Source organism: Sorangium sp. So ce185, from assembly GCF_051526825.1.
GTDB classification, from domain to species: domain Bacteria; phylum Myxococcota_A; class Polyangia; order Polyangiales; family Polyangiaceae; genus Sorangium; species Sorangium cellulosum_D.
Genome location: NZ_CP150316.1, coordinates 9706919 through 9822261, shown reverse-complemented (window position 1 = coordinate 9822261; position 115343 = coordinate 9706919). Strand labels below are relative to the sequence as shown.

The window sequence follows — 115343 nt, the reverse complement described above, 5'->3', positions numbered from 1 at the left end:
CCAACGGCGGCATCGGCTTCACCGCGGACGACCTGAAGGAGGAGGAGACGCCGCTCGAGGCGCTCGGCTACGTGAAGATCAACCCGAGCGAGGAGTGGGAGATCGTCGCGGGCCCGGGCATCGGCGCGCTGGCCGGCTACGGCGTGCCGCTCTTCCGCGTGTTCGCGGGCGTGAAGTACACGCCGACCTCGCACGACCGCGACCACGACGGGGTCGACGACGAGCGCGACCAGTGCCCCGACGTGGCTGAGGATCGCGACGGCGACTACGACAGCGACGGCTGCCCCGAGGAGGACGCCGACGACGATCAGGACGGCGTGCCGAACGCGGACGACGAGTGCCCGGACGAGAAGGAGACGATCAACGGCGTCGAGGACGACGACGGCTGCCCGGACAAGGGCGATCCGCGGGTCACGTACGAGCAGGGTGAGTTCGTGATGCGGGATACCATCCGTTTCCGGACGGGTTCGGCCGAGCTCGAGCCGGAGTCGTACAGGACCCTCGACCAGGTGGCGCTCGTCCTGAAGGCGAACCCCGAGATCGAGCACGTGCGGGTCGAGGGGCACACCGACGAGACCGGCACGCGCGAGCTGAACCAGGAGCTGAGCCAGCAGCGCGCCGACACGGTCCGGAAGTACCTGATCCAGAAGGGCGTCAGCCCGGGCCGGCTCACGGCCGAGGGTTACGGGTCGGACAGGCCGGTGGCCGAGGGCGACGACCCGGCGAGCCTGGCGAAGAACCGCCGCGTGGAGTTCGTGATCGAGGAGTGATCGACCAGCGAGGCGCGCTCCTCCTCCGGAGCGCGCCTCGCCCACCGCGGCGCGGCAGGCCGCGCCTCGCGCGGGCGGCTGCCGCGCGCCGGAGGCCGCCGCCGACGCTCGTCAGAACCGGCCGTGGATCCCGAGCCCGCCGCCGTTCGCCCCGACGGCGGGCGTGACCACGATCCGCGCGGCCGCGGGCTGCGCGTCGCCGAGCGACGTCACGAACAGCGCGACGCCGGCCGCGAGCCCGAGCCCCCCGACCACGAAGCCGACGTTGGACAGCGTCGCCGCGCTCTTGGCGTCGTCGACCAGCGAAACGCCCTGATCGTCGCAGAGCGTCTCGGTCCGGCAGTGCTCGTCCTGGGCCCGGTTCCACCGCGCGCCGGCGATGAGCCCGAAGATCGAGCCGGTCACGACGCCCGCGACGCCGACGCCGCCGGCCACGAAGGCGAGGGTGCGGCGGGTGCTCGCGCCGCCGTCGTCGCCGCCCGCGGCCGGCCGGAGCGGCGCGGCCGGCGCCGACGCGGGCGGCCCGCCCGGCTGCGGCGGCGCCGCCGCGGACGCCCCGGCCGCCGCGTCGTCCTCGAGCGGCGGGATCGCCACGGTGACGACCTTGCCGGGGCCGGCGGTCTGCGCCTCCACCGAGAACGGCTTCTTGCCGGGCGCGGTCGCCTCGATGCGGTGCTTGCCCGGGTCGACCGGCAGCGGCGCGCCCCACGCGCCGGCGTCGAGGACCGCGCCGTTGCGCCGCACGACGAGCCCGTCGGCCGGCGCGCTCACCGCGACGGCGAGCCGCTCCAGCCGCTTCTCCAGATCGGCCGCGCGGCGCGTCGCCTTCGCCTCGCGGTCGGCCTGGCCGGCCCGGCTCGCCATGTCCGCGGCCTCGCGGAACGCCGCCCAGGCGCTCGCGGTCCGGCCGAGCCGCTCGAGGCAGTCCGCCAGGTTCCACTGGGTGCCGTAGCCCGGATCGAGCCGCTGGCTCGCCGCGAACTTGGGGCACGCCTCGGCGAGCTTGCCCTGCGCGACGAGCTCGCGCCCCTCGCGGAAGAGCGCCTCGGCCGCGGCGGCTTGATCCGCCGACGGCTCCGCGCGGGCCAGGCCCGCGGAGAGCGACAGGAGCGCGGCGACGCACCACGCGGCGCGTCTATTTCCTCGATGTCTCGTCATCGTCGTTCCTCGGGGGCCTGGGGGGCGGCGGCGGCCTCACGGCGGACGGCCTCGGCGCGGGCGGGCGCGCGGCGGCGCCGGCGCTCGCCGACGCGGCGGCGCGCGCCGTCGCCGTCGGCGGGGGCGGCGCCGCGGCCGTCGAGGAGGCCGCGGCCGGCGCCTCCCCGGGGGCCGGCGCGCCGGTGCCCGGCGGCTCGGCCTCGGCGCGCGGCGCCGGCTGGGCCTCGGCGCCCGCGGACGGCGGCGGCGGCTCGGCCTCGGCGCGCGGGGGCTCCGGGTCGGCCGACGGCGCGGCCGGGGGCGACCCCGTGCCGCGCACCGCGAGGTAGACGCCGGCCCCGCCCGCGATCGCGGCGGCCAGCACGCCGCCGGCGAGCAGCGCCACGGGCGCGCGCGACGCCGGGCGGTCGCTGCGGTTCGACAGCCCCACGCTCGTGGCGGGCGCCGTGCCCGAAAGCGCGTGCGGCCCGGCCGGCGCGCCCGACGGCCGCGGCTGGCCCGGCGCGGCGTCGAACGGCGCGCCCGACAGCCGTGGCGGGGTCGACGCGGCGTCGAACGGCGCGCCCGACAGCCGGGGCGGGGTCGACGCGGCGTCGAACGGCGCGCTCGGCATGCGCGGCGGGCCCGAGGCGGCGCCGAACGGCGCGGCGGCCCCGAACGGCGCGCTCGGCGCGGTGGCCCTGAACGGCGCGCTCGGCGCCCGCGACGCGCGCGTGGCGGCGTCGAGCGGCGCGAGCATCGCCTCGACGATCGCCTCGCCGTGCGGCAGGAACGCGCGCAGCGCCGCCGCCAGCTCGCCGGCGCTCGCGGTGCGGCCGGCCGGATCGATGACCAGCGTCCGGTGCACCACGTGGGCGACCTCCGGCGGAACCCACGGCGCGACCTCCTGGATCCAGCGCACGGGGGTCGTGCAGATGGCCAGGACGAGCTCGCCGAGGCCGGTCAGGTGCTCGTTGGGGCGGTGCCCGGACAGGGCGTGGTACAGGCTGATCCCGAGCGACCAGAGGTCCGAGCGCGCGTCGATCGCGCCGCTGCCGCGCGCCTGCTCGGGCGACATGTAGAGGGGCGAGCCGAGGAGCGCGCCGCTCTTCGTCATGGCGCCGTTGCCGAGGCTCTGATCGGTCACCTTGGCGACGCCGAAGTCGAGCAGCTTGACGACGCGCTGGCCGCCCGGCTTGCGCGCGAGGAACAGGTTCGCCGGCTTGATGTCGCGGTGGACGATGCCGGCCTCGTGCGCGCGCTCGAGCCCGAGGCAGGCCTGAAGGGCGACGCGGAGCGCGAGATCGACCGGCAGCGGGCCGAGCCGCTCGATGAGGGCCTGCACGTCCTCGCCGTCGAGGAACTCCATCGCGATGTACGGCGAGCCGGTCTCGCGGTCGCGCCCGGTGTCGAACACCTGCGCGATGTGCTCCGACTCGACCGCGCCGACCGCGCGCGCCTCGCGCTGGAAGCGGCGGAGGAGCTCGTCGTCGGCGGCCTGGCCGAGGATGACCTTCACCGCGACGCGGCGGCCGGTGCCGGTGTGCCGCGCCTCGTAGACGGCGCCCATGCCGCCCTGGCCGAGCAGCCGGACGATCGCGTAGCGCTCGTCGAGGACGCGACCGATCATGACGGGAGGCCCGGAGCGGCGGCTTGGGGGCGAGCCGACTTCACGGACGCAGGCTAGAGCACCTCCGCCCCCGCGTCACGCCTCGCCGCAGCTCCTGCACCACGGCAGCCTCACGAGCGTGCGGTGCGATGTCTCGAAGGTCGAGAGGTCCTGGATCAGGAGCCGGCCCCCGAGCCTCGACGGCGTGTACCCCGAGAGCACCTTCAGCGCCTCCAGGGCGACGAGCTGGCCGAGCAGCTGCGCCATCGCGCCGGCCTGGAGCGCGGGCTCGCCCCGGGGGCCCGCGGCGGGCGGGGGGTTCAGCGCCTCGGCCATCGCGCAGACCCGGCACGCCGTCGCGCCCGGGAACACGAGGGGGCCGAGGACGGCCGTCGCCCCCGCGAGCTCCGAGAAGAGGGAGACGATCCGCGCGCGGTGGCCGAACCGCGCGACGCGCTCCAGGAGCTCCGCGTCGTCGCCGCGCACGGCCGCGACGAGGAGGTGGGGGCGGTCGTCCGGGGCGAGGAGGTCGTCCGAGCGCAGCGCGGCGGCGGGGCGCTCGTCCACCCGGCAGCGAGGCGCGCGCTCGCGGATCAGCGCCGCCAGGGCGCCGCGCCGCGACGCGCCGAGCGCCGCCTGGCCGCGCGCGCGGACCACCGCGGCGTCGCGCGGGCCGACCGGGACGTCGCCGTCGTCGATCAGGCGGAGCGCGGAGATGCCGGCCGCCGCGAGCGCGAGGGCGGCGGCGGCGCCCCACGGCTCGAGGCCCACGACGAGCACGCGCGCGGCCGCAATCCGCTGCGCCGCCTGCTCCGGGGCCGAGGACCACCTGCGGAGGAACTCGAGCTGCCCGCGGAGGCGCTCGCGATCCGGGGGCTCCGCCGCGTCGGGCGCAGGCTCGATCAGCCCGCGCGCCGCGAGCAGATCGAGGAGCGCGAGCACGCTGTGGCCCGAGTAGTCGGCGAGCGCCTCGACGATCGCTTCTTGGTCGCGCGACCCGTCGAGCAGCGGCGCCACCCGCTCGAGGAACGCGCTCACGTCCGCGCCGGTGAGCTGGAAGGTGCCGAGATCGGATCGGAGGATGACCCCCGCGTCCGTGGGCGTGATGCTGGCCGAGCGGCTGAGTCGAATTCTGGGCATGGTGCTCTCCGACGCTCCCTGTTCAGCCGCGCTGGGCCCCTTTCGGCCCCTCGGCTGGCCCGGGCTGACCGACGCAGACGATGTACATGGCGTCCTCCTCGGCCGGGAGCGCGAGGAAGGCCTTGAGCTCGTCGTCGTAGAAGCCGCCGATCGCCACCGGGCCGAGGCCCATGGCCGTCGCGACGAGGTAGAGGTTCTGGCCGAGGTGCCCCGCGTCGAGCCACAGGAAGCGATAGCCGCGCTGGCCGTACTTCCACATGGTGCGGAACGGGACCGCCGTGATGATGACCACGACGTTGGTGCTCCGGACCATGTCCTGATCCAGCGTCAGATCCGTGAGCGCGGCGTGCGCGAGGCCTTCCCGGCGGAGCTCGAGCTCGTGCGCGCGAGCGTCGTAGTGATAAAGGCCGTCCGGGAGGTCCTCCACGGCCTGCGTCGCCACGTAGATCTCGAGCGGATACCGCCCTCCGGCCGACGGCGTCGGCCGATCGCTGCACCAGTCGCCGTCGATCGTTCGCAGCCCGCGGACGCCGTAGCTCGCGTGGAGGAGCCGCCCGAGCGCCGAGAGGGGCATCGGCCGGAGGGCGAAGTCGCGGACCGACCGCCGCCGCTCCAGCACCGCGCCGAGCGGGGCGTCGATCGCGAAATCGCGCCCCGGCAGCGGCGTGCGCGTCGAGCCGGCGTAGGTGCGGAAGCGGAGCGGCTGGAGATCTCCGTGGAAGGGCGGCTCGACCGGCCGCGCCCTCACGTGGGAGGACTGGAGGTGATAGAGCCGCGCGACGTCCGCCTCTTTGCTCCTTGCCATGGTGTCCTCGCTCAGGCCATCGGGTGAGGGTCCGGGTTGATCCCGTGGGGGGCCATCGAACGGAGGCGCGGATTGCCGAGCCGCGCGAGCTCGTGGCCGAAATGGATCTGCTGGAAACCGGGCCCGAGGGCCCGGGCGACGCGGAAGGGGGTCGCCGCGAGATCGGGCGAGGTCACGTCCACGATCGCGATCCGCAGGCCCGCGGCCTGGACGCGTCGGGCGAGCTCGGAGAGGGTGACATTCTCGGGCTCCTCGAGCGCGGCGGCGGTCACCGTGCGTCCCTGGCGGAGGAAGGAGAAGGCCGCGGCGCGGCTCGGGGGGACGTAATAGATCGCGTGATCCTCGAGCGTGCGCACGTCCTCCGGCCGCTCGGGGATGGCGAGCTCCTCGCCGGCCATCAGGCGGAAGACGTAACCGACGATTTGACCCTGCTCGAGGACGGCTTTCCTGATCGCGGTGAGGGGGCTCAGGTGGGCTCCGAGCGAGACCGTCGCGCCGGGCCAGCGCTTCCCATCGCCGTATCCCACGCACATGACCACGGGGACCGCGATGCCCGCGTCGAGGAGATACAGCTCGATCCGGGCGCCGCGCTCCCCGAGCTGTCGGGCGATCTCGTGCACCTCGGGGTCGACCGAGTCGTCGGGCAGGATGCGCCGCCCTGGCCTGCGGGCGAGCCACGAGATCATGAAGGCGTCGCGCTCGATGAGCTCGAGCGCGGCCCCCATCGACGCCGCCTCGAGCGTCGGGCCGGCGGCGAGCCCGTTCGACGTCACCTGGCAGAAGTAGGCGTCGGGCCCTGCGCAATCGCCGTAATAGGTCGGGAGCGCTGGCACGTGGACGGGCGCGCGGGTGTCCAGCCAATGCCCGAGGACCCATTCGATCGGCGTGGTCGGGTCGAGCCGCGCGTAGGGGAACCCGGGCCTCGCGTACTGCTCCTCGCCGTAGAGACAGAGCTGCTCCGGAGCGACGAAATCGCCCTGCATCTCGGCGACCGGGGCGCGGAGCAGCCCCTGCTCGTCGAAGAGCCTCGCGGAGTAGCGCTCGACCGCCTCGCCGGTCGCCCTGATCAGGGCCTCGACGGCCGTGGTGCCCTTTCCGGTGCCGACCTCCGGCTCGTCGCAGCAGCGCGCGTGCGCCGCGCCGTCGGTGTAATTGCTGAGGACCGCGCTGGCGATGATCGGCGCCTCGGGGGCGAGCGCCGGGTGCATGGCGCCCAGCGCGAGCCGCTGGACGATGCCCGTCCGTGGATCGACGACGCCGGCGAGCATCCGCCGGAGCTCCGCCGGATCGCGCGCGTCGCGCAGGCGCGCGCGCGAGCCCCTGCGCGCGCTCCCCGCGCCCAGGGCGCCGGCGGCGCCGCCGCAGATCGGGCACCAGGGCATCTGCAGGACGGCGTGGAACGACGCCTCCAGGTCGATCAGGCTCTGGATCACGAGGTGCCCGGCGAGCCGCGACGCGGCGCGGTTCACGAGCAGATCGACGGCCGCGATCGCGACGGCGTGGCCAAGGAGCGCCGGCGTGGGCGCGAGGTACGTGCGCGCGCGGCGCCCGGTGCGCCCGGCGAGGAGCGTCGCCTGGAGCGCCTGATCCGCCTCGGGCTGATCGCTTGTAGCGAGCCTCCGGAGACGGCAGCAGTTCCAGCACGCCGTCTCGCCTGGAAAGACGGCGGGGCCGATCACCGCCTCGAGCCCCTCGAGGTGCGCGCTGAGCGAGGGGGTCGACGTCGCGTGGGCGAAGCGGGCGACGCCCTGAAGAACGAGGAGATCGTCGCCGGAGACGCACGTGAGGATCAGGTCCCAGCCGGCGTCCTCGAGGACGAGCGGGCGATCCGCGGCCGCGATCAGCGCCCCGGGCGTGACCGCGCAGCCTGGCGCGATCCGCGAGAGCGCGAGGGCGAGCGAGCGCGCGCGATCTCTCCCGAGATCCGCCTCGGCAAACGGGCCGAGATCGTCCGCGGCGACCTCGCTGTCGTCGAGGACGTGGAGCGCGCCGACGCCCGCGGACGCGAGCTCGGCGGCCGCGACGGCGCCCCAAGGCTCGAGCCCGACCACGAGGACGCGCGATCGCGCGAGCTTCCCGCGCGCCTCCTCCGGCGCGGGCGGGGCGCTCCCCGCGAGCGTCGGCGCGGCGGTCGATGGGCTGGGCAGTTGAATGGCCACGCGAGATCTCCAGGTAAGGGCAGCGCCGCCGCGCCGCGCCTTCGGTAAAGAGGTTCAGTTCTGGCGCTCAACGAGCGATGTTCCGACAAGCCAAGGAGAGACGAGCCTCGCGTGCGGCCGGCGCGCCAGCGCGCCCGAACGTGGTGAGCCCAGCAAGACGGGAAGATGTCGTTCTCGATTCCTCACGATCCTCGTCTTCCTCCGGAGAGCCGTCGATCGGCCCCGCCGGCCCTCTGGGCTAGCTACAGCGGCCGCCGCACCTGCCGCCACACCGACCGCCGCACCTGCCGCCGCACCTGCCGCCGCACCGACCGCCGCACCTGCCGCCGCAGTAGCCGCCGCAATAGCCGCCGCAGCTGTGGCCGCAGTAGCCGCCGCAGAAGCCGCCGCAGTTGTAGCTGGCCGGATTCGCCAACTCCATTGCTTCCAGCTTGCTCGACAGATCGTCGATGGCGTTGCGGAGCTCCTTTATCGATACATCCAGATCCTTCGGCGCACCATTACCGTTGTTCGAGTCACTCATCGCAGAGCCTCCCACGAGTACGTGAGACAGGCAAAGGCTCTTCGTCAATCCGATGGTTCGTTGTATGGCGACGGATGTCGCCCTGGCAGGGGCCCGTTTGCCAAGGTCGCTCGTGACCTCCAGAGCGCCGGTCGCGCTGAGCTCCCGCGAAAATCGACGCATGGGAAGAGGAACGCGAGGACGCAAGGGACGCAAGGGGGAGAGGAGAATATAATCCATCTCTGTCTCCTTGCGCCTCTTGCGCCCTCGCGGTCCCTCCTCTCGCTGCACGCCGTGCTCTTCCAGCTCGCTCCTCGGCAGATCCGGCGGGCGCCGTGACGTGTTGAACCTGGCTGACTTTCAGCCTGTCCGGTGCTCTGGCGCCCCTCCGCTCGGGCCGGAGAGCCGCCGGGGACGTCGGGGATGAACCGCCTCCGTCGCGTCGCTCCGCGCCCGCCGAAGAACCCTGGATAACGCGGCGCCCTGCGCGCGCGCATCCATCGCGCCATGAGCGCTGTCTCATTAATTGCCTTCCTCCCCCCTGTCCGGTACCGGGCCCGCCTCCTCCCGGGCGCTCGGCGCTCGTCCGCAAAGGGGTGTCATGCATCGTACTTCGCTCGGACTTGCGATAGGTGGTCTATCTCTCTGGTTCCTCGCCGCGGCGACGTGGCTCTCAGGCTGCGGCGCCGCGGAGCGCTCCTCCCCGCAGGGCCTGGCCGAGGCGGGGTGCGCGGGCTGCACCGTGCTGAAGGGAGGCACGGTGTTCGACGGCGCGCGCGCGGCCAGGGCAACGGTGGTGATCGAGGGCGACAGGGTGAAGCAGGTCGTCCTCGACGAGCGCGACGCCGAGATCGTCGGCGGCGAGATCGTCGACGTCGCCGGAAAGACGGTGCTCCCCGGGCTGATCGACCTCCACGTGCACTCGCTCAGCGCCGCCGGGCCCTACGCGTACCACGACGGCGACCTCCACCTCGAGGATCACACGAAGGCGATGCTCCGGTCGGGCGTCACCTCGTACCTCGACCTCGGCTCGCTCCAGCACGTCATCTTCGAGCAGCGCGCGCGCGCCCGCGCCGGCGAGGTCCTCGCGCCGCAGCTCTTCGCCGCCGGACCGCTGCTCACGGCGACCGGCGGGCACCCCTGCGTTCACGGCAGCCCGCCCGGCGACTTCTGCCTCTTCATCGACGCTCCCGCCGACGTCGCCGGGGCCTTCGAGGCGCTGCTCCCGGCCGCCCCCGACGTCATCAAGATCGTCCTCGAGTCCGGGGGAGCGCGGCCGCTCCCGCGCCTCTCGCCCGACTCCGTCGCGGCGATCGCGCAGGCCGCCGGGGCCGCGGGCGTCCGGGTCATCGCGCACGCGACCTCGGCCGACGACGTCGAGGTCGCGCTCGACGCCGGCGTGACGCGCTTCGCGCACGTCCCGGACCAGGACCGGATCTCGCCCGAGCTCGCGCGCCGGATGGCCGCCGCGGGGGCCGTCGTGATCCCGACGCTCGCGTTGACCGACGGGCTCTACCGCGCGGCCCACGGGGCGCTCGCCGAGCTCGACGACCCCGCCCTCGGCGACGACGTGCCGGCCGACGTGATCGCCGCCCTGCGCGATCCGTCGCTGATCGCGGAGCTCAGGACAGCTCGTTACAAGGAGCTCGTGGCGGCGTGGCGCGCGCGCGGGGTCGAGAACCTCATGACCTGCTACCGCGCCGGGGTCACCATCGCCGCCGGCTCCGACGCCGGCAACCCGGCGGTCTTCCACGGGCTCGCCCTGCGCCGCGAGGTCGCGCTCCTCGTCGAGGCGGGGATGCCGCCGATCGACGCGCTCGCCGCCGCGACGCGCGCGGCCGCGGACGTGCTCGGGCGGCCCGACCTCGGGCGCATCGAGGAGGGGGCGCTCGCGGACGTGCTCGTGGTCGACGGCGATCCGCTCGCCGACGCCCGCGCGCTCGAGCGGGTCTCGCGCGTCTACAAATCGGGCGTCCTCCTCGATCGCGACGCGCTCGCGCTGCCCCGCGGGACGAGCCTCTCGAGGCAGCCGCGGACCGGCGCCGGCCGCGGCGACACGTGCCTCGGCGCGCCGGAGTGCGGCGACGCGCTGTCGTGCAGCGCGGATCAGCGCTGCGCCGCGATCTGCGATCGCCCCTCGGCCTGCGCGCCGGGGAGCGCGTGCGTCTTCGACGGCGGCTCGCCCACGGGCGGCTCGTGCGTGGACGGCGACGGCTGCGACCTCTTCGCGCAGGACTGCGAGAACGGCGCCGCGTGCGTGTTCCTGGGCAACGGCGCGACCTCGTGCTGGTACGCGGGCGCGGGCTCGGGCGGGCAGCGGTGCGACGCCCTCTTCGCGTGCGCGCCCGGCAGCCAGTGCGACGAGGCGTCGAGCACGTGCAAGGACCTCTGCGACCCGCGCGGAGCGCGCGCCCGGGCGTGCCCGGGCGGCAAGAAGTGCGTCGACCGCTCGGCGATCGCGGGGCTCCCCGTGGGCGTCTGCGACTAGGCCGCTCCGGGCGCGGCGCGCGGCGTCCCTCGCCGCGCCGCGCTCACCGCGACGCGAGCATCCAGGCGATCACGGTCCCCAGCGCGAAGAACAGGAGCCCCGCGCCGGCGAGCACGGCGCGCGAGGTCCGCCGCTCGATGAAGCTCGCCGCGGCCCGGAGGCTGGTCGGGGCGCCGATGGCGAGGCTCGTGTCCGGCGCGCTCATCCTCTGGATGGCGGCGTCGAGCGCCACGAGCACCGCGCGCGCGTGGGGGAAGCGGTGGTCCGGATCCTTGGCGAGCAGGCGCATCACGACCGCCTCGAGCGCGGGCGGGACGACGATGCCGGGGGTGCGCTCGGCGATCGGCGGCGGCAGCGTCGACCGGTGCTGGGCGAACAGCGCCGAGGGCTCCACCGCCGTGAAGGGGTGCTTGCCCGCGAGCATCTCATACAGGATGACGCCGAGCGCGTAGAGATCGGCCCGCCGGTCGACCGAGCGCATGCCGAGCGCCGCCTCGGGCGCCATGTACGCCACCGTGCCGAGCAGCACCCCGGCGTTCGTGAGCGAGCGGCGCGAGCCGTCGTCCGTCGTGAACGAGAACTGCTCGATCGGGACCTTCGCGAGGCCGAAATCGATGAGCTGGACGCGCTCCTCCGGCCCGTCGAGGACCATGATGTTGAGCGGCTTCACGTCCCTGTGCACGATCCCGAAATCGTGCGCGGCGTTCAGGGCGGTCGCGATCTGGCGCGCGATGTTCACCGCGCGCGGCGGGGAGATGGGGCCCTGATCGATGAGCTTGCGCAGCGTGACGCCGCGGATGAACTCCATCACCATGAACCACGCGCCGTCGTCGAGCTGGTTGATCTCGTAGACCGCCGCGACGTTAGGGTGAAAGATGTGGCGCCCGGCGATCGCCTCGCGCTCGAAGCGTTCGATGAGCTCCGGCAGCTCCTCCGCGTCCGGGTGGAGCACCTTGACGGCCACGTGCTCGCCGGTCGCGAGCTTCGTGGCCCTGAAGACGGCGGCGATGCCGCCCATCGCGACGAGCTCCTCGATGCGGTAGCGGTGGAGGAGCGTGCGCCCGATGAGCGTCATCGCCCGCTCGCGTGCCGCCGAGCTCGCCTGACCGCCCGCGAGGTACACCGAGTCGCTCATGCGGCGGCGCCTCCCGGCCAAGCCCTCAGCGCGCCGGCAGCGCCGCGGCGCAGGGCGCGCGCAGCCGCCCCGCGCCCGCAAGGCGCCTGGCGGCGGAACAGCGGTTCCACCCTGGCTGACATCATACGCGCTCGCACCGGGCGTCCCGAGGGTAGCGCCCCTCCGGGCGCGGCGCCATCGTCACGGTTCGGCCTGGCGGCGGAACGCGCGCTCGCGCGGGCTCATGCGGCGCGGAGGCTGGAGCTCGCGGAACGCGGGTGAGCCGCGCCGCGCGAGGGGCGCTCAGCGCGCTCGGCGCGGGGCCGCCCGTCAATCTCCGTCAATCTCCGTCGATCTCCGTCGATCTCCGCGCCCTCGCGGCCGTTCGCCCGGGATTCGACCGCTCCTCCGTGATGCCGAGTCGCCCGCTGCGCCGTCTCCTGCGCTCCTGGCGCGGGCTCATCGCGCTTTCGGCCGGACAGCGCCGGACAGCGCCGGACAGCGCGCGAGGAGCCCTCATGGCCTGTGGACCGCGGCGGCGCGCGCGAGGAGAGACGCTGGTCGCGAGATGCGGAGTCGCGCCCGCGCCCCGCCGACGCGAGATTCCCGCTCCGCTCCGCGCGGGGCGGCGGCCGCCCGTCGCCGGCGGAGCGCGACCACCTCTCGGCAGATCCCGCGACTCCGCCGGGCTCCGTTCCGCGCGTCCCGCGTGCGGGCAGGATGAAGAGGAGGAGAGCGCGAGGGCAGGGCCACGGCCGAGCCGGCTCTGGCGCGCGAGCTCGACCACGGCGGTCGCGCCACGAGCAGCCCACATCGGCGCCCGTCGTGCGTGGACGAACGCGGTGTGATCAACACGCCAAGTTCGCAGATGCGTTTTTTCGATGGGCTCGTGTAGCCTCTATTCGTGGAGGTTTCCATGCACAGCACCATGCGTCGCACCGTTCTCCCCGCGCTCTTCTCCGGACTTGCCGTGGCAGCTTGCTCCGCTCCCGAAGCGTCGAGCCTCTTCGCTACCGGCGGCTCCGGGCCGGGGGGCGTGACCTCCGCAGGCGGAGGCGATGGCGGCGCGCCGGGCGACGGGGGCGCCGGCGGCGAGGGCGGCGAGGGAGGCCGTGGCGAGGCGGGCGCGGGCGGAGGCACGGGGGGCACGGGCGCGGGGCCCGTCATCGTCGACGAGCCGCCGGAGTGCGGCGACGTCTACGTCGACTGCGATGGGGACGAGCAGAACAGCTGTGAAATCAACGTGACGAACGACGCGCTCCACTGCGGTACATGCCCCGTCAGGTGCGACGGCATCTGCCGGGACAGCGCCTGCGGCCGGCCGACCCGCCACGTCTCCGGCCAGCAGGATCCGCTCTACATCGCGGTCTCCCGCCGCACCATGTTCTGGACCAACGGCGAGCAGGGCGTCGTCAGGCAGTATGTGATCGGCGACGAAGTCGCGAAGAACCTCGCCACCAACCAGATCCAGCCGGCGGACATCAAGGCCGACGACACCCACGTCTTCTGGGCCAACCAGGGCAATAGCGGCGAGGAGGACGGCCAGGTGATGCGGACGCGCATCGGCGGCGAGGAGGAGCCGGTCGCCATCGCCGCAGGGCAGGCCGCGCCCTTCGGCGTGGCGATCGACGACGAGTTCGTCTACTGGACGAACCGCGAGCGCGGCGGCTCCGTGGTCCGCGCGCGGAAGGACTCGAACGGCAATGGGCCCTTCGTCGTCATCTCGGAGGGCGAGGGGACGACCCACGCGCTCGCGGTCGACGCGACCCACGTCTACTGGACGATCCGCGACGACAGCGGCCGCGTGCTGTCCGCGCCCAAGGACGCCACGAGCAACACCCCGCCCAAGGAGCTGGCGGCCGATCAGGGCGAGGTGCGCGAGATCGCGGTCGACGCGACGCACGTGTACTGGACGACCAGCAGGACCGGCACGGTCATGCGCGTGGCCAAGACCGGAGGGCGGCCCACGGCGATCGCCACCGGGCTGATGAACCCGAGGGGCATCGCCGCCGACGCGACAGGCGTCTACTGGACCGACCCGACGTCGCCGAACATCATGAGGATGCTGCCGAACGGCATCATCGGCGCCTTCGTCGCCGGGGAGCCTTCGCCCTACGGCATCGCCCTCGACGCCGAGCGCGTCTACTGGACCAACGGGCTCGGCACGGGCGGCACCCTGATGAGCGCTCCGAAATAGCGACCTCAGGCGGCGCGGGGTGTCCGCGCCCGCGCCGGCTCGCGCCCGAGGCGCCCCGCGGCCCACCGGGCGTCGACGCGCCGCCGCCCCGGCCTCCGTCGCGCGTGGAGGCGGGGGCGCGGCGTGCTACAAGCTCGCCCCGTGCTGCTCGAGACGTTTGCCGTCGGCCCGCTGGGGTGCAACTGCTCGATCGTCGTCGACCCGGCCAGCAAGGCCGCGGTGGTCATCGACCCGGGGGGCGATTTCGACAAGATCCGCGCGCGCCTCGAGCAGGCCGGGGCGACGGTCGCGGCCATCGTGCACACGCACACCCATATCGATCACGTCGGCGCCACCGCGCCGCTCCAGCGCTGGTCGGGCGCCGCGGCGCGCATCCACGAGGCCGACCGCTTCCTCTACGACATGCTCCCGGTGCAGGCGGCGTTCCTCGGCATCGCGGCGCCGGAGCGCTGCGAGCTCGACGGCGACCTCGACGACGGCGCGCTCGTGAAGGCGGGCGGGCTCGATCTGCACGTGCTCCACACGCCGGGGCACACGCCGGGCAGCGTGTCGTTCCTGGCCCTCTCCGCGACGGGCGCGGTGGCGTTCACGGGGGACACCCTGTTCCGGCGCGGCATCGGCAGGACCGACCTGTGGGGCGGCGACTCGGAGGCGATCTTCCGATCCATCCGGGGCAAGCTGCTCACGCTCGATCCGTCGACCCGCGTGGTGACCGGACACGGCCCCTCGACGACCATCGGTGAGGAACGCGACAGAAACCCTTATCTGCGCGCGTGATCCGCCGTGGGTCGGTCGCGACGTCGCGGCGCCGCGGCGCCGCGCGATCGCGGGGGCGCGAAGGCGGAAAACGGGGAGAAAATTCCTGCCGTTCTCTCCGCCTTCCCGCCTCGAACGCCCCGCGCGCCGGCGCCGCTTTCCGGCGAGAAAGTGCTTGCATCCCGCCAGGATTCTTCTGAAAAATGCCGCACGACGACAGCGCGCGCCGCGCCCGCTGGAGCGGGGTCGACCGCCGTCCGTCGCGGAAGTCGAGCACGATGAGCACCGATAGCGCGCCCGCCACGAAGGTCGATCTCGAGATTCTCCCCACGCAGCACCCTCTCGGCGACGCGGATCGCGCGCAGCGCATGCAGAACCCCGGCTTCGGGCGCGTGTTCACGGAGCACATGGTCGTGATCCCGTACGCGGCGGACAGGGGCGGCTGGCTGCGGGGGCAGCTCAAGCCGTACGCGCCGATCACGCTGGATCCCGCGGCGATGGTGCTGCACTACGGTCAGGCGATCTTCGAGGGGTTCAAGGCGTACCGCCAGCCGGACGGGCGCATCAAGACGTTCCGGCCGGAGGCGAACGCGCAGCGCTTCAACAGCTCTGCCCGGCGGCTGGCGATGCCGGAGATGCCGGTCGAGCTGTTCGTGGGCTCCGTCGACGCCCTGATCCGCCAGGATCGCGCGTGGGTGCCCGCCGCGGTGGGCGAGAGCCTGTATCTCCGACCGTTGATGTTCGCGACCGAGGCGGCGCTCGGGGTGAGGTCGTCACGCGAGTACGATTTCCTGGTGATCGCGTCCCCCGCGGGCGCGTATTTCCCCCAGGGCGTGAAGCCGGTGACGGTCTGGATCTCGGAGGATTTCGTCAGGGCGGCGCCGGGCGGCACGGGCGCGGCCAAGTTCGCCGGCAACTACGCCGCGAGCCTGCTCGCGCAGATGAACGCGGCGGCGGAGGGCTGCGCGCAGGTGGTCTGGCTCGATGCGGTCCACCGCCGGTATGTCGAGGAGATGGGGGGAATGAACATCTTCTTCGTCTACCAGGAGGGCGGCCGCACCGTGCTCGTGACGCCCGAGCTGACAGGCACGCTCCTCCCGGGCATCACCCGCGACAGCATCATGCAGCTCGCCCGCGATTTCGGCTATGGCGCGGAGGAGCGCAAGGTCACCTTCGACGAGTGGCGCGCGGCGGTGCGCGAGGGCCGCATGACCGAGGCGTTCGCGTGCGGCACGGCGGCGGTCATCACGCCCATCGGCGCGGTGAAATCCCGCGAGGGGACCTTCGCCATCCACAACAACGAGACGGGGCCGGTGGCGGCGCGCTTCCGCGAGGCGCTGCTCAACATCCAGCACGGCCTCGCCCCCGACCGGTACGGCTGGATGCACGACGTGGTCTGACGAGGAGGCCGCGCGCCGCGCGCGGTCCTCGCTCGGCGCCCCGCGCGCGCGGTCCTCGTTCGGCGCCCCGCGCGCGCGGTCCTCGCTCGGCGCCCCGCGCGCGCGGTCCTCGATCGGCCGCCGCGCGCCCCGTGAGCCGCGCGGCGCGCGCGCCTACTCCGCAGCCTGCGATTTCTTCGCTTTCGCCGTCATGCCGTATTCGTGCAGGCGGTACTGGATGGTGCGAATGCTGATGTCGAGGAGCTCGGCCGCGCGCGTCGTCGAGCCGTTCGTCGCCTCGAGCGTCGATAGGATGGCATAGCGCTCGATCTCCGCCATGGTGGCGCCCGGGATGCGCAGCGCGCCCTTGGCGACCGGCGCCGCGTCGATGGGGAGGTGCTCCGCGTCGATGCGCGTCTCGTCGCACAGCACGACGGCCCGCTCGATCGCGTTCTCGAGCTCGCGCACGTTCCCCGGCCACCGGTGCGCGACGAGCTTCGCCCGCGCCGCGTCGGTGAACCCCTCGATCTTGCGGTGGTTCTCCGCCGCGAACCGGCGGAGAAAGTGGTTCGCGAGGAGCAGCACGTCGGTGTCGCGGACGCGCAGCGGGGGCATGTCGATGTGGACGACGTTGAGCCGGTAGTAGAGGTCCTCCCGGAAGCGGCCCTCCTGCACGGCCGCCGCGAGGTCGCGGTTCGTCGCCGCGATGAGGCGCACGTCGACCGACACGGTGTCGTTGCCGCCGACGCGCTCGAACATCCTCTCCTGGAGCACCCGGAGCAGCTTCACCTGCGTCGAGGGCGCGATCTCGCCGACCTCGTCGAGGAAGAGCGTCCCGCCGTGCGCCTGCTCGAACCGCCCGATGCGCCGCTTGTCGGCGCCGGTGAAGGCGCCCCGCTCGTGGCCGAACAGCTCGCTCTCGAGCAGCGACTCCGCGAGCGCCGCGCAATGCAGCGTCACGAAGGGCGCCCTGGCGCGCGGGCCCTTCGCGTGAATGGCGCGCGCGAGCTCCCCCTTGCCGGTGCCGCTCTCGCCGGTGATGAGCACCGTCGCCCGCGCGCCCGCCACCTGCCGGGCCATCCGGTAGACCTTCTGCATCGCCGGGCTCGCCCCGATGAGCCCCTCGACGCCCTCGCCCTCGCGCTCGCGCAGCTGCCGGCGCAGGTTCTCCGCCTCGGCCCGGAGCGCGCTCCGCTCGAGGGCGCGCTCGAGGGAGACGAGGAGCGCGTCGAAGTCGACCGGCTTCGTCAGGTAATCCTCGGCCCCGGCCCGCATCGCCTGCACCGCGGAGCTCACGTCGCCGAACGCGGTGACGACGATCACCGGCAGCGCCGGATCCTGCTCGCGGAGCTTCCCGAGCAGCGTCACCCCGTCCATCCTGGGCATCTTCAGATCGGTGACCACGACGTCCGGCGGCCGCTCCGCCGCGACCTCGAGCGCCGCGGCGCCGTCGGCCGCCGCGTCCACGGCATAGCCCTCCTGTCGCAGGAGCTTCTCCAGCCCCGAGCGCGCGCTCGCCTCGTCGTCCACGACGAGCACCCTCGCGCCCTGTCTCTTCTCAGCGTTCATGTCGTCCCTTCCGAAGGCCGCCAGAGGATACCGCGCCTCTCGGGCGTCGCGATCCTCCTTCTGCCGCGGCGCGCCTCCGCCGGCGACGGCGCGCCGGCGAGCGCCGGCGAGCGCCGGCGAGCGCCGGCGAGCGCCGGCGAGCGCCGGCTGGAGGCCCGGCGCGAGGGCCGCGCCGTCGCGGTCGCCGAGGGAGGCGCGCCGCGCGGCCTCGCGGAAGCGACGAGGCGCCGTCAGCGGCTCTCGGTCGCGTCGACGTTGTCGCGGATGCCCGCGCCGAGGTCGGAGAGCTCCGCGGCGAGCATCACGGTGAGATCGTCGGCCGTGACGATGCCGGTCACCTTGCCGTCGTGGCGGACGATCGGCAGCCGCCGGACGCCGCGCTCGCGCATCAGGCGGAGCGCCGTCTCGATGCTGTCGGACTGCTGGAGCGTCGTGGGGTCGTACGTGACGATCTCGGACACCAGCGTCTTCTCGGGCTCGCGCGCGTCGGCCATCACCCGCATCACGAGATCGCGATCGGTGAGGATGCCAATGGCGCGCGCGCCCTGCGTGACGACGACGCAGCCCACGCGGAAGTCGCGCATCCGGCGCGCGACGTCGAGTGCGGTCTCGGTGAGATCGGCGCTCACGGCGCCATGCTCGAAGCGGCTGAGGCACATGCCCGGATCCGTTGCACGACGCGCGCCACGGCGGCCGAGCCCGGCGCTCCGCGCCCGGCGTCCCGCGCCCTGGCCCGCGGGCGCGCTTCCCGCCTTCCCGCCTTCATGTTCGATTTTGAGCACTGCCCGTGGCGGGGGGACCGGCCGCAGCGGTTGCACGGGGGCGCAAGTCGTTCGCCGGGCCGGGCGCCCGCCGGCGAGGCCGGGGCTCAGGCCGGGGTGGGGGAGGGGCGCGGCGCAGGGGCGCTCGACGGCGCGCCGGCGGCGCGAGAGGACACCGCTTCCACGCTGGAGCGGAGCTCGGCGCTCAGGGCGGCGTAGTCCAGCGGCTTCGTGTGCACCACCGCCTCGGGCTCGAGCCCTCGCCCGAGCCGCGCCACGAGCTCGGGGTAGCCGGTGAGCACGAAGAGCGGGAGATCGGGCCGGAGCGACCGCGCGAAGCGCGCGACCGCGAGGCCGTCGGCGTGGGGCATGCGGAAGTCGGTCACCAGGACGTCCGGGGCCGGCGTCCGGGCGAGCCGCGCGAGCGCGAGGGCGCCGTCGGTGGCCAGCTCCACCCGGAAACCGTCGTCTTCGAGCAGGCGCGCGAGCAGGCGCGCGGTGCGGACGTCGTCGTCCACGAGGAGGATCAGCGGCTGTTCGAGGCTGCGTGGTTCCACGCCGGGCGATCTACCAACTTGCGTGCCAGCGCCGGGGGGGCCGCCCGCGCGCGCCGCCGCGGCGGGGAGCTCAGCCGGACAGGCGGATCGGCAGCGTGACGCGGAACAGCGTCTTCCCCGGGCGGCTCTGGAACTCGATGGCCCCCTCGTGATCGGTGATGATGCGGTGGGCGATGGCCAGGCCGAGCCCGGTGCCGTTCGGCTTCGTCGAGTAGAACGGGTCGAAGATCGGCGCGTCCGGGGTCGCGATCCCGGGGCCGTCGTCCTCCACCTCGACGACGGCGTGGCGCGGCTGCCGGCGCGCGCGGAGGGTGACGGCGCCGCCGCCGGCCGCGCCCACCGCCTCGAGCGCGTTGCGGAGGAGGTTCAGGAGGACCTGCTCGATCTTCGCGGGATCGAGGTCGAGCACGACGTCGGTCGAGGGCAGATCGACCGTCACCTCGGCGCGCGCGCCGCCGCCGTCCGAAGACGGAGCGACGCGCGCCGCCCGCTCGCAGAGCGCGACGAGGGACGTCGGCTTCACGACCAGCGGCTTCGGCCGGGCGAAGTCGAGGAACTCGCTCACCAGCTCCGACAGGCGGCGGATCTCGTCGCGGACGACCTGGATCGCCTCCAGGGTGTCCGGATCCCCCATGCCGGCGCGCGCGAGCCCGCGCTCGAGGAAGGTCACGTGCAGCTGCGCGCCGTTGAGCGGGTTCCTGATCTCGTGCGCGAGGCCAGCCGCGAGCGTCCCGACCGCGGCGAGCTTCTCGCTCTGGCGCACGCGCGCGGCGAGCGCCTTCTCGTCGGTCGTGTCCTGCCCGATGGCGAACAGCACCACCTCGTCGTCCGCGGAGGAGGGGGCGTACGCGAGCTGCCATCGCACGTCGCGGATCTTGCCGGAGCGCGCGCGGAGGCTGCTCTCCAGCAGATCCGCGCCGGGGCGGCGGCCTGCGGCGACGTCCTTCACGAGCGCGCCGTGATCGGCGCGGAGCTCCTCGGGGAGGAGCGCCTCGACGAACGGCATGCCGAGGATGTCCTCGCGCGCGAACCCGGTGATCCGCTCGGCCTCGCGGTTGAAGAGCCGCACGACCGCCTGCGCGTCGAGGCCGACGACGAGGACGCGGGCGAGCTCGACGGCGCTCTTGTACCGGTGCTCGGTGCGCGCGAGCGTGCGGCCGACCTGCTCGCGGTCGAGGCGCTCGGCGCGCTGCGCGCGCGCGAGGAAGTCGTCCCGGTACGTCTCCAGCATGATGGCGAGCTCGAGATCGAGCACCTTGCTCACCGCGGATCGGACCGCGATCGCCTGCGCGAAGGGCGCGCCCTCGGCGATCTCGTCGAACGCGAGCCGGATGAGCGTCATCGCCGTGAACATGTACCGCTGCGGCAGCCCGACCCGGACGTGGATCCGCCCGATCTTCGCGGCCTCGTCGAAGTACGCCGCGTCGTAGGGCCCGGTGCAGATCCGCGTCATCCAGCGGACGAGCGATCGCTTGAGCCGCTCCACCTGATCTTCGCCGGTGAAGACGTCGTGCGCGCCCTCGTGCTCGCGGATGCGGTCGTAGAACTCGCCCGCGATGCGGGGGAAGTGCGGCGCCGCGTGCGCGTGAAACGCGGCCAGCCGGGCAGCGTCCTCCTCGTCGAAGCGAACGTATCGCTTGATCTCGTCGAAGAGCGTCTCGCGCGCGGGCACGGCGCCAGAGCCTACCATGAGCACACGTTCGCGGCGGCGGACCACGATCTCGCGCGCTCCAGGATCGCCTCGAGCGCCGCCGCGTCCTCGCCGCCGCGCGCGACGATCTCCGGCGAGGGCGGCGCCTCGTACGCGGAGCCCGCGCCGGGGAGCGCGCCGATCTCGCCGGCGCCGGCCGCCCGGTAGAGCCCCTTCGGATCGCGCTCGCGGCAGACCTCGGGAGAGACATCCATGTAGACCTCGACGAGCCGCGGCGCGAGCGCGCGGGCGCGGTCGCGGTAGGCGCGGCGGTGCGCGGTCGCGGCCACGACCGCGATCGGCCCCTGCCGCGCGATCAGCGCCGCGAGCCGCGCGAGCGTCTCGTAGAAGGCGTCGCGCTCCCGCGGCGTGTAGCCGGGCCGCGGGACGAGCGCGTCGCGCACGTCGTCGCCGTCGAGCAGGCAGCTCGCCCGGCCCTCGCCGAGCAGCGCGCGGTGCACCCGCGCGGCCAGGGTGGACTTGCCCGAGGCGGGGAGCCCCGTGATCCACACGACCCCGCCGCTCACGCGAACAGCCCCTCGGCGTCGGCCGGATCGAAGCGCGGGGCGTCGAGGGCGCGCTCCGCGAGGGTGAGCAGCGCGTCCCTCGCGCGCGGCGTGACCGCGGGGTACCAGCCGGGGTTGGCCAGCACGAGCGCGCGCCACGCGAGGAACGGCGCCGCCGCGTCGAGCACGCCCGCGGCGCCGCTCCAGCCGAGGTAGACGTCCCAGAACCGCCGCCACAGCGCGCCGAGGCCGCCCTGCCATGCGCCGGGCGCGTCCAGCGCGAAGAACACGTAGTTGATGGCGAGGCAGGTGACGTCATCCGCGGGATCGCCCTGCGAGCCGCGGCTCGTGTCGAGGAGCGTGAGCCGCGACGCGCCGTCGAACACGATGTTGAAGGGGTGGAAATCGCCGTGCGTGCGCGCGAGCCGGTGGTCCTCTCCGCGGAGCTTCCACCGCCACTCGACGCAGCGCCGCTCGATGGCCTGGAGGCGCGCGGGCGGCGCGCCCGGCGCGTCGTCCGGATAGCCGTCGATGATGCCGAAGACGCCCTCGCCGTGGCCGACGAGATCGCGCACCGCGCGGCGGTAGCTGCCCGGCTGCGCGCCCTGCTCGCCGTGGAGCGCGATGAGGTAGCTGGCGAGCGCCTCGCAGCGCGCGAGATCCTCCGGGCGCGCGCGGCGCTCCCGCGCGATCCGCCGCAGATCCGCGGCGTAGACGTCGCCCTCGGCGTAGGTGGTCAGGAGGTAGAACTCGCCCGCGTCGCGCAGGGACAGGGAGCGCCCGTCGCGGGTCAGCGAGCCGACGTCGACGACCTCGACGTGCGCCGGGATCGACCCGAAGGTGTCGAAGGCGAGCAGCATCTCCGCCGCGCGATCCGCCCGCCGGTCGTGCCCGAACGCGTTCGCGGTCGACGTGTGCAGCACCAGCCGCTGCCTCGAGCCATCGCGCCTCACCACGGTGATCCGGCGAGGGACGCCGTAGCCGGCGGCCTTCTCGGTCAGGTCGTGACCGGGGCCGCCGTCCGGTCCCAGGGTGGTGATCTCCTCGACCCGCGCGTCCGGCAAGGCCGCCTCGACGATCTCGCGGAGCTGGCGTGAGGGATCGGGCTCGGCAGGCAATACCGTCTTGGCGCTCATGGTGTGTCCTCGGGCGCGTGGGCGTGGTGACGTGCTGACGTGGCCATCGAGGACCACCGAACGAGCAAAAAGCAGGCCGCGTGCCGGATGAGCCTGGTCGCGCTGTCGGGCGGGTCGTTGCGAGATGCCGACCTCGATCCGGGCGGGGCGGCGCGCGTGGCGGCAGGCCGGGGGGGGCGGCCGCGCTCGCAGGACGTGCGCCCGCGCGCGAGGCGTGCGCGGCGTCGTGGGAGGTGCGGATCAGTGGTCCGGGCGGCCGAAATGCGGGAGGTCGAGCGGGATCGGCCCGACGTGGTAGGACCGCATCATCTCGTTGTCCTCGTGCTCGAGGATGTGGCAATGCCATATGAACGCGCCCTCGTGGCGGAACTTCATCTTGATGCGCGTGATCGCGTTCTCCGTCGCGTTCACCGTGTCCTTGAAGCCCGTCTCCCAGGGCTCCGGCGGGCTAATTGCGCCGGTGTCCTTGTCCTCCCGATTGAGGACCTGGAACTCCACGTTGTGGACATGGATCGGGTGCGGCATGTAGGTGTCATTGTGGAGCTCCCAGATCTCCGTGTCCCCGGGGTCCGGGTCCTCCGTGATGCGGTCGTGGAATTTGAGGCCCAGCCGCTGCCCGGTCTGAAGATCGATGATCCCTTGCAAGAGCAGGAGCGAGCGATCGTGCGCGGTCGTCTTCTCCGTCAGGAGCAGGGGACGTGTCAGGCGCTCCGGTCCGTGCGGGGTGAAGCAGGGCAGCGTGAGTTGGTCCGGCGGCGTGCTCGTGTCCACGCTCGTCGCCGGCACCACCCGGAACAGCATCACCTCGGTCGTGTAGTCCCGTTGCTCTTCTGCCACGAGCGCTGCCATGTGGGCCAGGTGAGCCTGCGTGGGCCCGCTCTCGGAGACGTTGAGGAGGAGGATCTCCGCGCCGACAGGGATGTTCGTGAAATCGACGATGAGGTCCGCGCGCTCGGACGGACCGAGCGTGAGCGTGTCGACCTCGACCGGAGCGGGGAGAAAGCCTCCCGCGTCCGTGCCTATCACCCAGAACCTGTGGACCTTGGCCCCGTCGCTCAGCCGCAGGCCCACGTACCGCGTGTTGCAGGCGTTCAGGACGCGGAAGCGGTAACGACGCTGCTCGACCTCCAGGTACGGCCACGTCCGGCCGTTGACGACCATGGCGTTGCCCACGAAGGCTGGCACCCAGATCGGCGGCGGCTCGTCGTGCGCGGGGGACGTCCCGAAGGCCGGGGCGTCGTGCCCGTTGCTCTCCGGGTAGTAGAGCGAGCCGTCGTCCTTGAATGTGCGATCCTGGATAACGAGCGGGATCTCGTACACCCTTGTGCCTGGCGAGTCGCCCAGCCTCGGCGGGGGGCCTGGCAGCACGCCCGGCGGCAGGTCGTCGGGGCCGCCGCGGATCAGGTAGAAGCCGGCCGGGCCCGCGTACACGTTGACGCGGGTGATGCCGAGCGTGTGGTCGTGATACCAGAGCGTCGCCGCCCGCTGATCGTTCGGGTACTCGTACAGGGCAGCCCCCGGCTCCCACAGGCTCGCGAGCGACTGGGGATTCTTCTTGAAATAATCGAAGTAGGTGCCGGTCCTCGCGTATTCCGGGGGAATATCGGACGCCGCGGGGAGATACCAGGCCTCCGGGTGGCCGTCGAACTCCTGGGCCACCGGGGCGATCCCGTGCAGGTGGGTCACGATCGGCACCGGACCCCGGTAAGGCCCCTCGGGGCAGTGGCGCGTGTGCTTGCAGGACGCGTCGCGGTCCTTCAGCCCGCCGGGCGGGTTCGCCCAGTGGAGGGTCGGGTCGACGGGGAGCAGGTGCGGGAGGAAGCGGCCGGTCAGGGGATCTTTGAGATCGTTGATCCACTTCACGCGCACCGGCCTCCGCCACTCGGCCTCGATGGTGAACGCGGGATACGAGAACGTCTCCGGGTGATGGATGGACCCGTAGCCCCACACCGTCGTGGGCGGCAAGCCGAGCTCCGGCGGCAAGATGTGCCGCTGGAACTGCCGGACCGCGATCTCGTAATAGTCGACCAACGCGCCAGGGCCGAAGTGCTTGCCCGACCGCGGCATGACCTGCGGGATCGCGAGCGGCTGCGTGAATCTGGGGATGTCCCCGGCGTGGAGCGTCGGCGCGTGGCGAGGGACAGCGCGCGCGAGCCCATGGCGCCGGAGCACCACGAGACCGCCGGCCGCGGATAAGCCGTACTTCAAGAGCAATCGTCGCTTCAACGAGGGCATGGGACCTCCTGGCGCCGCCATCGGTGGTGGTGCGCGCGCAGGAGTAGGATGGCGGGCATGTGGGTCCAAGCATCCAGGAGGTGCCGGATTGGGGTTGCTGGACCCACATGAACGGGTCCTGAGATGGCACGCAGAGTGCGGCGCTCAGGCGCTGTTTTCCTGACCGGGTTCGCCTCGGTCGGGGCGCCGTGCGCCGCGGCGCGCCCGACCTGTCAGGCGATCCAGCGGCCCTCGAGGCCGAGGATCACCCGCGCGGGCGATCACGTCATCACCGCTTGATGAGGAGAGGCCGCATCATCTCGTTGTCCTCGTGCTCGAGGATGTGGCAATGCCACACGAACAGCCCGGGGTTGCCGAACTTCACCTTGATGCGCGTGATCTGACCGGCCAGCGCGCCGACCGTGTCCTTGAAGCCCTCTTCCCCGAGGAACGGAGGCTCGGGCGGCGCGGACTGGTCGAGCACCTGCCGGTTGACGACCTGGAACCGCGCGTTGTGGAGGTGGATCGGGTGGTCGTCCACGGTGAAGTTGTGGAGCTCCCAGAGCTCGATATCGTCCACATCGGGCTTCTCCGTGATGGGATCGTCCCAGTGGAGCGGCACCGGCCCGCCCGCGGCGTCGACGATGCCGAGGAGGTTCCGGATCGGGCCCACGCCTTCCAGCTGCTCCTCGTTCAGGGACACGCGGCGTATCGCCTCCTCGTCTCCGAGCGGATCGAACGCCGGCAGCACGAGCTTCTCGGGAGGCGTGCTCGTGTCCCTGCTCGTCGCCTTCTTCACCCGGAACTGCATGACCTGGCCCGTGGTGTTCGGGTCGGCCACGGCGGACATGCCCGGCATGCCGCCGTGCGTCTCCGGTCCGACGTTGAGGAGGAGGATCTCGGTGCCGACCGGGACGCGGCTGAAATCGACGATGACGTCCCAGCGCTCGGCATTTCCGATGACGAGCTCGTTGGTCTGCACGGGCCTCGGGAGGAAGCCTTCGTCGGAGCCGATCACCCAGAACGGGAGCCCGTTGCTCAGCCTCAGGATCAAGAGCCTCGTGTTGCTGCCGTTCAGGAGGCGGAACCGGTAGCGGCGCTGCTCGACGTCGAGGAAAGGCCACGTCCGTCCGTTGACCAGCATCGCGTTCCCGAGGAACTCGGGAACCCAGTACGGCGCCACGGGGCCGTTCGGCTTGTACACGTCTTCGGCGAGCTCGGGCGGAAGCCCGCGGCTCTTCGGGTAGAAGAGCGAGCCGTCGGCGTTGAACGAGCGGTCCTGGATCACGAGCGGGATCTCGAACACGTCGGCGCCCGGACGGTCGCCCGGCCTCGGCGCGGGTCCGGGCAGCACCCCCTTCGGCAGATCGTCGGGACCGCCGCGGATCAGGTAGAAGCCGGCGAGCCCGGCGTACACGTTGAGCCGGGTGATGCCGAGCGCGTGATCGTGGTACCAGAGCGCCGTCGGCCGCTGGCGGTTCAAGTACTCGAAGACGGCCGTCCCTGGCTCCCACAGGCGCCCGAGCCGTGATGTCCTCCGGAAGATGTCGTAGAAGGTCCCGGTCCTCGCGAAGCCGCGCGGGATGTTCTCCGCCTTCGGCAGAAACCACGCTTCCGGGTAGCCGTCGCTCTCCTGCTCGACCGGGGTCGCCCCGTGGAGGTGGGTGACGGTCGGCACCGGGCCCCGGTAAGGATCCGGCGGGCAAGGGCCCCTGAACCTGGGGGCCGTGTCGCGGCCGTCCACCCCGCCGGGCGGGTTGGCCCAGTGGAGGGTCGGGTCGACGGTGAACAGGTGCGGGAGGAAGCGGCCGGTCCGCGGGTGGGTGAGGTCGTTGATCCACGTCACGCGCACCGGCTTCCGCCACCTGGCCTCGATGGTCCACCCGGGATACGAGAACGTGTCCGGATGCCGGGCGGAGCCGTACGCCCACACCGTCGTGAGGTCGAAATCCGGCGGCAAGACGCGCTGCCTGATCTGCCGGACGGCGATCTCGTAATCGTCGATGGGACCGTCGTGGCCGATGCGCCCCCGCGCCTCGGGCATGACGGGCGGAATGAGCAGCGGCAGCCTGTACTTGGGGATATCGCGGCCGCGCAGCGTCGGTGCCGACTCCGGGGCGAAGGCGCATTCGCCGACGCTCGCGAGCGCGACGCCCTCGCGAGGGAGCATAAGGAGCCCGCCCGTCGCGGTCAGACCGTACTTCAAGAACAGTCGTCGATTCAGTGAAGACATCGGATCTCCTTGCGCCGCAATCGGCGGCGCGAGCGCACGACCATCATGACGGCCGCGCGGATCCGAGCCATCCAGGAAGCTCCGGATTTAGGGTTCCTGCGCGTTCACGAGCAGGTCCCGAATCACCATCGATGCGCTGCGATCGAGCGCTGTTCGTCCAGCTGGAATCCGCCTCGGTCGAGGCGCACGGCGCTCATGGGAGGTCCGATGACATGATGCGTGTCATCGATCATCAAGCGGCGGAACCGCGAGCGACCTCTCGTCGGCGAGGTCGCTCGCGGCGCCAGAGCGGGTTTCGTCCGCCGGCTACTTGCCCGCCGGCCACTGGTCCTTCGGGAGGTCCTTGTAGACGTCCTCGACCTTGTGGAACCCGTCGGCGATGACCGTGGACGCGAGGTTGCTCTTGTCCACGGCGATCGGGGCGATGAGCACGCTCGGGACGTCCTTCTTCCCGTTGTTGACCGTCTGCGTCTTCTCGCCGATCTGCTCCTTCTTCGCCATCTTGATGGCGAGCTCGGCGGCCTTCTCGGCGAGGGACTTGATCGGCTTGTAGACGGTCATGCTCTGGGTGCCGGCCGCGATCCGCTGGCAGGCGGCGAGCTCGGCGTCCTGCCCCGAGACGACGACCTTGCCGGCGAGCTTCTGCTCGCCGAGCGCCTGGACCGCCGCGCCCGCGAGCCCGTCGTTCGAGGCCACGACGGCCGTGACGTTGTTGTTGTTCTTGGTGAGGGCGTTCTCGGTGATCTTGAGCGCCTCGACCGGCTGCCAGTCCTTGGCCCACTGGTCCGCCACGACCTTGATGTCGCCCTTGTCGATGAGCGGCTTCAGGATGTTCATCTGCCCTTCGCGGAAGAGCTTCGCGTTGTTGTCGGTCGGGGAGCCGCCGATGAGGAGGTAGTTCCCCTTCGCGGCCTGCTTCACGAGCGCCTCGGCCTGGAGCTCGCCCACGCGGACGTTGTCGAAGGACACGTAGAGGTCGACGTCGGAGTCGAGGATCAGCCGGTCGTAGGCGATGACGGGCACGTTCTGCTTGTGCGCCGACTCGACGATGGTGGCGGTCGTCTTGGCGTTGTGGGGCACGACCACGAGCACGTCGACGCCCTGCGTGAGCAGGTTCTCCGCCTGCGAGTTCTGCAGGGCGTCGTCGCTGTTCGCGGACTGCACGAGCACCTGCGCCCCGAGCTGCTCGGCCTTCGCCTTGAACAGGTCGCGGTCGCGCTGCCACCGCTCTTCCTTCAGGGTATCCATCGAGAAGCCGATCGTGATCTTCTTCTTGTCCGCACCCTTGGCGTCCGCGGTCTTCGGGGCTTTGTCATCGGTCTTGCCCGCGTTCGTCTCGCCCTCGGAGGCCGGCTTCGAGCAGCCGGTCGAGAACGCGAGCGAGATCATGGCCATGAGAAAGGTGGAGCGACGAATCAAGGTGACCTCCGAGTCAGATGAGGGATAGGGGCCCGTGCTCGGGCCAAATGGCTACTCGATTGTGTTGATGTTGTCCGCGTAGCTCATGATGATGTTGAGCGTTTCCGTGTCGTCGTCGTACACCGAGTACCACCCCTGGAGCTCGTGGGGCGGATCGCCGATGTAGTCGTTCCCGAGGAGCCAGTAGTCGTTGCCGTCGTCCGACGGCCTCCCGGTGCCGGCCCACGCCCAGAAGTTCACGCCCGCGAGCTCCGGGTTGTTGACGACGGCGTCGAAGACGGTCGAGTAGTACTCGTTCCGCTTCTCGACCGTCGACGCGACGGGCTCGGACTTGTCGTCCCGCGCGAGCCCGAACTCCTCGACGACGATCGGCTTGTTCAGCGCCTTGGCGTGCTCGATCTGCAGATCGATGTACCCGTTGCTCTTCGTGATGGCCGCCTGGAGCGACCTGGCGGCGGTGCTGTCGGCCGGCAGCGACGGGTCGTACCACTCCCAGTTCTCCGGCCAGACGTGGAAGGTGAGGTAATCGATGCCGGACACGGCGTGGAAGGCCCGGTAGTCGCTGTTGGCGTAGTCGCCCCAGTTGTACGAGAGGTCGCCCTCCGAGCCGATGGAGACGAGGTGGTTCTTGTCGATGTCCTTGATGAACTTCGCGTTCCGCTCGACCCAGAGCTTGAACAGCGCACCCCAGCCCTTGAAGGACCGCGGCTCGTTCCCGAGCTGCCACGCCATGATCCCCGGGTGGTCCTTGAGCTTCTCGATGACGACCTTGGCCCGGCTGAAGTAGAACTCCTGTGCCTTCTTGTTGCAAAAGAACAGGCTGGAGAGATCCATCTGGTCGGGCCAGGGGTTCGTGCTCGGGTCGAGCGTGCCCGAGTGGGGGATCGCCCACTCGTTGATGGCCACGGCCTGGCAGTCCTCGCCGGTGCCCTCGCGGAACCGGATCGAGCCGTTGAACGGCACGTCGTAGCCGGCCGCGAGCAGGGGGGCGTTCGTCTCGGGGTGGGTCAGGCCGACCTGGTACGCGCCGAAGTCCTCCCCGCAGGAGGTGCCCGGCTCCTCGTGGGCCCACTTCATGTACTGGGGCATCCCGCCGGACCAGTGCCAGAAGTCGTTCAGCGTCATGACCGCCTTCATGCCGCGGCTGTGGATCTCGTCGAGCACCGTCACCAGGTGGTCCGCGAACTCCTCGAGCTTCGGGTCGGCGCACGGCTCGTCCGACGACGCGGGGAAGATCCGCTGCGGGCCGTACTGCTGATCGTTCTGCTGCGACTCGGGGATGTCGCCCTCGCTGAGCGCCATGATGCGGAGGTTCTGAACGCCGTGGGCATCGAGGATGTCGAGCTCCGTGCGCAGGCGCTCGAGGGGGATGAAGGGAGCCGACCAGAAGTTCGTGCCCATGTACTTGTACGGTTTCCCGTCGAGCGTGAGCATACTACCTTCCGCGCGGACGTAGCACTTTTCGGGTTGCTCGGCGCACTCGGGCGCCCCGCCGCCCCCGGTTCCGTCCCCGCCGCCCCCGCCTCCGCCGTCGCCGTCGCTGCCGCCGCCCCCGGCGGCGTCGTTGCCGCCGCCCCCGCCTCCGCCGTCGCCGCCGCCGGTCGCGTCGCCGCCGCCGCCCCCGGCGCCCCCGGTGCCCGAGGCCGCGGGGTCGGTCGTGTCGGACGTGCACGCGGCGAGGGAGAGCAAACCCAAAGCGAGCAACAAGGTCTTCTTCATCGTCGGTCGTTCCTTACCTGGTTCGAGTGTCGTTCCTCAAGCGTGGCTGAGCGCCGCCGCCGCAAGCACACGGCCGCGCGCGGCGGCGCGCCGGGCTGGCGCGCCGCCGTCGTGGTGATCGTGTTGCCGTGGCCACAGCGAGCTGCCCGGTGTCGCGCCGATGCAAATCTCCGCTCAGGGTGTCGTCGTCGCGCCGGCGCGGTTCATGGCAGACCACTTAATCGGTTCAGCGTCAACAGCGAAGTCGCGCCGAGCGGCGCTGCACGGGCGAGGGCGCGGCGCTCGAAACGAGCGGTGGAGCTCGGCGGGCGCGGCGCGAGGAACGCGCCGGAGAGATCGCGGAAGAACGCGCCCGGGACGCGCCGGCCGGGGTCTGCCGGTGAGGTGCGCCACCGGGCGTGGCGGGGGTGTTCAGGCTAGAATGGCCGAGCGTGGCCGAGCCGCTGGGCGCTCGGCTCCGCGGAGGACGGGGGAATGTCGCCGAGCTTGATCCTGTTTGCGGTGCCGGCTTTTTTCGCGCTCATCGGCGTCGAGCTCTGGCTTTGCCGCCGCCGCGGGCGGCGCGACTACCGCTTCTCGGACGCGCTCGCCAACCTCTCGTGCGGGGTCGGCCAGCAGGCGCTCGTCTCCGTCGTGAGCGGCGGGGTGCTCGTCTATCTCTTCCTCTTCGAGCGCGCCGCGCTCGTGCGGCTGCCGCCGGGCGCGGCGTCGAGCTGGCTGGCCTGCTTCGTCGCGGTCGACTTCTGCTATTACTGGGCGCACCGCGCGAGCCACCGGGTGAACTTCCTGTGGGCGGCGCACGCGGTCCACCACCAGAGCGAGCACTACAACCTCTCGGTCGCGCTGCGCCAGAGCTGGGTCCAGCGGGCGTTCTTCTGGCCGTTCTTCTGGCCGCTCGCCTTCCTCGGCTTCCCGCCCGCGATGGTCGTCACGACGTATACGCTGAACATCCTCTATCAGTTCTGGATCCACACGCAGCTCGTCGGCCGCCTCGGTCCGCTGGAGTGGGTGCTGAACACGCCGTCTCATCACCGGGTGCACCACGGCGTCGATCCCGAGTATCTCGACAGGAACCACGGCGGCGTGCTCATCGTGTGGGATCGGCTGTTCGGCACCTTCCGCGCGGAGGGGGCGCCGCCGCGGTACGGCGTGGTCCAGCCGCTCGCGAGCTTCAGCGCGCTGCGCGCGAACGTCGACCCGTGGCGGAAGCTCGCGCGCATGGCGGCGGCGGAGCCGCGCCTCGCCGGCAAGCTGCTCGTCTGGCTCCGGCCGCCGGACTTCCGGCCCGCGGCGGCCCCGCCCGAGGAGGGCCCGCTGCGCACCGATCCGGGCTACGTCCTCCACGACGTCGAGCGCTCCCCGCTGGTGCGCGCGCTGGCGGCGGCGCTGTTCCTCGCGGCGCTGCTCGGCGCGATCGCGTTCCTGTACGCGGCGCCGGGCCTCGCCCGGGGCCCGCTGTGGGCGGGGGCGGCCGCCATCGTCGCCGCGCTCGCCGCGGTCGGAGCGCTGCTCGACGGGCCGAGCTCGCCGGAGGCGCGGGGCGCGCCGACGGCCGCGAGCTCGCCGAAGGGGCTGCCGATCCCGCCGGGCTGAGCCCGCGCCGCCCAGGCCGGCCGGCCAGCCTGCGCCGGCGGGCGAGTCGACGTGACGACACCCGGCGGACGCTCAACCCCGCTCCGCCGCGTCGGGGTTGGCGGACAGAGGGGATGGTCGATTTCGTGCTCGTGCCCGCGGCGTGCGTGAATGCCGCCGGCATGCGCTTGAGATCGATGGCGAGATCGCATATCCCGGATCCATCGGTCTCGAGGTGCCGGGAGCGTATCGGCATCTCGAGAGCGGTTTGCTCTTCTCCGCGCCGGCGCGAATGTCGACGCCGCCTCGGGTGGAGCTGGCCGAGCGGCGATCTCGCTGAGAGTCGCGCTCGGGAGAACGTCATGGACCCGGTTCCAGGGAGAGTTGCGACATGATGACTCCGGCATGGTCGTGGGCCCGGGCGCTCCTCCTGAGCGCCGTCGTCCTCGCGGCGGCGCCGGGATGTCCCTCGAATGTCCGCCCGGAGGACGATCCGCGCGCTTCCGGCGGCGGGGCGGGCGCGAACGACGGCGGCGGCGGGGCTGGCGGCGACGGCGGTGGCGGCGGCGGGGCAGGGGCGTGCGTCGACGACGACCCGTGCACGGCCGAGCGCCTCGATGCGTCCGGCCAATGCATCTACCCGGCGGCCCCGGATGGAACGCCCTGCGGGCGCGGCGACGTCTGCTCGGCCGGCGATCGGTGCGTGGGCGGCGCGTGCACGGAGGTGCCCGTCTCGATGCCCGCGGAGATCTACGGCACGGGTTGGGGCTACGGCGCGGCGCCGGCCGAAGGCCCCAGCTTTCCGCTGGAGGGCATGGCGGAGTTCCTGTCGAGCGACCGGATCCTGTTCGGCGAGCGGCTCGGTGGGAACGGCCTGTCGCTGTCCCTGGTCCGGGTGGACGAAGGCGGATTGCAGCGGCTGAGCCAGCGCACCCTGGACATCGGCGTCGAGCATTACTTCGGCAGCTGGGACTGGTCGGACGGGCTCCTCACCTCGTTGGTCCCGCTGGGGCCGGACCGTGTCGTCGTCGTCGGGACGCGGCAGCGGCTGGAGCTCCTGGGGCTGGAGGGCGACCGCATCACGACGCTGTCCCAGCGCGCGCTGGACCCGCGCAGCGACAGCATCGTCGGGGGCGCCGGCCGCGGGGACCGCTTCTGGACCTGCGCCGGATCGTGGGTGAGCGCGTGGCGCGTCGGCGCCGACGACGCGCTCGTCGAGGAGACCGCGCACGCCTTCCAGCTCCTGGCGGGGACATGCCGCTCGCTCGCCCTCTCCGCGGACGGAGCCGTCCTGTGGGTCGCGACCTCGCACGGCCTCGTGCCCGTGGACGTGTCATCGCCGGCCGGGCCGGTCATCAAGCCCGCGCGCTTCGCCTCCCAGGCCTTCTTCCACGCGCAGCTGAACGACACGTACCTCGTCGCGCAAGAGCTGCTGCGCTACGGGGATCTGGGCAGCATCCACGTGTTCCGCGTGGCGGACCTGGACGGCGCGGAAGAGCCGGCTCCGGTGAGGTCGTTCTCGCCGGACGAGGGGGCCGATCTCTGGGACCGTCCCCTGGGGTTCGCGCTTCTCGAGGACGACCTGCTCGTCGAGTGGTTCCGCGTGAACGGCGCCACCCGCTCCTACGTCGTGGACCGCCACGCCCTGAGCCCGGCGGGCGTCTCGTCCGCGCTGGGCAGCCTCCTCGTGCGTGAGAGCGACGAGGCAGGCCTGCTGCCCTCTCCGCTCCGGCTCGCGGCCCGGGGGCGACACGCCGTCTTGCATCCCTGGCGCCGCGTCGTCGCGCTGGACGGCTCGGCCGCGATGCGATTCCGGACGGGGCTCCACCATGGCTCGCTGGAGCGCATCTGGGCTGGAGAGGACGGCGCGGTCCTGGCGGTGGGGCCCTTCGGCGTGCACAGCGTGGATCTGGGAGATCCGATGGCGCCCGTCCTCACGGCGGGAGGGACGGTGTTTCCGCCGGACATGCAGCGGCTGCGGCTCGCCCCCGCGCCGTCCGAGGCCGGCGCGCTCGATCTCGTGACGCTGCCGTCGAGCGAGCCCAACGTGCATCAGGAAGGCGGCACCGCCGTGCTGAGCTGCCTCGGGCCGGGCGAAGGCGGGCTCCTGGCGCCGTCTGGCCAGCTGCGGATCGAGGGTGGTCCTGCGGTGCTGGCGTCCGCGCCAGGCCAGCTCTTCCAGGCGGCGCCGATCGACGGGGGTGCCTTGCGGCTGCGGCGCTTCGCGCTGCCCGCGCGCTGCGCCGGGGAGCTCCTCGAGCCCGCGTCCGAGCAGATCATCGCGCCGCGGGTCTCCAGCGCGCCGCGCGTGGCCCAGGCCCTCGCCGTGGACGGCGAGCGCGCCGAGGTGCTGCTGGGCCAGCTCTACTACGAGGACCTGGTGGCCGAGATATCGCTGCGCTGGTTCTCCTGGACGGGCGCTGGACCGATGGCCACCGGCACGCTGTCCGGCACCGGGGACCTCACGGCCGTGGCCCTCGCCGGCGACCGCGCCCTGGTCATCGAGAATCGCCAGCACGTCTACGTGCTGCGGCGCGACGGGGAGGACATCGTCGTCCACAACCACGTCGACCTGTCGCAGGCACCGAGCCCGATGCAGGCATCGCGGATCCTCTCCTTCGATGGAACCGTGGCCTGGTTGGCCATCGTCTCACCGTCCGCCGGGGCGCTCGCGCTGCTGGCGGACGACGGGACCGAGCTCGCGCGCTATCCCACGCCGAGCCCCGTGCGGTCCCTCGCGCTCGCCGGGGAGCGGCTCGTCCTCGGGATGAACGAGGCCATCACCATCGCGGCGCCGGTGTGCGGCGCGAGCCGCAGCGCGCGTCGCGCGGCCGGCCCGTCCCCCAACTTCCTGCAGAATTGCGACAGCGGGTGCAGCCCGTGAGGTGACGTGTTCCCTCGGGGCTCGGGCGGCGCAGCCTCGGTTTCGGGGGCGCCCGCTCCGCGACGCCCGAGGACCGCCGGGCGGAGCGCGGCGCGACGCGATGTCCAGCGCGCAGACAGGCGCTGCCATCCTGGCAGGCTGGCCCCTCGGGCGCGGGGCCTCCGGGGCGCGGATTTCCGCTGTTCTCTCCCGGCATGGAGCGTGAATGGCGCGCTCGCATGGCCATCGAGACGACATCCATCGATCGCGAGGACCGGCTCGCCGGCGTCCTCCTGGGCACGGCGGTCGGCGACGCGCTCGGCCTACCGCGTGAGGGCCTGTCGCGGCGCCGCGCCGCCCGCCTCTTCGGCGCGGCGCCGCTCGAGCACCGCTTCGTGCTCGGCCGCGGGATGATCAGCGACGACGCGGAGCACGCGTGCATGACGGCGCAGGCCCTGCTGGCCGCGCCGGGGGACGCGGCGCGGTTCGCGCGATCGCTCGGGTGGCAGCTCCGCGGCTGGCTCGCCTCCCTGCCGGCGGGCGTCGGATACGCCACGTTGCGGGCGATCCTCAAGCTCTGGATCGGGTTCTCTCCGGAGCGGAGCGGCGTCTTCTCGGCCGGCAACGGCGCCGCGATGCGCGCGCCGATCCTTGGCGCGACGCTCGCCCTGACGCCCTCGCGCATCGAGCCCATGGTGCGCGCGTCCACGCGCCTCACGCACACCGATCCGCGGGCCGAGGAGGGCGCGCGGATCATCGCCCTCGCCGCCGCGTATGCCGCGGTGCGCGCGCCGGAGCAGGTGAATCCGGCCGAGCTCTTGCCGATGCTCCGCGAGCGAACCGCGGATCCGGAGCTCGGCCGCCGGCTCGACTGCGCGGCGGAGCTGCTCGGCCGGCGCGCTTCGGCGGCGGATTTCGCCGGCGCGATCGGGCTCACGGAGGGCGTGAGCGGGTTCATCGTGGACACGGCGCCAGCGGCCCTGTTCTGCTGGCTCGCGCACCCGGGCGATTTCCGGCGCGCGGTGGAGGACGTCATCCTGCTCGGCGGCGACGCCGACAGCACGGGCGCGATCGTCGGCGGCCTCGCGGGCGCGACGGTCGGGGCGCGCGGGATCCCCGGAGCGTGGCTCGACGGGATCGCCGACTTCCCGCGATCGGTCGCGTGGATGCGGCGCCTCGGCGCGCGGCTCGCGCGGGCGTTCCGCGGCGAGGGCGAGGGCGCCGCGGCGGGGGAGCGCGTTTCCGGTGGGGAGGGGCCGCTCGGCCTCTTCTGGCCGGCATTGCCGGTGAGGAACCTGCTCTTCCTGGCGTTGGCGCTGGGGCACGGGTTCCGGAGGATGCTGCCGCCCTATTGAGGAAAGCCGAAGCTCAGCCGTGGATCAGAAACCCACCTTGGCGAGGAAGGTGTCCTGCGCTGTCGCGGCGGCGAGCGTGCTCTCCCCGAGGGTGATCGTGCCTGCGAAGGTGCCGGCGATCACCGCGCTGCCTCCCGCCGAGACGGCGAGGTGCATCAGTCTCTGGTCGCCCGCGTCGCCGTAGCTCTGGCTGAAGACGACGTTGCCGTCGGGGTCCAGCCTGGCCAGGTACATGTCCTCGCCGCCGGAGCTCGTGAGCGTGTCGCCGCCGAGGCCGAGCGTGCCGGTGAACGAGCCCGCGAGGACGATGGTCCCGACCCCGTCGACGGCCAGCCGCATCTCCTGCACCTGCGGGATCCCCCGGCTCCAGAGGGAGGTCGCTGCGCCGTCGAGCTTGCTCACGCGGCGCGCGCCGTGAGGGACGGCGCTGCCGAGCACGGTGTTCCCCGACGCGTCGATGGCGAGCTGCCAGGTCTCCGCTTCGGCGCCAACGCAGGTCCGGTCGAGCACCTCGCCGGCGGGGCTCAGCGTGATCAGATCCCCGCAGGCCCTGTGGACGATATCGTCGGGCAACATCTGAAGGATGTTCACGCTCCCGACGGTCACGATCTCGCCGTTTTCCCGCGTGGCCAGGTCGTCGGGGCGCTCGCTGTCGTCGTCGTCGCCGAGCATCCTCTGCCATGCGAGGGCCCCTGTCGCGCCGTCGAGCTTGCGGACGAAGCCATGGGTCAACCCCATGGTAGAGGACTTGGTTGCGCCCGCCACGAACACGTCCCCTGCGTCGTTCATCGCCACCGCGTTCTCGATCTCGACGAACGCAACGAAATCGCGGTTCCAGAGGTGCCCGCCCGATGGATCGAGCTTCACGACGCGGTGATAGAGCTCGGTGAACGATACGCCCTGGTCCTCGAGATGCACGAGCACGCGGGCCGTCCCGAGCAGCGCGATGTTCCCCGACGCGTCCGTCGCGATATCGAGGGCCGCGTGGTCTTCCCCCTCGAACGTGCTCGCGAAGAGGACATGTCCGCTCGGATCGAACTTCGCGACGAACGCCTCGGGACCGGCGGTCCGGGGCACGAGGGGGCCGGCGCCGAGGTCCACGGGGCTCGTGAACGAGCCGGCGATGATGGTGTTGTCCAAGGCGTCCACGGCGACAGCGGTGATCGAGAGGTCGGAGAACTGCTTGACCCATTGCGCGGTGATCGAGGGAGCGCAGTCGCTGCCGCCCTCGTTCACCTCGCCGTCGCAGTCGTCGTCGACCGGGGTGGCGCACGTCTCCGGCTGCGGGAACGCCTCGCCCTCGCACGGCCCGAGGCTCGTGCCCTGCGCGTCGCAGAGCGCCGTGCCGGAGGTGCACGCCCCGACGTCCGCGGTGCCCGGCGGGCCGGAGTAACACCGGACGCGCTGGTTGGGCGGGCAGACGCAGCTCTCGCCCTCCTCGTTCACCTGGCCGTCGCAGTCGTCGTCGATCGGGGTGAGGCATGTCTCCGGCGCGGGCAGCACCTCGCCCTGGCAGCGGCCGAGCTGCGTGCCGTCCGGCTGGCAGCGCGCGGTGCCGGCGGCGCAGCGGCCGACGCCCTCGGTGCCGGCAGGGCCGGAGTAGCAGGGGACGACCGCGTCGGGGAGGCAGGCGCAGCCGGCGCCCTCCTCGTTCGTCTGGCCGTCGCAGTCGTCGTCCACCGGCGTGGCGCACGTCTCCGGGCCTGGCAGCACCTCGCCCTCGCACGGCCCGAAGCCCGTACCCAGCGCATCGCAGCGGGCCGTGCCGCCGGCGCATCGGCCGACGCCCTCGGTGCTGGCAGGGCCGGAGTAGCAAGGCACGACCTCGCCGGGGGCGCAGGCGCAGCCGGCGCCCTCCTCGTTCGTCTGGCCGTCGCAGTCGTCGTCGACCGGCGTGAGGCACGTCTCCGCGGCCGGCAGGACCTCGCCGACACAGGGGCCAAAGCCGCTGCCGTCCTCCCTGCACCGCGCCTTGCCGGCATCGCAAGCGCCGACGCCGAATGTCTCGCGGTCGCCGGAGTAGCAGAGCACCTCGGTTCCGGGGACGCAGACGCCGTCGCCGCCCGAGCCGCCGTCGCCGCCCGAGCCGCCGTCGCCGCCCGACCCTACATCGCCTGAGCTGCTAACGCTGGTGTCGCCGCCCGAGCCGCCGTCGCCGCCCGACCCTACATCGCCTGAGCTGCTAACGCTGGTGTCGCCGCCCGACCCGCCGGAGCCGCCGGAGCTCCCGTTGCCATCATCGTTCGGCACACACCCGCCCACCACGCCAAGCAGGAGAGCCGCCCACCGCCGCCGTCCGCGCAAAGCAACCGCCGTGCTGAAGGGAACCAATCGATCTGTATCTTTCCGCATGCACCCTAGGATGCGCGCGTGTGCGGCGCCGTTCATGGCAGTTTCCCCGCGCTGATGATGTCGACCACCAGGTCCTCGGTCGTGATGGCGCAGGCGAGCACGAAGCCCGCGCCCATGAACGCGAGCAGGCTGAGCAGCGAGACCAGGGCCACCCAGAACGCCGAGGCCGCGGTGGAGTGCTTGCCGTCGCTGGAGGCGCCAGCGCTGCGGTCGGCGCTGTGTTCCTCGGTTGCGCGCTACGAGAACGCGTCGGCTGCAAGGTCATTCGATCGGAGAAAGTCCGCCGCCATGCACGGGGAAGTACGATGTACTCCGCTGCCCGAAGTGCGAGAAAGGAGCGGATGCTCGCGGCCATCTCCGACTCCGATGTCGTCCGGCAGGAAGTTTATGTTGATTCGCGGGGGCGAGCAACTCGTTGACTTTGAAGAGCGTTTGATCTCCAGTTCCCCTCGGGACGGGACCTGGGACATTCGGGGGAGACATGGCAAAGCAAGTCGTGTTTTTGATCACGGATCCCGCGTGCGCGCAGTCGCGAGGGATCGCCAACGCGATTCTCGGCGCCTTCGATATCGAAGTGTCGGGGTACTGCTACCAGAACGGCCACGTGTATCGCTACACGCGGCAGAATGGGCTCGCCGATGCTGGAGCGCACAAACTCCGGGTCCGTGCCGTCGGGGCCTCCATCGTCAGCCAGGCCCGCAGCAGGGCTTGAAGACCGCTTCTACGGCGAGCAAGCCGTCGGGCTGGAGAGCGTGGCCCCCGCATGCTCTTGCACCAGCTCCTTCACTTGGGAGGCCGGCACCATGAACGACTTGTATTCGTACGGAGGGTCGAAGGCGTCGCCGCTGCCCGTTTGATTTCCGGAGCAGCCCTCGAACAGGTTGCCCGTCGCCTCTTGCACGGAGCCGTCTCCATTCTGCTTGCCCAAGTCAATCGGCTCGTTCTGGTCGATGAAATGGTTGTTCTCGGTCAGCACGTTGCACTTGAAGCCGTTCGATACGCCGAGCTTCGAAGGGCCTACCGAGGTGTCCTCCGTGTAGAGGTTGTTGACGACGTGGATCCACCCGTACCGGCAGCGGGGTTGGCGTTCTGCGACCCCCGTCCACCAATTGAACATGAAGGTGATGTTGAGCTTGCCCTCGCTCACGGGCTCATTGTCCGAGGATGCGATCAGGTTCGACAGGTTGTGATCCCCTCTTTTGCTGTAGCCGAAGATGCTCCACGTGAACGTCACGTTGTCGGCGCCCTTGACGACGTCGGCGTTGCCATCTTGCCCGTCCCAGAACTCGGCGTGGTCGACCCAGATGTTCTTGGAGTTGCCCTCGATGCTGATGTTGTCCCAGGCCTGGTCGCCGTTGGAGCCCGGCCCACGGACGACGATGTTGCGGAGGATGACGTTGCTCGCGTCCTTGATATGGATAGCCGCTTTGACCTGCGTCCCCGCGTGGAGGCCGACGATGGTTTTGTTCGATTTGATCTCCAGTCGATCCCCGGAGGTCCCCGACCAACCACCGCCCACCGTGCCGTCGACGTGAATCACCCGCGCCTCACCATCCTTGGCGTACTTCAGGAGATCGGCGAAGGTATCGACGACGATGGGCGCGGCGTTGCCTCCGCCCGTGACGTTGAAGGCGCCACCATCGCGACCTGAGCGCGTGGCCCAGCCGATGGGCTTGCACTGGTCCGCGCCCGCACCACCATCACCGCCCCCCGAACCGCCGGAGCCGCCCGAGGCCTCCGCACCGCCCGACCCGCCCGAGGCCCCCGCGCCGCCCGACCCGCCCGAGGCCCCCGCGCCACCCGACCCGCCCGAGCCGTTCGCGGTCGAGCCCGGGCCACCCACGCCCACCTGGCTGCCACCGCTTCCGCTGCTATCGCCGGTGGTCGAGCTCGTGCCGCCCGCTTCGTTCGGCTCGCTCCCTTCATTGCCACCACACGAGGCTGCTGCAGCGACGATACCGCCAAACAGCCCCAAAAGAATGTTCTTTCTATTCATGAGGACCTCAGAGGCCGGTCATGCAATCTCTGAACCACGGGTGATACCCCTCTGCCGTATAAGAAAGATCAATGGCGCTCCGGACTGCGTAAACTGCTCCGATCTACACTGTCAACCGGGAGTAGACGCTTCTGTTCAGGCGTGTGAGACCCGCCCCGGTCGACTTCGAACCCGCGCGTACGCTCGGTCGCGCGATGCGCTCTGCCGAGGCCCCGTCCTCAGCCCGGCGCTGTAGACCACACGAAGCCAAAGGACCCTTCCATGGGCGTCCTCCCGCAGGTACGGCCGCGCGCGTCAGCGCACGGAATGGGAGCGCCGAAACAGCTGGCGAACCTCCTCCGCGAGGCTCTGGATGGGACCTTCCACGGACAGCCCCGGGACGATATCGCGGATCGGCAGGCCTCGCACCGGAGGAGCCGGAAGGCCCCACTCGGCGAGCCAGCCGACCAGCTGTGCCGAAGAGCTCGCGTACACGATGCGTCCGAGCCGGACCCAGCCATGGGCCGCGGCGCACATGGGACAGTGTTCGGTCGAGGTGAAGACCGTCGCCGCGGCTCGCTCGTCGGGGGCGAGGTGCGCAGCCGCCCAGCGCGCCAGCGCGAGCTCCGGATGGCAGGTCGGATCGCCGCCGCCCACGCGGTTGTGATCCTCCGCGAGGACCGTCCCGTCCGCCGCGACCAGCACCGACCCGAACGGTTCGTTGCCGGTCTCCAGCGCCAGCGCCGCGAGCTCGACGCAGCGGCGCAGGTGCCTCATCTCGATATTGCTCGGCATGGTCGTCTCCTTCGGGATACGGGAGCACGGCTTCGTTCGCGCCGGAGGGGCCCTCGCAAGAAAGGGACCGCTCCAGAGCCATCGGTGAAGCGTGCTCGGCCCGCTGAAGCAGACCGCCGAGCCCCGCGCCTTGGGCAGCCGAGCGGGCTCTTGGCGCGGTCGATGACCGCTGCGCCGCTCTCCGGGAGGAGCTCTTGCTTGCCCGCGGAGCCGGTCGCTCCCGACAAGCTCATCGAACGTCTTAATTTTTCTGGGATTTGCTCACGCGAGCGAGCTCGCACAGGGAGATGATGTCCGCTCGACCCGACCCGGAGGCCGCCCTCTCGGGAGCGCGCGGGTCACAGCTTCGAGGCGGCGTGGTCCCAGTTCACCAGGTTCCACCATGCCTCGACGTACTTCGGCCGGGCATTGCGGTAGTCGATGTAATACGCGTGCTCCCACACGTCGCACGTGAGCAGCGGCGTCTTGCCCTCCGTGAGCGGGTTCCCGGCGTTGCCCGTCTGCACAATCTCCAGCTTGCCGGAGCTGTTCTTCACCAGCCAAGCCCAGCCCGAGCCGAACTGACCGACGGCCGCGGCGCTGAACTTCTCCTTGAACGACGACACGCTCCCGAACGCCGCCTCGATCGCCGCTCGGAGCGCGGCGGGCGGCTCACCGCCGCCCTGCGGCTTCATGCTGTGCCAGTAGAACGTGTGATTCCACACCTGAGCTGCCTGGTTGAAGACCGCGCCGGACGTCGTGCGGACGAGATCCTCGAGGCTCTTGCCCGCGAGCGCCGCGTCCGCCGCCACGAGCTCGTTCAGCTTCGTGACGTACGCGTTGTGATGCTTGCCGTGGTGGAAATCGAGCGTCTCGGCCGAGATGTGGGGAACCAGCGCGTCTCTGGAGTAGGGGAGCTGGGGAAGGGTGAAGGTCATGGTTCTGTTCCTCGTGTTGCCTGTCGACGGCCACGCGCTCGTCGCAGCCCGTTGTGAGTAGCTTGGCGAAGACCTTCGGGTGGCGCTCCGGCCACGGATCGAACGTCCGCGCGTCGCGGCCAATCAGCCGCTCCGCGTCGCCGGGTCCGGCGGCATCGTAGCAGCCGCCGGCGGGTGCGTGTGGCGCCTTGCCAACGAGTTGGCAGTTTTCCATCCATTTGGAGAGACGGCCTCCCGGCCAGCGGCCGAGCGAGCGGCGGGCTCAGCGGGCCCCGGCGTCCGGCGGATCAGACGAGGCCGGAGAGCGGGCCGGAATCGGGCTTGCGGTTCCCGATGCTGCTCGTCTCGAGGCCCATGAGCTGCGCGATCGAGACCAGGAGCTTGGCGTGGTCCTGCCCGTCGACATCGAGGTAGCGCCCGGTCTTCAGGGCCCCGCGCGCGCCCCCCGCCATCACGAAGGGAACACGCTCCATGCGGTGCGCCGTGCTGCCGAGCTCCCTCCCTACCACGACCAGCGTGTTGTCGAGCAGCGTGCCGTCGCCCTCGCTCACGGCGTCGAGCCTCCCGAGCAGGTACGCGATCTGCTCCGAGTACCAGGCGTCGATCTCCTGGAGCTCCCGGCGTCGATCCTGCCCGTCGTGGGACATCGTGTGGTGATCGCTGGTGTGTCCGAGCCACGAGTGCAGGATATGGCTGAAGGCGTAGCTGAGCTGCAGGCTCATGACGCGCGTGATGTCGCAGGAGAAGGCGGCCACCGCGATGTCGATCATGTTCCTGATCTCCGTCGGATACTCCGAGCCGCGGCCGCTGGTCTGCTCCGGCTCCTCCGGGACCGTGCAGCTCAGCGCCGGGTCGGCAGGCTCCGCCGCCTGGCTCAGCCTGCGCTCCATGGCGAGCAGCCCCTCGAGGTGCGCGTCGAGCTTGTGGTAGTCCTCCTTGCCCACCCGCCTGCGGATCCTGGTGAGATCGTTCTTGAGCAGGTCGACGATCGCCTTGCGCTCCGCCCGCTCCTGCTCCGCCCCCTGATCGGTCGTGGGCGCCTCGCCGGCCGACGTCACCCCGGCGAACAGCCGGTTGAACGCGGCCCTGGGGCTCGTCTCGGGGTGAATCGGGGCGTTCTCGCCGGCGTAGATCATCCGGTTCAGGCTGTTCGGATTCAGGCACTGGACACCGAGCTCGACGGTGCGGTACGGCGTCTCCTGCACGGGGTCGTCCGGAGCGCGCTCGTACGGCATGCCGCTGCCGTGGGCGCGGGCGACGATCTGGTCGATGGACGCGCCGCTCCCCCAGCCCGTGCGGTTTCCGTTGCCGCCGTCGAAGTTCGCGCCGGAGGACGGACCGTTCAGCGTCGATGCCGTCCAGAGCCCCGCCATGCCGAATGCGTGGGCCTCGCCGGCCCCGCCGGCCGTCATCTTGAGCCCCCACGGGATCACCAGCTTCGACTTCCAGGGATCGAGCGGCGCGTGAATGGCGTGGAGCGAGAAGCTGCGCTCCGAGCCCTGCGGCCTCCAGTCGATCACGTTGTTCCAGTCCCGCGCCGGCGCGCCGTCGGGCTGGAAGATGAGCAGGAGGCGCTTCGGGCGCACCTTCTCCTGCCCGGAGGCGTTCATCAGCGGCAGCAGCGATCCCATCGCCGCCGCCCCGGCGCCGAGGCCGAGGGCCTGGAGCATGCGGCGGCGTGAAACTCCGAGTTGCGTTCGACGGTTCATCACGGTCACTCCTCGCTGGCGGTGAGCCGCACGTGGCGGAAGGCGTCGCTCAGCGCCACCTGAGACAACAGGGTCCGAATGTTCCCGCCCGACGCGTTGAACTCCTCGTGGATGGTCTGGATCGAGCAAGCGTCGTCCGTGCTCTCGATCCGGCCCAGGGCGAAGCGGAACCACTGGTTCGCGACGCAGTCGGCCACCTCCGAGCTCCCCGCGAGCTTCTTCGCGAGCTCCACGCCGCCGTAGTACGGGCCGGCGAGGTCCTCGCGCGCGCTCGTGATCTCGCCCGCCGCGTTCACCTCGCCGAGGCCGTCCGTCGCGCGGTACTTGCCGATGGCGTCGTAATGCTCGAAGCCGAGGCCGATCGGATCGATGAACTGGTGGCAGCCCGCGCAGCCGGGGTCCGCCACGTGCTGGGCGAAGCGCTCGCGCGTGGAGGTCACGTCGTCCACCGGCGGGGGGACGTTGTTGACGTTCGCCGGCGGGGGGCTGAGCGGCTGGCACATGAGGTTCTCACGGACGACGATGCCGCGGTGGATGGGGGAGGTCTGGTTGTGGTGAGACCAGCGCGCGAGGAACGCCGCCTGCGTGAGGATCCCGGCGCGGCGGCTCGGATCGAGCGACACCTGGTCCCCCGGTTTGAACCCGTCCGGCGGCTCGATGTCGTAAAGATCGAACAGCGGGCCCTCCGGGAACGTGTAGTCCGCGCTGAGCAGCGTGCGGAGCAGGCCGTCGCCCTGCCGCACGACGTGATCCGTGAAGCGGGCGCTCTCGTTCAGCATGGCGTTCGCCATCTCCTCGCCATACGCCGGGAACAGCTCCTGGTCCTTCTGCGCCTTGGGCAGCTCCGAGAGCCCGAGCCACTGCTCGTGGAACAGCGCGATCGTGGCGCCCGCCCTCGGGTCCTGCAGCATGCGGTCGACCTGACTTTCGAGCACGTCGCGCTCGAGCAGGCTGCTGTCTTCGGCGAGATCGACCAGCTCGGTGTCGGGGATCGAGTTCCACAAGAAGAACGAGAGCCGCGAGGCGAGGCCGTAGCCACCCATCGGCTCGGGGGTCGCGGAGGGGACGCCGGACCCGCCGACATCGGCGTGGTACAGGAACGACGGCGACTGCAGCAGTCCCTCGATCACGAGGCGAAAGCCGCGCGACGCCCCGCCCGATCGCCGGCCGAGCTCGTAGAGCGCGACGAGCCCCTGGATCTCATCCGCTTCCAGGGGGCGGCGGTACGCGCGCTGCCCGAGCCGCTCGACGAGCTCGGTCGCGCACGAGGTCCCATCGTCGTCCGCAAGGCTGCACGGCGCGACCAGGTCCATGCGCTCCTCGGCCTCCGAGGCCACCCGCGCCGCGAGCTCCGCCGCCTGCAGGACGAGGAGCTCCGTGATCGGAGCGATGGCGTTGCTGTGGAACGGCCCCATGCGCTCGTCCGGCGCGAGCGCGTCGGCGGGGCGCCCCTCGACGCCGAGCAAATCGCGAATGGCGTTGTTCAGCTGGTCGCGCGTGAGGCGGCGGAGCCTGGTCAGGCCCACGTGAAGAACACCGTTGTTCGCCTCGCAGGCGTCGGCGATCGCGGAGGGGTCGTTCGGGAGCGCCGGGATTTCGGACTCCTGGCTGCCGACGTCGTCCCCGCCACCAATCTGTCCCATACATCCAGGAAGCAGCATTGCACCGCATAGGCTCGCGATCCCGGCCCATGGTCTCTGTTTCGGTCGGTTTACCCACAAGTTCATGTCAACTCCTTGTGCGGCGTAAGACATCGATGCCAAGCGCAAGCCCGCGCTGTCCATCGCGACGCGTCGTCGGGGGCGACGTCGGGATGGCCGCGGTTCGCCGCGCGGTCGTTGCGAAAAGAGAGTTTAACTGAACCGGTTAACATGATCAAATATATTTGCGCACTAGATCAGCAAAGAAATCCAGGAGTGGCATACCCGAGGTCCCGAGGCGCTCGGGCACACTCGCGACGACGAACGGCGAGCTTGGGAGTGTAAAGACTTATAATTAAAGACATTGAACTTCGTTCTTTTTGCGCCTTTGCGCCTTCATTGCGCGCTCTCTCTCCGGATTCCTGCGAGTGGAACCAGCGGTCGGCGGCGCTCTCCGAGGGAATCCGCGCGGAGCGCCGTCATCGCCGCCCGTTCGCGGCTCGCTCGTGGCATGCTGTCGCCCACGGGCCGCCCCATGCGCTTCGTCACGTACGCCCCGCCTCCGCCCCTCGGCCGCTTCGTCGGCCAGCTCTGGTACTACGCCGCCCCCGAGCTCCCCGACCTGCTCGAGCGCGTGCTCCCCAGCGGCGCGATGAGCCTCCTCATCAACCTCGCCGAGGACGAGCTGCGCTGGTACGACGCCGCTCCTGCCGCCGCCGTCGCCCGCTGCCACCGCCTCTCCGGCATCGCCGTCTGCGGCGCCCACGCCGAGCACTTCGCGATCGACACGGCCGAGCAGCGCGCGATCGTCGGCGCCGAGTTCACCCCGGGCGGCGCCCTCCCGTTCTTCGGCCCGGCCACCGAGGCGCTCAGCGGCAGCCACGTCTCGCTCGACGCGCTCTGGGGCCGCGAGGCCGCCCTCGTCCGCGAGCGCGTCCTCGAGGCGCGGTCCCCCGACGAGAAGCTCCGCGCGCTCGAGGCCGCGCTCGCCGCGCGGCTCGTCCGGCCGCGCGCGCCGCTCGCGCGCGACCCCGCGGTCGACTTCGCGCTCGCCGCGTTCGCCGACCCCTCGCGCGCGTACACCGTGGCCGACGTGACCGGGCAGCTCGGGATGAGCTCGAAGCGCTTCATCCGCACCTTCACCGAGCAGGTCGGCCTCACCCCCAAGCGCTACTGCCGCGTGCAGCGCTTCCAGCAGGCGATCGCGGCGATCGAGCGCGGCGAGCGCGTCTCGTGGGCGGGCGTCGCCGCCGCGTGCGGCTACTACGACCAGGCGCACTTCATCCACGACTTCCGCGCGTTCGCGGGCCTCACCCCGACCGAGTACGTCGCGCGGCGACGCGTGCGGAACCACGTCCCGCAGGGCGGCTGAGCGATCGCCCGCGGCTCGGCCGTCGTCGCCGGCTGACCCCCGCCGGCACGTTTTTACAATACCCGGTCCGGCCGCGCGGACATCCTCCGCCCATGACCACGCGACCTCACCCCATCGCCCCGCCCCCGTACCACACCGTCGTGCCGCACCTCGTCGTGGCCGGCGCCTCGGACGCCATCGCGTTCTACAAGAAGGCGTTCGGCGCGATCGAGAAGCTGCGCCTCGCCGACCCGGAGCGGGGCGGCGCCATCGTCAGCGCCGAGCTCGTCATCGGCGACTCCGTGATCACCCTCGCGGATGAAGCCCCCCAGTGGAACGCCCGCGGCCCGAAGGCGCTCGGCGGCTCGCCCATCGTCATCACGCTGAACGTCGAGGACCCCGACGCCGTCGCCGCGCGCGCCATCAAGGCAGGGGCCAAGATCATCTATCCCATCAACGACCAGCTCTACGGTCGGCGCGAGGGCAGGATCGAGGACCCGTTCGGGTACCAGTGGAAGCTGTCGGCCGTCATCGAGGACGTCTCCGTCGAGGAGATGCAGGCGCGCATGGCGAGAGTGTAGGAAGAGAAGGGCCCGAGCGGCGCCCTCGCCGCGCGCCCTCGCCGCGCGCCGTCCGCCGGCGTCGCTCCGCCGCCGTCTCGCCGGGGCGCCGCCTGCGCGCTCGCGGGCCGCGGCGCGCGCCGCGGCCCCGAGGCTCACCGGGCCCGCCGCCTGCGCGCGCGCGGCGAGGGCGCGACGGAGCTCGCCGGCTGCAGCTCCTGCAGATCGAGCGGCGCGGGCCCGCACGGCACGCACGCCGCGAACCTCGCCGATCGCGGCGCCCGCGACGACTCCGGCAGGGCTGCAGGCTCGGTCCAGTCGCAGGACACGAGCTCGCCCCCGGGGTCCGTGGGCGTGAGCGAGTCCGCCATCGAGTGGACCGAGCGCTTCATCTCGGTGAGGCGCGCCAGCTGCAGGACGATCGCCACCAGCCGCTCCGGATGGAACGGCTTGAGCAGGACGTGGTGATACGCCGCCTCCTTCGAGCGCGCGTACTCCTCGGCCCCGGTGATCAAGAGACAGCTCGTGTAAACGGGCATGCTCGAGACCTTCCGGAGGAGCTCGTCGCCCCTCATCCCAGGCATGATCAGATCCGAACAGACCAGGTGAAACTCCCTCGTTTCGAGCAGTGCGAGCGCGTGCTCCGCCGACGTACACTCCACGACGTCGACCTCCGTGGAGAGGACCGCTGAGATGCTGCTCAGCATCTGCTCGTCATCCTCGACCACGAGGACGCAGTACCTTCGCCGGCACGACGAGCTGACGGCGCCTCTGTGTTGACCCTGCGAAGAGGTGCGATGGGCTCTTACGGTCGATGACACGGTGGCTGCCTCCTGCGGCGATCGCGGGTCCGCGCCCCGTGCCGCGTTGCCGCGGAGGTGCGCGAGCGCGCTTGCGTGTGTTCGAGCGCCTGCCCGGCGCCCCCCGCGCCGACGGCCTCTTCCTTGGAAACTACACGACCACGTTTGTCGGAGTCAACACCGCAACACGCCCTCTCGGCGGGTCGAACAGCAGATCTGGAGATCCGTTCGACCTGCGTGAATTGGTGTATTTCAGGTAGCCCGGACGTCGAGCGTGCGACGTGAACGAACCGGAGCATCGCTGCTGTGGGCGCGATGCATGATAATTAACAATGCGCGATGTTCGAATCTTCACACGGGTGAATGATGATGAACAAGGGCGTGATGTTCGAATCTTCACACTGGCGCGCGCCGGGGGCCCCGCCGAGCCTGCCAGTCGCGCGCTCCGGGAGGCCCCGCCGAGCCTGCCAGTCGCGCGCCCCGGCGGGCGGCTGAGCCTGCCAGTCGCGCGGTCTCCGCGCGTCACGCGGGCGGCCTCGATCCTGCTCGGCGCCGCGGCGGTCTCGACCTCATCAAGACCAGCCCTGCGCGCGTCATGAGCGCCGGAGGCAGGTCGCGCGGGCGATTTTGCGACAGCTGTGACCAAGCGCCCCATCGCGGCCCCCGGCTGTCGTGGACAGGGCGGGCGTCCGCGTGGAGCGCCTCTTGCACACAGCCCCGGCACTGGAGGTCAAGGTGGCACTTGATTTGTTGAACGAGCCGGGAACACCGCTCGAAAAACAGCAGTTCGATTGGCGGGAGCTGGTCAGCATCCCGTCGAGCAAGCTGAACGATGACGCGTTCACCCGCGTCCGGATCATCTTGATGAACGGCATCGAGTCGGAGGCCGTGCGCTTCTCGCACGCCTGCGCTCGCATGAACGGCGCGCTCCAGCAGGAGCTCGCCCGCATCCGCCGGGTCGAGCATCACCAGCAGACGATGGTGAACTGGCTCCTCCCGGGGGACCTGTCGGTGCTCGAGACCACCATCGGGTTCGAGCAGGTGGCCATCGAGGTCACCGCGTCGGTCGCGATGAACGAGCCCGACGAGTACCTGGCCCAGGTCTATCGGTTCGGGATGCTCGAGGACTTCGATCACCTGTACCGCTACGCGGCGCTGATGGACCGGGTGCACGGCAAGGACGCGAACAACATCCTGCAGTGCTACACGGACATCTGCCCCGGCAGGCCCACGAGCGTCGAGCACCGTCACCCGGACGACGACCTGCGGGCCCCCTACGATCGGAGGACCGCGGCGCCGCTCTCCAAGCTGCACGCGCTCACGATCATGGCGTCCGAGCACCAGACGCACGACTACTACATGAACGTCGGCCCGACGTTCGCCGACCCCATGGCCCGGCAGCTCTACGCGGAGATCGCCTCCATCGAGGAGCAGCACGTCACGCAGTACGAGTCGATCATCGATCCCAACGAGAGCTGGCTCGAGAAGTGGCTCCTGCACGAGGCGACCGAGGTCTACAACTACTACAGCTGTGCGAAGTCCGAGTCGAACCCCAGGATCAAGGCCATCTGGGAGCGGTTCGTCGACTACGAGCTCGGGCAGCTGCACCACGTGCGCCGCCTCTTCGAGCGGATCGAGGGCAGGGACTCGGCGGAGGTCCTGCCGGCCAAGCTGCCCGATCCCATCGAGTTCCGGAGCCACCGCGAGTTCGTGCGCCGCGTCCTCCAGGGCGAGGTGCACCTGCGCGCGGTCGGCAAGAACATCGTGGATCCCATGCAGATCCCCGAGTCCCCGCAGACGCTCGCGTACCGCGAGCGGATCAACATGAATGGATCGCCGTCCGAGGCGGTGGCCGCGGGGTACGTGTGGGTCCCCGGGACGGAGCTCGCCGCGCAGGCGGTCCCCGGCAAGGAAGCGAACGGCAACGGCGCCAGGCTGTACCAAGTGAGGTCCGCATGAAGACCGAGACGACCGCGGGGATGAACCGCACCGGGATGGACATGTCTCCGATGGACTCGAAGGAGGTCATCGTCGGGGCGAGGATCATGCCGCCGAGCAGCGTGGGCGACGATTCGGCCATCGCCAACGTCGTCGCCCACTACGCGCGGCGGGAGGAGCGGGTCGGCACCATGCCTCCTCCGGGAACGCTCAAGGGCGCCGTGAAGTCGGCCCTCCAGCTGCTGAAGGGCGAGGCGCCGCTCGTCCTGCTCGACAAGCTCGGCGAGCGCCTCGCCTTCGAGCGGGCGGGGAGCCGGCTATGGAAAGGGGTGCTCGCGAAGTTCGACGCGCTCGGGTCGTTCGAGGGCGGGCCGATGCGCGCGGAGATCGAGCAGATCTACAGGGAGGAGGTCGAGCACTTCCTCCTGGTCGCTTCGGTGATCCGGATGCTGGGCGCCGATCCCACGGCCGAGACGCCGCTGGCCGACGTCCACGGGGTCGCCTCGTGCGGCCTGATCAAGGTCGTCACCGATCCGAGGACCAACCTGGCCGACGCGCTGGAGGCGATGTTGATCGCCGAGCTCACGGACAACGACGCGTGGGACGTGCTCATCGACATGTGCCAGGGCATGGGCGATGAGGTCCTGTCGCAGTTCCAGGCGGCGCGCGCCGCCGAGGCGCGGCACCTCACGGTGGTGCGCTCCTGGGTGAAGGCGTCGGTGCTCGCCCGGGCCCAGGGGGACCACGCGCCGAGCAGCAGGACGGCGAGCTGAGCCGCGCGGCGAGCGCAGACGCCTGACGGAGACCGGAGCGCCACGGGCGAGGGGACGGTCGGCTCTTGTAGGAGCCGGCTGGACCTTCGCCCGGGCGCATTTTTGTGGGCGAGCCGCGGCCCTGCGAGCGACGCACCGGCTCGACCAGAGCGCGCCCGATCCGCTAGGATGGCGTGCGCCGGCCCGCGATGGGGCCGCGCGCGACGGCGCTCTGGGGGTGCTCTTCATGCTGGAACAGCTTCGCTTGCAGCTCGGCGGTCGACACGAGGAGCCCAAGGTGGCTCCCGAGGTGACGGACGTCGTGATCCTCGTCCCCGGATTCCTCGGCTTCGATCACTTCGGCGGCTTCTTCTACTTCGCCGACCGCGTCTGCGGCGCGCTGCGCGGCGCGCTCGAGGTGAAGCTCGGCCGCCCCGGCCTCGTCCCGGTGATCCCTGTCACGTCGCGGCCCACCGCGTCCCTCGCCGAGTGCCAGGCTTCGTTGATCGTCTTTCTCAAAAAGGTCGTCCAGCAGTTCCCGAGCGCCAATCTCCACCTGGTCGGCCACAGCACCGGCGGCGTGCACGCCCAGCTGCTCACCAGCGCCCGGCCTCAGGGCAAGGACCGCTGGGACGACGAGGACCTCGATCCGGTGAGCGGGTGGCGTCCGAGGATCCGGTCGGTCGTCTCCCTCTGCGCGCCGCACTGGGGGACGTACCTCGCCCACTCCGACCTGGCGCGGCTGGTCGGCTCCGGCGTCGAGCCGGGGTCGGTGACGGCCATCCCGCCGCTCTTCAACCTGCTTCGCCTGACGGTGGTCGAATCGGCGCTCTCGGCGTTCGATCTCACCTTCGCGACGGTCACGGAGCTGTGGGGGTTCTTCCTCGACGTGGGCAACAACCGGAAGCTCATCGACGCCCTCACGCCGGAGAGCATGGCCGAGGTGCGGGACAGGGACAGGAGCGCCGGGCCGCGGCATCCGGCCCGCCTGCGGAGCTTCGTGACCGTGGCGAAGGCGAGCGACGACTCCGATCCTTTCTTCGTCGACCTCCACAAGCGGGCCGCGAACACGGCGTCCGGCGCGCCGAGCCGGATCGCGGCCGAGGCCATCAGGCGCCTCGAGGACGAGCTGCGGCTGCACGCGCAAGGGGGGCCGCCGCGGCCGTGCCGCGTCATCAAGTTCCCGGACAGCCCCGCTGGGCCGATCTCTCCGTCGAGCAACGATGGTGTCGTCAACACCGCCCACCAGCTCGTGGATCCGGGGTCGCCGGAGGAGCTCGCGGCGATCGTGGTCGCCGACCACGCCGACGTCATCGGGCACTACGACCGCTGGGAGCTGCGCGCCGCGCGCCCGGGCGAGGAGGTCCGCTGGTCGCGGTTCAAGCGCGGTCTCTTCCGCAGCGGCTCGCGGTTCCGGGACGAGCAGTTCTTCGAGCTGTACGCGGCCATCGCCGACGAGCTCCTCCCCGGGATGACGGCGGGCGCCGCGCGGTCGAGCGCGCCTCCAGCGGACCGCGCGGACCGCGCGCGGCCGGCCGCGCCGAGCGCCCCGCCGCCGGCGGAGGGCTGAGCCGCTCTCTCGATCACCACCCGCGGCCCGCGTGCGGCTAGACTCCGCGCAATGTTCTGGTTCGATGCCGTCCTGCTCGGGGTCCTCGAGGGCCTGACCGAGTTCCTCCCCGTCTCGTCCACCGGTCATCTCATCCTGCTCGGCGCGTGGCTCGGCCATGAGAGCGAGGCGGCGAAGACGCTCGACATCGTGATCCAGCTCGGCGCGGTGCTCGCCGTCGTCGTCTACTTCCGCGAGCGGCTCGCCGTCACCGTGCGCGGCATCTTCCGGCGCGATCCGGACAGCCTCCGCCTCGCGCTCGCCCTCGCGTTCGCCTTCTTCCCGGCCGCCCTCGTCGGCCTGCTCTTCCACAAGGCCATCAAGGCGCACCTCTTCGGCCCCGGCCCCGTCGCGGTCGCGCTCATCGCCGGCGGCTTCCTGATGATCGGCGTCGAGTCCGTCCGCCGGCGCAGGCCGGACCAGGGCGCGCCCCGCGTGGAGGACGTGACGCTGCAGCGCGCGCTCGCGATCGGCGTCGCCCAGTGCTTCTCGCTCTGGCCTGGCGCGTCGCGCTCGATGACCACCATCGTCGGCGGGCAGCTCTCCGGCCTCAGCACCGCCGCGGCCGCCGAGTTCTCGTTCCTCCTCGCCATCCCGACGCTCGGCGCCGCGACCGTGTTCGACCTCGCCAAGAACGGCCGCGCCCTCCTCGACGCGCCCGGCGGCGCCGCCGCGCTCGCCGTCGGCCTCGCCGTCTCGTTCGCGGTCGCCCTGCTCGTGATCGCGGTCTTCCTGCGCTACCTCAAGCGCTACGGCCTCGCGCCGTTCGGCTGGTACCGCATCGCGCTCGGCGCCGTCGTCCTGTGGCTCTGGGTCGCGAGCCGCACCGCGCCGGTCGACGCGGGCGCCGCGGCCGAGCCCGCGCCGCGCGGGGACGTCGCGGCCTCGGCGTGCGCGCTCGCCCGCGCCGGCGATCACCCGAGCCGCCCGTAGGCGTACAGCCAGCGGGCCGTCGTCGCCCCCCGGTTGCGGACGGTGTGCACGACGCCGGCCGGGATCTCGATCTCCTCGCCGATGCGCGGCACGAGCGTCTTGCCCGCGAGCGTGAGCTCGAGCTCGCCTTCGAGGACCATCAAGAGCTCGTCGTCGTCATGAACGAAGTCCTCCCATACGCGGCCGGGCGGATCGGTCCAGAGCCCGCCGTGGAAGCCGCGCGCGCGCCAGCGCTCCAACACTTCATCGCGAGTCGCCATGTCCATGCGCGCCAGTTTGCCCGAGGCGCAGGCGATCCTGCCCGCTTCTTCGACGTCGGATCCTCGTCGGGACGGACGGCGCTGGCGCGCGTTGGTTGGCGGAGCGACGGCGCCCGCGAGCGCGGCGGCGCTCCTGTGGGCGCGCGGAGCGGCTGGACGCGCGACCTCGTCAAAAACAGCAGAAACGGGCTCAACGACGGAAGCGACGGAAGAGCGACGGAAGGACGACGGAAGCGACGGAAGAGCGACGGAAGGACGACGGACGCGACGGAAGAACGGCGGACGCGGCGGAAGAACGGCGGAAGCGACGGAAGGCGCAACGGCCCGCTTGCGAAGGACGTCGCGTCGGGCTAGGATGCTTCTTCTCACGAACGTCCCTGGCCCTCGACACGACGCTTTCCCTCTTCCCTCTCGCGAGGGAGACTGCAGCTCGCTCGGACGACTGGACGACGCACCGTGTGACCGCGCGGGAGTTCCGCGCGGCACGTCTCCGTTCGATCCGTTACGGCTTCGTCGGATGGCAGGCCGAGAGCGCCTCATGGCGCATCAGAAAGCCGTAAAAGCAGGATGACATGGGAAATCGTCTCTACGTAGGAAATCTTTCGTTCAGCACCACCCGCGAGACGCTCGAGTCCGCGTTTGCCTCGGCCGGCGAGGTTCGCGAGATCGCGATGCCGACCGATCGTGAGACCGGGCAGCCGCGCGGCTTCGCGTTCGTGACCATGGGCTCTGTCCAGGCCGCGAACAGCGCGATCTCGCAGCTGAACGGCGCCCTCCTGGATGGCCGCCCGCTCAAGGTCAACGAGGCGCAGGAGCGCCCGGCGCGCGGTGGCGGCGGCGGCTTCGGTGGTGGTGGCGGTTACGGCGGCGGTGGTGGTGGCGGCTACGGCGGCGGTGGTGGCGGCTACGGCGGCGGTGGTGGCGGCCGCGGCGGCCGCGGCGGCGGTCGGGACCGGTACTGATCACCGGCGCGGCGCGGCGGAGCTCATGCTCCGCCGCGCTTGCGCTTTCAGAGCGCGCCCGAGGGCGCTGAAGAACGCGCCGGAGGGCGCCGAAAGGCCTGGTTCCGCATGCAGAAGCAGGGAGCATTGAAGCGGCAAAAGGAACGCGCACGGCAAGAGAAGCAGCGCGAGAAAGACGCGAACCGCGTCGCGCGCCGCAAGGAAAAGGGCCCCGGCAGCAACGGCGCACCGGGAGAGGATCCGGACATCGCGGGGATCATCCCGGGGCCTCAGCCCCCGGTCGTGGAGTGAAACGCGCCGCGCCCAGCCGGGGCGCCGAGGGCGCCCTGCCCGAGCCGGCGACCGATCCGGACAGCGCTGCGCGGCCGACCGAACGGCAGCAGTTCATCGAGCAGAGCGCGACCGCCGTGGGCCAGGCGTGGGCCGAGCGGTGGCGTCAAGACCTCCATCGCGAAGGCCGCCCCACCGCGGGCGGATGGCCCGGCACGCTGCGCGAAGCGCGGACTCAGGTGGAGATCGCCCTCCCGGGCGAGCTGCTGCGCCGCAAGATGCCCGCCATCACCGGCGTGGAGCGCGAGCTCGCCGCCCGGACCGCATACGCGAGCGCGCGGGACGAGTGGCGCAGACATCTCGAGCCCGAGGCGCCGTAGAGCGGCGGTCACCCGCTCCGGATACGGGCCCGTCGCGAGCGGCGGTCACCCGCACGGGAGACGGGTCTGGATCGGCGTTCCGACCGGCCCCCGTTCAGACCTGCGCGACCATCTAACCGGCTCCGTCGTCTCTCGAGCCCGATCGCTGGCGAGGCGGCCGGCGTGGCCGGGGCGCCGCGCGTGACCTCGCCCTGGGCCCGCTCTTCGCGGGGGGCCCGATTCAGCCGGGTACGGCGCGGTAGATCGCCTCTGTGCTGATGACATCGACCTCGCCCGCAGGGCCGACCTCGAGCGGGCATGGGAGTCGATCCCATCCGCCGTGACGTCGTCGAGCGTGGGCGTCGTCTCGGTCGCGGTGCCGTCCGTGCCGATACGGTAGATGGTCCCGACGAGATTGACCATCACACCGCCGGGCGGATTCGAAGGTGCGCGCGGCGGAGAGGTCTCCATGGTCGTGCGGTCCCGCGATACGAGGATTTGAGCGGGAACGCCACCATATCGAGGATGTAGAGGCGATTGTCCGGGCCCACATCCATGCTTGTCATCCCGGCATCGGCGTTTGGATCGACGTTACAAGCTCGCATCCCACCCGTGCCCGCCGAACGAGCCCCCATCGCGTAGAGCTCAGGTCGTGTCGAGAGATGGCGACAGGGGCAACCCCGGTGCGCTCAGGCGCGCAGCCGGAACACCCACGCTCCATCGCGCGCGCTCGCCCCGCTGCTTGCCGCCGGTCGGTCGAGGCGCGGCGTGCCGGAGCTCCCGGTGAGCCGTCGCAAGCGCGGTGCGCCGCCTGCTCCGGTGCTCTCAAGGCCGCTGCGCCCCGCGGTCTCGCCCCCCATCGACGCCCTCGTCGCGGAGCGACGCCTGATCGCGGCCACGGCCGTCGCTCGCGGTGTCGCCGCGAGGATCGCGAGGATGTGCTCCAGGACGTGCTCATCGCCGCCTGGAGAGCCGTCCAGGAGGGCAGATGCCGCCCCGATCCGCGGGCCGAGCGGCGCCGCGCGCTCCAGGGACTCAAGCCGGCCACGACCGCCCGCAGGCTGCAGGTCGCCCGAAGGGCGCTCGCCGACCGGAGCGCGCGGCGGCCCTGGCAATCCCCTGGCAATCCGGGCGCCGCCGCGGCGCCGGCCCCAGGTGCCCGCCATCTCCTGCGCGGGTGACCGCCTCGCTCGTTCCGTACGCTGCCGCGCGGCCCGACGTCCGGTCGAGCTCGCTCAAACGTCCTCGGTAGGCTTGATCCGTTCGCGACGTCCGAGGCGGCCTCAGGCGAGGACCGCCGTCCCCGGTCCCTACGCCTGGGGGCTCGACCGGTACGTGGCCGTGGCGACGTACCGGAGGACCCTGGAGCAGAACGCGCTGCCACAGCTGCCCCGACACACGCATTCGCCCTCGAAGCGCGCCGTGCGCGAAGCGAGGGCGCTCAGCACCTCCTGCGTCACGTCGTAGCCGCCGTTGTCGCAGGAAGAGTACGAGCACGGCATCTCGAACAGCGCTGCCGCGTGCTCGACGACGACGCGGCGGATGTACTGCGTGTCATTCTTGGCCGCGTCGGGCCTGGCCTCGCGGATCTCCAGGTTCAAGCTAGTCAGATCCGGCACCCTGTGAAGGAGCTTGCCGGCTGCCTGCTCCCGCTTCCCGCGGAGCAGCATGCGCTCCTCCCGCTCGATATTCCTGCGACGGTTCGCTGAGTACATCGACCACCTCTGTCACGCAGGAATGCACCAAGCCCCTGCCGTTATTCAGTATAGCGCACGGAGCGGGGCGGCGCATGCACAATCTGGGCTCTCCCGGAGCTCGGCGATCCCGTAGATTCAAGCGGCCCGGAGGAGAAGCGACGAAGGCCCCGGCGAGGGGGTGATGGTGGACCGCCTGCGCCGGATCGACATCCGCTGCTCGCGACGCCCGGAGCGCCCCAGAGCGCGTGAGAAAATTCCAATGTCGAGCGGAATGTGTCGAACGCGGCGAGCGGGCGTGAGCGTACGTGCGCAACACGTGCTCGACGGCAGCGCGATCTCCAGGAGATACGATGAGCGCCGCTGGCCGAATCTCCTGGAGAGCGCTTCCGTCGCCGAGAAAAGGCCTTACGTTGCCCTCGATATGCACGAAGCAGCCCTGCGCGACCCGCCGCGGTCGCCCTCAGAGGAGACTCCGCACCAGCACGAGGATCGGCTCGCGCGCGCCAGCGCTCTCGCGGGGTGCGCGCCTGTGCCCGCCCGCTGGGACAACGTCCTCGCCGGGACCGCCGGCTGGACCGACCCCACCCTGGTGAAGAGCCAGCGATTCTATCCGAAGGGCGCGTCGAGCCCGGAGCAACGGCTCAAGTTCTACGCGTCCCAGTTCCCCGTGGTCGAGGTCAACTCGACCTATTACGCCCTCCCCGCCACGGCGACGGTGGCACAGTGGATCCAGCGGACGGCGCCCGACTTCGTGTTCAACATGAAGGCGTTCGCGCCGCTCACCCACCACCCCGTGGAGCCCGTCCGCCTCCCCGCGGACGTCCAGCGCGCCCTGCCGCCGGCGCTCCTCGACAGGCGCCGTCTCTATCCCGGCGACCTGCCGGCCGAGGCGAGAGACGTGCTCTGGGACCGCTTCCGGCGAGCCGTCGAGCCGCTGCGGCAGGCGCGCAAGCTCGGGTACGTGCTCTTCCAGTTCCCGCCGTGGTTCACGGCGACGCGCGGCAACGTGAGGGTCATCGAGGACTGCCGCGCTCGTATGGAGGGGATCCCGCTCGCCGTCGAGCTCCGTCACGCGTCCTGGGGCGAGCCCGACCGGATCGAGCGCGTCGTGGACTTCCTGCGGGATCTCGAGGCCTTTTACGTCATCGTCGACGAGCCGCAGGGCAAGGAGAACAGCATGCCTCCCACCCCGCTCGTCGGCGATCCGCGCCTCGCCGTGGTGCGCTTTCACGGCCGCCGCGCGGAGACCTGGGGCGCCTCGGTGAGCGTGAACGAGAAGTTCAGGTACGTTTACGATCCCGCGGAGCTCGACCCCTGGGCCGAGACCGTCGCGCGGCTCTCCCAGGAGGCGGAGCGGGTCCACGCGATCTTCAACAACTGCGTGTCCGATTACGCCGTGCTCGGGGCCAGGGGGCTCATGGCCCTGCTCGCCCGAAGGGCCGAGTCGCTGGACCGCGAGCCGGCCCCGGAACACGCAGCCTCGACCGTCCACTGAGCCCCGGTCGCCCTCGCAGCGTCCGCGGACACCCCGCGTCCGGCGCCTCCTTCGGCGCTCGCGGCGTCGCCGCGGCCGCGGAACACGGTAGGCTCCGCCGCGATGATGCAGTCCAGAGCGGCGGGCGCCCCCCGCCTCGCAGCGCCTCCGCGCCGGTCGCGGCGCGCGGCCGCGCTCCTCGCGGCGCTCGCGCTCGCCCGCTGCGGGGGCGCGCCGCCCCGACCCGCGCCGCAGGAGGGCCGCGCGCCCGCGCCGGCGCACCCCGCGCCGCCGGCGCCGGAGCTCCTGCGCGCCCGCTGGGTCGACGCGAGCGGCGCGACCGCGGTCGGCCCCCGGGCCGCGGGCGGCACCATGGCCCTGCTCGGCGGCCGGCGCGTCCTCGTCGGGAGCGACGGCGCAGCGCGGCCGGAGACCGCCCCCTGCCCGGAGCCCCTGATCGAGCTCGCGCTCGTGCCGTCCGCCGCCGGCCCGCGGCTCGTGGGGCGCGGGGTCCACGGCGTCTACCGGTTCGACGATCCGCTCGGCGCGCCCGCCATCCTCGCCCGGTCCGAGACCGAGCTCCTTCGCATCGGCGGCGGGCCCGCCGTCGTCGCGGTGTGGGACGCCGCCTCGGATCTCCCGAGCTTCCTCGACATCGAGACCGGGCAGCCGCGCGCGCTGCCGGGCTTGCCCGCCCTGCCGCTCCGCGCCGTCGCGTTCCGGGACCTCCGGCAAGGCGCCGGGCTCTTCGAGGCGGCGGGGCTCGCGGTCACGGCCGACGGCGGCGCGTCGTGGCGCCCCGTGGGCCCGGCGCCGCCCGGCGACGGCCAGGGGACCGACCCCGCCGCCCTGCTTCACCTCTCCGGCCTGCGCCTGCGCGGCGACGCGCTGCTCGCGGTCGCGCAGGGCGCGGCGGCGCCGCCCGGGCAGCGCGAGGCGCGGATCCTTGTCGCCGAGGCGCGGCTCGCGCCGGCCGGCGACGCGCCCGAGCCCGGCGCGGACGCCCCGCTGCTCCGCTGGATCCGCGCGACCGGGCGCCACCCGCTCGAGGCCGCGATCGCGAGCGGCGCGGCGTGGGGGAGCGCCGCGATCACGGCGAGCCACGGCCTCCTCGCCCGCGTGGACCTCGCCTCGGGCGCGCTGCACGAGACCGCCAGCTTCGGCCGCGGCGACTGGTGGCTGAGCGCCTGCGGCGTCGGCCGCGCGGGGCGCTCGGCGTGGGTGGCCTGCGCGCTCGGGGAGGAGGGGGCGGACAGGCGCCACGATCCGTTCGGCGTGCTCCAGGTCGCGGCCGCCGGCGGCCCGCTCGGCCGCGAGCCCCCGGTCCTGCTGCGGAGCGGCGAGGCGGAGCTCCGGGTGTCGCCGAGCGGAGGCGCCATGCTGCTCGCGCCGTGCGACGCGGACGAGGAGGGCAGCGCGTGCGTGCGCCAGCCGAGCGGGGCGTGGATCACGGTCCGCCCGGGCACCGACATCCACTGGCGCGGCGCGGGGCCGCTCGCCGACGGCCGGATCGCAATCGTGCGCGGCCTCTGGGACAGCGACGTGGCGCCCCGCGAGGAGCCCGCCGCCGAGCCCGCGCCCCGCGGCGGACAGGGCCGCGAGGGCGCGCAGGGCCGCGAGGGCGCGCAGGGCCGCGAGGGCGCCGCGGCCGGGGCCCACGTCGCGGTGATCGACGCCCGCGGCCGGGAGGAGCCGCTGATCCCGCTCGGCTGGCTGCGCGGCGGGGGCGGCGACGTCCACGTGGTCAGCCCGATCGAGGAGGGGCACGACGGCGCCCTGTCGTTCGTGGTCGCCGACGAGTCCGGCGAGCTCACCGCCGCGGTCGTGCCCCGCGGCGGCGAGGCGTCGCGGGCTCGCCTGGCCGGCGCCGCGCACGCGCTGATCCACGGCGGCCGCGGCGTCGCGGTCGGGGAGGGGAAGGTGCTCGCGTCGACCGACGCCGGCCGCTCGTGGGCGCCCGTCGAGGCCCCGCCCCGCGCCCTGGAGGCCGCCGCCCAGCTCGGCGACCTGCTCGCGGAGCCCGGGGTGCTGGCCGTCAACGAGGTCGGCCTCAAGATCGACGCCTACCTCCGCGTCGGCTGGGGCCCGGCGCTGCCCGCGCCGGGGGCGCCCGCCGCCGGGCCGGCGCTCGACGCCGCGCCGCTCCTGCCGCACCGCCCGCCCCCGGCGCTCCCGGAGCGCGCGCTCGCCTGCACGGCGCAGCCGGGGCCGCCGCCCGCGCCGCCGGGCGTGCCGCCGCCGAGCAGCGCGCAGGAGGCGCTCGCGCTGCTCGCGGGCGGCGCGACGCCCGGGCCCGCGGGGCAGCGGCGCGCCTCGTCGGTGAGCGACCGGCGCTGGGGTCCGCTCTCCACCGTCGCCGTGCTCGAGGCGACCGCGCCCGACGGCGCGGCCGGGCGCGCCGGCCCGGGGCGGGGCGCCGCGGCGCCCCGCGCCTCGTGGACGTTGCGCTGGCTCGACCCCACCGAGCTCGGGGCCCGGGTTCGCTCGTGGACGGGCCCCGCGCCGGCGGGCGTCGGCCGGGACGCGATCCTGACGCGGTTCGCGGCGTCCGGCGACCGGATCGTCTTCGGCGTGCGCGCCTCGGGCCGCGACCTGCTCGTCCGGGCGAGGCCCGGCCGCGGCCCCGAGGTCGTCGAGGCGCCGCAGGAGCTGATGCCCGAGGCGGAGGTCACCTTCGGCGAGGCGCCGGACGGGCCGATCGCGTGGCTCCGCGGCACGTCGCTCATCGCGTGGCGATCCGGCGAGGCCCCGCGGCCGATCGCCTCGCTCGCGAGCCGCGGCGCGCGCGCGCTCGGGCAGCCGACGGCCGCCGGCGTGCCGCTGCTGCTCGGCTTCCGCGAGCTGACCCTCGGCCGCACGGTGCCGATCCCGCCCGCGGAGAAGGCCGCGCCGGGCGCGCCCGCGCAGCGAGGCGCGCGTGGAGCGCCTCCGGAGACGGCCGCGCCGGGCGCACCTCCGGAGGCCGCCACGCCGGCGAAGGCCCCGCCGCTCCTGCCGCTCGATGGCTGGGAGATCGCCCCGAACGTCCGCGCCGAGCTCACCCGTCTTCCGGCGTGCCCTGCGCGCCCGCGCGGCGACCGCTTCGTGCTGGACCGCGCGAGCGCCGCCGCGACCCTCGACGGCCGCGGCGCGATCGCGAGCACGGCTGTCTATGACGTCCGTGTGTCGGGGCGTGACGCCTGCGTGGCGAAGATCGCCGCGCTGATCGAGCCCGAGCGCCGGGCCGAGGCCCCGCCGAGCGCCCGCCCCGGCGCGGGCGAGATCGCGTATGTGCGCGCCGATCTCGCGGCCCAGCGCGCCGAAGGTGGCGAGCGCGGGATCGGCGAAGGCGCTGGCAGGCTCGGAGGAACGGCGCGCGGCGCCGTACGTGGAACCACGCGCCGCCTCGCGTGCTCCCTGCCCGTCCGGCCCTGAAGCGCCGCTGCCGCGGGGAGCTTCGTGCTCGACGCCCCACCCCTCGCGCGGCTATATGTTCGCGCGCTATGTCCTCTTCGAAACACCCGCGCTCCTCGCACCGCCATCTCGGCGATGGAGTTGAAGACAAGCTCGTCCCGCTCGAGGCGCTCGACCCGCTGAAGATCGGGTCGTTCGACGACCTGCTCCGCGCGATGAGCCGGACCGCCTTCAGCGGCCGTGCGCTCGGCGAGGCGTGCGACGTGCTCGAGACGATGGTGCGCGACGAGGACTGCCTCGTCGTGGCGACCTTCTCCGGCGCCATGACGGTGGCCAAGATGGGCGTCGTCATCGTCCGGATGATCGAGGCCGGGATGATCGACTGCATCATCAGCACCGGGGCGCTCATGGCGCACGGGCTGAGCGAGGCGGTCGGACTGACCCACTACAAGGCGAACCCGGCCATCTCGGACGAGGCGTACTTCGAGAAGGGGTACAACCGCGTCTACGACACGCTCGAGATGGAGAAGAACCTCAACGCCATCGAGGTCTTCGTCCGGAAGGAGCTCGACAAGCTGGACAGCGGGTCGCCCTGGTCGAGCGAGATCATCTGCCGCCAGCTCGGCAAGGCGCTGGCCGAGATGGGCGACTCGCCCGGCGTGCTCCGGAGCGCGTACCTCCGCAACGTGCCCGTCTACGTGCCGGCCTTCACCGACAGCGAGATGGGCCTCGACGTCGCGACGTGGATGCTGCGCAAGGTGAAGGCGCAGCACGGCGACAAGCCGGGCTTCGACGTGTGGCGCGAGGCGGTGCCGCCGCCGTACAACCCGTTCCTCGATCTCCTGAGCTACGCCCGCCTGGTCCGCACGAAGAAGCGCCTCGGCATCTTCACCATCGGCGGCGGTGTCCCGCGCAACTGGGCCCAGCAGGTCGCGCCGTTCTACGACATCGTGGGCGATCGCCTCGACATCGAGGTGGATCACCCGCGGTTCCAGTACGGCGTCCGCATCTGTCCCGAGCCGGTGCACTGGGGCGGCCTCTCCGGCTGCACCTACTCCGAGGGCGTGAGCTGGGGGAAGTTCACCGCGCCGCAGGAGGGCGGCCGGTTCGCCGAGGTGTACGCGGACGCCACGGTCGCCTGGCCGCTCCTCGTGCGCGCCCTCCTCGAGCGGCTCGGCAAGATGCCGAAATAAAGGAACGAGCCACCATGCGCGCCGCCATGCCCCGCCCGCCGCGCCTCCTCGAGGCGCTCCTCTCCCTGGCCGCCGCCGGCGGCGCGCTCCTCGCCGCCGGCTGCCCCTCGCAGGAGGAGCGCGTCTGCGATCTCATGTGCGACTGCAGCGGCTGCAGCGAGGCGCGGTACCGCGAGTGCGTCGACAAGACGGACGCCGCGAGGCAGGCCGCGGTGGAGGCGAGCTGCCCCGCCTTCCTCGACGAGTACCTGGCCTGCGTCGACGCGGAGGCCGAGTGCAAGGACGACGTGCTCTCCTACGACGGCTGCGTCGACCAGGAGCGGGACCTCCGCCAGTGCGGCGTCTTCGTCTTCCGCACCGTCTGCGAGCAGGCCAACGAGCGCCTCATGGGGTGCGGGCAGGGGGCCCCCTTCGGGAGCGGCCCCGAGGCGTGCCCCGAGGAGGTCGCGTGCAACGCCGAGTGCATCGTCCGCGTGTCCTGCGACGGGCTGAACGGGATCGACTTCGAGGAGGCCCAGCGCTTCAACGACTGCAACAGCAACTGCTTCCTGAAGCCCTGAGCGCCGGGCCCCATCACGGGCCTGCGATGAAGCTGTCCTGGTAGCCCGGGTCCTCCACCTCGAGCGCGGCCGGGGTGGCCGCGAGCGGGCGGGTCGTGTCGAGCATGACCGCGAGCTCGCTCGTCGCGCGGCTCCCGAGGCTCGCCTCGTACGCGCCGGGGTGCGGCCCGTGCGGGACGCCGGCCGGGTGGTGCGAGATGCTGCCGGGGCCGACGCCGCGGCGCGAGGTGAAGTTGCCGCGGCAGTAGAACAGGAACTCGTCGCAGTCGACGGACGAGTGCGGGTAGGGGCAGGGGATCGCCTCCGGGTGGAAGTCGACCGGGCGCGGCACGAAGCTGCAGACGAGGGCGCCCCGCGCCGCGAACGTCCCGTGCCAGTCCGGCGGCAGGTGGACGAGCCCGACGCGCGCCTGGAAGCGCTCGATCGGGAACGCGAACGGGTACACCGTCCCGTCCCAGCCGACGACGTCGAGCGGAGAGCGCTCGCAGGCGAAGCCGTGGAACGCCCCGCCGCGCTTCACGACGAGCGCGCGGATGCCCTCGTCGAGCGGGCCGACGAACGTGGGCCGCCGGAAATCGCGGTGGGAGTAGGGCGCGTCCATCCGCAGCTGGCCGACCTCGTTGCGCCACTGCCGCGGGAGGTGGACGTCCGCGGCCTGGATCGAGAGCCAGCGCTGGGGCGCGGCGTCCGGGAGGAAGCGGTGGAAGAGCCCCTTCGGGACGACGACGTAGTCGTCCTGCTCGAAGCGGAGATCGCCGAGCATCGTGCGCAGGACGCCGCCGCCTTGCGCGATGAAGAGCAGCTCGTCGGCGTCCGCGTTCGCGAAGTACACCGGATCGGCGGCGTCCGGCTGGGCGAGCCCGATCACCACGTCGTCGTTGAAGAGCAGCGGCACGCGGCAGTCGATCGCGGGCCCGCCCCTCCGCGGCAGGTCCTGCGACCGGTAGTGCCGCTTCGCGAGCGGGCGCGGCGGCGCGGCGACCGGCAGCGCGAAGCCGTGCTCGGCCCGCGCGAGCCGGTGCTCGTGCGGCCGGCGCTCGTGGTAGGCGATCGTGTAGGGGCCGTCGAAGCCCGCCCGCGTCAGGCACTCCTCGTAGCGGAGCTCCCCCGCCGCGCTCCGGAGGGCGATGTGGTGCTTCGGGGGGACGCTCCCGGCGACGACGCGATCGAGCATCAGCCGCGCCCCTCGGCCTTCTGCTGCCGCTCGATGCTCTCGAACAGCGCCCGGAAGTTGCCGGCGCCGAAGCCGCGGTCCCCCTTCCGCTGGATGAGCTCGAAGAAGAACGGGCCGGCGTCCGGATCGCGGTGCGTGCCGGACGACTCCTTGAGGAAGATCTGGAGCAGGTACGACCGCGCGCCGTCGCCGTCGACCAGCACCTCGAGCTCGCGCAGCGCCGCCACGTCCTCGTCGAGCCTCCCGACGCCGAGCCGCTGCAGGCGCTCGGGCAGGAGGTCGTAGTAGGCGGGCGGGGTCGGCATGAACTCCACGCCGCGCGCGCGCATCGCCCGCACGGCGGCGAGGATGTCGTCCACGGCGAGCGCCACGTGCTGCACCCCGTCGCCGCGGTGCTCCTCGTTGAAGACGTTGATCTGCGAGCTCTTGAAGTGCGGCCGGTAGGGCTCGTTGTTGGCGAACTTCACGCCCGAGCCCGGGTCCCACATCACGGCCGAGCGCAGGCCCGAGCCGTGGCCCGCGTCCTTCGCGACGTCGTTCGTGTGGAACGCGATCTGCCAGAACGGCTCGAGCCCGAGCACGTGCTCCATCCAGAGCAGGGCGGGCGCCATCGTCTGGAAGTTCGAGGTGATGTGATCGAACCGGGCGATCCCGAAGCGGTTCTCGCCGCCCTGGGGCGCGCCGTGGGCCACGCAGCCGGGGAACAGCGCGGGGTAGCCGTGCCGCTCCACGAAGCGGAAGGTGGTGTCCCCGAACGGCGTCGTGATCGAGAACGAGGCGAAGGTGCCCCCGCCCTCGGTCACCCGGTGGATCTCGTCGATCGGCGTGCCCCCGCGGCCGTCGAGCAGCCGGAAGGCGCGGTCCACGTCCTCCACCTCGAAGACGATCGTGCCCACCCCGTCGGGGTGCTTGCGCAGGTAGCGCCACGCCCGCCCGCCCTCGCCGATCGGCTGCGAGCAGACGATGGCGCACTCGCCGGCCTGGAAGACGACCGACCGCTGCGCCGCCGCCGCGTTCAGCTCCGGCGAGCTCGCGGCGGTCTCCTGGAAGTCGAGCTTCTCCGTGTAGAACCTGCGGCTCCGCTCCAGGTCGCGAACGTAGTAGTGCAGGGCCTCCACCCGCTTGATGCCGATCGACTCCACCTTGGCCATCTGGGTCCTCCGTCGCGAGGGGTGAACGCAGGGGGTGAGCTACGCGCCCGCGACGGCGTCGACCTGGCGGTCGGCGTGGGCCGCCTGGAAGGCGGGCAGCGCCATGCACGCCGCCTCGATCCGCGTGAGGGTCGAGAGCGGCGCGAGGTCGACGTCGTAACGTCGCGCATTGTAAAGCTGGGGCACGAGGAACACGTCCGCCACGGTGACCTGATCGCCGACGCAGAAGCGCCCGCAGAGCTCGCCCGCCGCCGCCTGGAACGCGGCGAGGCCCGACGCGATGAAGCGGCGCCCGAACGCCCGCTCGTCGCCGCCGAGCTCGTCCCGCACGTACTTCAGGGTGGCGGTGTTCTGCATCGGCTGCGTGCCGGAGTTGATCATCTCGGCGAGCTGCCGCGCCTTGGCGCGCAGGTACGGATCCGCGGGCAGGAGCGGCGGCGCGGGGAACAGCTCCTCGAGCAGCTCGATGATCGCCACCGACTGCGACACGCGCCGGACGGCGCCGCCCTGCTCGAACTCGAGCAGCGGCACCTGCGCCATCGGGTTCTTGGTCCGGTAGTCGTCGCGGAGCTGCTCGCCGCCGTCTCGGACGAGGTTCACCGGCCGGTACGCGTGCTCGATGCCCTTGTGGGCGAGGGCGATGCGCGCGCGCCAGCTGCACGAGCTGCGCCAGTAACCGTAGAGCGTGAGCCCCGTGAGCGCGACGCTCATCCGGCCACCACCCGCTGCGCGATGCGCCCGAACAGGCTCTCTCCCGAGCGATTCAGCATCTCGATCATGATCGTGTCTCCTGGCTTCATGAAAGGCGTCCTCGCCGCCCCGTGCGCGAGGATCTCGAGCATCCGCTTCTCCGCAAGGCACGACACGCCGCGCGCCGGATCCCGGTTCGAGACGGTGCCGCTGCCGAGCAGGGTCCCGGCCGTGAAGCTTCGGGTCCTGGCGATGTGCTCGATGAGGTCGAAGAACGAGAAGTGCATCTCCGGGCCGGCCTCGGGGTCGCCGACGAGCGCGCCGTTGTACGTGGAGCGCAGCCGCAGGTGGACGCGCCCGTCGCAAAACGCGTCGCCGAGCTCGTCCGGCGTGATCGCGAACGGGGAGAACGCCGTCGCCGGCTTCGAGCAGAAGAACCCGAAGCCCTTGGCGAGCTCGGCGGGCACGAGGTTGCGCAGCGTCACGTCGTTGGCCAGGAGGAACAGGCGGATGTGCCGGTGGGCCTCGTCGCGGCGCGCGCCCTGCGGGGTGTCGCCGAGGACGGCGCAGACCTCGGCCTCGAAATCGAGGCCCCAGGCCTCGTCGCGCAGGACGATGTCGTCGGTCGGCCCGAGGAGCACGCCGGAGCCGCCCTGATACACGAGCGGATCGGTCGTGAGCGTCTCCGGAGGCTCGGCGCCGCGCGCCTTGCGCACGAGCTCGATGTGGTGGATGTACGCCGACCCGTCGATCCACTCGTACGCGCGGGGCAAGGGCGCGGCGAGCTCTTCCAGGGCGAGCGGGGCCACGGCCGCGCCGCCGCGCTCGATGTCGTCGGCGATGCGGCGCAGCGCCGGCTCGGCGCGCTCCCAGTCGTCGAGCGCGGCCTGGAGCGTGGGAAAGGCGGCGCCGGCCGGCGCGTAGGCGAGGCCGTCGCGGCGGACGACGATGAGCGTGCCGTCGCGGCCGGGGCCGCGGAGAGAGGCGAGCTTCATGCGGGGGCGAGCTCCTGGTGCGGTACGGTGCTCTCATCGTCTCCGCTTGACAAGCACGAGGCCGCTCGCGCCTGCTAGCGCAGCGCCCCTCGCATCGCGCGCGGCGGGCGACCGGGTGACCGGCTGAACGGATCTGCATGAATACCGGACTCGATGTTTTCTCGACGCTCCACCACCTGGTGCAGCGCGCCATGGCCAGCCTCCCGGGCGCGCAGCGCGGCGGCCTGCTGGTGCGCGCGGGACGGCGGCTCGCGTACACGGCGACCGTGGGGCTCGACGGCATCCTGCCGGGCAAGCTGCGCACGCCGTCGGACGGTGGGCTGCTGAGCGCGTCGGCGCCGTTCGGTCCGGCCGCCGCGCCCGAGGCGGCGCGCGGCCCGTGCCTCGTCCCCGCGGCCGCGTGGTACCGGGCGCACCTGCCCGAGGTCGCGGAGCGGCCCGGCTGGCCGCCCGAGGGCGCGTACGTGCAGGTCGTGCCGGTGCCCCTGTTCGGAGGGCCGGGCGCCTACCTCGCGCTGGAGCAGCCGGACGACGCGCCGCTCTCGGGCCCGTACCGCGCGCTCGTGGAGTCGGTCGCGGAGAGCGCGGGCGCCGCGCTCGAGCGGCGCGGCCTGTTCGAGGAGAAGGCGCAGGTCGCCCAGGAGCTGCGCCTGCTCGAGGAGGTGCTGAGCTCCGTCGCCGAGTCGGTCGACCTCGTGGAGCTCATCGAGACGCTCGCGGACGGCATCCGGAGCGTGCAGACGGGCCCGCGCTGGGGCACGATCGACCTCGCCATCCTGGAGGACGCGGGGCGCGAGCCCGCGGCGGACGCGCGGCGCACGCTGCGCCTCTACAAGGCCCCTCGCCGGCCGATGACGGCGTACTGGAACAACGTGCGCGATGGCGCGCTGGCCGCGGGGCGGGATCTGCGGGTGGCGGTGGGGTTCAGGAGCGGGATGGGCGCCGACCCCGCGTCGCAGGAGGCGCTGTTCGAGGAAGGGCTCCGCCGGGGCGTGAAGGGCATCGCCGTCGCGCCGATCGATCCGGCCGCGCTCGAGCCGCTCATCCGCCGCGCGGTCGCCGCGGGCGTCGCGGTGGTCGCGATCGACTCGCCGACCGTGCAGGGCAGCGCGGCCCCGGTCTACATCGGGACCGACAACCGGGCCGCCGGCAGGCTCGCGGGCGAGGTGATGCTGCGGCTCCTGCCGCAGGGCGGCCTGGTCGTGACCCAGGCCGCCTCCTTCGCCGTGTCCAACGCGGGCGAGCGCCTCGAGGGCTTCCGCGAGGCCGTCGCCGGCTCGGCGATCCGCATCGGCGCGCCCCTCGAGAACCACTTCGACCCCGCGCGCGGGATCGAGCTCGCCACCTCCGCGCTGCGCGACGACCCCGAGATCGCCGGCGCGTTCGGGGTGTGCAGCGAGAACGGCCCGAGCTTCGGCGCGGCCTCGGTGACGCTCGGCCGGTCCGGGGATCTCAAGCTCGTCGCCTTCGACCTCATCACGCCCACGGTCGCCATGCTCCAGGACGGCGTGATCCACGCCGCGGTCGTGCAGCGCGAGTACGACATGGGGTACCGCGGCGTGCAGGTGCTCTACGACATGGCCACGCGCGGCGTCGAGGCGGCGCTCGAGGCCCTGCCGGCGTCGCGCTTCATCGACACGGGCCTCGACGTCGTGACGGTCGAGCGCACGCCGTTCTCGGTGGCGCTCTCGGATCACCTCGCCATGAGCTCCGCCCGCCGGATCACGAACCGCCGGCTGGGCGCGTCGGGCCGCGGGCGGCCGCTCGAGTTTCTGGTGATCGGCATGGCCGAGCGCGAGAGCCTCGTCGACGACGAGCGCGCGCCGGTCGTGGAGGACTCCCTCGTGGGCCGGGTGATGAGCTCGTGCAGCTCGCTCGTCATCGACACCGCGTCGAGCGAGTACCAGCACTTCAGCGACGTCGTCGAGGCCCGCTGGAACGGCGCGCGCACGCTGGTCGGCGTGCCGCTGCTCTCCCGGGAGGCGGTCCTCGGGGTCCTCATGCTGAGCAGCCCGCGGCCCGACGCGTGCTCGGCGAACGACCTGGCGCTGATCGAGCGCGTGGCCTCCGTGGCGGCGGTCGTGCTCGAGAACGCGCGGCTCCTCTCGCGGATCAAGGAGCGGACGCGGGAGCTCGAGTCGCTGAGCCGCCGCCAGGAGGCGCTCCTCGACACGATCGCCGCGATGTCGAGCCCGGCCGTGCCGATCGCGCCCGGCGTCCTCGTCATGCCGATCGTCGGCACGCTGGACGCGCAGCGCTCCGGCCGCTTCATCGAGGCGATGCTGCAGGAGATCTCCGAGCACAAGGCGCGCGCCGTGATCATCGACGTGACCGGCATGGCGGTCGTCGACGCGAGCGCGGCGAGCCACATCGCGCAGGCGGCGCGCGCCGCCGCGATGCTCGGGTCCGAGGTCGTGCTCGTCGGGATCGCGCCGGAGGCGGCGCGGCTCATGGTGGATCAGGGGCTCGACCTCGGGGGCATCGTCACCCGCTCCACGCTGGAGCTCGGGTTCTCGTACGCGCTGGGCAAGACCGGCGGGCGGGTGGTCTACCGGCGCTCCTGAGCCGCGGCGCCCGCCGCCCTCGCGCCGCGCGGCCCCGCGCGGTCAGCGGTCCCGGCGGAGCTCGACGGCGGCCGTGACCAGCGCGGCGATCTTGGCGACGTCCACGTCCTTGGCCGAGCGGATATGGACGTTCCTGGCCCGCTTGGCGTCGCCGGTGAGCAGGCCGCCCGGATCGGGCAGCTCGGCGCCGTGCTCGAAGCCGAGGTTCACGCCGAAGCGCTGCGGGGCGAGCCAGCAGATCTGGTGGTTGTGCGCGTCGCCCATGCGGAAGCTGATGATCCGCCAGCCTGGATAGACGTGCTCGTGCACGTCGGGGATGATGCGGAGGAGCAGCTTGCGCACGCGCAAGGTCAGCTGCTGCGCTGCGGGAGGATACTCGCTCAGCAGAGCGGTTACGGCCGGATCGTCGGACACGATCTACTCCGTCTACTCGGTCTACTCGGTTGCTGGCAGGCCCCTCGGCCGTTCGTCCTTCGCGATCCAGACGGTCTTGATGTTCACGAACTCGCGCAGACCGTACGACGAGAGCTCGCGGCCGTGGCCGGACATCTTGACCCCGCCGAACGGCAGCCGCGGGTCGGACACGACCATCCCGTTGATGAACACCTGGCCGGCCTCGAGCTCGTCGATGAGGCGCTCGCGCTCCTGGGGGTCGCGGGTCCAGGCGCTCGCCCCGAGGCCGAACCGGGTGGAGTTCGCCATGTGGATGGCCTCGTCGAGGTCGGCGACGCGGAAGACGGCGGCCACCGGGCCGAAGAGCTCGTCGTCGGCCGCCGGGGAGGGGCTCCGGACGTCGGTGAGCACGGTCGGCGGGAAGTAGTTGCCCGGCCCCTTCAGCCGCTTGCCGCCGGTGAGCAGGAGCGCGCCCGCGGCCACCGAGGCCCGCACCTGCTCCTCGAGCTCCGCGGCGATCTGCGCCGTGGCGAGCGGCCCGACGTCGACCGACGGGTCCATCGGATCGCCCACCCGGAGGCGCCGCATGGCCGCGACGAAGCGCTGCTCGAACTCCGGCACGACCGACTCGTGCACGATGAAGCGCTTCGCCGCGATGCAGGACTGGCCGTTGTTGATGATGCGCGCCTTGATCGCGGTCCCGACGGCGGCGTTGAGGTCGGCGCTCGGCAGGACGATGAACGGATCGCTGCCGCCGAGCTCCAGCACCACCTTCTTGAGGTGCTTGCCCGCGTGGGCGCCGACGCTGCGCCCCGCGTTCTCGCTGCCGGTGAGCGTCGCGGCCGCGACGCGCGGGTCGGCGAGCAGGCGCGGCACCACGTCGGTCCCGGTGAGCAGCGCCTGGAAGGCGCCCTCCGGGAAGCCGGCCCGGCGGAGGATGTCCTCGATGGCGAGCGCGCAGCGGGGGACGTTCGACGCGTGCTTGAGGAGGCCGACGTTGCCGGCGACGAGCGCCGGCGCGGCGAACCGGAAGACCTGCCAGAACGGGAAGTTCCACGGCATGATGGCGAGCACCGGGCCGAGCGGGTGGAACGCCACGTAGCTCTTGCCGGCGTCGGTGGCGACCTCCTCGGGGGCGAGCAGGCGCTCGGCGTTGTCGGCGTAGTAGCGGCACACGGTCGCGCACTTCTGGGCCTCGGCGACGGCGGAGCCGATGGTCTTGCCCATCTCGAGCGTCATGAGCCGCCCGAGCTGCTCCTTCTCGGCCTCCAGGATCTCGGCGGCCCGGCGGAGCTTTTGGGCGCGCTCGGCGACCGGGGTCTGCCGGAAGCTGCGGAACGTGGCGTGCGCGCGCGCCACCTTCTGCTCCAGCGCCGCCGACGAGAGGGGCTCGAAGGTCTCGAGCGTCTCTCCCGTCGCTGGATTGATCGTCGCGATCGCGGTGTTCACGGATGTGCCTCCTCTTCGAGCTTCGAGCGCCGGGGGGGCCGCGCCCCGTCTCCTGCCAGCCGAGAGCGCGCCGAGCGATCCCGGCAGGCGAGCTTGAGCCAGACCTGCCTCTTCTTGCAATGGTCAGCGAGGACGAACCCGCCTCTGTTCCCGCTGCCGCGTCGATGCGTCGTCCGCGAGCGCAGGGTGGGGGCGGAGGGGGGTCGCCATCGCACGTCCTGTTCATTACGCAGAGCGGGATGGCCCGCAGCGGATCCCCTGCCGTCTTCGACGCGGAGCGCGCGGGTTCAGCCCGGGCGACGCGGGCCGGCGAGCGCGCGGCGCTCGCCCCGCCAGCCGCTGACGACGCCGCCGGCCTGCTGTCCCGCGCGGGCGAGCTGGAGGTGAGGGTAAGGGCGCTGGAGTCGCTCCTGTGCGCCGGCGTGCCCTTCATGGTGGCGGGGGCGTATGCCTTCTTTGCGTACACCGGCATCTTCCGGGACACGAAGGATCTCGACGTGATGCTGGAGGAGCGGGAGGTGCCGGCGGCGTTCAGGGCGCTCGAGCGGGTCGGCTTCGAGACGTCGCTGCTCGACCCGCGGTGGATCGGGAAGGCGTATGCCGGCGATCGCTTCATCGATCTCATCTTCTCGTCGAGCAACGGCCTGGCCGTGGTGGACGGCGGCTGGTTCGAGCACGCGCGCCCGGCGACGATCCTCGGGCACTCCTGTCTGATCGCGCCGGTCGAGGAGATCATCTTCACGAAGGCGTTCGTGGACGAGCGGGAGCGGTACGACGGGGCCGACGTGAACCACCTCATCTACGCGTGCGGCGACGAGATGGACTGGGAGCGGCTCCTCGACCGGTTCGGCCCGCACTGGGAGGTCCTGTTCGCGCACGTCACGCTGTACCGCTTCGTCTATCCCGGCGCGCGGAGCCGGGTGCCCGAGTGGCTCGTCGCGGAGCTCTGCCGGCGCACGCTGGAGCAGTCGCGGGCCGGCGACGCGCCGCTCCGGGTCTGCCGGGGGAACCTGATCAGCCGGCGGCAGTACGCGCACGATTACGAGAAGCTCGGGCTCGTGGCTGCGCCCGCCGGCCCCGCGCCCGAGGCGGCGCTGGGGTTGCCGTGCCGGAAGCGCCGGCGGTCCGGGGCGGCGCGGCGGCGCGTCGGCAACGCGGGGGCGCAGGTCCGCGAGGGGGCGCCCTGCGGCGCGGATCGTCTGGGGGCGGAGGTCGAGGCGGCGCGGCTCCGCAAGCCGGGATCATGAGCGCCGTCGCCGGGGGCAGCGGGGATCACGGCAAGCGGCGCGTCGCGGCGGCCTCGGACCTGCATTGCCGGCCGGAGCACGGCGGCAGGATGCGCGAGCTCGTGCGGGCGGTGAACGCGGAGGCCGAGCTGCTCGTCCTGTGCGGCGATCTCACCGATCGCGGCCACCCCGAGGAGGCGAAGGTGCTGGCCGACGCGCTCTCCGGGCTGTCGGTGCCGTGCGCCGCGGTGCTCGGCAACCACGATCTCGACCGCGGCGCGGGCGCCGAGGTCACGAGGCTCCTCGGCGACGCGGGCGTCGAGGTGCTCGACGGGGATCACCTGATCCTGCGCGACGACATCGGGGTTGCGGGCGTGAAGGGGTTCATGGGCGGGTTCGGGAGCGCGACGCTGCAGGCGTTCGGCGAGGGCCCGCTCAAGGCCTTTGTCCAGGAGGCCGTGACCGAGGCGCTGAAGCTCGAGGCGGCGCTGTCGCAGCTCGACAGCGACAAGCGGATCGTGATCATGCATTACACGCCGATCCCGGAGACGACGGTCGGCGAGAACGTGGAGATAAGGCCTTTCCTTGGGACGAGCCGGCTGGTCGCGCCGATCGATCTGTACGGCGCCGACGTCGTGTTCCACGGCCACGCGCACCATGGGGCGCTCGAGGGGCGCACGCCGAGGGGGACGCCGGTCTACAACGTGGCCATGCCGCTGCTCAGGAAGCTCACCGGGCGATCGTTCCTCGTTATGGAGGTGTGAGGGACGCGCGCCGGATGGAGTCTCCTCTTGGGTCCTCATGACGAAGCGACGAGCGCAGCGGGAGCACCGGATCGGGGTCATCTCCGACACGCACGGCCTGGTGCGACCGGAGGCGCTGGCCGCGCTCGCGGGCTCGGAGCTGATCGTGCACGCGGGCGACGTCGGCGGCCCCGAGGTGCTCGCCGCGCTCGCGGCGATCGCGCCCGTGACGGCGGTGCGCGGCAACAACGATCGCGGGCGCTGGGCGGACGGCTTGCCGGAGCGGGCGACGGTGCGGGTCTCGGGCGCGACCCTGCTTGTGCTGCACGACGTCAAGGAGCTCGGTCCGGACGACGGCGCGGCGGGGTATGCGGCGGTGGTGGCGGGGCACTCGCACCGGCCGGGGATCCGGGAGCAGGGCGGCGTGCTCTTCCTGAATCCCGGGAGCGCGGGGCCGCGCCGCTTCAAGCTGCCGCTGTCGGTCGCCCGGCTGATCGTGCGGGGCGCCGCGGTGACGGCCGAGATCGTGCCGCTCGAAATCGCGTCCCCTTAGAGCGGTTTTCGCTCGGGCTCCTGCAGACGTCTTCCGTCTTCCGTCTTCCGTCTTCCGTCTTCCGTCTTCCGTCTTCCGTCTTCCGTGCTCGTCCTTCGTGCGCGTGCGCGTGCGCGATTCCCCGGAGTCAACGCGCACGCGCACGCGCACGGAGGACGGAGACGAGAGACGGAGACGAGAGACGGAGACGAGAGACGGAGACGAGAGACGGAGACGAGAGACGGAGACGAGAGACGGAGACGAGAGACGGAGACGAGAGACGAGAGACGGAGACGAGAGACGAGAGACGAGCGGCGGACGACGGCGTATCAGTCCCAGCTGAAAACCGCTCTATGAGCGCCGGCCTCCGTGCTTCTGCAGGAAGTCGCGAATCGCGCCGAAATAGGCCGGCGCGAAGAGGAGGATATCGTTGTGCCCGGCGCCATTGATGAGGCAGAGCTCCTTCTTCTCGTGCGGGACGGCCGCGTGGTTCTCGCGGGCGTGGAACGGCGGGAGCAGGCTGTCGTGCGCGCCATGCAGCGTGAGGACGGGGATCTCGACGCGCTTCAGGAGCTCCGGGTTGGAGAAGCGGTGGTGCGCCTCGTCGCGCAGGTCGCCGAGCTCGATCTGGAAGAGGGCGAGGAGGTGCCGGACGTCGCTGAAGCCGCTCTCGAGGATCAGCGCGCGGTAGGCGTGGCCGCGCTCGCTGGCGATGCGCGACGCGGGCGAGCTGCCGAGCGAGCGCCCGAAGAGCAGCGGCGCGGGCGGCCGGTCGAGGCCAGCGGCGCGGCTCTTCTCGGCGAGCTCCCGCTCGAAGAAGTCGGCGACCTTCGCCGGGTCGTCGTGGAGCGAGCGCAGCGTCGGTCGGCCGCCGCTCCAGCCGTAGCCACGGTAATCGACGATGAAGAGGTTGAGCCCGATGTCCCGCCACATCTCGGCGATGTCGTCGTAGTCGGGGATGGTCTCGCCATTGCCATGGAAGGCGAGCACGGTCGGGTTCTTCGGGTCGGCGAGGTGCCATCGCGCCCCGACGGCGACGCCGGGGCCGACGGGGATGTCGTAGTCCCTCGCGCCGCCCCGCGGGCTCTTCGGCACCTGCCTGGGATAGAAGACGCCGGCGGCGTCAGGGCTCGCTTCGAGCGCGCGGAGGAGGGAGTCGAGCTGGCTGTCGGGATCGTTCGTCGGCATGGATGACCGGTTCCGTGGAGGTCGGTGGGGGCGGCGGGCGTGTGAGGATACGTCGCGGCGTGGCCGGACGGTATGCGTGGCGACGTCCGCGAGGGCGGCAGGGCGCGCGCCGCGGCTGGATGGCGGCCTAGGTGGCCACGATCACGCCCTGCACCGCGGGCTCGCCGTACTCGGCGCCGCCGGTGCGTACGACGAGGTTCGGGAGGATCTCCGCCACGCCGGCGCCGTGGGTATGGCCGCAGAGCACCTCGATCCTTCGCTCCGGGTGCCGCTCGGCGGCCTCGCGGATCGCCTCGCCTGCGGCCTTGCAGGTGAAGTGCGGGAGCCAATCGTCGTTGGAGATCTGACCTTCATGCCAGCAGGCCTCCTTGAACGGCGGGACGTGCGTGGCCACGATCACGCGCCCGTACCGCTCGAGGGCTTCGGGCAGGACGCGGCGGAGGTACGCCGCGGCCTCGTCGCCGAGGCGATGCAGGGTTTCTCTCCGGCGATTCCGATCGAGGGAGGCGAGCTCCTTGATGAGCACGTAATCGTTGAGCGACACGGGCGACCTCTCATAATTGCCGAGGCGGGCGTCGGCCCAGCCGTCGTGGCCGACGAGGGCGGTGTCCGGGCCGAGCTCGAGCGGTGGGATCGACGGGAGCCACCTCAGCCACGGGGAGGTGGCGGAGAGCTCGGCGGCCTCGGCGCGCACGGCGGCGATGCTCCCGCGGTAGAAGTCGTGGTTGCCAAGGACGAAGTAGAGCGGGCGCTCGATGGCCCGGGCGACGGTCTCGAGGAGGGGGCGGAGGCTCGCGGCCTCGGCGATGTCGCCGGTGAAGAGGACGGCGTCGCAGGCCGTGGCGGCGAGGGTCGCGCAGAAGCCGGCGAGATCCTCGCGAGAGAGGAAGTTGAGGTGGACGTCGGTCGCCCAGGCGAGGCGGAGCGGGGTCGGCGCGGGCATGGTGCAGGGTAGCCCCGCCGGGGAACGGGCGGAAGCAGGCCGGCGTGTCGTGGTGACGCCGGCGGATAACTCGCTCGGCGCTCCTGCGGGGGAAAGGACCGGGGCGCTCCGGCCGGCTACTCTTCGCTGTCCTCGTCCACCACCGGCACGAGCTCGATGTCGACCTCCTGAGGAACGAAGTCCTCGCATTCGTCGCTCATGACGGGCGTGAGCGTCTGCGCGAACTCCTGGTAGCCTGTCCCCGAGATCTCCACCCGCGTCACCCCTGCGGTCCACAGCTCGCAGACGAGCTCCTCCAGCGCATCGGGGGGAGGCTTCGCGCGATCGACGGCGCACACCACGTTGGCCTCGTCGAGCGTCTTCCAGGTGCTCGGGTCGTTCAGGACGAAGGTCGGTTCCTCGGCCGCGCTCCACGCCACGTGAACGGCGGTGTCCGACGGGACGGGGGCGCCTCTCGCGCGCACCGCGATGGTGAACATCGCCTGTCGCGGCCCCATCGGGCAGCCGTCGGCGCCGCCCATGCCCGAGCCGCCGTCCCCGCCGCCCCCTGGGGCCTTGCAGGCGCCTGCGGAGGCGGCGGTCGCGAGCGCCGCCGCGGCGAGCGCCGCGCAGGCCGTGAACGATAGGGCTCGACCTGGCGCGAGGGGAAGGCGTGCAGCCACGAAGGCGAGAGGGTAGGGGGGCGACGCTGGCAAATCCAGCGAGAGCAGGGTTTGTGCAGGACGTCCGCCCGAGCGCCGCGGCGCGGGCGCTCTCCAGCTCAGGCCTGGGCCTTGAGCTCCGCGATGTCCTTGAGGAGCGCCTGCTCGTGACCGTCGGGCTTCACCTTCAGGTACGTCTTCCGCAGCACGCCCTGCGGATCGACGACGAAGGTCGTCCGGTCCCAGTAGAAGTTGCCCTTCCACTCGCTCTGCCCGACGCCCGCGGCCTTGAGGAGCTCGTGCTTCGTGTCGGCGAGCAGATCGATGGTGAACGAGAACTTGTCGCAGAAGCTCTTGTGCGACGCGACGTCGTCCTCGCTCACGCCGACCACGGCGACGTTGGCCTTGTCGAAGTCCTCCTTGGAGGCCGTGAACGACTTGCCCTGGATGGTGCAACCCGGCGTGTCGTCCTTCGGATAGAAATAGACGACGAGCCATTTGCCCGCGAAGTCCTCGAGCTTCACGGTCTTGCCGTCCTGGTTCGGCAGGGCGAACCGCGGGAACGGCTTTCCAATCTCAACGCTCATCTTCTCTTTGCCTTTGGCTGTGGGCCGGAGGTCGGCGCCTCCTGGCCGGTGATGGTCCTGATGTGGTGGAGCGGTGCCGCCCGGGCAATCCTCCCGCCGCCCGCGCCGGATCAGCGCGGGATGAGCCCCCGGAACCAGGCCGCCACCGACGAGGAGGACTCGTCCTGGTGGAGCGACTCCGGCCCTTCCAGCTCGTCGGCGAGCCCGCCGAGCGGCCCCTCGCTGCGCGGGGGGTGCGAGCTCGAGTGGGTCTGCCCGTGGAGCAGGCTCGTGGACCCGTCCAGGGTGGGCAGCAGGTTGAGGCCGCTGCCGCTCGAGGTCGGCTCCTTCGTGAGCGACTTGAACTCGAGGAGCATCATGTCGATGAGCTCGGCGATCTTCTGCGTCCCGTCGACCGCCCGCGCCGGCCCGCCCTTGGCGTGCTCCACCAGCGCGGCCACGTCGTCCTCGCTCACCGGGCGGCCGAAGCGGTAGAGGAAGCGGGTGAGGTCGCGCCCGAGCTCGCGCGCCGTGTGGTAGCGGGCCGTCGGATCGCGGGCGAGCGCGCGGCGGATGATCTGCTCGAGCTCGCGCGGCACCTCGCCGTTGATCTGCTGGAGCGAGGGGACCACCGCGTCGCGCACGAGCCGCACCGTGATGTAGTCGGAGTCGCCGAGGAAGAGCCGGCGCCCGGCGAGCATCTCCCAGAGGATGATCCCGAGCGCGAAGATGTCGACGCGCTGGTCGACGCCCTGCTCGAGCACCGTCTCCGGCGCCAGGTAGCCGAACTTCCCCTTGATGATGCCCGCGTCGCTCTCGGCGAGCTGGCTCGACGCCTTCGCGAGCCCGAAGTCCACGATCTTCACCTCGCCGTAGCGGGTGATGAGCACGTTCGCCGGGGTGATGTCCCGGTGCACGATCTGGAGCGGCTTTCCGTCCGCGGTCGCGAGCTCGTGCGCGTAGGCGAGGCCCTGGCACATCTTCGCGGCCATGAACGCGGCGACCTCGACGCTCATCGGCCGGCCCACCTTCTTCTGGTGCTCGAGGAGGGCCCGGAGGTCGGCGCCGTCGACGTACTCCATGACGATGAAGTAGGTCCCGTCGCCGACGCCGATGTCGAACACCGACACGACGTTCGAGTGCGAGAGGTGCGCCGAGAGGCGCGCCTCGTCGAGGAACATCGCGATGAACTGCTCCTTCTTGCTGAGCTGCGGCAAGACGCGCTTGATCGCGACCTGCTTCTTGAACCCCTCGATCCCCGCGCTCTCGGCGACGAAGACCTCCGCCATGCCGCCGGAGGCGAGGCGCTTGATGACCCGGTACCGCTGCTGCTCGGACATGCCCTGTCTGTCGTCCTCCCGCCCCGTCCCGTCGGGTGTCCAGTCTAGCGGCTCGGGGCCGGCGGCGGATGAAATCCATGCGCCGCGCGCGCCCCCGGTCACCGGAACGTGGCGAGCGCAGCGACCGCCGCGAAGGAGAGCCCGACGAGCGCGGCGAGCGCGAGCACCGACAGGACCGGCTCCGCCCGCACGGTGGCGAGCAGCCGGCCGCGATCTTCCCTGGACAGCGGCGCCCCGTCGGCTCCGTCCTCCCCCTCGCCGCCCGACGCTGCGGCGAGGTGCGCCGCGAGGCGCCGCCGCGCGGTCCGGGCGCGGAGCGCGAGCAGGAGCATCTCGGCGACCCCGGCGGCGCCGAGCACCACCAGGCCGGCGCGCCGCGCCCGCGAGGCGCGGGCCCGCTCGCGCGCCTCGGCCGCCGGCACCCCGTCCGCGAGCAGCGCCACGCGCCGCGGCGCGATCGGGCTCGCGGCGGGCGAGAGCGGCCAGGCGACCGTGCCCGCGCCTTGCTCGTACGGGTCGCTCGCGACGACCGCCCATCCAGCGTCGCCGGGCGGCGGCCCGTCCGGGAGCGCCAGCGTCCCCGAGAAGAAGCCTCCACCATCGGCCGCGAGCGGGACCACCGCCCCGAACAGGCGACCGTGCCCGCCTCCGATCGAGACGTAGGCGTAGGGCTTCGGCGCCGGCGAGGTGAGCCGTAGCTCTGGCCGCTCGCCCGCGAGGCCGGCCGGGTCGAGCCAGATCGCGCCTGGGATCACGGGCAGCCTCCCTTCCCAGGAGCCGCTCGCGCCCCGCGCCCCGGGCGGCGCCGCGCTCCCGGGGCGCGCCGCGCGCAGCGTGAGCTCGACGGTGTGCGCCAGCGGCCTGATCGTGAGCTCCGCGGCGCCCCGCGCGTCGGCGGTGATCTGCGCCGGCCCGCTGTCCTGCCCCCCGAGCTCCGCCCCGACGGTGCTCGCCTCCACGCGCGCCCCTGGCACGGGCGCTCCGTCCTCCGTCTCGACCGCGACGCGCACCGGCTCCGGGAACGGCGCGGCCATGGCGCCCCGCGCGACCGTGACCCGCAGGCGGAGCTCCCCGTGCGCCGCGCCGGGCAGCGCGCTCGCGTGCGCCGCGCCGGGCAGCGCGCTCGCGTGCGCCGCGCCGGGCAGCGCGCTCGCCTCCGCGGGGAGCGGGGGCGAGAGCGGCACCTCCTGCTCCAGGAGCGCGTCGCCGCCCCGCCGGATCCGCACCACGACCGGCGCCTTCAGCCCGCCGCCTGCGCGCAGCAGCGCCTCGCCGATCCCGTCCTTTCCGGTCGAGCCGCTCCATCCCGCGAGCGGCGCCCCCCCGGACGTCGCGCTCACCTCGATCGCCGGCAGCACCGCCGGATCGTCGGCGCCGTGGAGCCGGCGTACCCCTTCGACGCGGAGCGCGAGGGCCGCGCTCCCGGCGACGGGGGCGCCCCACACCCGCACGCCGGTGGCCATGCGCTGCGCGCCGGGTCCCAGGAACACGAGCGCGGCGAGCCCGATGCTGAGCGCGGGCAGGACGTAGGTCGCCGCGTCGGGCATCGATCTCATGGTCGTCCCAGCATACCTCTCCGTCCCTGCCGCGCGGGCGAGCCTCGGGTCAGGCTGGCTGCCCGTGCGGACCGCTGGTGGTGTGCCGAGCCCCTTTGCGTCCGGGCGTCTCCTCCGATAGGAAGCCGCCGATGGCAGCCGACAGACCGGTGAAGCGCAAGCGCAAGGGCTCGGGGTCCACGGGGCAGGGTGGCGAGGTGCTCCTCCGGCAGCGGACCGATCCGCGGAGCGAGCGTCGTTTCGAGCCCAAGGCGTCGCTCGAGCTAGCCCTCACCTTGCTCGGCATGTCCGTCGCGGCGCTCCTTGCCGGCGCGGGCGTTTACGGCCAGTGGTTCCGGGGCGAGGAGGCGGGCGCGCACCCTGCTGCTCCGTACCTGCTCGTCGGTGCGCTCCTCCTCGGCGCCGCGGCGGGCCTGTTCGGGCAGTGGTCGCTGAAGCCCGTCCGCGTCGGCGATGCCGGCGTGGCGCTCGAGAACGGGCCTGGCGAGATCGAGCGCATCGGCTGGAGCGAGGTCACCGGCCTGCTGCTGTCGGAGTCGGCGCTCACGGTCCAGGGCGGCGGCACGGTGATCGCCATCCCGCTGCGCGCGCATCTCGCAGCGGCGTCCCGCGTCCTTTCGGAGGCGAGGAAGCGCATCCCCGGCCGCGTCGCCGGCATCAAGGAGGACGCCCTGCCTGCGCCCGACGACGCCGCCGGCGAGGTGCGCCCGCTGGAGCCGCCCCAGGTGGCCGGCCTTCACTGCAAGGCCACGGACAAGCTCATCGCCTTCGAGGCCGACGCCCGCCTCTGCGGCCGCTGCGGCGAGCTCTACCACAAGGACGGCGTCCCTCCCCGCTGCGTCACCTGCGAAGCCTTGCTGCGTTGAGCGAGCGGCGGTCGCCCGCCGCTCTGCGTCGCACCCCGCCCGCGCGCCGCCGACCCTCAGAGCCCGAAGCGCGCCGCGTTGTCCCGGAGGAACGCGATGTACACGTCCGCCTCCTGGTGCGACGGCACCTCGTCCGCCTCGACCGCCTGCTCCAGCGCCCGCTTGACCTCGCCCACACGACGCGACGGCGGCAGCCCGAACGCCTGCATGATGGCGTCGCCGATGCCGCTCGGCAGCGGCGGCACCACCGCGTCCTCGGCCTGGACATGCAGCACCCGCTCGGCCAGGTCGTTGATCTGCTTCAGCCCCTTCCGCTTCTTCTCGGGCCGCTTCGTCGTGATGTCCGCCCGCGACAGGTCGAGCACGTCGTTCAGGCAGCCGCCCATCTCCTTCGCGAAGCGCCGCACCGCGCTGTCGGTCCACGACGGGTCGTACTGGCTCGCCCGCAGGTGGTGCAGGATGAGGAAGCGGATGCTGCCCTTCAGCGCCTCCTCCTTCGAGAACAGCGGCAGCCGCCGGTCGATCTTGTCGAACATGCGCGCGCCGACCTCGGCGTGACCGAAGAAATGGACCTCCCCCGTCGGCGAGATGGTGCGCGTCCTCGTCTTGCCGATGTCATGGAGCAGCGCCGCCCAGCGGACCTCGAGCCTCGGCACCGCCTGACGCACCACCTGCTTCGTGTGCTTCCAGACGTCCTTGTGGCGCCACTCCCCGTCGCCGAACCCCACCATCGCCTCGACCTCGGGCAGCATCGCCGCCAGGGCGCCCGACTCGAGCAGGGCGTCGAGCCCGGCCTCGGCGTCGTCGCTCATCATGATCCGGTCGAGCAGCTTGCGGACGTCGGGCAGGTAGATCGCCGCCGCCGCCTTGAAGTCGGCGGGGCGCCCCGAGATCGCCCGGGTCGAGGGGCGTGGCTCCGCGGCCGCCTCGGGCTGCGCGGGCTCGGCCCGCTCTGCTCGCTGAACGGCCCACTCGAGCGCCTCCATCGCCCGCTTCGGGCTCGCTTCCTGGGTGAGAATCTCCTGCACGCTGTCCTTCCACACTTTCGAGGTTACGGGATCGCCCGCGGCGCGCCGGTCGCGCGGCCCGCACGGGGGTCCGCCGGTTTAGAGCCAGCCGGTACTCCGCGCAATGGTTCGTCGCTCGGCGCCGGTTCGTCCGCGTCGCGCGTCGCGCGTCGCGTCGGAGCGCGCGCAGGTCCGCCGGAGACGGCGCGTCAGGTGCGGAGGAGCCTGCCCACGTGGTCCCTCTCCCACGCGAGGGAGCGCTCGTAGTCGCGGAAGAGCCGCTCGCGGGCGAGGAACTGGGGCGGGTGGAGCATCCGGCGCCCGTTGCCGTGGCTCGCGGGCATCACGTGATGGAGCATCTCGTGGTAGATGACGTAGGAGATGAAGTAGCGGGGGACCCAGGGCCGGTCGAGCACCGGGTGGATGCGGATCAGCCGCTCCACCGCCGAGTAGCTCCCGAGCTTGATGGTGCGCCGCGGCTTCCGCGCCTTGGTCCGCTTGCCCCAGGTGATCAGCGCGTCGACCACGCCGCCGAAGTACGTGTGGTTCACCTTCTGGAACAGGGTCAGCAGATCGTGCGTCCGCCCCTGCGTCGAGAGCGGCGTGCTCACCGGCCGGCTCGCCCGGATGCGATGGCCGTTCTCGTCGATGTACCGGCCGACGAGGAGCGACGCGGCCCGGTCCTGGTTCACCACGTACCGGACGAGCGCATCCTGAACGACCGCCGGCGCGTCCAGGAACATGTGGTGGACGCGCGCCTGCAGGATCCCCTCCCGCAGCGAGGAGGAGATCATCTGCCGGTAGTTGTCGGTCACCGAGAGGAGCACCGGCCGCTTCTGGGCCAGCTCCAGGCGCCGGACGAGCGCCTGGCGCGCCCCCTCGTGCACGTAGATCTGCGGCTGGCCCGACGGCAGGGCGATGTCGAGCGGATGGTGGCGGGGGTCGGGCACCCGGACGACGGCCCGCGAAACGCGCGGCCACAAGGAAGAGGATGCTGCGCCCTTCCCACCGCTGCGCGACAGACGGCCTGGAGGGGGTTGAGCGAAGGGGAAGACCATCTGTCCCGCCATCTCAATCCTCCTTATTTGGGCGTATTCTCGGGTGGGATCCTTGTCAAGCGAGCGGCCGAAATCATCGAAATCATTCGGATTTGTGATTACGTAAGCAGGGGGCCGGCCCCGCCTGCGGGGGTGCGGCGGGGGCCCTGGCCGCCGCCCGCCCGCGATCTGGATTTCCACCGCAAATTCATGGACTTGCCTGGGCCCTCACGGCGCGGCGACGAGCCGCTCCGGTCGAGCCGGCTCGGGTCGCGCAGCCTTCCGCCTCGGACGCGTACGTCTGCTCCCGCTCCATCCGATGACACGGCGCGCGCGGCGCGTCCTCGCTAGGCGAGCTCGCGCGGGTCGAGGATCCGCACCACGCGCCAGCGGTCCTGCGCGCGCGGGTCGGGCTCGAGGGCGACGATCAGGGCCGTGGTGAAGGCGCGGAGGACCAGGCCGGGCGCGCCCCGGCCGGATGCGTCGACGAGCGTCCGGACGAGGTGCTCTACGTTCGGCTGGTGCCCGACCAGGAGCGCGTCGGCCCCGCCTCGGGCGAGCGCCGCGACGAGCGCGAGCGGCAGGTCGGCGTCGACCGAGAGCTCGTCCCGGATCTCGACCTCCGGCGCGCCGCAGCGGGGCGCCACGATCTCGGCGGTCTCGCGGGCGCGCGCCAGAGGGCTCGCGAGCACCCGCGAGAGCGGGGCGCCGCCCCGGACGCGGTGCAGCTCGATCGCGACCCGCTCGACGCGGTCGCGGCCCTCGGGGGTGAGAGTCCGGTCCGCGTCCCGTCCGCTCGCCGACCGGTCCTCCGCCGGGCCGTGCCGCATCACGTAGAGGTACATGGCGGTGGCGGCCCGCGTCAGTTCGTCTTGCCCGGGGCGCGCCGGGCGTCCTGGCCGGACGGGGCCGCCTCGCCGCGACCCTTCGCCTGCGCGGGGTGCTCGGCCGCGGCGGCTCCGCCCTTCGGGGCGGCGGCCGCGGCGCCGTTCGCCGCGGCGCTCCCGCCGGCGCGGGAGATGCCGTGCTTCGCGAGGACCATCGACTCGATCTTCTCGAGCACCGCCGGGTGCTGTTCGAGGTAGGAGCGGGCGTTCTCCCGGCCCTGGCCGATGCGCTCGCCCTGGAACGAGAACCAGGAGCCGCTCTTCTCGATGATGCTCGCCTCGGTCGCGAGGTCGATGACGTCGCCGCTGTGGCTGATGCCGTGGCCGTAGAGGATGTCGAACTCCACCTCGCGGAAGGGGGGAGCCATCTTGTTCTTCACGACCTTCACGCGGGTCCGGTTGCCGACGACCGCCGGCTCCTTGCCGCCCGCGGCCGCCTCCTTGATCGCGCCGATGCGACGGATGTCGAGCCGGACCGAGGCGTAGAACTTGAGGGCGTTGCCGCCGCTCGTCGTCTCGGGGCTGCCGAACATGACGCCGATCTTCATGCGGATCTGGTTGATGAACATCAGCAGGCACTGCGAGCGGGAGGTCGTCCCGGTCAGCTTGCGGAGCGCCTGGCTCATCAGCCGGGCCTGGAGGCCGACGTGGCTGTCGCCCATGTCGCCCTCGATCTCCGCCTTGGGGACGAGCGCGGCGACGGAGTCGACGACGATGATGTCGACGGCGTTCGAGCGGACCAGCATGTCGGCGATCTCGAGCGCCTGCTCGCCGTAGTCGGGCTGCGAGATGAGCAGCTCGTCGGTCTTCACGCCGAGCTTCTTGGCGTAGTTCACGTCGAGGGCGTGCTCGGCGTCGATGAACGCCGCCGTCCCGCCCGCCCGCTGGATGGCCGCGATGGCGTGGAGGGTGAGGGTCGTCTTGCCGCTCGACTCCGGCCCGTAGATCTCGACGATGCGTCCGCGCGGGTAGCCGCCGATGCCGAGGGCGATGTCCAGGCCGAGCGAGCCGCTCGGCACGGCCGCGACCTCGTCGTGCAGCGTCTGCCCGTCCTTGAGGCGCATGATCGCCCCTTTGCCGTACTCCTTCTCGACGCTCGCGATCGCGAGCTCCAGGGCGGCAGACTTCTGCTTGGTGTTCTTCTCGTCGCTCATGCGTACCTCGGGGCGGGGGGCCGAAGGGAGGGGGAGTCCGAAGGGGATCACGCTGCCGGATCCCCGACGTGCGGGGCAACAGTTTCCGGCAGCTTTACTGTCCGGTTGTTCAGGAAGCAAGACCCCCGCACCCCGGATAGGACCGAAAACGTCCGCGCGAGGGCACGGCCGGGCCGGGCCGGACGGGCGGCGCGCGCAGTTGCCGCGCCGGGCGCCGCGCCGGGCGCCGAGCCAGGACCGAGCCCGGGCGGACCGCCTCCGGACAGGGCGATGACGTCGCGGTCGGAAGCGCCGTTTCCCGGCTGCTGTGGAGTCTCACAAGCCGGGCAACAATCGTGATCGTCGCAGACCGGGAACCCTGGCGGACTCTTCATGTGTGGGCCACACCTTCCGCGTGGGGGGCGGGGGCCGCTTTTTCCCGGGGTTTTCCCTGGGCCGGTACGAGTTCGTCCTGCGGGTGGCCGCAGGCGAGACGGGGGAGGTCTGGGCGGGTCGGCTCAGGCGCGAGCACGGGTTTCAGAAGCTCTTTGCCATCAAGGTGCTTCACCCCGAGCTCTCGCCCGACCCCGACGCCGTGCGGATGTTCCTGGAGGAAGCCGCGCTCGCGGCGCGCATCCGGCACCCGAACGTGGTGCCCGTCGTGGATCTCGGCGAGGAGGGCGGCACCCTCTTCTATGTCATGGAGTGGGTCAGCGGCGAGCCCCTCTCGGCGGTGCTGCGCGCCGCGCGCGGGCGCCCGGCGCCGGTGCTCGCCGCGGCCCGGCTGGCGTACCAGATCTGCGCGGCGCTCGACGCGGCGCACGAGCTCCGGGACGAGGTCGGCAACCCCCGGGAGCTCCTTCACTACGACGTCTCGCCCGACAACGTCCTCATCACGTCCGAGGGGCTCGTCCGCCTCGTCGACTTCGGCATCGCGAAGTTCGAGGAGGAGCGGCTGTCGGAGCGCCGGCCTTCGCTCCGGGGCGACGGCGGGCGCGCCTTCGCCGCGGCGGCGGGCGGCGAGGGGGGCGCGCTCCTGTTCAGGAGCAGCGCGCCGTACATGGCGCCGGAGCACATCCGCGGGCAGCCGTGCGACCGGCGGGCCGATCTCTTCGGGGTGGGGGTGCTGCTCTACGAGCTCCTCTCGGGCGCGCACCCCTTCCAGGCCGACGACAGCGAGAGCACGATGACCCACATCGCGAGCGAGCGGCCCGCCGCGCCGCTGTCGTCGCGCGCCGTCCCGTCCCGCCGCGGGTTCGCCGAGCGGCTGAGCGCGGCGCCGCCGCCCGAGCCGATCCCGCCCGCGCTCGATCGCCTCGTCTCCGAGGCGCTCGCCAAGTCGCCCACCGCGCGCACCGCGACGGCCGCGCAGCTGATGCGCGCGCTCGAGGAGGCGGTCCCGGGCGCCGCGCACCCGGGCAACGACGCGCTGGTCGCCGGCTGGATCGGGCAGGTGCTCGGGAACGCGTCGCACCTCCGTACGCAGCAGCTGCGCGCCGCGCTCGAGTCGCTCGATCCGGGGGGCGGCGCGGCCGACGAGGCGGAGCCGCTGCCCGCCTGGCGGCGGTGGGCGCAGGCGGCGTGGGCGTTCGGGGCCGCCGTCCTCGGGGTCGCGCTCGCCGGGACCACGGCGGTGAAGGACAGCCCGCTGCCGCCGGCCTCGTTCACCGCGCCCGCCGGGCCGCGCGTGGACACCGCCGCGAGCAGCCTCGCCGCGCCCCCGCGCCGCCGGGGCGCGGCGACCACGCCGCACCGGCGATGAGCCAGCGCCGGCGCGAGGTCGCGCGCCGCCGAGGGAGCGGGGCCGCGCGGGTCAGGGCTCGACGGTGCCTTCGAGGATCGCGCGCGGGCCGTCGATGAGCATGAAGGTCGCTTCCTCCTCGCCGACCCTGGCGAAGAGGGCGTCGATGCCGCCGCGGACGTCGGCGACGTCCCTCGGGGCGTGGGCGTCGCTGCACGCGGCGTAGTAGTAGCCCTCCTCGAGCAGCTGCTCCGCGGCGCGGCGGGGGGTGCGCCCGTATTTGCCGGTGAGGGCCGCGACGTCGAGGAGGAGGACGGCGCCGGCGTCGAGGAGCGGATCCAGCGAGGAGCAGTCGTCGAAGACCGGCTCGTAGCGCTCCGGGTGGGCGATGACGGGGCGGAGCTTGCGGCGGCTGAGGTCGAAGATGCGCTCGGCGACGCGGACGGGGAAGCTCCGGGTCGGGAACTCGACGAGCGCCGCGCGGCCGCCGGGGTAGGGGAGGGCGCTGCCGTCGAGGAGGCGCTGGAAGACGACGTCATCGAAGAAGTGCTCCGACGAGAGGTCGAGCGCGGGCAGGCCGCGCGCGTCGTCGGCGCGGCGCAGCGCGGTGCACGTCGCGTCGTAGGCGGCGCGGAGGCTCTGCCGGGTGTTGTCGAACATCCCGGGGCGCATGTGCGGCGTGGCCACCACGGTGTCGAACCCGGCGCCGCGGAGCGCGGTGAGGAGGGCGAAGCTCTCCTCGACGGTGCGGGCGCCGTCGTCGATGCCGGCGACCCAGTGGCAGTGGAGATCGATGAAGCCGCGCACCGTGCGGTCGAACTTAGCAAAGTTGGCCGCCCCCGTGCGCTGCGACCATCCTTCGCGTGCAGGAGGTGTTCGTGTCGCTCTCGTTATCGAACCAGCAGCGTGTGCCGGAGCCCGGGTCGAATGGCGGCGCAGGGGGCCAGCGCGGCGACCAGCAGGGAGGCCGCGCGGAGCGGCCCGAAGGCCGAGGCGCGCTCTCGGCCGAGGGGGGCGTCGCGGCCGCCGGGGAGGGGGCGCCCGCCTCCGAGCGGCGGCGCCGCCGCAGCGACGACCCGATCACCGCGCTGCACTATCAGCTCTCGACGACGCGCTCGGAGGCGAACCTGGACGTCGTGGTCCTCGTGGACGACAGCGGCTGCCTGGTCGCCGGGGCGGGCGCGTGGCCCGCGTGCGAGGAGCTCGCCGCCTACGCCCCGCTCCTCGCCAACCCGGACGCCGTGCAGAACGCCGCGGTCGGCTCGCGCATCGCCGCGCTCACCGCGGAGGTCGAGGTCCAGAGCCTCGCCGTGGCGGGCGGGGAGGTGCTGCTCTGCGGCCGCGGCGGCACGGCGGAGCGCGGCGCCTCCATCGCCCGGGCCGCCGCCGGGTGCCTGCGCATCCTCCGCGCCGCGGCCTGAGCGCATCGTCCACCCGCCGCGGGCTGAGCGGTCGTCCGGCCGCGGCCGGAGCGCTCGCCGCGCAGCCGGACGAGCGCTCGCGCCCCCGGTTCGTGCTACAAGGGGCCGCGACCTCAGGTCGCGCGCCATGCCCGGCCCGCTCGCACCCCCTCGAAACACCCCGCCCGCCGCCCACGCACCCCGCCAGGCGGACGACGCCGGCCTGGCCCCGCTGCTCGCCTCCCGCAGGGTGATCCTCTGCGTCGGCTGCGGCGGCGTCGGCAAGACGACCACCACCGCGGCGCTCGGCCTCGCCGCGGCCCGCCGGGGCAAGCGCGTGCTGTGCCTGACGATCGACCCGGCGCGCCGCCTCTCCCAGAGCCTCGGGCTCGAGGAGATGAAGACCGAGGCGCAGACGATCGAGCCGGCCCGGTTCGCCCGGGCGGGGATCGACGTGCCCGGCTCGATGACGGTGATGATGCTCGACACGAAGTCGACGTTCGACGGCCTCGTCGCCTCGCTCGCCCCGTCGCCCGAGCAGCGCGACCGGATCCTCGGCAACGTCCTCTACAAGTACATCTCCACGTCGCTCGCGGGCACGCAGGAGTACATGGCGATGGAGAAGCTCTACGCCGTGAGGAACGACCCGAGCTACGACCTCGTCCTGCTCGACACGCCGCCCACGGCGAACGCGCTGGATTTCCTCGACGCGCCCGAGCGGCTCGTCGGCGCCATCGACAGCGCGGCGACGCGCTGGTTCGTGCAGGCGTTCCAGAGCTCCGGCAAGCTGTCGCTCAACCTGCTGGCGCGGTCGACCGCGGCGGTGCTGCGCGGCATCGGCAAGCTGACCGGCAGCGGCTTCCTCGAGCAGATCGCGGCGTTCATCAGCGAGATGAACGCGGTCTTCGGCGGCTGGAAGCAGCGGGCGGACGCGGTGGCGTCGGCGCTGCGCGGCCCCGACGTGGCCTACGTGCTCGTCACGACGCCCGATCCGCTCTGCGTGCGGGAGGTGCTGTTCTTCGCCGATCGCCTGCGCGAGCAGGACATGCGGCGCGACGCGTTCGTCGTGAACCGCGTCCACCCGGTGTACGGCGCCCTCCCCGGCGTCGCCGAGATCGCCGCCGCGCTCGACGGGAGCGGCCTCGCCCTCGGCCCCGGCGCGGCGGCGCGCCTGCTCCAGGCCGCCGAGGACGAGACCCGCATGGGCAAGCTCGATCACCTGAACCTGATCGCCCTCGAGGCGGCGCTGGAGGACGAGCAGAACGGCGGCAGCGTCCGCGTCGACGTGCCGGCGTTCCCGTACGATATCTACGACGTGGCCGGCCTCGCGAGGATCGCCGACGTGCTGGCGCCGCTGCCCGGGGCGGCGGGGTAGCCGGCCGCTTCCGTACGAGGTGCGGCGCGCGCTGCGGTGCGGCAGCGCCCCACGCGGTGGGCGCGCGCGCCGCGGGCGCCTGGGGCGCGCGCCCCCGCGGCGCGGGCTAGCTGCGGCGGCGGCGCTCCTTGTACTTCACCCGGACCGGCACGCCCTCGAGGCCGAACGCTTGCCGGAGCTGGTTCGACACGTAGCGCCGGTAGCTGAAGTGGAGCTTCTCGGGATCGCTCGCGACGACGACGAACAGCGGCGGCGACGTCTCGGCCTGCGTGACGAAGAACAGCCGGGGCGCGCGCCCGCCGTGCGTGGGCGGCGGGTGCGTGAGGAGGATCTGCTCGAAGAAGCGGTTGAGCTCCCCGGTGGGCACGCGCTTCCGGTAGGCGTCGGCCACCTGGCCCACCGTCTCGAGGAGCTTCGCCACGCCGCGGCCGCTGCGCGCGCTCACCTGCACGATCGGCGCCCACGGCACGAACGCGAGCTTGTCGCGGGCGTCCTGCTCCGCCTTCGCGAGCGCCTTCCGGTCGAGGAGATCGATCTTGTTCAGGCCGATCACGACGCCGCACCCCCGGTCGACCGCGAGGCCGAGGATCTTCGCGTCCTGCTCGGCCACGCCCTCGGCCGCGTCGCAGAGCAGGAGCACGACCTCGGCCCGCTCCATCGCGCGGATCGCGTGCATGACGCTGACCGCCTCGACGGCGCTGTCCTCCTTCGCCACCTTCGCCTTGCGCCGGATGCCCGCCGTGTCGATGAGCAAGAACCGCTTGCCGTCGCGCTCGGCCAGGGTGTCGATCGGATCGCGCGTCGTGCCCGGCTGCGCGTCGACGAGCATCCGCTCCTCGCCCGCGATGCGGTTGACGAGCGACGACTTCCCCGCGTTCGGGCGCCCGATGATGGCGATGCGGAGCGCCCCCTCGGCCGACGCCTCGGGCGCCGCGGGCTCCTTGGGCAGCGCGGCCTCGATGGCCATCTCCAGATCCGAGATGCCGCGGCCGTGGAGGGCGCTGATCGGGATGAGCCGATCCATCCCGAGGCGGTACAGCTCCGCCGCCTCGGCCTCGGCGCGCGGCGAGTCCGCCTTGTTGGCGACGTAGATCACGGGCTTGCCCGCGCGGCGCAGGAGGCCGAGCTCGGCGTGCTCGGACGGCGTGACCGGCGTCACGGCGTCGAGCACGCACACGATCACGTCGGCCTCGGCGATGGCGAGGTCGATCTGCCGCTTGATCCCCTGCCGCATCGGGTCGTCGCTCTCGGGGTCGAACCCGCCGGTGTCGACGAGCGTGAAGCGCCGTCCCCGCGAGGTGACGTCGCCGTAGTGGCGATCGCGGGTCACCCCGGGCTCGTCGTGCACGATCGCGATGCGCTTGCCGACGAGGCGGTTGAACAGCGTGCTCTTGCCGGTGTTGGGCCGCCCGACCAGCGCCACGATCCCGGCCGAGGGCGGCGGGGCAGGCGCGTCGGCCGCGGCGTCCTCGGCGGCCTCGAGGGCCTCGTCGGCGAGCTCCGCCGCGAGCTCGTCCCTGTCCTCCGCCGGATCGTGGCCGCTCTGCTCGAAGGCAGCGCGCCCCTTGCTCAGGCCCGAGCCGCTGCCCTTCTTCGCGCCAGCGGCGGCCTTGCCGGGCGCCGCAGCGGCCTTGCGGGGCGCCGCAGCGGCCTTGCGGGGCGCGGCAGCGGCCTTGCCGGGCGCGCTCTTTCTGGGAGCGACCGCGCTCTTGCCCGAGGCGGCCGCGCTCTTTCTGGGAGCGACCGCGCTCTTGCCGGAGGCAGCGCCCTTCCTGGGAGCGACGCCGCCCCTCTTCTCGGGGCCACCGCCCGTCTTCGTCGCCCGACCGCCGCCGGCGGCGCCCTGACCGCGCCTGGTCTGCCTGGAAGGAGCTGGTTTCGCCGCGCTCACGAGGTCTCTCCCTTGTTGTAACCGAGCTCTTCCAGCGTCTGGAGCGACTCGCGCCACTCCGGCGTCACCCGCACCCAGAGCTTGAGGTTCACCTGCCGCCCGACGAGCTCCTCGATCCGGAGCCGGGCCTCCGTGCCGATCCGCTTGAGCTGCTCCGCGGCGGCGCCGATCAAGATCTTCTTCTGCCCGGGCCGCTCCACGTGGATCGTCGCGTCGATGTGCAGCGCGCCGTCGCCCGTCGGCTCGACGTAGCGCTCGATCTGCACGGCGCTGGCGTGCGGCACCTCGGCCTTCGTCGCGCGGAGGATCTGCTCGCGCACGTACTCGGCGGCGAAGAAGCGCGTGGGCCTGTCGGTGAGCTCATCGGGCGCGAAGCCCCAGGCCCGCTCGGGGCACAGCTTCGCCACCTCGTCCAGCACGCGCTGGACGCCGTCCTCGCGCAGCGCCGAGATCGGGACGATCGCCGAGAAATCACGGATCTTCGCGAACGCGTCGAGGAGCGGCAAGAGCCGCGCCTTGTCCCGCACCCGGTCGACCTTGTTGAGCACGAACACCACCGGCGCCTCGCTCCCGAGGTCCGCGAGCAGCGCGAGGTCGCCCGGGTGCGGCGCGAACGGCGGGCCGTCCTCGCCTTCCTTCGCGCGCCGCGGGAGGCGCGCGGGATCCGGGGCTTCCGTCACGAAGACGATGACGTCGGCGCTCCGCGCCGCCTCGCGCGCCGCCTGGTTCATCACGCGCCCGAGCTCGGTGCGCGGCCGGTGCAGCCCGGGCGTGTCGAGCAGCGCGATCTCGGCCGGGCCGTGGTGCACGACCCCGAGGATCGCGTCGCGCGTCGTCTGCGGCGTCGGCGAGACGATCGCGAGCGGGTGGCCGAGCGCCGCGTTGAGCAGCGTCGACTTGCCCACGTTCGGCCGCCCCACCAGGGCCACGCGCCCGGATCGCCGCGGCAGATCGAGCGACGCGTCGGCCTCCTCGACCCGCCTCGGCTCGGCGCGCTTCCTTCGCTGCTGCTGCCCGCCGCCGAGCGCGCCCGCCGCGCGCTCCGGGAGCGGTCGCCCCTTCGCTTCGCCCGCCGGGCGAGGCGCGCGCCCCGCCTTGCCGCGGGCTGCGCTGGAGGAGCGCGCCGCGGCGCCGCGGTTCTTCCTGGCGCCCCGCTCCGCATCCCCTGCCTTGGCAGCGCGCTCGGCGCCGCCCCGGTCCGCCTCGCCTCGCCTGGCAGCGCGCTCGGCGCCGCCCCGCTTGCTCGCGCCGCGGGATCTGTCGTCGGGATGCGCCTCGTCTTTGCGTCGGGGCGGGCGCGCCCGCGGGATCGCCGCGTCGCCCGTCGGGGATTCCTCGCCGGATGACGCTCCCGGGCGGCCGGCGCGGCCACCGTTCCTGGCGGGACGGGGGCCAGCGGCGGCCTGGGAGGGCTTCGGCGCCTGCGGGCGCGTTCTCGCGCCCTGGGGCGCGCTCGGGGGACGGCCTTTCACCACGCCGCGCGCGATAGCAGACGCCCAGGGGGGCTACAAACGCTTCCCTACGATCCGTGGTCAAGCGCGCGCGAAGGCGGTAAGGGGATGCCTCGCATGTCGAGCGTCCACCGAGGGGATCCACGAAGCGGAGCCCCGCCCGCTGCCCCCGACCCGCCCGCGACCGGAGCCCCGTCCCACGACGAGGCGAGACCGCGCGAGGACCGCTCGGCCGAGACCGGCGGCGCGCCGGCCGGTGGCGCGGTGGACGGCGGCTCGCGCGGCGGCCCCGCGCGGCTCGCGGCCCTCGCGCTCGCGGCCCTCGCGCTGCTGCCCCTCCTCGGCACGAGCGGGATCTGGGACCCCTACGAGCTCGACCGGGCCGACCTCGCCCGCCGCATCGCCCTCCACGTCTTCCACGCCCCGCGCGGCGTGGAAGGCGTGGATCTCGCCGATCCAGCCGGGCAGCTGCCGACCCTGACCGACCTCGGCATGGGCGAGCTCGGGTTCACCTCGATGGCGCTCGGCTTCCGGCTGTTCGGCCTGCACGACTGGGCCGGGCGCCTCCCGCTCGCGCTGTGGGGGCTCGCCGGCGCGCTCGTGCTCTACGAGTTCCTCGCCCGGCTCGTCGACCGCAAGGCCGGCCTGTACGGCGTCGCCGTGCTCGTCACGATGCCGCTCTACGTGATGCAGGCCCGCACCATGCTCGGCGACATCGTCACCATGGCCGCGCTCACGATGGCGTTCTGCGGGCTGACCGGCGCCCTGCTCGAGGGCGGGCGAGGGGCGCGGCGCGGCGCCCTGCTCGCGCCGGCCGCGTGGATCGCGGTGGGGCTCCTCGGCCTCGCCGCCGGATACCTCAGCCGCGGCCTGCTGATCGGGGTCGCCGTCCCCGCGCTCGGCGCCGGCCTGACGTGGATCGTGCTCCGCACGTCCGGCGCCTGGCCCGCGATCGAGCGCCCGCGGCCCACGCTCGGCGATCTCGTGGGCGGCGCGGCGCTCCTGCTCGGCGTCGCCGCGGCGGCGAAGGGCCTCCTCGTCCTCGCGAGCTCGAGCGCCGACGCGCCGCTCCCGCGCGCCCTCGGCGTCGCGCTCCTCAAGAAGCCGCCGGTCGAGTCCACGTTCGATCTCACGCTGCGCCAGCTCGGGCACGCCCTCTTTCCGTGGAGCGCCTTCCTGCCGTTCGCCGTCGGCCGGCTCTTCCGCGCGCCGGCCGCGCCGCAAGGGGCCGCGGCGGGCCTCGATCGCGAGGCCGGCGTCCGGATCGCCCTCGTCGTCACGTCGGCGCTCGCCTACGGCGCCTTCGCGCTGCTCGCGCCGCACGCCGGGGCGCTCCCGTTCAGCGGCCCCGCGCTCCTCGCCGCGATCGCCGCGCTCGCCATCCGCGATCTCGAGCGCGGCGCCCCCTCCTCGCGGGCGCTCGCCGTCGGCTGCTCCGTGCTCGCCTTCGTCCTGTACCGCGATCTCGTCCTCTCGCCGGACCGGGCCCTCAGCGTCTTCTCCGTCGACAAGCCCGTGTTCCCGAAGAGCTTCGAGGAAGAGGCGGCCTCGGCGATGCGCTTCGTCCTGATCGCGTTCGCGGGCCTCGTGGCGCTCACCTGGTTCGAGGAGCAGCCCCGCGAGATCGACCGCGGCCTCAAGGCGTGGGCGCGTCGCATCGACGCCGACGTCCGCGCCGGCGCCGAGGAGCTCGCGCGCATCTGGGGCGGCAACCTGCTCTTCCTCCTGATCGTCCTCGAGGCGGCGCTCGTCGGCGTCGGCGCGATGATCTTCGTCGGCAAGCGCATCGGATGGGGGACCGTGGCGCGGATGCCGAACCACCTCGCCGCCTACGGGATGAACGCGTGGTGGGCGCTGCCCTTGCTGCTCGCCGTCGGGCCCGTGGCGCTCATCGCGGTGCGCGACGCGTTCCGCTTCGTCGTCGCGCGCGCCTCCGTGCCCCGCGCCCTCGGCACGCCGCTCGCCGGCCTCGTCGCCGGCTTCGCGCTGAGCTTCTGGTACTACCCCGCGCTCGCGGCCCAGCTCTCCCCGAAGGAGGTCTTCGAGTCGTACGAGTCGCTGCGCAAGCCCGGCGAGCCGCTCGCGACGCTCGGCGTCCGGAGCCGCGCGGCGGCCTACTACCAGGGCGGCGAGGTCGCGTCGTTCAACGACGCCCCGCAGGCGCTCGCCTGGCTCACCGCCCCCGCCGCGGAGGGCTCCGCGGACAGCGCCGCCGCTCCCGGCGCGCGCCGTTGGCTCGTCGTCAAATCCGACGAGCTGCCCAGGTTGAACAGCCTCTTCCGCAAGCACCACGGGCGCAACCTGCCCGTGCTCGACGGCCGATCGAGCCAGATCGTCCTCGCGTCGAACGAGCTCGGCGGCCGTCCGAACGAGAGCTGGCTCAGCCGTGTCGTGCTCGACGAGCCCGTCGCTCCCGCGAACCCGCTCGACGCGATGTTCGACGATCAGCTGGAGGTGCTCGGCTGGGAGCTGACCGACGACGAGGGGCAGCAGGCCTCGAGCGTGATCCCGCAGAAGATCTACCACCTGCGGACCTTCTTCCGGGTGCACCGGCCGATCACCGGCAACTGGAAGATGTTCGTTCACGTCGATGGGTTCCAGCGCCGTTACAACGGCGACCACGCCGTGATCGAGGGGCGCTACCCGATGAGCCTGTGGCAACCGGGCGACATCATCGTCGACGACCACGAGCTCCAGCTCGAGCCCAACTTCACCCCGGGCGACTACGCGCTCTACTTCGGCTTCTTTTCCGGGGATGCGCGCTTCGAGGTGACGCGCGGACCTGAACACGAGAACCGCATCCGCGGCGGCGTCATCCGCGTGCGGTGAGCCGCCCGTTGTAGGATTCCCGACGCATGCCGCGGCGCGCGCGCCCTCCTGTGCGCCCGGCGACCCACGCGCGGTCCTCGTCGTCGAGCGCCCTCGACGCGCGTGCGGAAAGCGGCTAGTCGCAGAAACATGACCGGGGGCCGTGGTGACTCCAACCATCCGCCCGACACGCCTGGCGGTTCGTCGGCCACCCCCGCGCAGAACGGCGCCTACGGGGACGCTGGCCACACCGGCGAGGATGCCGAGTGCGAGATCCCCCCGGATTCGCTCAACCGGCGCTCGTCCGAGCGGCTCGACGTCACCTGGCTCGTGGACTGCGAGACGGATGACACGTTCCTCTACGCCTCCATCACCAACATCTCGGAGATGGGCATCTTCGTCCGCACGACGCAGCCGCTCTCGATCGGCACGCGGCTCACGCTCCGCTTCTCGCCCCCGGGGGCCGAGAGCTCGTACGTGCTCGAGGGGACGGTGCAGTGGGTGAACGAGGTGCGCCCCCTCCACGACAACCCGAACCCGGGCATGGGGATCCGCTTCGTCGATCTCACGCCCGACGATCGCGAGCGCATCGTCGACACGATCAGGACGATCGCCTACATCCGCGACGCGCCGGTGAGATCGAACTGACGCAGGCGCCGGCGCGCGTCCGCGGCCGTCAGCGCGCCATCACGGCGTCGGGAGGCACGGCGTCGGGGGGCGCCGCCTGCGCGGGCCCCTGCTCGTCTGCGCGCGGCGCCGCGGACTTCGCGGCCGGCCGCGGCGCCGCGGCGGGGCGCGCCGCCGATGCCGCGGCGGGGGCCGCGTTGTGCGCCTGCGAGCGCACGGCGTTCGCCTCGAGGCCCGCGAGCATCTGCTCGGCGCGGTCGCCGTACCCCTTCGCGGAGCGGAGCGCGAGCAGCAGCTCCCGCGCCTTCTCCGTCTCCCCGGCCGCCTGATGACACCGCGCGGCCTCCCACATCGCCGCGTGCGCGGCGGGCGTCCCCGGGTACTGCGCGCCGACCTCGTCGAGCTTGCCGACGGCGGCCGCGCAGCCCGACGTCCGCTGCAGCGTCTGCGCGTCCCGCAGCGCCAGCCTCGCGCCGTCCTCGGGGGCCGCTGCCCCGCGCGCGCTCTTCTCCTTCGCCGCCTCCGCCGTCGGCCTCGGCGGCTCGCTCGCCTTGGCCTCGGCCATGCGCCGGCCGTCGCCCTCGTCCGCCGGCGCGGCCAGGACGGTCGGCGCCGGGACGCTGGGCGGCTCGAGCTGATCCGACGCAGGCTGGCCCCACTCGGTGACCCGCACGGGGGCCACGCCCGTCTTCGGCCGCAGCAGCAGCAGGCTCGAGCCGATGACGAGCACGAAGAGCGCCGCCATCGCCAGCTGCGGCCGCATCGCGTGGCTGCCGGCCCAGGCCAGCGCGCGGAGCGCCTTGCGCCGGAACGGCGTCTTCTTTTGCGCGACCTCGACCGCCTCGAGGATCCGCGCCTCGAGCTCCTCGCTCGGCTCCTCGAGCGGCAACGGACCGGCGTCGCGGGCCGCCCGCAGCCCCGCGAACGCCGAGGCGCACCGGGCGCAGCTGTCCATGTGGCGCTTCATGGCCGCATGCGTCAGCTCGTCGAGCTCGTCGTAGAGCGCGTCCATCACGTGCTGGTCGAACTTCTCGCAGTCCATAGACAGCTCTTCCGGCGCGCTAGCGCAGCGCCCTCGCGTAATCCTCGTACTCCGAGAGCGCCTCCTGGAGCCGCTCGAGGGCGTAGCGCATCCGGCTCTTCACCGTGTTCTCAGGCACCCCGACGATCTGGGCGATGTCCTTGAAGGGCACGCGCCCGATCTCCCGGAGCAGGAAGACCTCCCGCTGCTCGTGCGGGAGGCCCTCCACGGCGCGGACGATGAGCTGCCCCATCTCGGCCCCGATCGCGACGCGATCCACCGCGGCCTGGGGCGCCGGGTCCGCGGTCCGCTCGCCGAGCGTGGGGCCGTCGCCGTCGCCGGAGCCCTGGTCGAGCGACGGGTGGCGCCGGAGCGACATCTTGCGCAGGTGATCGATGCAGACGTTGCGCGCGATGGCGTAGGCCCACGTGGTGAACCTCGCCTCGTGCTTGAAGTCGGAGGCGCTCTGCACGATCTTCACGAACACATCCTGCACCAGATCCTCGGCGACCGCAGGCCCGCGGACCTGCCGCAGGATGAAGTTGTAGATCGGCGTCTTGTGCCGCCGGACGAGCCCGGCAAACGCGGCGCGGTCGCCGCCCTGAAAACGCATCATCAGGGCTTCGTCCGTGACCTCCTCTCGAGAAATCGGGACCATCCTAGCTCCCGGAGCGGCCGAGCCTCTGCGGCGCTCCTTCGGCGGCCCGAGCGGCGGGGTGTTCGTTTCGACGACCGCGGCGCCGGATCGGACGCGCAGCGCGGCTCGAAGATCTGAGGCGCTCTCCTTCCCCTGACACAAGCGCACCTTAGCGGATCCGCCCCCGAGCGAGCGAGCCCCCTTCGCCCGCGTCGATGGGAGGGCCGCTGGCGTCCGGAGGCGCGCCCGCGCTCGGCCCCGTGGCGCCCTCGTGGCAGCGCATCGTCGACCGGCCGAGGACGCCGCGGGCGCGCGCCGGGTGAAGGGGGCAGCACGTTTTCCTCTGCACGTTTCTGCACTTTTTTTGCATGGTCCGCGCCGCCGTCGCGCCGCCCGCGGCGGGGCGCGGCGCCGGGAGAGCGGAAGCTGTCCAGGTCGTTGCGCTCCGAAGCCCGGCGCCACTAGACTCCCCGGCACCGGGCGTGAGGTCGCCCCCCTCTGCTGACGAGGGTAAAACCACGAGGTTACCTTTCGATGCGACTTATCAGGATGCTGGCTGTGGGGGTGGGGGCCTCGTTCTTGATGGCCGTGCCCGCCTTCGCGCAGAGCCCGGGCGGCGCGTCGGGCAAGGCCGCTGCTCCTGCCGCCTCGGTGGCGCCGGCCGCCTCGGCGCCTGCGAACGCAGCGCAGGCCGCCCCCGCGACGGGCGCCGCGGCTGCATCGCCCGGCACGACGGCCGCGCCGGCTGCATCGCCCGGCACGACGGCCACGCCGGCCGCGAACGCAGCGCAGGCCGCCCCCGCGACGGGCGCCGCGGCTGCGCCGCCCGGCGCGACGGCCGCGCCGGCTGCGTCGCCCGGCGCGACGGCCGCGGGCGCCGCCGCCCCGGCGATGGATGGCCCGACGTACGCGGTGCGGCTGCGCGATCTCGAGCAGCGCATCGACGAGCTCAAGGAGCAGATCCGCCGCAGCCATACGCGGCTCTCGCTCCTCAGCGACACGATCCTCTCCGGCGGCGGCGCCGGCTCGCGCGCCTCGATCCGGTTCAACAACGAGCTGTCGAGCGCGTTCCGCGTGACCCGCGTGCTGATCGTGCTGGATGGCGCCGTCCAGTACAACAAGACCGATCAGTCGGGCGCCCTGGCGGAGCAGACCGAGATCCCGATCTTCAACGGCTCGGTCCCGCCGGGGGATCACACCCTCCAGGTGCTCGTGAACCTGCAGGGCAACGGCTACGGGGTGTTCTCGTACCTGCGCGGCTACCGCTTCGAGGTGCGCTCCAGCCATTCCTTCACGGCGGTCGAGGGCAAGACGATCAACCTCCAGGCGGTCGCGTTCGAGAAGGGTGGGGTCACGACCCCGCTCGAAGAGCGCCCGGCGGTCCGTTTCGTCGAGAAGATCGTGAGCGGCCTCTCGGATGCTTCCGGGCAGCCGGCCGCCGCCGCGGGTGGCAAATAGGTTCGAGCTCGTTAGGACAAGTCGCCATGACCTGGGACTCCGGATCGCGGGTTACCCCTGCCTTGCTTGGCCTGCTCCTGCTCGGCGCGGCCACGACCGCGGCCCCTGCCGACGCGTGGGCCCTGGACTCCGAGCGCGCCTACACGAGCGCCTCGCAGCAGATCAGCAGCGTCTCGTCCGGGCTGGGCGCCATCCAGGCGGCGATCCAGAAGTCCCGGGGCGAGCAGCGCACCCCGGAGCAGCGCATCGCGGACGCCGTCCTGCTGATGGGGTCCAGGGACTACGAGCGCGCGGCCAACGTGCTGAACCAGGTGGTCGAGAAGTACCCTGACCACCCGACGGCCTTCCCGGACGCGCTCAACCTGCTCGGCGAGACGTACTTCCGCTCGAAGCAGTACCTCTCGGCCCGCCGGGTGTTCCAGCGGATCGTCGCGAGCGGCGCCGAGCCGCGCTTCGCCGCCTACCAGGAGAAGGCGCTCGGCCGGCTCGTGGACATCTGCCTCCGCATCAAGGACTACGACGCCCTCGACGCCGTCTTCGCCTCGATGAACAACGTCCCGTCCTCCGCGGCGGGGAGCGCCCTCTCGTACGCGCGCGGCAAGGGCCTCTACGTGAAGAAGGACTTCGCCGGCGCGAAGGCGGCGCTCGGCGCGGTCGACCCGCGGAGCGAGTACTTCCACCAGGCGAGGTACCTGCTCGGCCTGATCGCGGTGAAGGAGGCGACGCCCCCGCCGGAGCCGCTCAAGGAGGGCGACGTGCCCCCGGCGGTGCCCAAGACCCGCTACGTCGCCGCGATCGACCTGTTCCAGAAGGTGACGCAGCTGCCGGCCGACACCCCGGAGCACCGGCGCGTCATCGACCTCGCGTGGCTCGCGATCGGGCGGCTCTTCTACGAGGCCGACCAGTGGGCGCAGGCCGTGCAAGCGTACGGCCACATCGATCGCGTCTCGCCCGAGTTCGGGACCATGCTCTACGAGCTCGCCTGGGTGTACGTCCGCCTGGGCGACGTGGATCGCGCCCAGCGATCGCTCGAGATCCTCGCCATCGCCGAGCCGGACAGCCAGAACATCGCCGACGGCTCGCTGCTCCGCGGCGACCTGATGCTGCGCGCCGGCCGGTTCGAGAAGGCGCTGAAGGTGTACGAGGGGGTGCGCGCCACCTACGACCCGATGCGCGCGCGCGTGGACGCCTTCCTCGGGTCCACGAGCGATCCCGCGGTCTACTACGACAAGCTGAGCCAGGAGCAGCTCGAGGCGCTCGACACGAACGCCGCGCTCCCGCCGCTCGCGGTCCAGTGGGCGCGCGAGGCCGAGGACGGCCCGGCCGCGTTCGCGGTCATCGACGACATCCACTACTGCCGCGAGCTGATCAAGCAGTCGAACGAGCTCATCGAGAAGCTGAACGCTGTGCTCAGCTCGCCCAACCGGGTGCGCGCGTTCCCGGAGCTCAAGGCCGGCGAGGAGAAGGCGCTCGCGCTGCTCAACCGGGTCGCGCTGGCGCGCCTCGCGCTCGGCCAGGGCATGGACGACGTGGAGGACGATCCGCTCTCGGGCGAGATCGGCAGCGCGCGCGCGCGGCGCCGCGCGCTCGAGAAGCGCCTCTCGAGGGTGCCCGTCACCGACGCCGACTTCCAGGACCGCGAGGCGCAGGCGCTCAAGCAGTGGAACACCCAGTCGCAGCGCCTCCAGCAGCTGACGCTGCAGATGGACACGCTGCAGGCGACGATCAACGGGCTCCGGCGGCTGCTCCACGAGGGGCCGCAGGCCGGGGTCGTCCGGGATCCCGCGAGCATCGCCCGCTTCGAGCACGAGCTCGCGCAGAACGAGCGCGACCTCGCGCTCTACCGCCAGCAGGCGGACGTGCTCCGCAAGCAGGTGAGCGCGGGCCGGGTGCAGGTCGGCTTCGGCGATCAGCGCTTCATCGAGGACGCGCAGACGCGCAAGGCGCACCGCGACGCGCTGATGCGGGAGGTCGAGCTGGCGGCGGCGGGCGCCGGCGGCGCGGATCTCGCGGCGTACGCGCAGCGGATCACGCCGTTGCTCCGCTCCGGCGACGCGGCGGACGCGCGGGTCGAGGCGGCGCTGCGCGAGATCGAGGGCGAGGTCGCGCAGAAGTCCTCGGGCCTCCGGCAGATCGTCAGCCGGGAGACGGCGAGCGTCGTGCACTACTCGGTGCAGCTCGACGCGCTCGACCGGGAGGCGCGGCTCGTCGTCGGCGAGGTCGCGATGCGAAACTTCGGCCTCGTCCGCGACCGGCTGAAGAACATCATCCTGCGCGCCGACGTCGGCATCACCGAGGAAGCGTGGGAGGTCCGCGAGGAGCAGATGACGCGTGTTCGCAGCCTGCAGGTCGAGCGCGCCCGTGAGGATCGGGTCCTCAAGGAGGAGCTCAACGAGGTCCTCGACGACAGCGGCGATCCGGAGGATGAGAAGTGAGCAAGGAGCAGGGCGGCGCGAGCGCGCCGCAGATCTCTGACGCGTCGCGCAGCGGGGCGCAGATCCTCGGAGCGGCGGGTGCGCGCGGCCCGCTCGGCGACGTCGTGAGGGCGAGGCGCCGTCGCCCGCGCGGCGCGCTCGGGGTGGCCAGCCTCGCCTTGGTGCTGGCGGTCGCGCCCCTCGCGCTCTCCCAGCCCGCGCCTGCGCCGGCGACCTCCGCCGCGCCTGCGCCGGCGCCGACAGCGGCCGCGGCGCCGGCTCCGCAGACCGGAGCCGCGGCGCCGGCTCCGCAGACCGGAGCCGCCCCTGCGCCGCCGGGCTTGCCGCCGGTGCAACCCTTCGCGCCGCCGATGTCCGTCGGGCGCAAGCAGGCGCCGCCGCCGCCTCCACCGACGCCCGCCCAGCTCGCCGCGCTCGCGGCGCTCGAGAAGGAAGCGGCCGCCTACGAGAAGGCGGCCCGCGACTACCGGAGCGCCATCACCCGCATCGTGCAGCACCACTACGAGGACAGGCGCCGCCGCATCCTCTCGTCGCTCGACCGCGAGATCGAGACGGAGCGGAAGGGCCTCCGCGACGCCCGGGAAGAGGCGATCCGCCGGCTCGAGGTGTTCGTCCAGCGCTACAGCGGCCCGAACGCTCACCCCGAGAACACGCCCGACGCGATGTTCCGCCTGGCCGCGCTCTACGAGGAGCGCGCGCGCACCGACTCCGACGCGAGCGAAGACCTCAGCGCCGCGCTGCTCCCGGCCATCGCGCTCTACAAGCGCGTCATCCACGAGTTCCCGCAGTACCGCGAGCTCGCCGGGATCTATTACTACCTCGGCCACGCGCTGAACGACTCGGTCCGTTTCCCCGAGGCGCAGCAGGTGTGGCGCTCGCTCGTCTGCCACAACAAGTACCCGTACCCCGTCGCGACCGATCCGAAGGACCCGACGCGCGACACCGTCGGCAAGCTCCCGCAGGACCACGACGCCGACTACTGGACCGGCTGGGAGGCGCGGCACCCGACGCCCATCGGCTCGGGCGGCCGGGCCCAGCCCGCCCGCAGGCCCGCGCGGGGCAAGGCCCCCGTCGTCGAGGACGAGACGGCGTACATCGATCCCTACCCCGACGATTGCCAGCCGATCCCGCAGAAGACGGCGCTCGGCGCCGAGCCCCGGTACGTCGCCGAGGTCTGGTGGCAGATCGGCGACTACCACTTCAACGAGATCGACCGCGCCGGCGGCCCGTTCAACTACAACAGGGCGGAGTCGGCGTACCGGCAGTCGATCAAGTACAAGAAGCCGCCTGTCCACGGCGTCGCGATGTACAAGCTCGCCTGGACGTACTTCAAGCAGCAGCGCTACGAGACCTCGGTGCGCCAGTTCATCGAGCTGCTCCGCTACACCGACGAGCAGGAGAAGCTCACGGGCGATCCAGGCGCGGATTTCCGGGCGGAGGCGTACACCTACATCGCCGGCTCGCTCACGTACCTCGACTTCGTCGGCCCGGGGCCGGAGGAGCCGTACATCCCGCGGAACGACGTCCTCGACGTCGAGACCGACCCGCGCATGGCCGAGCAGAAGATGCGGATCGCCATCGAGCGCGTCCAGGATCCCAAGCTGATCCCGCAGGATCAGAAGTGGACGGTCGAGATCTACAAGGCGCTCGCGCTGGAGTTCAAGGAGCTCAACCAGTATCGGAACACGGTCGAGGTGAGCGAGATCATCCTCCAGAAGTGGCCGATGCACCGCGACGCGCCCGTGATCCAGAACCAGATCGCGGACATCTACGACACGCTCACGTCGCAGTCGCGCGAGGGGACGGCCGAGCGGGCGATGAACTCGGCCAAGGCGCTCGAGGCGCGGACGAAGCTCGCCCAGTACGTCGGGATGACGCCGTGGGTCGAGGCCAACAAGGACGACCCCGAGGCGATCCAGACCGCCGAGCGGCTCGTGCGCGGCGGGCTCCGCCGGGCCGCGGCCGATCACACGAACGCGGGCAGCGCCCTCGTGCAGCAGGCGCTGACGATCAACGAGAAGGAGACGCGCGACCCGATCTTCGAGCGGGCGCTCGGCGAGTATCGCCTCGCCGCGCAGGGGTGGGCCGGCTACCTGGCCCAGGACGAGAACGCCCCGGACGCGTACGAGAGCCGGTACTGGCTGGCCGACGCGCACCACATGGTCGTCGTGATCACGGTGGCCATGGATCGCTCGCCCACGCGGCAGGAGGTCGAGCTGGCGAGGAGCTCTGCGGTCGGCGTGCGGGACTCCAACGAGGACGACAAGTACCTGCAGCCCGCGGCGTACATGGTGGTCGACACCGCCCACCAGGCGCTCATGGATCGGCACAAGCTCTTCCAGCGGACGAACGGCGCCGAGGGGCTCGAGCCGCGGGAGAAGGTCAAGATCGTCGGCGAGGGCGACGAGCAGCGCGTCGTCGCCGAGCCGCTGCCCCCGGAGGTCCAGGCGGCCGTCACCGCGCGGGACGAGTACATCCAGCGCGTGCCTCCCGCGCTCGACGCCCCGAAGAACCTCGATCTCTACGCGTTCCAGGCGGCGGACTACTACTTCCTCTACGGACAGTTCCCCGAGGCGCGCCGGCGGCTCGAGCCCATCTACGACGCGCAGTGCGGCAAGACGGAGTTCGGCTACAAGGCGTGGGAGCGGCTCACGACGATGTCGAACCTCGAGAACAACGTCGAGCAGAGCCGCAAGCTGGCCGAGGCGGCGCTCACGCGGAGCTGCGCTGTCAGCGAGGAGCAGAAGCTGAAGGAGGGCGACATCGCCCGGCCGACGATCTCGCGCGGCTACTACCTCGACGCGGCCCGGGCCTTCGAGAAGGCCGAGAAGATGCCGGACGGGCCGGCGCGCGTCGCCGCCTGGCGCGAGGCCGCGGCGCTCTACAAGGTCGCGCTCGAGAAGGCGCCGGCCCGCGACGAGGCGCCGGAGGCCGCCATGAACGGCGCTTACTGCTACAAGCAGGTGGGCGACTACGATCAGGCCATCGCGATGTACTCCCTGTTCATCAAGGAGTACGGAAACGAGGAGAACCTGGCGAAGCTCGAGAAGGGCGATCCGGAGGCGAACCCGCCGAAGAACCCCGATCCGAAGCGCTACGCCGAGCGGGTGAAGTACCTGAAGCAGGCCTACGACGCGCTCTCCGCCGCGTACGTCCTCTTCTTCAACTACCGCAGCGCGGCCGAGACCTACGACACCATCGCTCGCAACACGCGGTTCGAGCAGGCGGCGCGCCGGGACGCGGCCCGGAACTCGGTGCTGCTCTACGCGAACATCGGCGAGCGCGACAAGATGGCGGCCTCGCGCGCCACCTTCATGAGCCTGAACCCGCCCCCCGAGCAGAAGGCCGACATCGACTTCCTCGTCGCGTCGGCGGACCTGAAGGCCTGGGACGAGCAGGGGCCCGACGAGGGCCCGAACCGCGCCGCGCGCACCAAGGCCGTGCAGTCGATGGAGGCTTATTATGCGGCCAACAAGAACAACCCGGCCGCGAGCGGGTATGTCGTCCAGGCGGCCTACCATGCGTCCAAGATGCGCGGCGCCGCCGGCGATCCGAAGGCGCGGGAGTGGTGCAAGAACACCATGACGGCGTTCACGTCGTTCCGGAGCAGGGCGACCGGCGACAAGAAGACCCTCGGGTCGGTGCAGGCCGACATGGCGGCCGAGTGCGCCTACAAGGCCATCGACGACCGCATCAAGGCCGAGTTCGACTACGACACGGGGCACCACCGCTACGAGGGCGTCATCGATCAGGTGAAGCGGGCCTTCGAGGCCGACATCGCCAAGGCCAACGATCGGTACTGGAAGGAGCTCCAGGAGGTCATCACCGCGTACGAGTCGCGGCCGTGGTCGGTCGCCGCGCGCGCGCGGCAGGGCTCGCTCTACGACTCCTGCCGCACGGGCCTGTACAACGCTCGCCCGCCGGGCCTCCGGCTCTACACGGACAAGGAAGAGAAGCTGCTCAAGCTCGCCGAGACGAGCGATCGCGAGGATCTCCAGGAGACGGCCGACGCGCTCCGGCAGAACCGGCGCGAGCAGTGGCGCGCGGCGCGCGAGCGGAGCCTCAACGACGCCGACAAGGCGATGGTCAAGTTCTACGTCGAGTCCGTCGTCTGGGCGAAGGCGTGGAAGGTGCGGAACCCGGCGGTGGACTACGCGATCCAGCGGCTCGCGTTCTTCACGGACATCCTCGGCGACGCCAAGCTCCGCGAGTGGAGTCAGGGGATCATCGATCCCGAGACGAAGCGTCCGTTCGAGTACAAGGATGGCATCTTCCTCCGGACGCGGCCCGGCATGACTCCGCCGCTCGCCCCCGACGGCCTCCCCTTGCCCCTGCCGGTCGTGCCATGAAGCGCCGCCTCTCCGTCACCCTCTTCATCAGCCTGCTCGCGGTCGCGTCGCCGTTCGCCCTCGCGTCCTGCGGCGAGGAGGCGACGCCGCCGCCCAAGGCGCCCACCCGCCCCGTCACCGGCCCCGCTGGCGCGGCCCCGCCCGTCCAGGCGCCGTACGGCATGAACGACGCGCCGAGCTCGATGCGGCCGTACGATCAGCCTGCCCCGGGGGCGCCGGCGGCCATGAACGCCCGCGCGGCGGCCATCTACCAGGGCGGCCTGCAGGCGTTCGCGAGCGGCGACCTCGCGAGCGCGAAGGCGCAGTTCGCGCAGGCGACGCAGGCCGATCCGCGCGCCCACCAGGCCTTCTACTCGCTCGGCGTGGTGCAGGAGCGGCTCCGCGACGAGGGCGCCGGCGCGAGCTACCGCCAGGCGTTCACGCTCGTGCCCGACTACGAGCCGGCCATCGTCGCGTACGCGATGCTCCTCGCCCGGAAGGGCCAGCTCGGCGAGGCGGAGCGGCTCCTCAACGAGAAGCGCGGCCAGATGCCGAAGTCGGCGGCCGTCGCGGCGACGCTCGCGGAGATCAAGTCGCTCCAGAAGGACACCGGCTCGGCCCAGCGGCTCGCGCAGGAGGCGCTGAAGATCAACCCGGACTACCGGCCGGCGATGGTCATCATCGCCCGCGATCACTACAGGAACCGGCGCCTCGATCTCGCGCTGTACGCGCTCCAGGCGATCCTCGACGGGTTCGAGCCGGTCAGCGAGAACCCGCCGCGCGACAGGGACAACGCCGAGGCGCTGCTGCTCCGCGGCCTGATCTACCGGGAGCAGGGGCAGCGCGCCGCGGCGCTGGAGGAGTTCCGCAAGGCGGTGACGCGCCGCCCCGATCTCGTCGAGGCGCGGGTGCAGCTCGCGACCTACCTGCTCGAGGCGGGCAACGCCCAGGAGGCGCTGCCCCTCCTCGAGGGCGCCGTCCGCTTCGACGCGGAGCACGTGGCCGCGCACCTGAACCTCGGGGACGCCTACCGCCTGCTCGAGCGCTACGCCGACGCGAAGCGCGAGTTCGACTGGGTGCTCGCCCGGAACCCGAACCTGCCCCAGGTCCACTACGACCTCGGCCTGCTGTACCTGTTCGCCCCGAGCGTCCCCGGCATGACGCCCAAGCAGCAGGTGGCGGAGGCGATCAAATCGCTCACGCGGTTCCAGGAGCTGCGCAACAAGGGCCAGCGCGACGACTCGGAGGAGCTCCTGAACCGCGCCAAGCTCAAGGAGGGCGAGCTCAACGCGGCTGCAGCCGCGGCGCAGCCCGCGGCTCCGCCCGCCGCCGAGGCGGACGGCGGCGTCGCCGACGCCGCGACCGACACGTGAGGGAGACCATGAGCATGTACAAGGCACTTGCGCTGGGTTCGGTCCTGCTCGCGATCCTCTGCCACGGCGAGCGCGCGAGCGCGCAGGAGAAGGGCAAGCAGCGCGGGGTCATCACGCTCGCCGAGGTGACGATCACCGGCCGCATCCAGAAGCCCATCGCGGCCGTCGACGTCAGCCGGATCCAGCCGAAGCTCACGCTCGCCGAGCTGCGCCAGCCCTTCCTGGACCGCATCGAGCAGGCGATCTTCAAGGAGCCGTTCTAGTGCCTCGGACCGGAGATCTCGCCGGATTTCCGGGCGCGCGCCGCGGGCGGTAGGCGGCGGCGTGTCCGCCGCGCTCTTCATCGCGCTGTCGATCGCGGCGAGCGGCGCCTGCGCCGCGATCTCGTGGAAGCACCCGGCGCAGGTCGCGCGCGCGACGGGCGGCGACCTGACGGCGCTCGCGCGCTCGCTCCGCGCGCTGCCCGCCGAGGCGCGGCTCTCCGAGCTGGCGAGGCGGTCGCCGCCGGAGAGCTGGGAGCGCCGGCTCGCGCTCGAGGTCATGTCCGCCGCCGATCCGCGCGCGAAGATCGCGGCGGCGAACGACCTCCTCGCCGAGCTCGAGCAGCGGCTCGACGCGGGCGCGGGGTGGCCGCGCGCGGCGGCGCGCCTCTCGGCGTTCGCCGCGCTGCTCCTCGCCACGCTCTCGTTCCTCGCGCAGGCCGGGCCCTCGGCCATCGCGCTCGTCCTGGTCGCGGGCGCGGCCGGCGCGATCGCGTCCGCGGCGGCGGGGCGCGCCGGCCGCGCCGCGGCTTCGCGGACGCGAGAGGCCGTCGACGCGCTCGTCGGCGTCGCACTGGGCCCGCTCGACGGCGCCGCCGGAGCTGCTCGCGCGCCGAGCGCATCGCCGCGACGATCGCGCCGCGCGCGCCCCTGAGCGCGGCGCGCTCTCCTGGACCGCCCCCAGCTGTCCGTGTACCCTCGCGGGCTGTGGTGCCCTCCGCTGCGCAGCGCTCCTTCCGCGGATCCAGGCCCGGGGCCCGCCGGGCCCTGGGGCGCGGCTCCGCCCGCCGCGCGCGACCGGCGTCGGCCCCTGCGTCGTCCCCTCTCTCCCGGAGTCCTTTGGAATGACCCAGCAGCACCCGCACCCCACCCCGTCGCGACCCGGCCAGCCCGGGCAGATGACCGCGGTCATGCGGGCGGTCGCACCGGTGACCGGCCCGAAGGTCCTCAGGATCGGCCTGGTCCAGGGGGGAAAGGTGATCGAGGAGCGCGTCATCAAGCAGCGCACCCACGTCACCATCGGGCCCAGCGAAAAGAGCATGTTCGTCATCCCGAGCAAGAGCATCCCGCCGAGCTTTCGGCTGTTCGAGCTCGTGGGCGGCGAGTACTTCCTCAATTTCCTGGACGGGATGACCGGCCGCGTCGCCTTCAAGGCCGGCGTCTCGGAGCTCTCCGCGCTCAAGTCGTCTGCCAAGCGCGTGGCCGTGGGCAATGCCCAGGCCTATCAGGTCCAGCTGAGCGAGGAGGCGCGCGGCAAGATCGTCGTGGGGGAGACGACGTTCCTGTTCCAGTTCGTCGCGCCGCCGCCGGTGCAGCCCAAGCCGCAGCTGCCCGTCTCGGTGAAGTCGGGGATCGCGAACGACATCGACTGGACGACCACGATTATCGCCGCGTTCTCGTTCCTGTTCCATTTCGGCGCCGTCGGGTCGATCTACTCCGACTGGATGGATCCGGTCGTCGATGATGAGGTCGACGTCGCGGCGCTGCTCGAGTCCGTCAAGCAGCTGCCCCCGCCGCCGGTGGTGGAGCAGCCGAAGGAGAACGCCGAGGCGCCGGCCGCGACGGCGGCGCCGACCGCCGAGGCGCCCAAGGCCGCGAGCGGCGGCGGGAACAAGGGCGCGGCCGCAAGCGCGGGGAAGGGCTCCGGCGGGATGAGCGACGCCCGCGCCTCGGCGCTCACCAACGAGCTCGCGCAGCTCGACATGCAGATGCTGGGCGCGCTCAATTCGAGCGGGAACGCGACGGCCAGCGTCTTGAGCTCCGGCGATGTGCCGACGGGCCTCCTCGAGAACGCGGCCGCCTCCGGGTCGGGCGTCGGCAAGGGGGGTGTGGCGGGATTGAACATGGGGGGCGCCGGTGGGGGCACCGTGCGACCTGGCGCCGCCGGCGGCGGCGGCCTTGCGACCATCGGCAACACCGGGACCAGCGGTCCGGCGACCGCCGGTTCGGCGCAGCAGGTCAAGGGACCGGTCGGCAACGCCCAGGTGGGCGGCCCCGCGGTCGCCGGCGGGAGCGTCTCGAACGCGCCCTCCGTCGTGGCTGGGATGACCGCTGGATTCCGCCGTTGCTACAATAAAGGGCTTCAGGAGGACCCGAGCATGAAGGGGTCGGTCCGGATCACCGCGAAGATCGGCCCGAACGGCGAGGTGCTCTCGGCGACCCCTTCCGGCGGCTCCGGCCTGTCCGGGACCGTGGTCTCCTGCGTGGTCGCGCGCGTCCAGAGCGCGCAATTCGCGCCGCCCGAGGGTGGCGGCGCGACGGTTGTGATTCCTGTCACCTTCGTCAGCCAATAGGCCCGACGCCACCCAGAGCCGTGGACAAGACGCAATCCTCTCCCTTCGCGTGAAGGTGAATGGCGTGATGCCGTCGCGCATCCAATGGGGAGAAACCTGGTACGGGTCCTCCCGACAGGGCGAGCTGCTGGCCGTTCGGCATGTTCATTGCGTTTTGACAACCACGTCTGCCCGCACTTATACTCCGCGGGCCTGACTTCCGGAGGCTCCGATGAAACGTGAACAGATCCCCGGCTTCGCAGCAGTTGCGCTGATCTCGGTCGTCATCGGCCACGGCATCGCTGCTGCGCAGGCGCAGACGGCGCCTCCGCCGGATGCGTCCGCGGGCCTCGCGCGGCAGGTGACGCTCTCGCCGGCCGAGCAGCTCGCGCAGAGCGAGACCTTCCTTGCTCGGATGGACGGGGCCCGGACGTCCGTTCGCCGCCAGCTCGAGACGGCCCGTTCGCAGCGAGACGTCGTGAAGACGCTCTGCTTGAACGACAAGCTGAATCAGATCGACGTCGCCATCCGCTCCGCCCGCGAGCGGCGGCAGGGCCTGGAGCTCGCGGTGAATCGGCGAGACGCCGATCTCTCCAATCACGAGTTCACGATCCTGACGGTCCTGCGCCAGCGCTCCGAGCAGCTGACGGCCGAGGCCAACCAGTGCATCGGCCAGGAAGCGGGCTATATCGGCGAGAGCGCCGTCAAGGTCGATATCGATGAGAACCTCCCCAAGGAGGATCCTTCCGAGTATCCCGTCAGCCAGATCATCATCGAGCCGCCTGCGTGCAGTAGCTGTTTTCGGTAGGCGACCGCCTCTCTCGGATTGCCACTGCCCAATAGGCGATGAAACCTCGTGACACCATAGTCGCTGCCGTATTCACACTAACTCTGTCCCCGGCGTTGGCCCTTGCGCAGGATCAGCCCTGGCTCAAGGATCGTCGCTACACCGAGGGCATCGGGATTCGCGCCGGCGATCTCGAGCTGCACCCGGGGATCGCCGCGGAGTTCGGCTACGACTCCAACTTCTTTCGCAGGGACGAAGAAGACGTGGCCAGCGCCGACGACATCGGGCCTGTCGGCTCGATGCGGCTCCGGATCACGCCTTCATTTTCGCTCTCGACGCTCAGCCAGCAGCGTCACGAGGTGACGCCCGACGCGCCGCCGCCGGACGTCGAGTTTCGCGCCGGCATCGCCGCGACCTACGATGACTTCTTCCCGGTCTCCGGGCCGGAGCGCGGGCAGGAGCGGCTCGGCCAGCAGCGGAACATCGGCGGCTCGCTCGACGCCAACCTGACGATCCTGCCCCAGCGCCCGTGGTCCGCGGTCCTCGACGCGTCGCTCGGCCGGACCATCGCTTCCTCGGACATCGGGATCTCCAACCAGAGCTTCCGGCGCGTCCACGCGGGCGCGGGAGCAGAGCTCGTGTGGACGCCGGGCGGCGGGCTGCTCGATTGGCGCCTTGGCTATCGCTTCGCGGGCACGTTCTTCGAGCTCGACGAGTACGAGAGCCTGACGAACATGCAGCACATCGTCCGGACGCGGGGGCGCTGGCGCTTCTTGCCGCGCACCGCGCTCATCTACGACGCGTCGCTCGGGTTCGTCGATTATCCGAATCCGGGCGCCCAGCTCTCCTCTCACCCGCTGCGCGCGCAGCTCGGGATCAACGGCCTCGTGACGTCGTCGTTCGGCCTCCTCGCGATGGCCGGCTGGGGCGCGAGCTTCTACACGCCGACCAACGACGGCGACGTCGTGCACGACTTCGACAGCGTCATCGGCCAGCTCGAGCTGAAGTGGTTCCTGACGCCGAATCCGTCGGCCGACCCTGCGGCGGCGACGCTCGCGCTCTCGTCGCTCTCGGCCGGCTTCACGCGCGACTTCCACGACAGCTTCCTCGCGAGCTACTTCGAGCGCGACCGCGGATACCTCAAGCTGACCTACTTCTTCGGCGGACGGTTCCTGCTCATCCTCGACGGCGGCGTGGCCGCCCACGTGTTCCCGGGGATCCCGGCGGATAACGGGCGCCTGGTCGCAGCCGAGGAGCCCTGGACGGACATCCGTATCGATGCCTCTCTGTTCGGCGAATACCGGTTCGCGGACTCTCTGGGGATCAACACCACGCTGCGGTATGGCAACAACATCAGCAGCACCGCGCTGACGATCCTCGACGAGTCCAACGCCCAGAACCATCTCGGATGGCAGCAGTTCGAAGCCTATCTGGGCGTGCGCTGGTTCATGTGATGCGACGCTCAGGTCGGTGGGCAGCCGCCTTCCTCGCGCTGGTGATCGCCGCCTGCTCGTCGCGCCAGCCCGGGCCGGTGAACCTTCCGCCTCCCGTGGAGGCGACGACGATCGGTGTCGGGGACGTGTTCGAGCTCCGCGTCGTCGGGGAAGACAAGCTGCCCACGACGTTCACCGTCGCGCCGGACGGCACCGTCGACTTCCCCTACGTGAAGCGACTCAAGGTGGCGGGCCTCGAGCCTCAGGAGGTGGCAGAGCTCGTCCGCGCGAAGCTCATGGAGGGGCAGGTCCTCACCGACCCCAGCGTGAGCGTGAGCATCAAGGAGTACAACTCGAAGCGGGTCGAGGTGCTCGGCGAGGTGCAGAAGCCCGGATCCCTGCCGCTCCAGCCTGGCATGACGCTGCTCCGCGCCATCTCGATGGCGGGCGGGTTCAACAGCATCGCGGACAAGGACCGGGTCACGATCCGCAGGAAGTCCCAGGGCAAGACCGTGTTCGCCACGGTCTCGGTCGAGGACATCATCGACAACAAGATCCCCGACGTGCCCCTGCAGGCAGGGGACTCGATCAACGTCGCCCAGCGCGTCTTCTGAGCGACGACGCGCCCGAGCGACGGCAAGCCGTCCGCCGCCGCTCGATCGACGTAGCGCGACGTAGCGCGCGGCGCGCTCAGTTCTTTCGCGCGAGGCGGAAGTGCTTCCGGCTCGTCGCCGGATCCACGGTGGGAGGCTCGATGCGGAGCATCGTCAGCGAGACCTCGCGCACGCGGCCGTCGCGCTCCTGGCGGAGGCGGATCCGCTCGCCGTCGGAGCTGATCACGGTGCACTCGCCGAAGTGGAAGTGGGTCACGCTGTCGCCCACTTCCGGATAGATCTCCTCCTCCTGGCGAGGGCGGACCGGGCGCTGCGGCAGCGGCACGGCCGCGGGCTCAGCGACCGAGGCCACCGGGCGAGCAGGCTCTGGAGCAGGGGCCGGCGGCGCTCCGCGGGGCGGCTCGGCGGCTGGCGGCGGGGCCGCAGCGCGGGGCGGCTCGGCGACCTGCGCCGGAGGCGCCGCGCGCGCCGGCTCGGCGGCCTGCGCCGGAGGCGCCAGCCGGGGCGTCTCGCTCGCGATCGCCGGGATGGCGGTCGGCTGGGCCACGAGCTGCATGAGGCCCGTCCGATCGTCGAACGCCCGCGCGAGGGGCAGATCGTCGAACGCCGTGACGCGGAGCTCGAGCCCGTAAACCCGAGCCCAGACGAGCTCGCCGGCGGCGAGCTGGAGACCGACGCCAGACTCGCGGGCGAGCGTGGCCGACAGGCGCAGCGAGGTCTCGCCCTGCTGGAGCGCGACGCTCCCGGAGAGCGCCACCACGTCGCACGGCCCCTCGAGGACGCGCGTCTTCGCGTAGGCGCGGGAAGCTTGATCGAACAGCGCGATCTCCGCCTTCTCGAGCGAGCCGATCCCCTCGATCCAGCCGGCGCGCGCCTCGGCCTCGTCGAGGGCGCGCACGAGCGCCGCTGGGAGCTCCTCGCCCCGATCGAGGCGGATGATCAAATGACGGGCACGGCGTGCCTCGAGGACATTCATCGCAGTTTCTTTTCTCCGGTCGTCGAGGAGGCTGCGCCCGGAGCACGGCGGGCTTCTTCCGAGCGCCGAGCGCGGGTCGCCGTCACCTCGATCTGGGGCGCGCCTTTCGCGCGCATGGCTGATGTGTCGCCAGCGGCGGCCGTGATCCGGTCCGCCGGGATACCTGCGCTGGCGAGGAGCTCCTTGACGGCGCTCGCGCGCGCGCCGGCGAGCTCGATCGCGCGCGCGGACGAGTCGCCCTGGCGATCGGGGTAGACCTCCACGATGACGACGTCGAGGGGCATGCGCCCGCGCATGAGCTGGGCGATCATGCCGATCTGCGCCGCCAGGGCCGGCGGTACCCGCGCGCTGCCCGCGGGGAAGCGGGCCAGGCCGTCGAGGAGGACCCGATCGCCGGACCACTGCGGCAGCGACCTGGCCGTCGGCTCGGGGCAGCCGTCGGCGTCGTTCGCGCCGTCGATCGTCTCGGCCGTCACGGGGCACGCGTCGGCCGCGTCGGCCACGCCGTCCTCGTCGTTGTCGGGATCGGGGCAGCCGTCGTCGTCCTGGAAGCCGTCGCGATCCTCGGGTGCGTCCGGGCACCTGTCGACGGCGTCAGGGACCTGGTCCAGGTCGTTGTCGGGATCGGGACAGCCGTCGTCGTCCCTGAAGCCGTCGACATCCTCCGCGCCGTTCGGGCACGTGTCGCGCTGGTCCGGGATCCCGTCCTCGTCGTTGTCGGGATCGGGGCAGCCGTCGCTGTCCTGGAAGCCGTCGCGATCCTCGGCGGCGTTGCGGCAGGCGTCGGCGTCGTCCGGGACGCCGTCGCCGTCGTCGTCGGCGTCGGGGCAGCCGTCGCCGTCCTGGAAGCCGTCGATCGTCTCGGCCTCGTCCCGGCACCGATCGCGGCCGTCGGGGATCCGATCGCCGTCGTTGTCCGGGTCGGGGCAGCCGTCGCCGTCCTGGAAGCCGTCGCGATCCTCCGCGACGGTCGGGCACGCGTCGTCGCGATCCAGGACGCCGTCGGCGTCCGCGTCGCGCCCCATCGGCGCATAGCGCAGCCCCAGGTTGAACCGGAAGCGAGGCGCGGTGAGCGTGCCCTCGGCGGAGAACGGGATGGCGCTCCCGCCGCCGGCGGACAGCGAGACGTCGCCGGCGAGGAACGGAGCGCTCGTCGCCGAGAGGATCCACTCCGCGGGCACCAGCGCCGCGTCGCGGGCGGGCTGCTCGGCGAGCGTGTAGAGGG

91 protein-coding genes (2 of these 91 running past the window's edge) are annotated in these 115343 nt (G+C 72.4%); 42 read left to right on the top strand and 49 right to left on the bottom strand.

The genetic code is table 11. The annotated features are described in order from the left end of the window. Nucleotides 1-770: the 3' portion of an OmpA family protein gene (locus tag WMF26_RS36050; RefSeq protein WP_437996416.1), read on the top strand. 697 nt of this gene lie to the left of the window's left edge; 770 of the gene's 1467 nt are visible here — the last part of the coding sequence; its start codon lies beyond the left edge, outside the window; its stop codon occupies nt 768-770. Between the two features lie 111 nt (nt 771-881). Here WMF26_RS36050 and WMF26_RS36045 read toward each other — a convergent pair whose 3' ends face one another. From WMF26_RS36045 to WMF26_RS36020, 6 genes are all read right to left on the bottom strand, one after another. Continuing rightward, nucleotides 882-1928 carry a hypothetical protein gene (locus tag WMF26_RS36045; RefSeq protein WP_437996415.1) on the bottom strand — a complete coding sequence of 349 codons (1047 nt, stop codon included), beginning with the start codon at nt 1926-1928 and terminating at the stop codon, nt 882-884. Beyond that, nucleotides 1906-3537: a protein kinase domain-containing protein gene (locus WMF26_RS36040; protein WP_437996414.1), complete on the bottom strand. Its 1632-nt coding sequence runs from the start codon at nt 3535-3537 to the stop codon at nt 1906-1908. The genes WMF26_RS36045 and WMF26_RS36040 overlap by 23 nt, the downstream gene beginning before the upstream one ends. A 75-nt stretch (nt 3538-3612) precedes the next feature. Next, a complete protein-coding gene (locus WMF26_RS36035; RefSeq protein WP_437996413.1) occupies nt 3613-4656 on the bottom strand; it encodes a TOMM precursor leader peptide-binding protein in 1044 nt (347 codons plus the stop codon). A 22-nt stretch (nt 4657-4678) separates the two neighbouring features. Then, nucleotides 4679-5461, bottom strand: a complete 783-nt coding sequence (locus WMF26_RS36030) for a SagB/ThcOx family dehydrogenase (RefSeq protein WP_061627645.1) — start codon at nt 5459-5461, stop codon at nt 4679-4681. A gap of 11 nt (nt 5462-5472) precedes the next feature. After that, nucleotides 5473-7620: a TOMM precursor leader peptide-binding protein gene (locus tag WMF26_RS36025; RefSeq protein ID WP_437996412.1), complete on the bottom strand. Its 2148-nt coding sequence runs from the start codon at nt 7618-7620 to the stop codon at nt 5473-5475. Nucleotides 7621-7858: 238 nt separating this feature from the next. Further along, entirely contained in the window at nt 7859-8143 is a 285-nt protein-coding gene (locus WMF26_RS36020) for a hypothetical protein (protein ID WP_437996411.1), read from the bottom strand. 580 nt (nt 8144-8723) lie between these two features. Between WMF26_RS36020 and WMF26_RS36015 the strand changes: the two genes are divergently transcribed. Next, complete coding sequence (locus tag WMF26_RS36015; protein ID WP_437996410.1) at nt 8724-10610, top strand: amidohydrolase family protein; 1887 nt, start codon at nt 8724-8726, stop codon at nt 10608-10610. A gap of 43 nt (nt 10611-10653) precedes the next feature. Here WMF26_RS36015 and WMF26_RS36010 read toward each other — a convergent pair whose 3' ends face one another. Further along, nucleotides 10654-11745 (bottom strand): serine/threonine-protein kinase, encoded by a 1092-nt coding sequence (locus tag WMF26_RS36010; protein ID WP_437996409.1) that lies wholly within the window; start codon nt 11743-11745, stop codon nt 10654-10656. Nucleotides 11746-12652: 907 nt separating this feature from the next. Here WMF26_RS36010 and WMF26_RS36005 point away from each other — a divergent pair. The 3 genes from WMF26_RS36005 (at nt 12653) to WMF26_RS35995 (ending at nt 16077) form a co-directional block, all read left to right on the top strand. Next, nucleotides 12653-13921: a hypothetical protein gene (locus WMF26_RS36005; RefSeq protein WP_437996408.1), complete on the top strand. Its 1269-nt coding sequence runs from the start codon at nt 12653-12655 to the stop codon at nt 13919-13921. A 123-nt stretch (nt 13922-14044) separates the two neighbouring features. Further along, entirely contained in the window at nt 14045-14698 is a 654-nt protein-coding gene (locus tag WMF26_RS36000) for an MBL fold metallo-hydrolase (RefSeq protein ID WP_437950650.1), read from the top strand. A gap of 257 nt (nt 14699-14955) precedes the next feature. After that, nucleotides 14956-16077 carry a branched-chain amino acid aminotransferase gene (locus WMF26_RS35995; protein WP_437996407.1) on the top strand — a complete coding sequence of 374 codons (1122 nt, stop codon included), beginning with the start codon at nt 14956-14958 and terminating at the stop codon, nt 16075-16077. Between the two features lie 153 nt (nt 16078-16230). Here WMF26_RS35995 and WMF26_RS35990 read toward each other — a convergent pair whose 3' ends face one another. The 10 genes from WMF26_RS35990 to WMF26_RS35945 form a co-directional block, all read right to left on the bottom strand. Next, nucleotides 16231-17625 carry a sigma-54-dependent transcriptional regulator gene (locus WMF26_RS35990; protein WP_437332784.1) on the bottom strand — a complete coding sequence of 465 codons (1395 nt, stop codon included), beginning with the start codon at nt 17623-17625 and terminating at the stop codon, nt 16231-16233. A 230-nt stretch (nt 17626-17855) separates the two neighbouring features. Beyond that, on the bottom strand, nt 17856-18254 hold the full coding sequence (locus WMF26_RS35985) for a CBS domain-containing protein (RefSeq protein WP_437996406.1): 399 nt from the start codon (nt 18252-18254) through the stop codon (nt 17856-17858). A gap of 239 nt (nt 18255-18493) precedes the next feature. Continuing rightward, nucleotides 18494-18943, bottom strand: a complete 450-nt coding sequence (locus tag WMF26_RS35980; protein ID WP_437996405.1) for a response regulator — start codon at nt 18941-18943, stop codon at nt 18494-18496. 70 nt (nt 18944-19013) lie between these two features. Then, nucleotides 19014-20633, bottom strand: a complete 1620-nt coding sequence (locus WMF26_RS35975; RefSeq protein WP_437996404.1) for a protoglobin domain-containing protein — start codon at nt 20631-20633, stop codon at nt 19014-19016. Further along, on the bottom strand, nt 20627-21160 hold the full coding sequence (locus WMF26_RS35970; protein WP_437996403.1) for an adenylyl-sulfate kinase: 534 nt from the start codon (nt 21158-21160) through the stop codon (nt 20627-20629). Before WMF26_RS35970 ends, WMF26_RS35975 begins: the two co-directional genes overlap by 7 nt. After that, nucleotides 21157-22275, bottom strand: a complete 1119-nt coding sequence (locus WMF26_RS35965) for a phosphotransferase (RefSeq protein ID WP_437996402.1) — start codon at nt 22273-22275, stop codon at nt 21157-21159. Before WMF26_RS35965 ends, WMF26_RS35970 begins: the two co-directional genes overlap by 4 nt. A gap of 240 nt (nt 22276-22515) precedes the next feature. Beyond that, the gene (locus WMF26_RS35960; RefSeq protein ID WP_437996401.1) at nt 22516-24483 is read right to left on the bottom strand and encodes a multicopper oxidase family protein; all 1968 of its coding nucleotides are present in this window, start codon (nt 24481-24483) and stop codon (nt 22516-22518) included. Between the two features lie 295 nt (nt 24484-24778). Next, nucleotides 24779-26659, bottom strand: a complete 1881-nt coding sequence (locus tag WMF26_RS35955; protein ID WP_438002473.1) for a multicopper oxidase family protein — start codon at nt 26657-26659, stop codon at nt 24779-24781. Nucleotides 26660-27028: 369 nt separating this feature from the next. Then, nucleotides 27029-28117, bottom strand: coding sequence for a D-xylose ABC transporter substrate-binding protein (xylF, locus tag WMF26_RS35950; RefSeq protein ID WP_061627654.1), 1089 nt, complete (start codon nt 28115-28117; stop codon nt 27029-27031). Nucleotides 28118-28192: 75 nt separating this feature from the next. After that, the gene (locus WMF26_RS35945) at nt 28193-29575 is read right to left on the bottom strand and encodes a glycoside hydrolase 5 family protein (RefSeq protein WP_437996400.1); all 1383 of its coding nucleotides are present in this window, start codon (nt 29573-29575) and stop codon (nt 28193-28195) included. A gap of 759 nt (nt 29576-30334) precedes the next feature. Between WMF26_RS35945 and WMF26_RS35940 the strand changes: the two genes are divergently transcribed. The 3 genes from WMF26_RS35940 (at nt 30335) to WMF26_RS35930 (ending at nt 35650) form a co-directional block, all read left to right on the top strand. Next, nucleotides 30335-31453, top strand: coding sequence for a sterol desaturase family protein (locus WMF26_RS35940; RefSeq protein ID WP_437996399.1), 1119 nt, complete (start codon nt 30335-30337; stop codon nt 31451-31453). Nucleotides 31454-31823: 370 nt separating this feature from the next. Further along, nucleotides 31824-34316 carry a hypothetical protein gene (locus WMF26_RS35935; protein ID WP_437996398.1) on the top strand — a complete coding sequence of 831 codons (2493 nt, stop codon included), beginning with the start codon at nt 31824-31826 and terminating at the stop codon, nt 34314-34316. Between the two features lie 218 nt (nt 34317-34534). Next, nucleotides 34535-35650 carry an ADP-ribosylglycohydrolase family protein gene (locus tag WMF26_RS35930; RefSeq protein WP_437996397.1) on the top strand — a complete coding sequence of 372 codons (1116 nt, stop codon included), beginning with the start codon at nt 34535-34537 and terminating at the stop codon, nt 35648-35650. Nucleotides 35651-35674: 24 nt separating this feature from the next. Here the strand turns inward: WMF26_RS35930 and WMF26_RS35925 are convergent, their stop codons facing one another. After that, nucleotides 35675-37900 (bottom strand): MopE-related protein, encoded by a 2226-nt coding sequence (locus WMF26_RS35925; RefSeq protein WP_437996396.1) that lies wholly within the window; start codon nt 37898-37900, stop codon nt 35675-35677. Nucleotides 37901-38483: 583 nt separating this feature from the next. Between WMF26_RS35925 and WMF26_RS35920 the strand changes: the two genes are divergently transcribed. Then, a complete protein-coding gene (locus tag WMF26_RS35920; protein ID WP_437996395.1) occupies nt 38484-38714 on the top strand; it encodes a hypothetical protein in 231 nt (76 codons plus the stop codon). A gap of 9 nt (nt 38715-38723) precedes the next feature. Here the strand turns inward: WMF26_RS35920 and WMF26_RS35915 are convergent, their stop codons facing one another. The 5 genes from WMF26_RS35915 to WMF26_RS35895 form a co-directional block, all read right to left on the bottom strand. Next, entirely contained in the window at nt 38724-39998 is a 1275-nt protein-coding gene (locus WMF26_RS35915) for a pectate lyase family protein (RefSeq protein WP_437996394.1), read from the bottom strand. Between the two features lie 294 nt (nt 39999-40292). Then, nucleotides 40293-40772, bottom strand: coding sequence for a nucleoside deaminase (locus tag WMF26_RS35910; RefSeq protein ID WP_437996393.1), 480 nt, complete (start codon nt 40770-40772; stop codon nt 40293-40295). Nucleotides 40773-41110: 338 nt separating this feature from the next. Further along, nucleotides 41111-41689: a superoxide dismutase gene (locus WMF26_RS35905; protein WP_437950636.1), complete on the bottom strand. Its 579-nt coding sequence runs from the start codon at nt 41687-41689 to the stop codon at nt 41111-41113. Nucleotides 41690-41976: 287 nt separating this feature from the next. Next, nucleotides 41977-43398: a DUF1552 domain-containing protein gene (locus WMF26_RS35900; protein ID WP_437996392.1), complete on the bottom strand. Its 1422-nt coding sequence runs from the start codon at nt 43396-43398 to the stop codon at nt 41977-41979. 5 nt (nt 43399-43403) lie between these two features. Beyond that, complete coding sequence (locus WMF26_RS35895) at nt 43404-45041, bottom strand: DUF1592 domain-containing protein (RefSeq protein WP_437996391.1); 1638 nt, start codon at nt 45039-45041, stop codon at nt 43404-43406. A 508-nt stretch (nt 45042-45549) separates the two neighbouring features. Between WMF26_RS35895 and WMF26_RS35890 the strand changes: the two genes are divergently transcribed. Continuing rightward, nucleotides 45550-46410 (top strand): helix-turn-helix domain-containing protein, encoded by an 861-nt coding sequence (locus tag WMF26_RS35890; protein ID WP_437996390.1) that lies wholly within the window; start codon nt 45550-45552, stop codon nt 46408-46410. A 92-nt stretch (nt 46411-46502) separates the two neighbouring features. After that, entirely contained in the window at nt 46503-46970 is a 468-nt protein-coding gene (locus WMF26_RS35885; protein WP_437950632.1) for a VOC family protein, read from the top strand. 134 nt (nt 46971-47104) lie between these two features. Here the strand turns inward: WMF26_RS35885 and WMF26_RS35880 are convergent, their stop codons facing one another. After that, nucleotides 47105-47656, bottom strand: a complete 552-nt coding sequence (locus WMF26_RS35880; protein ID WP_437996389.1) for a response regulator — start codon at nt 47654-47656, stop codon at nt 47105-47107. Between the two features lie 828 nt (nt 47657-48484). Here WMF26_RS35880 and WMF26_RS35875 point away from each other — a divergent pair. From WMF26_RS35875 to WMF26_RS35860, 4 genes are all read left to right on the top strand, one after another. Next, complete coding sequence (locus WMF26_RS35875) at nt 48485-49708, top strand: hypothetical protein (protein WP_437996388.1); 1224 nt, start codon at nt 48485-48487, stop codon at nt 49706-49708. Further along, nucleotides 49705-50460: a ferritin-like domain-containing protein gene (locus tag WMF26_RS35870; RefSeq protein ID WP_437996387.1), complete on the top strand. Its 756-nt coding sequence runs from the start codon at nt 49705-49707 to the stop codon at nt 50458-50460. Before WMF26_RS35875 ends, WMF26_RS35870 begins: the two co-directional genes overlap by 4 nt. Nucleotides 50461-50686: 226 nt before the next feature. Further along, entirely contained in the window at nt 50687-52009 is a 1323-nt protein-coding gene (locus WMF26_RS35865) for an esterase/lipase family protein (protein WP_437996386.1), read from the top strand. A gap of 51 nt (nt 52010-52060) precedes the next feature. After that, nucleotides 52061-52981 carry an undecaprenyl-diphosphate phosphatase gene (locus tag WMF26_RS35860; RefSeq protein ID WP_437996385.1) on the top strand — a complete coding sequence of 307 codons (921 nt, stop codon included), beginning with the start codon at nt 52061-52063 and terminating at the stop codon, nt 52979-52981. Here the strand turns inward: WMF26_RS35860 and WMF26_RS35855 are convergent. Next, a complete protein-coding gene (locus tag WMF26_RS35855) occupies nt 52963-53247 on the bottom strand; it encodes a cupin domain-containing protein (RefSeq protein WP_437950627.1) in 285 nt (94 codons plus the stop codon). The genes WMF26_RS35860 and WMF26_RS35855 overlap by 19 nt on opposite strands. A gap of 566 nt (nt 53248-53813) precedes the next feature. On the opposite strand from WMF26_RS35855, the gene WMF26_RS35850 reads away from it, so the two are divergent. From WMF26_RS35850 to WMF26_RS35840, 3 genes are all read left to right on the top strand, one after another. After that, nucleotides 53814-54203, top strand: coding sequence for an RNA recognition motif domain-containing protein (locus WMF26_RS35850; RefSeq protein ID WP_020739007.1), 390 nt, complete (start codon nt 53814-53816; stop codon nt 54201-54203). A 108-nt stretch (nt 54204-54311) separates the two neighbouring features. Beyond that, on the top strand, nt 54312-54494 hold the full coding sequence (locus WMF26_RS35845) for a hypothetical protein (protein ID WP_061626015.1): 183 nt from the start codon (nt 54312-54314) through the stop codon (nt 54492-54494). After that, nucleotides 54491-54853 carry a hypothetical protein gene (locus WMF26_RS35840; RefSeq protein WP_061626016.1) on the top strand — a complete coding sequence of 121 codons (363 nt, stop codon included), beginning with the start codon at nt 54491-54493 and terminating at the stop codon, nt 54851-54853. Before WMF26_RS35845 ends, WMF26_RS35840 begins: the two co-directional genes overlap by 4 nt. A gap of 1289 nt (nt 54854-56142) precedes the next feature. Here WMF26_RS35840 and WMF26_RS35835 read toward each other — a convergent pair. Beyond that, nucleotides 56143-56502 carry a hypothetical protein gene (locus tag WMF26_RS35835; protein ID WP_020739002.1) on the bottom strand — a complete coding sequence of 120 codons (360 nt, stop codon included), beginning with the start codon at nt 56500-56502 and terminating at the stop codon, nt 56143-56145. Nucleotides 56503-57058: 556 nt separating this feature from the next. Here WMF26_RS35835 and WMF26_RS35830 point away from each other — a divergent pair. The 4 genes from WMF26_RS35830 (at nt 57059) to WMF26_RS35815 (ending at nt 63149) form a co-directional block, all read left to right on the top strand. Then, entirely contained in the window at nt 57059-58024 is a 966-nt protein-coding gene (locus tag WMF26_RS35830) for a DUF72 domain-containing protein (RefSeq protein ID WP_437996384.1), read from the top strand. Nucleotides 58025-58126: 102 nt separating this feature from the next. Continuing rightward, nucleotides 58127-61417, top strand: coding sequence for a hypothetical protein (locus WMF26_RS35825; protein WP_437996383.1), 3291 nt, complete (start codon nt 58127-58129; stop codon nt 61415-61417). 68 nt (nt 61418-61485) lie between these two features. Further along, nucleotides 61486-62589: a deoxyhypusine synthase family protein gene (locus WMF26_RS35820; RefSeq protein ID WP_061628233.1), complete on the top strand. Its 1104-nt coding sequence runs from the start codon at nt 61486-61488 to the stop codon at nt 62587-62589. 14 nt (nt 62590-62603) lie between these two features. Then, nucleotides 62604-63149 (top strand): hypothetical protein, encoded by a 546-nt coding sequence (locus tag WMF26_RS35815; RefSeq protein WP_437332751.1) that lies wholly within the window; start codon nt 62604-62606, stop codon nt 63147-63149. 13 nt (nt 63150-63162) lie between these two features. Here WMF26_RS35815 and WMF26_RS35810 read toward each other — a convergent pair whose 3' ends face one another. Genes WMF26_RS35810 through WMF26_RS35795 form a run of 4 tightly spaced genes read right to left on the bottom strand, consistent with a single transcriptional unit; the run spans nt 63163 to nt 67159 of the window. After that, nucleotides 63163-64323: a homogentisate 1,2-dioxygenase gene (locus WMF26_RS35810; RefSeq protein WP_437996382.1), complete on the bottom strand. Its 1161-nt coding sequence runs from the start codon at nt 64321-64323 to the stop codon at nt 63163-63165. Continuing rightward, nucleotides 64323-65474 (bottom strand): 4-hydroxyphenylpyruvate dioxygenase family protein, encoded by a 1152-nt coding sequence (locus WMF26_RS35805; protein ID WP_437996381.1) that lies wholly within the window; start codon nt 65472-65474, stop codon nt 64323-64325. Before WMF26_RS35805 ends, WMF26_RS35810 begins: the two co-directional genes overlap by 1 nt. Nucleotides 65475-65513: 39 nt before the next feature. Further along, nucleotides 65514-66185: a maleylacetoacetate isomerase gene (gene maiA / locus WMF26_RS35800; RefSeq protein ID WP_437332748.1), complete on the bottom strand. Its 672-nt coding sequence runs from the start codon at nt 66183-66185 to the stop codon at nt 65514-65516. Further along, on the bottom strand, nt 66182-67159 hold the full coding sequence (locus tag WMF26_RS35795) for a fumarylacetoacetate hydrolase family protein (protein ID WP_437996380.1): 978 nt from the start codon (nt 67157-67159) through the stop codon (nt 66182-66184). The genes maiA and WMF26_RS35795 overlap by 4 nt, the downstream gene beginning before the upstream one ends. Nucleotides 67160-67296: 137 nt before the next feature. Between WMF26_RS35795 and WMF26_RS35790 the strand changes: the two genes are divergently transcribed. Further along, nucleotides 67297-69723, top strand: coding sequence for a substrate-binding domain-containing protein (locus tag WMF26_RS35790; protein ID WP_437996379.1), 2427 nt, complete (start codon nt 67297-67299; stop codon nt 69721-69723). A gap of 42 nt (nt 69724-69765) precedes the next feature. Here WMF26_RS35790 and WMF26_RS35785 read toward each other — a convergent pair whose 3' ends face one another. Together WMF26_RS35785 and WMF26_RS35780 are read right to left on the bottom strand one after the other, a co-directional pair. Continuing rightward, entirely contained in the window at nt 69766-70137 is a 372-nt protein-coding gene (locus WMF26_RS35785) for a DUF1801 domain-containing protein (RefSeq protein ID WP_437996378.1), read from the bottom strand. A gap of 21 nt (nt 70138-70158) precedes the next feature. Continuing rightward, complete coding sequence (locus tag WMF26_RS35780; protein WP_437332744.1) at nt 70159-71565, bottom strand: NAD-dependent succinate-semialdehyde dehydrogenase; 1407 nt, start codon at nt 71563-71565, stop codon at nt 70159-70161. A gap of 239 nt (nt 71566-71804) precedes the next feature. On the opposite strand from WMF26_RS35780, the gene WMF26_RS35775 reads away from it, so the two are divergent. Genes WMF26_RS35775 through WMF26_RS35765 form a run of 3 tightly spaced genes read left to right on the top strand, consistent with a single transcriptional unit; the run spans nt 71805 to nt 74087 of the window. Further along, on the top strand, nt 71805-72812 hold the full coding sequence (locus tag WMF26_RS35775) for a hypothetical protein (RefSeq protein ID WP_437996377.1): 1008 nt from the start codon (nt 71805-71807) through the stop codon (nt 72810-72812). Beyond that, nucleotides 72809-73555 carry a metallophosphoesterase family protein gene (locus tag WMF26_RS35770; protein ID WP_437996376.1) on the top strand — a complete coding sequence of 249 codons (747 nt, stop codon included), beginning with the start codon at nt 72809-72811 and terminating at the stop codon, nt 73553-73555. The genes WMF26_RS35775 and WMF26_RS35770 overlap by 4 nt, the downstream gene beginning before the upstream one ends. 37 nt (nt 73556-73592) lie before the next feature. Further along, nucleotides 73593-74087 (top strand): metallophosphoesterase family protein, encoded by a 495-nt coding sequence (locus WMF26_RS35765; RefSeq protein ID WP_437996375.1) that lies wholly within the window; start codon nt 73593-73595, stop codon nt 74085-74087. A 330-nt stretch (nt 74088-74417) separates the two neighbouring features. On the opposite strand, the gene WMF26_RS35760 is transcribed toward WMF26_RS35765, so the two are convergent. The 6 genes from WMF26_RS35760 to WMF26_RS35735 all read right to left on the bottom strand — a co-directional run bounded on the left by WMF26_RS35760 (nt 74418) and on the right by WMF26_RS35735 (nt 80300). Continuing rightward, complete coding sequence (locus WMF26_RS35760) at nt 74418-75254, bottom strand: alpha/beta hydrolase (RefSeq protein ID WP_437996374.1); 837 nt, start codon at nt 75252-75254, stop codon at nt 74418-74420. Between the two features lie 127 nt (nt 75255-75381). Then, entirely contained in the window at nt 75382-76197 is an 816-nt protein-coding gene (locus WMF26_RS35755) for a metallophosphoesterase family protein (RefSeq protein WP_437996373.1), read from the bottom strand. A gap of 116 nt (nt 76198-76313) precedes the next feature. Continuing rightward, entirely contained in the window at nt 76314-76859 is a 546-nt protein-coding gene (locus tag WMF26_RS35750) for a hypothetical protein (protein WP_437996372.1), read from the bottom strand. 98 nt (nt 76860-76957) lie between these two features. After that, entirely contained in the window at nt 76958-77425 is a 468-nt protein-coding gene (locus tag WMF26_RS35745) for a peroxiredoxin (protein ID WP_061622658.1), read from the bottom strand. 110 nt (nt 77426-77535) lie between these two features. Continuing rightward, on the bottom strand, nt 77536-78744 hold the full coding sequence (locus tag WMF26_RS35740) for a serine/threonine protein kinase (RefSeq protein WP_437996371.1): 1209 nt from the start codon (nt 78742-78744) through the stop codon (nt 77536-77538). A 98-nt stretch (nt 78745-78842) separates the two neighbouring features. Further along, nucleotides 78843-80300 (bottom strand): hypothetical protein, encoded by a 1458-nt coding sequence (locus WMF26_RS35735; RefSeq protein WP_437996370.1) that lies wholly within the window; start codon nt 80298-80300, stop codon nt 78843-78845. Nucleotides 80301-80431: 131 nt separating this feature from the next. Here WMF26_RS35735 and WMF26_RS35730 point away from each other — a divergent pair, with 131 nt between their 5' ends. Continuing rightward, on the top strand, nt 80432-81166 hold the full coding sequence (locus WMF26_RS35730) for a hypothetical protein (RefSeq protein WP_437996369.1): 735 nt from the start codon (nt 80432-80434) through the stop codon (nt 81164-81166). Between the two features lie 56 nt (nt 81167-81222). Here WMF26_RS35730 and WMF26_RS35725 read toward each other — a convergent pair whose 3' ends face one another. The 4 genes from WMF26_RS35725 to recA form a co-directional block, all read right to left on the bottom strand. Next, nucleotides 81223-82194, bottom strand: a complete 972-nt coding sequence (locus WMF26_RS35725) for an HDIG domain-containing metalloprotein (RefSeq protein ID WP_437996368.1) — start codon at nt 82192-82194, stop codon at nt 81223-81225. Between the two features lie 188 nt (nt 82195-82382). After that, nucleotides 82383-83156: a hypothetical protein gene (locus tag WMF26_RS35720; RefSeq protein ID WP_437996367.1), complete on the bottom strand. Its 774-nt coding sequence runs from the start codon at nt 83154-83156 to the stop codon at nt 82383-82385. 401 nt (nt 83157-83557) lie between these two features. Further along, nucleotides 83558-84055 carry a phosphohistidine phosphatase SixA gene (gene sixA, locus WMF26_RS35715; protein WP_437996366.1) on the bottom strand — a complete coding sequence of 166 codons (498 nt, stop codon included), beginning with the start codon at nt 84053-84055 and terminating at the stop codon, nt 83558-83560. 17 nt (nt 84056-84072) lie between these two features. Then, a complete protein-coding gene (recA, locus tag WMF26_RS35710; RefSeq protein ID WP_437996365.1) occupies nt 84073-85251 on the bottom strand; it encodes a recombinase RecA in 1179 nt (392 codons plus the stop codon). Between the two features lie 376 nt (nt 85252-85627). Between recA and WMF26_RS35705 the strand changes: the two genes are divergently transcribed. Further along, nucleotides 85628-86992, top strand: coding sequence for a serine/threonine-protein kinase (locus WMF26_RS35705; RefSeq protein ID WP_437996364.1), 1365 nt, complete (start codon nt 85628-85630; stop codon nt 86990-86992). A 51-nt stretch (nt 86993-87043) separates the two neighbouring features. Here WMF26_RS35705 and WMF26_RS35700 read toward each other — a convergent pair whose 3' ends face one another. Then, entirely contained in the window at nt 87044-87778 is a 735-nt protein-coding gene (locus WMF26_RS35700) for a tyrosine-protein phosphatase (RefSeq protein ID WP_437996363.1), read from the bottom strand. Nucleotides 87779-87849: 71 nt separating this feature from the next. Between WMF26_RS35700 and WMF26_RS35695 the strand changes: the two genes are divergently transcribed. Together WMF26_RS35695 and WMF26_RS35690 are read left to right on the top strand one after the other, a co-directional pair. Beyond that, nucleotides 87850-88392 (top strand): hypothetical protein, encoded by a 543-nt coding sequence (locus WMF26_RS35695; protein ID WP_437996362.1) that lies wholly within the window; start codon nt 87850-87852, stop codon nt 88390-88392. 127 nt (nt 88393-88519) lie between these two features. Then, nucleotides 88520-89746 (top strand): ArsA family ATPase, encoded by a 1227-nt coding sequence (locus WMF26_RS35690; RefSeq protein ID WP_437996361.1) that lies wholly within the window; start codon nt 88520-88522, stop codon nt 89744-89746. Nucleotides 89747-89852: 106 nt separating this feature from the next. Here the strand turns inward: WMF26_RS35690 and der are convergent, their stop codons facing one another. Both der and era read right to left on the bottom strand, forming a co-directional pair. Further along, entirely contained in the window at nt 89853-91637 is a 1785-nt protein-coding gene (gene der / locus WMF26_RS35685; RefSeq protein ID WP_437996360.1) for a ribosome biogenesis GTPase Der, read from the bottom strand. Beyond that, nucleotides 91634-92566, bottom strand: coding sequence for a GTPase Era (era, locus tag WMF26_RS35680; RefSeq protein ID WP_437996359.1), 933 nt, complete (start codon nt 92564-92566; stop codon nt 91634-91636). Before era ends, der begins: the two co-directional genes overlap by 4 nt. A 639-nt stretch (nt 92567-93205) precedes the next feature. Here era and WMF26_RS35675 point away from each other — a divergent pair. Beyond that, entirely contained in the window at nt 93206-95917 is a 2712-nt protein-coding gene (locus WMF26_RS35675) for an ArnT family glycosyltransferase (protein WP_437996358.1), read from the top strand. Between the two features lie 129 nt (nt 95918-96046). After that, the gene (locus tag WMF26_RS35670; protein WP_437996357.1) at nt 96047-96544 is read left to right on the top strand and encodes a TIGR02266 family protein; all 498 of its coding nucleotides are present in this window, start codon (nt 96047-96049) and stop codon (nt 96542-96544) included. Between the two features lie 28 nt (nt 96545-96572). On the opposite strand, the gene WMF26_RS35665 is transcribed toward WMF26_RS35670, so the two are convergent. Both WMF26_RS35665 and WMF26_RS35660 read right to left on the bottom strand, forming a co-directional pair. Then, nucleotides 96573-97565 (bottom strand): zf-HC2 domain-containing protein, encoded by a 993-nt coding sequence (locus WMF26_RS35665; protein ID WP_437996356.1) that lies wholly within the window; start codon nt 97563-97565, stop codon nt 96573-96575. Nucleotides 97566-97584: 19 nt separating this feature from the next. Continuing rightward, nucleotides 97585-98202 (bottom strand): RNA polymerase sigma factor, encoded by a 618-nt coding sequence (locus WMF26_RS35660; RefSeq protein WP_437332723.1) that lies wholly within the window; start codon nt 98200-98202, stop codon nt 97585-97587. 513 nt (nt 98203-98715) lie between these two features. Here WMF26_RS35660 and WMF26_RS35655 point away from each other — a divergent pair. The 10 genes from WMF26_RS35655 to WMF26_RS35610 all read left to right on the top strand — a co-directional run bounded on the left by WMF26_RS35655 (nt 98716) and on the right by WMF26_RS35610 (nt 113142). Then, entirely contained in the window at nt 98716-99639 is a 924-nt protein-coding gene (locus WMF26_RS35655) for a hypothetical protein (protein WP_437996355.1), read from the top strand. A gap of 26 nt (nt 99640-99665) precedes the next feature. Continuing rightward, nucleotides 99666-102074, top strand: coding sequence for a tetratricopeptide repeat protein (locus WMF26_RS35650; RefSeq protein WP_437996354.1), 2409 nt, complete (start codon nt 99666-99668; stop codon nt 102072-102074). Beyond that, nucleotides 102071-106423: a tetratricopeptide repeat protein gene (locus tag WMF26_RS35645; protein WP_437996353.1), complete on the top strand. Its 4353-nt coding sequence runs from the start codon at nt 102071-102073 to the stop codon at nt 106421-106423. Before WMF26_RS35650 ends, WMF26_RS35645 begins: the two co-directional genes overlap by 4 nt. After that, a complete protein-coding gene (locus tag WMF26_RS35640; protein ID WP_437996352.1) occupies nt 106420-107775 on the top strand; it encodes a tetratricopeptide repeat protein in 1356 nt (451 codons plus the stop codon). The genes WMF26_RS35645 and WMF26_RS35640 overlap by 4 nt, the downstream gene beginning before the upstream one ends. A 14-nt stretch (nt 107776-107789) precedes the next feature. Then, complete coding sequence (locus WMF26_RS35635) at nt 107790-108038, top strand: hypothetical protein (RefSeq protein ID WP_020738965.1); 249 nt, start codon at nt 107790-107792, stop codon at nt 108036-108038. A gap of 61 nt (nt 108039-108099) precedes the next feature. Next, nucleotides 108100-108690 carry a hypothetical protein gene (locus tag WMF26_RS35630; protein ID WP_437996351.1) on the top strand — a complete coding sequence of 197 codons (591 nt, stop codon included), beginning with the start codon at nt 108100-108102 and terminating at the stop codon, nt 108688-108690. A 190-nt stretch (nt 108691-108880) separates the two neighbouring features. Further along, complete coding sequence (locus WMF26_RS35625; RefSeq protein WP_061621865.1) at nt 108881-110329, top strand: AgmX/PglI C-terminal domain-containing protein; 1449 nt, start codon at nt 108881-108883, stop codon at nt 110327-110329. A gap of 211 nt (nt 110330-110540) precedes the next feature. Then, nucleotides 110541-111116, top strand: a complete 576-nt coding sequence (locus tag WMF26_RS35620; protein WP_020738962.1) for a hypothetical protein — start codon at nt 110541-110543, stop codon at nt 111114-111116. 38 nt (nt 111117-111154) lie between these two features. Continuing rightward, nucleotides 111155-112549: a hypothetical protein gene (locus WMF26_RS35615; protein ID WP_437996350.1), complete on the top strand. Its 1395-nt coding sequence runs from the start codon at nt 111155-111157 to the stop codon at nt 112547-112549. Next, a complete protein-coding gene (locus WMF26_RS35610) occupies nt 112549-113142 on the top strand; it encodes a polysaccharide biosynthesis/export family protein (protein ID WP_061621867.1) in 594 nt (197 codons plus the stop codon). The genes WMF26_RS35615 and WMF26_RS35610 overlap by 1 nt, the downstream gene beginning before the upstream one ends. A gap of 76 nt (nt 113143-113218) precedes the next feature. Here the strand turns inward: WMF26_RS35610 and WMF26_RS35605 are convergent, their stop codons facing one another. Both WMF26_RS35605 and WMF26_RS35600 read right to left on the bottom strand, forming a co-directional pair. Beyond that, entirely contained in the window at nt 113219-114118 is a 900-nt protein-coding gene (locus WMF26_RS35605; protein WP_437996349.1) for a PPC domain-containing DNA-binding protein, read from the bottom strand. Next, on the bottom strand, nt 114115-115343 hold the 3' portion of the coding sequence (locus tag WMF26_RS35600) for an OmpA family protein (RefSeq protein ID WP_437996348.1). It continues 793 nt past the right edge of the window; the window shows 1229 of its 2022 coding nt (coding positions 794-2022); the start codon falls outside the window, past its right edge — the gene reads right to left on this strand; it ends in the stop codon at nt 114115-114117. Before WMF26_RS35600 ends, WMF26_RS35605 begins: the two co-directional genes overlap by 4 nt.

What these genes read in the sequence shown, in the direction of transcription:
- WMF26_RS36045 (WP_437996415.1), bottom strand. Translation starts at nt 1,928, where the DNA reads ATGACGAGACATCGAGGAAATAGACGCGCCGCGTGGTGCGTCGCCGCG.
- WMF26_RS36040 (WP_437996414.1), bottom strand. Translation starts at nt 3,537, where the DNA reads ATGATCGGTCGCGTCCTCGACGAGCGCTACGCGATCGTCCGGCTGCTC.
- WMF26_RS36035 (WP_437996413.1), bottom strand. Translation starts at nt 4,656, where the DNA reads ATGCCCAGAATTCGACTCAGCCGCTCGGCCAGCATCACGCCCACGGAC.
- WMF26_RS36030 (WP_061627645.1), bottom strand. Translation starts at nt 5,461, where the DNA reads ATGGCAAGGAGCAAAGAGGCGGACGTCGCGCGGCTCTATCACCTCCAG.
- WMF26_RS36020 (WP_437996411.1), bottom strand. Translation starts at nt 8,143, where the DNA reads ATGAGTGACTCGAACAACGGTAATGGTGCGCCGAAGGATCTGGATGTA.
- WMF26_RS36015 (WP_437996410.1), top strand. Translation starts at nt 8,724, where the DNA reads ATGCATCGTACTTCGCTCGGACTTGCGATAGGTGGTCTATCTCTCTGG.
- WMF26_RS36010 (WP_437996409.1), bottom strand. Translation starts at nt 11,745, where the DNA reads ATGAGCGACTCGGTGTACCTCGCGGGCGGTCAGGCGAGCTCGGCGGCA.
- WMF26_RS36005 (WP_437996408.1), top strand. Translation starts at nt 12,653, where the DNA reads ATGCGTCGCACCGTTCTCCCCGCGCTCTTCTCCGGACTTGCCGTGGCA.
- WMF26_RS35995 (WP_437996407.1), top strand. Translation starts at nt 14,956, where the DNA reads ATGAGCACCGATAGCGCGCCCGCCACGAAGGTCGATCTCGAGATTCTC.
- WMF26_RS35990 (WP_437332784.1), bottom strand. Translation starts at nt 17,625, where the DNA reads ATGAACGCTGAGAAGAGACAGGGCGCGAGGGTGCTCGTCGTGGACGAC.
- WMF26_RS35975 (WP_437996404.1), bottom strand. Translation starts at nt 20,633, where the DNA reads ATGGTAGGCTCTGGCGCCGTGCCCGCGCGCGAGACGCTCTTCGACGAG.
- WMF26_RS35965 (WP_437996402.1), bottom strand. Translation starts at nt 22,275, where the DNA reads ATGAGCGCCAAGACGGTATTGCCTGCCGAGCCCGATCCCTCACGCCAG.
- WMF26_RS35955 (WP_438002473.1), bottom strand. Translation starts at nt 26,659, where the DNA reads ATGCTCCCTCGCGAGGGCGTCGCGCTCGCGAGCGTCGGCGAATGCGCC.
- xylF (WP_061627654.1), bottom strand. Translation starts at nt 28,117, where the DNA reads ATGGCCATGATCTCGCTCGCGTTCTCGACCGGCTGCTCGAAGCCGGCC.
- WMF26_RS35945 (WP_437996400.1), bottom strand. Translation starts at nt 29,575, where the DNA reads ATGCTCACGCTCGACGGGAAACCGTACAAGTACATGGGCACGAACTTC.
- WMF26_RS35940 (WP_437996399.1), top strand. Translation starts at nt 30,335, where the DNA reads ATGTCGCCGAGCTTGATCCTGTTTGCGGTGCCGGCTTTTTTCGCGCTC.
- WMF26_RS35935 (WP_437996398.1), top strand. Translation starts at nt 31,824, where the DNA reads ATGATGACTCCGGCATGGTCGTGGGCCCGGGCGCTCCTCCTGAGCGCC.
- WMF26_RS35930 (WP_437996397.1), top strand. Translation starts at nt 34,535, where the DNA reads ATGGCCATCGAGACGACATCCATCGATCGCGAGGACCGGCTCGCCGGC.
- WMF26_RS35920 (WP_437996395.1), top strand. Translation starts at nt 38,484, where the DNA reads ATGGCAAAGCAAGTCGTGTTTTTGATCACGGATCCCGCGTGCGCGCAG.
- WMF26_RS35915 (WP_437996394.1), bottom strand. Translation starts at nt 39,998, where the DNA reads ATGAATAGAAAGAACATTCTTTTGGGGCTGTTTGGCGGTATCGTCGCT.
- WMF26_RS35910 (WP_437996393.1), bottom strand. Translation starts at nt 40,772, where the DNA reads ATGCCGAGCAATATCGAGATGAGGCACCTGCGCCGCTGCGTCGAGCTC.
- WMF26_RS35905 (WP_437950636.1), bottom strand. Translation starts at nt 41,689, where the DNA reads ATGACCTTCACCCTTCCCCAGCTCCCCTACTCCAGAGACGCGCTGGTT.
- WMF26_RS35900 (WP_437996392.1), bottom strand. Translation starts at nt 43,398, where the DNA reads ATGAACCGTCGAACGCAACTCGGAGTTTCACGCCGCCGCATGCTCCAG.
- WMF26_RS35895 (WP_437996391.1), bottom strand. Translation starts at nt 45,041, where the DNA reads ATGGGACAGATTGGTGGCGGGGACGACGTCGGCAGCCAGGAGTCCGAA.
- WMF26_RS35890 (WP_437996390.1), top strand. Translation starts at nt 45,550, where the DNA reads ATGCTGTCGCCCACGGGCCGCCCCATGCGCTTCGTCACGTACGCCCCG.
- WMF26_RS35885 (WP_437950632.1), top strand. Translation starts at nt 46,503, where the DNA reads ATGACCACGCGACCTCACCCCATCGCCCCGCCCCCGTACCACACCGTC.
- WMF26_RS35880 (WP_437996389.1), bottom strand. Translation starts at nt 47,656, where the DNA reads ATGCTGAGCAGCATCTCAGCGGTCCTCTCCACGGAGGTCGACGTCGTG.
- WMF26_RS35870 (WP_437996387.1), top strand. Translation starts at nt 49,705, where the DNA reads ATGAAGACCGAGACGACCGCGGGGATGAACCGCACCGGGATGGACATG.
- WMF26_RS35865 (WP_437996386.1), top strand. Translation starts at nt 50,687, where the DNA reads ATGCTGGAACAGCTTCGCTTGCAGCTCGGCGGTCGACACGAGGAGCCC.
- WMF26_RS35860 (WP_437996385.1), top strand. Translation starts at nt 52,061, where the DNA reads ATGTTCTGGTTCGATGCCGTCCTGCTCGGGGTCCTCGAGGGCCTGACC.
- WMF26_RS35855 (WP_437950627.1), bottom strand. Translation starts at nt 53,247, where the DNA reads ATGGACATGGCGACTCGCGATGAAGTGTTGGAGCGCTGGCGCGCGCGC.
- WMF26_RS35850 (WP_020739007.1), top strand. Translation starts at nt 53,814, where the DNA reads ATGGGAAATCGTCTCTACGTAGGAAATCTTTCGTTCAGCACCACCCGC.
- WMF26_RS35845 (WP_061626015.1), top strand. Translation starts at nt 54,312, where the DNA reads ATGCAGAAGCAGGGAGCATTGAAGCGGCAAAAGGAACGCGCACGGCAA.
- WMF26_RS35835 (WP_020739002.1), bottom strand. Translation starts at nt 56,502, where the DNA reads ATGCTGCTCCGCGGGAAGCGGGAGCAGGCAGCCGGCAAGCTCCTTCAC.
- WMF26_RS35825 (WP_437996383.1), top strand. Translation starts at nt 58,127, where the DNA reads ATGATGCAGTCCAGAGCGGCGGGCGCCCCCCGCCTCGCAGCGCCTCCG.
- WMF26_RS35820 (WP_061628233.1), top strand. Translation starts at nt 61,486, where the DNA reads ATGTCCTCTTCGAAACACCCGCGCTCCTCGCACCGCCATCTCGGCGAT.
- WMF26_RS35815 (WP_437332751.1), top strand. Translation starts at nt 62,604, where the DNA reads ATGCGCGCCGCCATGCCCCGCCCGCCGCGCCTCCTCGAGGCGCTCCTC.
- WMF26_RS35810 (WP_437996382.1), bottom strand. Translation starts at nt 64,323, where the DNA reads ATGCTCGATCGCGTCGTCGCCGGGAGCGTCCCCCCGAAGCACCACATC.
- WMF26_RS35805 (WP_437996381.1), bottom strand. Translation starts at nt 65,474, where the DNA reads ATGGCCAAGGTGGAGTCGATCGGCATCAAGCGGGTGGAGGCCCTGCAC.
- maiA (WP_437332748.1), bottom strand. Translation starts at nt 66,185, where the DNA reads ATGAGCGTCGCGCTCACGGGGCTCACGCTCTACGGTTACTGGCGCAGC.
- WMF26_RS35795 (WP_437996380.1), bottom strand. Translation starts at nt 67,159, where the DNA reads ATGAAGCTCGCCTCTCTCCGCGGCCCCGGCCGCGACGGCACGCTCATC.
- WMF26_RS35790 (WP_437996379.1), top strand. Translation starts at nt 67,297, where the DNA reads ATGAATACCGGACTCGATGTTTTCTCGACGCTCCACCACCTGGTGCAG.
- WMF26_RS35775 (WP_437996377.1), top strand. Translation starts at nt 71,805, where the DNA reads ATGGCCCGCAGCGGATCCCCTGCCGTCTTCGACGCGGAGCGCGCGGGT.
- WMF26_RS35770 (WP_437996376.1), top strand. Translation starts at nt 72,809, where the DNA reads ATGAGCGCCGTCGCCGGGGGCAGCGGGGATCACGGCAAGCGGCGCGTC.
- WMF26_RS35765 (WP_437996375.1), top strand. Translation starts at nt 73,593, where the DNA reads ATGACGAAGCGACGAGCGCAGCGGGAGCACCGGATCGGGGTCATCTCC.
- WMF26_RS35760 (WP_437996374.1), bottom strand. Translation starts at nt 75,254, where the DNA reads ATGCCGACGAACGATCCCGACAGCCAGCTCGACTCCCTCCTCCGCGCG.
- WMF26_RS35755 (WP_437996373.1), bottom strand. Translation starts at nt 76,197, where the DNA reads ATGCCCGCGCCGACCCCGCTCCGCCTCGCCTGGGCGACCGACGTCCAC.
- WMF26_RS35745 (WP_061622658.1), bottom strand. Translation starts at nt 77,425, where the DNA reads ATGAGCGTTGAGATTGGAAAGCCGTTCCCGCGGTTCGCCCTGCCGAAC.
- WMF26_RS35740 (WP_437996371.1), bottom strand. Translation starts at nt 78,744, where the DNA reads ATGTCCGAGCAGCAGCGGTACCGGGTCATCAAGCGCCTCGCCTCCGGC.
- WMF26_RS35735 (WP_437996370.1), bottom strand. Translation starts at nt 80,300, where the DNA reads ATGAGATCGATGCCCGACGCGGCGACCTACGTCCTGCCCGCGCTCAGC.
- WMF26_RS35730 (WP_437996369.1), top strand. Translation starts at nt 80,432, where the DNA reads ATGGCAGCCGACAGACCGGTGAAGCGCAAGCGCAAGGGCTCGGGGTCC.
- sixA (WP_437996366.1), bottom strand. Translation starts at nt 84,055, where the DNA reads ATGTACCTCTACGTGATGCGGCACGGCCCGGCGGAGGACCGGTCGGCG.
- recA (WP_437996365.1), bottom strand. Translation starts at nt 85,251, where the DNA reads ATGAGCGACGAGAAGAACACCAAGCAGAAGTCTGCCGCCCTGGAGCTC.
- WMF26_RS35690 (WP_437996361.1), top strand. Translation starts at nt 88,520, where the DNA reads ATGCCCGGCCCGCTCGCACCCCCTCGAAACACCCCGCCCGCCGCCCAC.
- WMF26_RS35675 (WP_437996358.1), top strand. Translation starts at nt 93,206, where the DNA reads ATGTCGAGCGTCCACCGAGGGGATCCACGAAGCGGAGCCCCGCCCGCT.
- WMF26_RS35670 (WP_437996357.1), top strand. Translation starts at nt 96,047, where the DNA reads ATGACCGGGGGCCGTGGTGACTCCAACCATCCGCCCGACACGCCTGGC.
- WMF26_RS35665 (WP_437996356.1), bottom strand. Translation starts at nt 97,565, where the DNA reads ATGGACTGCGAGAAGTTCGACCAGCACGTGATGGACGCGCTCTACGAC.
- WMF26_RS35660 (WP_437332723.1), bottom strand. Translation starts at nt 98,202, where the DNA reads ATGGTCCCGATTTCTCGAGAGGAGGTCACGGACGAAGCCCTGATGATG.
- WMF26_RS35655 (WP_437996355.1), top strand. Translation starts at nt 98,716, where the DNA reads ATGCGACTTATCAGGATGCTGGCTGTGGGGGTGGGGGCCTCGTTCTTG.
- WMF26_RS35650 (WP_437996354.1), top strand. Translation starts at nt 99,666, where the DNA reads ATGACCTGGGACTCCGGATCGCGGGTTACCCCTGCCTTGCTTGGCCTG.
- WMF26_RS35640 (WP_437996352.1), top strand. Translation starts at nt 106,420, where the DNA reads ATGAAGCGCCGCCTCTCCGTCACCCTCTTCATCAGCCTGCTCGCGGTC.
- WMF26_RS35635 (WP_020738965.1), top strand. Translation starts at nt 107,790, where the DNA reads ATGTACAAGGCACTTGCGCTGGGTTCGGTCCTGCTCGCGATCCTCTGC.
- WMF26_RS35625 (WP_061621865.1), top strand. Translation starts at nt 108,881, where the DNA reads ATGACCCAGCAGCACCCGCACCCCACCCCGTCGCGACCCGGCCAGCCC.
- WMF26_RS35620 (WP_020738962.1), top strand. Translation starts at nt 110,541, where the DNA reads ATGAAACGTGAACAGATCCCCGGCTTCGCAGCAGTTGCGCTGATCTCG.
- WMF26_RS35615 (WP_437996350.1), top strand. Translation starts at nt 111,155, where the DNA reads ATGAAACCTCGTGACACCATAGTCGCTGCCGTATTCACACTAACTCTG.
- WMF26_RS35610 (WP_061621867.1), top strand. Translation starts at nt 112,549, where the DNA reads ATGCGACGCTCAGGTCGGTGGGCAGCCGCCTTCCTCGCGCTGGTGATC.
- WMF26_RS35605 (WP_437996349.1), bottom strand. Translation starts at nt 114,118, where the DNA reads ATGAATGTCCTCGAGGCACGCCGTGCCCGTCATTTGATCATCCGCCTC.